Below are 115343 nucleotides of genomic sequence, written 5' to 3' on the forward strand. Positions count from 1 at the left end.
CTGACGTCAAGTCCACGGGCAAGTGCGGCCAGCCGCTGCATGTTTCTGCCGGCAATAATAATATTCAGGCCGGCACTTTTAGCCAGGGCGGCGGCCATCCGACCCGTGTAACCGGTGGCGCCATAAATCAGTAATGTTTTCATGGTTGAGGGTGCTGCCATTTTTTATAAACAAATTCCAGGCTGTAGCCATCGGGGACGAAAACGCCGGCGGCGTAGTAGCGGGGATCGTAGTGAAGCCGGGCGCCAGGTGCGCCATTGTCAGACGCGCCGGCACGCATGGCTGAAGCATAGGCTTCGTTCACCATTGTCTGATTTCGTGCGACAAACCCGACATGTACAGAAGCTGGTGCAACAGTTCCTTCGCGTAGCCAGAAAAAAATCCGGCCCTGAGCACCGAACCCTTTCAAATCCGGGTGGCCGGGCGGCCCCTCTTTTCCGTCATAATCATGACGAACCGTGATGCCGAGAGGAGCAAGCGCTTCCGTATAAAAACGGACAGAACGGTCTGTATCGCTGACCGTAAGAAACAGATGATCCAGCATAAAACCTCCGGAAGGATTCAGATTTGGTAGCCGCCGGCAACCTCAATGGATTGTGCGTTGATCCAGACGCCGTCATCACAGACCAGGCCTGCGATAACCCGGCCGACATCATCCGGCTCCCCCACGCGTTCCAGCGCGGTCTGTGAGGCGAGTAGCGCCTCAAATTCATCATTCAGCCCTCCGCCAAGCGACGTACGGATTGCACCCGGAGAGACTGCGTTTCCCCGGATGCGCCGAGGCCCGAACTCTTTGGCCATATAGCGGGTCAGTACTTCAAGGCCGCCTTTAAAGGCAGCGTAGGGCGCAACACCTGCCGTCGCCACGCGCGTGGTGGCGCTGGTAACGTTGATGATGTGTCCTCCATCGCAAATCAGTGGCAGCAGCTTCTGGGTCAGGAAAAAAGGGCCCTTCAGGTGCACGGCAAAAAGAGTGTCGAACTCACTCTCCGTCACCGTTTCAATCGGGTTGAAGAGTCCAAACCCGGCGTTGTTTACCAGCACGTCAATGTGCTCACGTTCCCAGGTGATACTGACTATCTCAAGTAAGGCATCGCGGAAAGTGCCGAAGGTTTCGGTGCGAGCCACATCCAGATGCAGCGCAACGGCATGGCCGCCTGACGCTTCAATCTCCTTCACAACCCTCAGGGCAGATTCAGGATGGCTGTTATAAGTCACAATCACCCCCATCCCTTTAGCCGCGCACTGCTGCGCCACACTGGCGCCAATTCCGCCACTGCCGCCGGTAATCAGTACAATTTTCAAGGTTTCATCCTTTCTGTCTGCGAGAGGAAAAAGGATAAAACCTCCGGGACAGCTCTGCCTCTGCGTTCCTGCTCGATTCTTGCCTTTTTCTGCTTTATGCTCGCTTTAATCATCATACTGAGGAGGCTGACCTTGACACTGGAACCCCTGCTTGACGAACTGCGCCTTCTGGCCGCTCATGCCCGACTCTGGCGAACCGAAACCGGTATACCGCGTGTGGCAATGGTGCAGGGGGACGTTCCCGCGCATGCTCTGGCTGCGGTCTATGAGCCGATGGTTAATCTCATACTGCGGGGAAGTAAATCCATGACGGTAGGTGACCGGGTATTCCACTACAACCCTGCTTCTTACTTTGTCATGTCAGTAGATTTGCCAGCCGTAGGCGAAGTCCTTCCCGAGGCCACCGGTGCTCCTTATCTCGCGGTCAGTCTGACCCTGACACCTGAGCGGATAGCGACGTTGTTGACTGATTTAACTCCCGTGAAGGCTGATCCACAGTCGGGTGCTTTTTCCGTTGCTGCCGTCACGCCCGAGCTGCTGGATGCCTGGGTAAGAATGCTTCGCCTGATGAAGAGCCCTGAAGATATCCCGGCTCTCGCACCGGTATATGAACGTGAAATCCTTTATCATGTTCTGAAAGGCCCACATGGCTGGATGCTGAGGGATATTGCTTCACCGGGAACCATGCTGGCGCGTATAGGTAATGCGATTCGCTGGATTAGACATAATTTTGCTGATGAATTTGTGGTTGAATCACTGGCCGCACAGGAAGCCATGAGCGTATCGGCTTTTCATCGTCATTTTAAGTCCGTGACAAACATGAGTCCGGTCCAGTATCAGAAGCGCGTCCGTCTTCTCCATGCCAGAACCAAATTACTGGCGCGCCAGCAGAGCGTCACGTCTGTTGCCATGGAGGTGGGTTATCGCAGCGTGCCTCAGTTTAATCGCGAGTACGCCCGTTTCTTTGGCCGCACTCCTTTGAAAGACGTTGCAAGTCTAAGGTACGACGCTGATGGTGCAGAAAGCCCGCTGAATCACCACGTTTGATGCGGCAGTAAATTTTGCTGCCGTAACAAAGCAATAACTCACCACACGATATTTCACTTCGCGGGTAGCAGCCAGGCGAAACTAACAGGCCGTAATTCAGATGGGATTCAATTTCGCAAAGTGACGTCCGGCCATCTTACTCATCCTTTCTGACAGACGACTTCGATGTTATTACCGTCAGGGTCTAAGATATAAGCGGCGTAATAGTGAGAGTGGTAATGATTGCGAATTCCCGGTTCGCCATTGTCTCTACCGCCTACCTGTAGAGCGGCACGCCAGAATTCGTCAACTATGGCCCGTTCACTGGCAGCAAAAGCCAGATGTGTTGAGGCGCCTGTTATGTCTTTATCATGAAGCCAGAGCCTCGGGTACCCCTCCGGGCCCAATCCATACCGGGCACCACCAGTTAGAGTCCGATCCGGGGGTACAGAAACAACCAAGCTGAACCCCAGCGGAGCGAGGGCTGCTTCAAAGAATTTGAGCGATACCAGAGCATTTTTTACAGCAATCTCAACATGGTCGATAACAGACATAACTTTTACCTCCTGATTAAACATTTTTTGGCGTCAGGAGAGTGCTGAATGCCTGACCGGCCAGCTGACCCACGGCAGTTAACCTGGCTTTTGACAGTCCCGTTACTGCGGCTGCAGAAAATCCCCGCAACGTTGTCACGACATAATCAGAAAGCTCCCGGTCCCGTGCAGGTTCATACTGCCGGATATAACTTCTGATGAACTGAATTCCTGCCTCACCATAGCGGCTTGCCAGCTCGCGGGCCTGCGGATCATCGGCACGCATACCTTCAGCCACAAGACAGCCTCGCTGGACTGAGGATCGGGCGTATAAACGTGCAGCAGTCATAAAAAGATCTGCAACCGCCTCATTCAGCGGCCTGCCCGGAGTCAGGATTTTGTCCGCCGGTAGGTTTCCCTCTGCAACATAGAGATCCAGGCAGCGTTCAAACAGCCCTGCTTTACTACCGTAAGCGGCATAAAGGCTGGGAGGATTTATATTCAGCATCTTTGTCAGTTCCGTGATACCCACAGCATCATAACCACGCTGATGAAACAGCGCTTTAGCTGTCTGCACGCCGGACTCTCTGTCAAATACCCGCCTGGGTGCTTTAATTGTTTTTTCGGTATCGCTCATAGTTTTTATCCGTTGCATCAGAAGTGTTTCTGTTTGCCATCTTAAAACTTTTTTGTAGTGACCGCTACAAGAAGTTAGTGACAGCCCGCTCAGAATTTCTTATAGTGACCACTACAAAAAAATACATGGTGCAATTATGAATCAGTCATTTAATAGAAAGGTTGCCGTTATCACTGGTGGTGGAAGCGGCATTGGTCTGGCTATAGCGAAAAATCTGAGCGACGAAGGCGCAGACGTCATTATCACTGGCCGGAATGCACAAACCCTTCAGGAGGCGTTAAAGACTCTGGGGGAAAATGTAAAAGGTATCGTTGCTGACGTCAGCAGCAAAGTTAGTCTTGATGAGCTTTATGAACAGGTTAGAGTGGAATTCGGTTGCATCGATATTCTTGTCGCTAATGCTGGCGGTGGGGTGCATGCTCCGCTTGGTGAAATCACTGAAAAACAGATCCACGACCAGTTTGCCACAAATGTTACAGGTGTTGTGCTGACTGTTCAGCAGGCTTTGCCCCTGCTTGGAAAGGGTTCAAGCGTGATTATCATTGGTTCGACGGCGTCAGCAGACCCGGGTCCTACCATGAGTATTTATGGTGCGACCAAAGCCGCAGTCAGAAACATGGTGCGAAGCTGGATTACAGAGCTGCACGGTTCGGGTATACGCATAAACATTGTCAGCCCAGGTCCTGTGAATACAGCGTCGCTCAGAGCCGCATTTGGCGATAATGCCGAAGAGGGGATCGCCTTCCTCACCGCTAAAAGTCCGTTGGGACGTATCGGAGAGCCGGAAGAAATAGCCTCTATTGTTTCTTTCCTAGCCAGTGATGCCTCAAGTTATGTGCATGGTATAGAGCTGTTCGCTGACGGTGGCGCCTCTCAGTACTGACAGAGGGTAGGTATGTTCATTTAACAAAATTACTCTTTTACCCGTTGTGTTAGCCCAGAACGCAGATGTCTGCTTTGGAGATGCGGACATTTTGGTGCTTCTTATCGAATTAGAGCATTGAGCTCAAATGGCCGTTGAAATGATGTTCGCGGACATGGGGACATTACGGATAAACCCTAAAGGATAATTCATATTTGTCATAGCAAAAACGATTCTTGGTGCAGATGAGGGATAGCGAGAATTGACAAAATCTGAGGTTTTATTGACAGGTGTCGCAATCATTGCAATTATTTACGCCAACGAGAAAAGGGCACCAGCACGAACTGGTACCCTTTCTTGAAGATTTTTATGTTCAATCTTGGATGATGCATCTGCAAATGCAGTCACCGTTGCTTTGAACACCATCTTCGTTTAGACACCCGTTAGAGATCTCACTTCTAACCAGTGTGCTTCGATGTATGGTGCCCGGACGCGGAATCGAACCACGGACACGGGGATTTTCAATCCCCTGCTCTACCGACTGAGCTATCCGGGCAACGGGGCGCATTAAACCCTACTCGCGCGGCACCGTCAAACGCTTTTCGGCAAAAATCAGCTGACTGATGCCTTTTACAGCAACCTCCAGACCAACCGGTAAAAATTCATTCGCCTATCGCTGGTATAGGTGAATTTTTAGTCGCTTATGCCGATAACCTTGCTGACAACCGATACCAATAATAAGGTCCACCATGTTCAGCACTATTACATCAGGAATATTGTCACGCCTTGCGTGGCAAAAACGCGGTCACAGCAAGGCAACGCTCAGTTCATTACAAGATGCCATCGCCATGGTCGAATTCACCCCAGAAGGGAAGATCCTTACCGCCAACGAGCTGTTTCTCGAGCGCATGGGCTACACGCTCAAAGAGATTGTTGGTCAGCATCACAGCATGTTCTGCACCACAGATATGCTTAACTCGCCGCAATACCGCGACTTCTGGCGACGCCTGAATCGCGGCGAAGGCTTCAGCGATAAATTCCTGCGCGTGGCAAAACACAGCCGTCCTATCTGGCTGGAGGCGAATTACGTGCCGGTGCAGGATCGCAGCGGCCGCGTGATTAAAATCGTCAAGCTGGCGAGCGATATCACCGCGCGCATCATGGACGCGCAAGAGCAGCGCGCCATGACCACTGCGATTGAGCGTTCGATGGCGGTGATCGCCTTCAATCTCAAAGGCGAAGTGTTGATGACCAACGACAACTTCCTGAAAACCATGGGCTATAACGCGTCAGAAGTGATCGGCGTGCATCACAGCCAGTTCTGCCCGCCGGAGATGCGCAACAGCGACGAATATCGCCGCTTCTGGCACAAGCTGAATCAGGGCGAATTTATCTCCGGCCAGTTCCAGCGCGTGAATAAACGCGGCCAAACGGTGTGGCTGCGCGCCACTTACAATCCTGTGTTTAACGAAACCGGCGAGCTGTACAAAGTGGTGAAGTTCGCTACCGATGTCACCGCGCAGGTGGAGAAGAATCAGCAAGAGCGCGACGCGGCGCAGCAGGCGTATCAAACTGCGCTGCAAACCAGTGAAAGCACGCGCCTTGGCGCCACGGTGATTGAGAACAGCGTGCAGACCATGAATGATTTGGCGGGCGAGCTGCACGGCATTTCTGGTGATATCAACGATCTGAGTCAGTCGTCGGATCGCATTGGCGCCATTGTTGAGAGTATTCGCCGGATTGCCGATCAAACCAACCTGCTGGCGCTGAACGCCGCGGTGGAAGCGGCGCGTGCCGGTCAGCATGGTCGCAGCTTTGCCGTGGTGGCCAATGAAGTGCGCACGCTGGCGGCCAACATCAATCGCGCCACCACCGAAATTGAGAACATGGTGCAGCAGAACCATACGCTGGCGGAGAAAGCGCTGAAAGGTATCGCCTCCAACCTGAAACGCGCCGATCAGGGCGTGGGGTTGGCGAAGGAAGCTGGAGGCATGATGGCGGATATTCGTGACAGTTCCAGCGAAGTGGTACGCGCGATTGGGCATGTTACCGCGACATTGCGAGAGGAGTGATGCGTTGCAGGTTGCAATGCACCGCGCCCCCACAAACTATGCGGCATGACAATAACCTGCCATGGCCGCATGGTTTACTGCGCCGCCGTCGCCACCGGCGGCGGTGTGGCTTCCGGCATAAAGATGTGGTCGAGAATATTACGCATCAGCGGTGCCGCCGTGACGCCTTCGTTGCCGCCGTTTTCCAGTATCAACGCCACCGCCACTTTGGGATCGTTAAACGGCGCAAACGCGGTGTAGAAGATGTGGTCACGCAGACGCATCGGCGTCATTTTGGCGTTATACACCTGATTCTGTTTCAGGCTGAACACCTGCGAGGTGCCCGATTTCGCTGCAATGCCATAAGGCGCAGTGTGAAAGTATTTGTAGCCGGTGCCGTTCGGCGCATTCGCCATACCGAACATGGCGTGGCGCACCAGCGACCAATACGGCGATTTAGCATCGCCAATCTGCGGCTGCGGTAGTTTTGCCTGGTAGAGCTGCACCTCCTTGCCGCGCTGTGATTTCTCCAGCAGATGGGGATTGATCACACGCCCGTTGTTGATGAGCGCCACCATCGCTTTCACCATCTGAATCGGCGTCGCCACCCAATAACCTTGCCCAATGCCCACCGAAACGGTATCGCCCTGATACCACACGTGTTTGTGCACCTTCTGCTTCCATTCGCGGCTCGGCAGCAATCCAGCGTACTCTTCGTTAAGATCGATGCCGGTCGATTTGCCGTAGCCAAACTGGCTCAGCATGGTGTGGATGCGATCGATGCCCATCATAAACGCCACCTGATAGAAGAAGCTGTCCGCCGACTCTTCGATGGCTTTGGTGACGTCCAGCATGCCGTGACCGGTTTTTTTCCAGTCGCGATATTTACGATCGGTGCCCGGCAGCGTCCAGGTCGGCGCGCCAAATAGGGTAAAGCTCGGTGTGATGACTTTGGTCAGCAGCGCCGACATCGCCATATAAGGCTTCACGGTGGACGCCGGTGGATACAAGCCTTGCGTAACGCGGTTGATCAGCGGCAGGTCTTTATCCTGCAGCAGGGCTTTATAGGCTTTGTAGCTGATGCCTTTGACGAACGGATTGGGATCGTAGCTCGGCGCGGAAACCATCGCCAGCACGCTGCCGTCGTGCGGATCTTCAATCAGCGCCGCGGCACGTTGCCCGGCTAGCTGACTCTCGACGTACTGCTGCAGATGCAGATCGAGCGTCAGCGTGATGTTCTGACCGGCCACCGGCGGCACCTCTTTTAGCACGCGCACGATGCGGCCGTGGTTATCCACTTCCACTTCCTGATAGCCGGTTTTGCCGTGCAGCAGCGACTCGTAATAGCCTTCAATGCCCTGCTTACCGATGTTGTGGTCAGCCGCGTAGTTCTCGCCAACGCCTTCTGCGTTCAGGCGTTTGTAGTCGTTATCGTTGATTTTCGAAACATAGCCAAGCACGTGCGCCAGGTCGGCACCGTAAGGATATTCACGGTCCTGATAGGTATCGACGGTGACGCCGCTAAAGCGGAATTGATTGACGGCGAAGCGCGCGACTTCTTCGTCAGTCAGTTGCGCTTTCAGTTCAACCGGCTTGTAGCGGCTGTTCTGTTTGAGCTCGTGCTCGAAGGTTTCAATCTCTTCCGGCGTGAGATCGACAATCGGCGTCAGCGCTTTCAGCGTTTCCTGCATGTTGTCGATTTTGTACGGCGTGATGTGAATGTCATACCAGCTGACGTTGCGCACCAGCGGAATACCGTTGCGATCGAAGATCAATCCACGCGTGGGCGCGATGGGGATCATTTTGATGTCGTTTTCGTTGGAACGCGTCTGGTAATAGCTGTGCTGATCGACCTGCAGGCGATACAGGTTGATGCCTAAGATGGTAAAGCAGATGACAACCAGGGCAAAAGCGACAATCGCACGGCGGGCAAACAGCTTTTCTTCTGCTTCGAAATTACGGAAATTCATCAGGTGGGCTTAGTCTCTTTGTTATCACGCTAATGATAAGCAGAGATTGTTTCAGAGCCAGCACGAAGATGCACAAGCCTGGGTAAAAGTGTGTCAGATGTTTACGGGATGGTGCGGTCTGGTGCTTTCACCCCGGCCCTCTCCCACCGGGAGAGGGAGAAAAAAAGCGCCGACTGGTCCCCTCTCCCGCGTGCGGGAGAGGGTTAGGGTGAGGGAAAAGAGATTAATCGCCCAGCAGCACTGACTCCAGCGCGATCTTAATCATATCGTTAAAGGTGGTCTGACGCTCAGCCGCCGTGGTCTGCTCGTGGGTGCGGATGTGGTCCGACACGGTACAGATGGTCAGCGCTTTCGCACCAAACTCTGCTGCCACGCCGTAAATACCCGCCGCTTCCATCTCCACACCCAGAATGCCGTACTTCTCCATCACGTCGAACATCTGCGGATCTGGCGTATAGAACAGATCGGCGGAGAAGATGTTACCCACGCGCGCATCAACGCCCAGCGCTTTCGCGGCATCAACGGCGTTACGCACCATGTCGAAGTCAGCAATCGCCGCGAAGTCGTGATCCTTGAAGCGCATGCGGTTCACTTTGGAATCGGTGCAGGCACCCATACCAATCACCACGTCGCGCAGTTTCACGTCTGCGCGCACTGCGCCGCAAGAACCGACACGGATAATCTTCTTCACGCCGAAATCGGTGATCAGCTCTTTGGTGTAGATCGAGCAGGATGGAATGCCCATGCCGTGACCCATCACCGAAATCTTGCGGCCTTTATAAGTCCCGGTGTAACCCAGCATGCCGCGCACGTTGTTCACTTCCACCACATCTTCGAGGAAGGTTTCAGCAATGTGCTTTGCGCGCAGCGGATCGCCTGGCATCAGCACGACGTCCGCGAAATCACCCATTTCTGCATTAATATGAGGCGTTGCCATGGTTATTTTCCTTATTAAATTTGGGGCGCTGTTTTACAGCATGCTCTTGCCGTAGTCCATGCTGGACAGGCCAAAATATTTTGCGATGGTCTGGCCGATATCCGCGAAGGTATCGCGGTATCCCAGCGATCCTGGCTTCACATTCGGGCCGTAGATCAGAATCGGAATGTGCTCACGCGTGTGCTCGGTGCCTTTCCAGCTTGGATCGCAGCCATGATCGGCGGTGAGGATCAGAATGTCGCCCTCTTTCACCAATTCCATCAGCTCTGGCAAACGACGATCGAACAACTCCAGTCCGCCCGCATAACCGGCGATATCGCGACGATGTCCCCACGTTGAGTCAAAATCAACGAAGTTAGTGAACACAATCGAAGTATCTGGCGCTTTCTTCATCTGCTCGATGGTAGCGTTGAACAGCGCGTCTAAGCCGGTGGCTTTGACTTTCTGCGTGATGCCCTGCTCGGCGTAGATATCGGCAATTTTACCCACCGAAATCACTTCACCGCCCTTCTCATCGACTAGTTTTTTCAGCATGGTCGCTGAAGGCGGCTCCACCGCCAGATCGTGACGGTTGCCGGTACGCTCGAAGTTACCCGCTTTGTCGCCCACGAACGGACGCGCAATCACGCGACCGATGTTGTAGCCACCATTGGTCAGCTCCTCACGGGCGATTTCACACAGTTCGTACAGACGATCAAGGCCAAAGGTCTCTTCATGGCAGGCAATCTGGAAAACCGAATCCGCCGAGGTGTAGAAAATCGGCTTACCGGTTTTCATGTGCTCTTCGCCGAGCTGGTCGAGGATCACCGTGCCCGATGAGTGACAATTACCGAGATATCCCGGCAGATCGGCACGTTTCACCAGAGTATCCAGCAGCGCCTGCGGGAAGCTGTTCTCTTTATCGCTGAAGTAGCCCCAATCAAACAGCACCGGCACGCCGGCGATTTCCCAGTGGCCCGACGGCGTATCTTTACCGGACGACAATTCGCTGGCGTAAGCATACGCACCGATGATTTCCGCGTTGGGATCGAGGCCTGGCGGGAAACGACCGGTAGAGAGCTCAGCCGCTTTGCCGAGGCCCAGTTTGGTCAGGTTCGGTAAGTGCAGCGGGCCTTCGCGACCTTCATTGGCGCGGCCTTCGAAACAGGCTTCGGCGATATGGCCGAGCGTGTCCGATCCTTCATCACCGAATTTATCGGCGTCTTTGCTGGAGCCGATCCCGAAGGAGTCGAGAACCATAATAAAAGCACGTTTCATGCAAGTCTCCTGCGCAATGCGCGATGACAAGTCAAAAAAAAGCGATCAGATCAGTATACCCGAACGGCCGCTGCCTGGCACGAAGAAGCGCCAGTTATTCGCTAATGCGACGATAAACTACCGGCGTGATCGCTGGCGCAGTATCGCTCAGCGTGATGGCTGCTTTAACGGCGGCGGCGGCCTGCTGCCACTGCGCTTCCGACGCGGCGTGGATAATTGCCAGCGGACGCTGCGCGTCAATCTGCGTGCCGAGCGTGGTCACGTCGCTCAAGCCCACGCTGTAATCAATGCTGTCGCTGGCGCGCTGGCGCCCCCCGCCGAGCGCAACCACCGCCATGCCGAGCGCACGCGTATCCATTGCGCTGACGATACCGGCGCCATCGGCGTATACCGCTTTGCTCAGCGTTGGCGCGGGCAGATAGCTGTCCATGCGCTCGATGAAATCTACCGGACCCTTTTGCGCCGCCACCATGCGGGCAAATACTTCAGCGGCTTTGCCGTTATCCAGCACCTGCTGCAGCTTTTGGCGCGCATCGGCGTCATTCTCAGCCAGTTTGCCGGAGATCAGCATTTCCGCGCACAGCGCCATCGTCACTTCCAGCAGGCGCGGATTGCGCGCCTCGCCGGTCAGGAACTGCACCGCTTCACGCACTTCCAGCGCATTACCGGCGGTAGAAGCCAGCACCTGATTCATGTCGGTGAGCAGCGCGGTGGTTTTACAACCTGCGCCATTGGCGACGCCAACAATCGCCTGCGCCAGATTTTCTGAGGCTTCAAAGGTCGGCATAAAGGCGCCGGAGCCCACTTTCACATCCATCACCAGAGCATCCAATCCTTCCGCCAGTTTTTTGGCGAGGATCGACGCGGTGATCAGCGGGATGGAGTCCACGGTGGCAGTGATATCGCGCGTGGCGTAAAAACGTTTGTCGGCCGGCGCCAGCGAATTGGTCTGGCCAATAATCGCGATGCCGACGTCTTTAATAATCTGGCGGAAACGATCGTCGCTCGGGAAGATATCAAAGCCCGGAATCGCTTCCAGTTTATCCAGCGTGCCGCCGGTGTGGCCGAGGCCGCGCCCGGAGATCATCGGCACATAACCGCCGCACGCCGCTACCATCGGGCCGAGCATCAGCGAAGTGACATCGCCAACGCCGCCGGTGGAGTGTTTATCAACAATCGGGCCGTTGAGATTCAGCGATTTCCAGTTCAGCACCGTGCCGGAGTCGCGCATCGCCATAGTCAGCGCCACGCGCTCGTCGAGCGTCATATCATGGAAATAGATGGTCATCGCCAATGCGGCAATTTGACCTTCCGAAACGCTGTTGTCGCGCACGCCGTTGATGAAGAAGCGAATCTCCGCTTCACTCAGCGCCTGGCCGTCGCGTTTTTTACGAATAATTTCTTGTGGCAGGAACACGGTTGCCTCCCTGAAGGGATAGAAATTGAAATGATACGGCAGCTTGCACCTGCCGTAGCGGCGCGATTTATCGCGCGATGTTAAGTCGGGGCTGAAGCGTAAAAACCAGCGCGATAAATCGCGCCGCTACGAATCGCAGAACCATCAGCGCAAGAGATTAATAACCGGCTTTGCTGGTCGCGGTTTCGTGGCCCAGCGTATTCAGCAGGCTTGCCAGCAGGCTGGAGGCACCAAAGCGGAAATGACGCGCATCCGCCCAGCCTTCACCCAGAATGTCGTCCGCCAGCTGCAGATAAAGCGCCGCGTCTTCTGCAGTGCGCACGCCGCCCGCCGGTTTGAAACCAACCTGCTGCTTCACGCCTTTGTCGCGGATCACTTGCATCATGATCGCCGCCACTTCTGGCGTCGCGTTGACCGGCACTTTACCGGTGGAGGTTTTGATGAAATCGGCACCCGCATCGATAGCGATTTCCGAAGCGGCACGAATCAGCGCTTCGTCTTTCAGCTCGCCGCTTTCGATGATCACTTTCAGCAGCACGTTCGCCGCCGCGCAGGCTTCTTTACAGGCTTTCACCAGCTCGAAACCGATATCGCGGTTGCCGGCAATCAGCGCACGATACGGGAACACCACATCCACTTCGTCAGCGCCGTAGGCGATGGCCGCGCGGGTTTCGGCCAGCGCGATCTCAACGTCATCGTTGCCGTGCGGGAAATTGGTGACGGTGGCGATGCGGATTTCCGGCGTGCCCTGCTCGCGCAGCGCTTTACGTGCTGCCGGGATGAAACGCGGATAGATGCAGATGGCAGCGGTGTTACCGGCTGGGGATTTCGCCTGACGGCACAGCGCGATCACCTTCTCGTCGGTGTCATCTTCGTTCAGGGTGGTTAAATCCATCAGTTGCAATGCGCGCTGTGCTGCTGCTTTCAGGTCGGTCATGATGCTCTCCAAAATTCAGATCGGCGGGCACAACCCACCGGGGAATGTGATAATTCTAACAACTACCGTGACAATGAATTGCGCTTCACGTCACACGAAAAAGAAAACCTGTCATTTAAATACAATTATTTAGTGATGATTATCACAAATAATCGCTAACCAGGCGGGAATGCGTCGTAATGGTCATTGTTATTATTATCACAAAAATGGACGCAAAAGTGTACTCTCAGCTTTATCAATGTAGCTAATCAGGCGTAAGGCAGCGTAAATGCAGAATCTGTCGGGGGGAGAATCAGGCAGGCAAGGCGAACAGCTGCTGGCTGTTATGCCAAAGCGCATCGGCGATCGCTTCAGGGGATTCGCTGCGTAACTGACACAGCACGTCAAACACATTGCGCGCCCGCTCGGGGCGATTGGGCTGCCCCTGAAATCCTTGCAGCGGCATATCGGGCGCGTCGGTTTCCAGTAACAACGCCTTGAGCGGCAGGTTGGCGATGGTGTTGCGGGTTTTACTGGCGCGTTCATAGGTGATAGTGCCGCCAACGCCAATGGCATAGCCAAGCTGAATAAAGCGCTCCGCCTGCTGCTGGCTACCCGCAAAACCGTGTACCACGCCACGACGCGGCAGATCGTGACGACGTAAATGCAGCGCTAATTGATCGTGGGTGCGGCGCGAGTGCAGGATCACCGGCAGATCGTATTGCTTCGCCAGCTTGAGCTGCTTATCGAGCAGCCGCGTCTGTTTGGCAAATTGCGCATCGTCCATATAGAGATCGAGGCCGATCTCGCCGATCGCCACACGCTTGCTATCCGGCTTTTTCAGCCAGCGCGCTAATTCATCAAGGTGCGCATCTTCCTGATGCTCAGCAATATTGATTGGATGCAGACCCAGCGCGGCATACAGCGCCGGATGCTGCTGCGCCAGTTGCGTCACAAGCGCGAAACGGCTGGCATCCACGCTCGGTACAATGATGCGTTCCACGCCGGCTTGCGCAGCGCGTGCAATGCTGGCGTGCGCATCATCAACGAACGGCGGGAAATCGAAGTGGCAATGCGTGTCGATAAACTTCATGCCAGCGAGCCTTTATCAAAATCGGCATCGTTTTCCGCCAGTGCGGGCGTAATCAGCGGGCGATTGTCAGGCGCATTCGCCACGGCGGCCGGCGGCGTAACCGTGGTTGAACGCACCAGCGGCTCAGCATCACTCAACCATTGACCAAGCGTGGCGAGGAAATAGCGCCCGCTGCGGCGACCTAAATGGTAATCCTGATTCAGCGATGACAAGCGGCTGCCAAGCGCCATGCTCGCCAGCGGTTTTGGCGGACAGATTTCGATGATGCGCAGATTATCCGGCGGCTGCTCGATGAACTGCTGAATCTCGCGATAGCTCTCTTCATGCTGATGCAGGATGTTGATCATCGGCTGCAATGCGCTGTCGGACAAAAAGCGCTCCATGCGTTTAAACCACTTCGGCGTGTAGGACACCTGCGACGGCACCGTGCGGATCACCACAATGGTGTCCGCGCCACGGCGCGCAGCTTCGCGTACCGGAATAGCATCGCTGATGCCGCCGTCAAGATAGCTCACGCCGTCCATCTGCACGCCGCTGCGGTAAAAACCGGGGATCGCGCTGGAGGCTTTTAGGATGTCGTGCCAGTTGGTGCTGATCGGGTTGAAGTACTCGGCGCGGTAATCGTCGCTGCGGCAGGCGCACATATAGAATTCGCTGCCTTTGGCAAACAGCCCTTCGGCGGTGTTGAGCGCCAGCGGGAATTCCTGTTTAGTGATATCGATCAGCCAATCGAGATCGATAAGATGCCCGCCGCGCACGAATCGTAGCGGATCAAAGAACAGTTTGCTGGTGGTGTAACGGGAGATCACGCGTCGCGCGTAGCCAGGCTGGCCACAGACAAAAGCCGACAGGTTTTGCGCACCGGCCGAGGTGCCGAGTAACAGTTGAAAAGGATTGAAGCCTGCGCGTTGAAATTCGTCCAGCACGCCTGCGGTAAAGATGCCGCGCTGACCGCCGCCTTCGCACACCAAGGCGATTTTATTTGATTTGAAAGGAGTTAAAGCCAGCGGTTCGAATGAACCTAATGTCAACGGAATACGTGTGCCCAATGGATGTCCCTCAGTGTTGCTTGCTCTGAGGGAGTCGCCGAAGCAGCATCCCGGAGAACCAGTCATTGTCGTTCCCTGACCAATTGCTTCTGCAATCGTTGCGGCTTCGTAGTATGCCGCACAAGACCGGTCTCCGCTTTAGGTGACTCGCGGGTTAGCGTCTATTGAGACGCAAGTAGTCAGGGTCGTTTGCGCCCGGTAAACAGGCTCACGAGGAACAGAATAATACCGACAATGAAGACAATTTTAGCTGCCCATGCTGCCGTACCCGCCAGACCGCCGAAACCTAATGCCGCAGCAATCAGAGCGATGACCAGAAAGATAATACCCCAACGAAACATAAGCCTCTCCTTTACCATTGTGAAAATCGAACTGCTTATTTACACCTTTGTTTTTATTACGAAACGGCACCTGCTGGTGCCGAGTCGCTCGCGTTAAGATTTCACCTTCAGGTCATTCTTCACGCTTTTCACGCCTTCAATGGCTTTGGCGATCTTCTCAGCACGATCGGACTGTGCCTGATTCGCCACTTCCCCTGATAACTGCACCACGCCGTCGGTGGTTTCAACCTTAACGTTGCGTGATGGCACGATATCATCTGCTAAAAGCTTAGCTTTAATTTCGCTGGTGGTTGCGGTATCGCCCGCATAACCTTTCAGAGAAGCATTTTTGCTGTCTTTAACGTGTAGTTTGTCGCTGACGGATTTCACACCTTCGACTTTCTGCACCAGCGCGACGGCTTTTTCAGCCTGATCCTGAGAAGCCACGAAGCCGCTCAGTGTCACCACGCCATCGTGCGTTTTGACGGAGATATCCGTGCTTTTAATTGCGTCATCGTCCACCAGCGCCGCTTTGGCTTTAGCCGTGATGCCGCTGTCATCCATATAACCATCGACTTTTTTCATAGAGCTATCGATCTTCGCACCCGCGCTGTCGGAGGTTTGCTGTGCTTTCTGCGACAGTGATTCATCTGCAAACGCCGCACCGCTCAGCAGAGCAGAACCGGCCAGGGCAGCAATCAGGGTTTTAGCAATCTTAGTCTTATTCATCGATATCATCCTTCTATCAGTTAACTCATCCGTTATCGCGGATGCGCCAGCAACGAACGGCGTTGCTGAGTTACTGGACGTAATGAAACCCGCAAGGTCTCTTTTCTCGTCCGACAGGATAATAGTAGTAGGGATTACAGCTTTTGCTGGCTCTTGTGGTTGATATATCGCCAAAAAGAGAAAAAAACAGCGGAATTAGGAGGAGTCTGTAACAAACAAAACAGGGCCAGTGAAAATCACAGGCCCTGCTGGTAACGGCGATTAGTGCTCGCGCGTTTTGCGGAATCTCACGTCAGGATAGCGTTCCTGAGTGATGTTGAGGTTCACCATGGTTGGCGCGATATACGTGAGGTTATCACCGCCATCGAGCGCCAGGTTTACTTCGTTTTTACGCTGGAAATCGTCGAATTTCTTCGCATCATCACACTCAACCCAGCGAGCGGTTGAGACGTTGATGGCTTCGTAGATCGCTTCAACGTTGTATTCGCTTTTCAGGCGCGCGACCACCACTTCGAACTGCAGCACACCGACCGCGCCCACAATCAGATCGTTGTTGTGTACCGGGCGGAACACCTGCACCGCGCCCTCTTCCGACAGCTGAACCAGCCCTTTCAGCAGCTGTTTCTGCTTCAGCGGATCGCGCAGACGGATACGGCGGAACAGCTCTGGCGCGAAGTTCGGAATGCCGGTGAACTTCATGTTTTCACCCTGCGTAAAGGTGTCGCCAATCTGAATGGTGCCGTGGTTGTGCAGACCAATGATGTCGCCCGGATAGGCTTCTTCTACGTGCGAACGATCGCCGGCCATAAAGGTCAGTGCATCGGAAATCACCACATCTTTACCGGTACGCACCTGGCGCAGCTTCATGCCTTTTTCGTACTTGCCGGATACCACACGCATAAAGGCGACGCGGTCGCGGTGCTTCGGGTCCATGTTTGCCTGGATCTTAAACACGAAGCCGCTGAATTTCTCTTCCTTTGCTTCCACCAAACGCGCGTCGGTGTTGCGCGGCATTGGACGCGGCGCCCAGCTAACCAGGCCATCCAGCATATGATCAACGCCGAAGTTACCCAGCGCGGTGCCGAAGAACACCGGCGTGATTTCGCCACTCAGGAACAGCTCCTGATCGAACTCGTGCGAAGCGCCCTGCACCAGCTCCAGCTCATCGCGCAGCTGCTGTGCCAGATCTTCGCCTACTGCGGCATCCAGTTCTGGATTCGCCAGCCCCTTAACAATGCGCACTTCCTGAATGGTGTGGCCTTTACCGGTTTGATACAGGTAAGTTTCGTCGTTGTAGAGGTGATAAACCCCTTTGAACAACTTGCCGCAGCCAATCGGCCAGGTAATTGGTGCGCAGGCGATCTTCAGCTCACTCTCCACTTCATCCAGCAGCTCCATGGGATCGCGGATGTCACGGTCGAGTTTGTTCATAAAGGTGATGATTGGCGTATCGCGCAGGCGCGTCACTTCCATCAGCTTACGGGTGCGATCCTCAACACCTTTCGCGGCGTCGATTACCATCAAACAGCAGTCAACCGCCGTCAGCGTACGGTAAGTATCTTCAGAGAAGTCTTCGTGTCCTGGCGTATCCAGCAGGTTCACGAGGCTGTCGCGATACGGGAACTGCATCACCGAGGTGGTGATGGAGATACCACGTTGTTTCTCCATCTCCATCCAGTCCGATTTCGCGTGCTGGTTGGAGCCGCGGCCTTTGACGGTACCGGCGGTTTGAATCGCCTGTCCGAACAGCAGCACTTTTTCGGTGATTGTGGTTTTACCGGCGTCCGGATGCGAGATGATCGCAAAGGTACGGCGGCGCGCCACTTCTTCTAAAAAGGAGGCATTAGACATTGAGTGAATTCTTCTTCCAGGGCAACACGCGGACAGCGCGCTGCGAATAAATCGTTTCGAGGTCATTCCGCAGGGTAACGCGGCCAATGGCGACGCAGTGGCGTCGGTTCACAGCAAGAGGTGTGCGATCTACATTGGCGGCAGTCCTGAATCCCGTCAGCATTGAGGCGGCATAGCATACAATATTTCGCCGAAAGGGGGAATCGGTGCCCTAATAGCCCTCACCCTAACCCTCTAATCACCCCAACACCCGCACCACTGCCGCCTTGAAGATCTTCACGCCAATCTCCAGCGAGCTCAGCTCAAAGCGCATCTCAGGATGATGTAAACCCGGCACCAGATTGGTTCCCAATCCCCAGAAACCGGCTTTCACCTGCGGTTTTTTCACCGGGTAATAGAAGAAATCTTCGCTGCCCGGCGTGGTTTTGGTATCCAGCAAACCGGCTTCGCCCAGCACGTCGACAATCGCCGCGCGAATCACCGCCGTAGCTTCCTCATGAATTTCTGCCGCCGGCATCTCTTTTAGCACCACCACGTCCGCCGTGGCACCCAGCGCCGCCACGCTGTGCTGAATCGCCAGCGTGACTTTCTCTTTCAGCACCGCCATTGGCGCGTTTTCCTGCGAACGTAGATCCCACACCACGCGCGCCTCATCCGGCACCGAGTTGGTCACGCCCGCATCACACAGAAAGCGTGTAGCTTTCACGCTCCAGGTCAAACCCGGCGGCAGATGGATGGCGTTGACGGCCTGTACCGCTTGCACCGCCGCATCCAGCGCGTTGACGCCCAAATGCGGACGCGCCGCATGCGCCGGTGCACCTTTGATGGTGGCTTCCAGCGTGCTGCAGGCAGAGTAAATCACCGCTGGCGTCGCCTGTCCCACATGACACTCTTCCAGCGGACGCACATGGAAGCCGAGAATCATCTCCACATCCTCCAGCGCGCCGCCCTCAATCATCGCCAACGCACCCGCACCGAGCTCTTCCGCCGGCTGGAACAGCAGCTTGAGCCGCCCTTTCTTGATCGCGCCCTCTTTCATCAGCTCTTGCGCTGCCGTCAGCACCACCGACGAATGGCCATCGTGGCCGCAGGTGTGACGCGCACAGGCTACGCCATCAATGATGTGGCCGAGCGCATCCATATCCGCACGCAGCGCCAGCACCGGACCGGGCACGCCGCTGTCGATTTCCGCCACCATGCCGGTGGTGTTATTGATGCCGCGCGTCACCTTAATTCCGGCGCTCTCCAGCTGATCGGCAATATAAGCAGAGGTTTTAAATTCCTGAAAACCCAGTTCGGGAATTTCATGCAGAAAATGGTAATGCTCTAAGACGTTCGACACCGCTAAGCTCCTGACAAGTAAAGGCAAGCCTCAGCATCGCCCGATGCGCAGCTATAATCAATCCAGCGTGAATGAAAATTAGTCAAAAATGAGAACTCCTCGCATTCAACATGTGGAATAATTCCATTTACAATCAATAAGATAAATTCAACCTTTTTGCGAAAAACCCTTCACAAAAAAGTATAGATTGATGCATAATTCGCCGTACTTCACCTGACAAATTAAAAAGGACTCAGCCATGTTAACTGCTGAAATGACCTCGCGTTTAAACGACCAACTGAACCTCGAATTCTTCTCTGCCAACCTCTATCTGCAGATGAGCGCCTGGTGCTGCGATAAAGGCTATGAAGGTGCCGCCTCATTCCTGAAAATGCATTCTCGCGAAGAGATGCAGCACATGCAGAAGCTGTTCGATTACGTCAGCGATGCCGGCGCTTTGCCGGTACTGGGCAGCATTGCGGCGCCGGCGATTAGCTGGAATTCACTCAACGACGTGCTGGAAGAAGCGCTGAAACATGAGCAGCTGATTACCAAAAAAATCAACGAGCTGGTGCACACCGCCTTAACCACCCAGGATTACTCAACGTTCAACTTCCTGCAGTGGTACGTTGCCGAGCAGCATGAAGAAGAGAAGCTGTTCAAAACCGTGCTGGATAAACTGGCGATGGTCGGCAACAAAGGCGAAGGCCTGTTCCTGGTGGACAAAGATCTCGGCCACATGTCCGTCGACGGCCACGGCGCATAATAATAAAGATTACACACAGCAAAAATTGAGAACGCCCGACATGTCGGGCGTTTTTTTATGCCTATTCCAACTCTTTCAACCGCAACTCCGACGGCTGCGGACGGCCAAAGAAATAGCCCTGGAATAGCGTACACCCCTCTTCGCGCAGCTTCGCAAACTGCTCGCCGTTCTCCACGCCTTCAGCGGTAATTTGAATATCGAGGCTGCGGCTCATGCCGGTAATGGCGCGGATAATCGCCAGCGCCTCGCGGCTGTCGCCCATATCGTTGATGAACGACTTATCGATTTTGATTTTGTCGAACGGGAACGAACGCAAATAGCTGAGCGACGAGTAGCCGGTGCCGAAATCATCCAGCGCAATCTGCACGCCAAGCGTTTTCAAACTCTGCAAGGTGCGGATATTACCGAGCGTATCGTCCAGCAGCACCGATTCGGTGATCTCCACTTCCAGCCGATGCGGCGCCAGCCCGGATTCCCGCAGCGCACCTTCCACCACCGACACCAGCGAGCTGTTCTTAAACTGCAGCGGCGACAGGTTCACCGACACCGATTGTTCGGTGTTCCAGCTCTGCGCTTCGCGGCAGGCTTCATACAGCGCATAAGCGCCGAGCATGTGAATCAAACCGGTCTCTTCAGCGATCGGGATGAAATCGTTCGGCATGATCAGCCCTTTGATCGGGTGATGCCAGCGCATTAGCGCTTCATAGCCGATGATGCCCTGCTCGTTGGTAATCGGCTGATAGTAAAGCTTGAGCTGACGACCAGAAATCGCATCACGCAGATCGTTCTCAATCACGCGACGGCTGCGCGCCTGATTGTCCATCTCAATGGTGAAGTGTTCGAAGCGATTGCGGCCATTACGTTTGGCTTCGTACAGCGCCATATCGGCGCAGCGCAGCATATGCTCCGGCGTGTTGGTGGCCTGCGAGGTGAGCGCGATGCCAACGCTCAAGCCCACCGACAGATTATGCCCTTCAACGTTGATCGGCGGACGAATCGCCTCGATCAGCCGCTGCGCCACCACCGCTGCTTCATCGGCAGCACGAACATTGGGTAACACGATGGCAAACTCATCGCCGCCAATGCGCGCCAGCGTATCGTGATCGCGCAGCGCGCTGCGCAGGCGTTTCGCGACCACGCGCAGCAGGTCATCACCAATCTGGTGGCCGAGCGCATCGTTGACGTTTTTGAAGTTATCAAGATCGAGACACAGCGTGGCGCTGACCTGGTGGTTCTGACTATCGACGCGCAGCGCTTCACTCAGCTTCTGGCGGAACAGCACGCGATTCGGCAGGCTGGTGAGATTGTCGTGATGCGCCATATGACGAATACGCGCATCGGCTTCGCGCTGATCGGTCACGTCCTCGACAATCAGCATCACGTAGTTCTGACGCATATCTTTGCCGCTGATGGTGGTGGCACGCGTATGCAGAATGCGCTCGCCGCCCGCCGTCAGCAGCAGCTGTTCGCGCGAGTGGATGCCTTCGCTGCGCAGCGCCACATCCGCCAGGCTGTTGAAGTAATCACCCAGCTCCGCCGACATACATTCGTGCGGGCGCTTGTGCATGATCAGCGCTTTGTTAATGCCAAACAGCTGCTCAGCTTTGTCATTCACCATCAGGATTTCACGGCTGATGGCATCTTCAACGATCACGCACGAGGGAATATTGCTGATGATGGTGTCGAGAAAACCCGACAGCTCCGACATTTTCGCGCTCTGCGACTGCGCCAGATCCCGTGCGCGCAGCAGCTGCTGCTCGTTCTCACGCCGTTCGGTGATATCGCGGGTAATTTTGGCGAAACCGATCAGTTTGCCGCTTTCATCATGAATCGCTTCGATAACAACGTGGGCCCAAAATGCCGAGCCATCTTTGCGGTAGCGCCAGCCTTCATCTTCAAAACGCCCGGTTTTCAACGCAATGCCGAGGTTAGCTTCGGGCGCATTGGCATGACGTTCCGCTGAACTGTAAAACACCGAGAAGTGCTGACCGACAATCTCGTCAGCCAGATAACCTTTAGCGCGCTGTGCACCGTTGTTCCAGTTCACCACGCGGCCCTGCACATCCAGCATATAGATGGCGTAATCGCGCACGCCTTCCACCAGCAGACGGAAGTTCTTCTCCTGCTCGTGTTGTTTACGCAGCAGCGCCTGTTGTTCGGTGCAGTCGCGGGTGATTTTGGCGTAGCCAATCAGCTTGCCGGCATCATCACGGATTGCGTCAATGATGACATGTGCCCAAAACGCGCTGCCATCTTTGCGGTACCGGTAGCCTTCGTCTTCGAAACGACCGGTTTTGAAGGCGGTGGTGAGGTTTTTTTCCGGGATATGGTTTTTACGATCCTGGGCGCTGTAGAAGCGTGAGAAGTGCTGTCCAACAATCTCTTCGGCAACGTAGCCTTTCGCGCGCTGTGCGCCTACGTTCCAGTTTTCCACGTTGCCGTCCAAATCGAGCATATAGATGGCGTAATCACTGACGCCTTCCACCAGCATGCGAAAGCGCTGTTCCTGCTCGCGCTGTTTGCGCTGCTGCTCTTGCTGCTCGGTGCAGTCACGGGTGATTTTGGCAAAACCCAGCAGCTCACCAAACTCATCGCGGATAGCGTCGATCACCACATGCGCCCAAAACGCGCTGCCATCTTTACGGTAACGCCAGCCTTCGGTTTCAAAGCGCCCGTTTGCTGTCGCGGTCGCCAGTCCGCGCTGTGGCGCGCCGTTTTTACGATCGTCTTCGCTGTAGAACAGCGCAAAATTCTTCCCTACGATTTCATCGGGCGTGTAACCTTTGGCGCGCTGCGCGCCGCTATTCCAGTTCGCCACCGTGCCATCGGGTTTGAGCATGTAAATGGCGTAATCCACCACGCTCTGTACCAAAAGTCGGTACATGACGTCAGAGTTATTATTCATTGTTATTCGCCTATTGCTGGGCTGGTATCGTCGAAACTTAAGAAAATTCTTAATTATCAAGCAGACTTAAGCGCAAATACGCAGCGCTGACAAGCGCTATTCATCCGCAGACAAATGTTGGTAGGTAAGTTATCGGCAGTGGCGAGAAAATGTTCAGTAGGATACTTCACAAATCATCATACGTTGACGGCAGGCTGGCGTTACGCTTGCCACGGTAAAATGCCGTGCGGCAAGCGTCGCGTCAGGCGTGTGGCAACCGCCATTAATAAGCAAACCACCACAATCATCAGGCAGCCCACCGCCGCCGCCAGCGACGCGGATCCGCCTTCATCAAGGAATACGATGGTCGGTCCGATGGTTTGCGTTTGCGAGGTGACCAGCAGCACCGAAACCTGGATTTCATTCAGCGCGGTGAGAAACACCAGCACGCTGCCCGCCAGCGCCGAAGGTGCCGCCAGTGGCAATAAGATGTCGCGCATGCGGCGCAGAAAACCGGCGCCGCACAAACGTGCCGCTTCATCTAATGCCGGTTCCAACTGGGCGAATCCGGCCAGCGTTGGGCGCAGCACCAGCGCGAGGAAGTTCGCCAGATAGGCGGCAAGGATGATCCACACAGTGCCATACAGCGAGACATTGACGATCGGCAGCGGACGCAGGAAGAACAGCATCGCCGCTACGCCGGTGACAATGCCCGGCAGCGCGTAAGTCAGTTCACTCGCCAGCCACAAACCGCGCACTAATTTGGTTCGCCGCCAGCTGAGGAAATAGGCGAGAAACAGCGCGCAAACCGTTAAAATCAGCGCCGCCAGCGTGGTCAATCCGAGGCTGGTGAGAAACGCCTGTCGCACCGCCGGATAACCCCACAACGCGGCGCAGAAGTTCTCCAGCGTCAGCGTTTGCCAGCTCAGCGCCTGGCCAAAACCGCTGGTGAGCGCGGTGATCAACAGCGCGCTGAGCGGCAACAGTAAGGTCAGCGCCATCCACAGCCAGGCGACGCCCTCAACCGCCATACGCCCGCGCCCCAGCGATTGCTGCCACAGGCGCGGTGCACCGTTGACGCGCACATCATGGCGTCCGCCCAACCAGGCGCTGGCCGCCATGCCCGCTAGCGTAATTACCGCAATCAATAACGCATACACCGCGGTGTTTGGCAGCGCGCTCGGACCAATGCCATTCAACTGCTGATACACCAGCGTGATCAGCGTTGGCACGCGCGCCGGAATCCCCAGCATCGCCTGAATACCGAAGTTGCCCGCCGCCGCAACGAAGGTCAGCGCGGCACCGGCAAAAATTGCCGGGCGCGCCAGCGGCAGCACAATGGTGAACAGGATGCGCGCGCGTGACGCACCGCTGGCCTGGGCCGCTTCCACCAAGTCGGCGGGCAAGCGGCGCAAACCGGCGCGCACGGTGAGGAACACCAACGGCGCATTGTGCGTGCCGAGCAGCAGCACAATGCCGGTTAAGGAGTAGAGCGGCTGCTCGCCGGGCGCAAACCACGGCAACTCAAGCGTGGCGAACAGCAGCGCCAGCGGACTGCTCGGAGCCAGCGCCTGCAGCCAGGCCAGCGCCGTCACCTGCGGCGGAATCATCAGCGGCAGGATAAACGCAAACACCCACGCGGTTTTGGCGCGCAGATCGCTAAGCGCCACCAGCCACGCAGCGGCAGTGCCGAGCACCACGGAAATCAGAGTAGAACTGAGCGCGATGAGCAACGTATTGCCGCTGGCGATCAACACGCGATCGCTCGCCAGCAGGCGCGTTAAGCGTGCGATATCCGGCACGCCGCTGGGCGCAATGGCGGTCCACACCAGCCGCATCAGCGGCGCCACCGACAGCAAACCAATCAGCAGCACCAGCAGCGCCAGAATCAGCCGTTCGCTGTTAACGCGCGGCGCTTTGCGCGTCACATTGCGCCATTCGTTGCTCAACACGCTCATGCTTAGCCACCAAACAGCGCGCTGAACCGATCGCGCACTGCCGCATCTTCTTTGATCGCTTTCGCCACGTCCGGCGACAGCAGCTTGATTTTATTGATCGGCGTGAAACCTGCCGGTGCTGAGACACGATCATCCACCGGACGGTTGCCCTGCTCGACCACCAGCTTCTGGCCTGGCTCGGAAAGCATAAAGTTAACGAAGGCTTTGGCGGCCGGCAGGTTGTGCGCGGTTTTCATGATGGCAACCGGTTCGGTGACATACGACACGCCCTCTTTGGGATAGACCAGATCCACCGGTGAACCCTTTTTCTTCGCCAGAATCACGTCGGCGTCGGTGATGATGCCGTACTTATCCAGCCCGCTGGCGACCGCCTTCAGCGCCGGGCCGTTGCCGCCCTGCGGCGCGATGCCGATGGCCGCCAACTTTTTATAGAAGCTCCAGCCAATCGACGGCGTGTTGATATCGGTGTGCAGCTTGTAGAGCGCCGCGCCGGAGTAAAGCGGGCTTGGTACCGCAATCTGCCCTTTGTTGGCTTCCACCGCCAGCGCGTTCCAGCTATCAATCGGCTGCGCATGCTGGGTGTTGTAGGCAATTACCGTGGCGATGATTTTGGTGCCGAAGAAGGTTTTGTCTTTGTCGTAAAACGATGGATTGATGTGGCTAAGCGGCGCATCGCTGTAGCTGTAGAGATGGTTTTCGTTTTTCAGCGCGCCGAGGTTGATGGCGTCGGCAATCAGCAGCACATCCGGCTTGGCTTCGCCGCTCATCATTTCGGTGCGCAGCACGTTCATTAACTGCGTGGTGCCGTTGCGCGTCCACTCGACCTGCACATTGGGATAGGCGGCTTTAAACGCATCCATGGTTTGCTGGGCAATTTCGGGTGCCTGCGAGGTATAAACCACCAATTTCCCTGCTGGCGCCTCGTCGGCAAAGCTGGCGGCAGAGATCACGAATCCACTGGCTAACATCAACACGTTTAACGTCGTACGCATAGCATTTCCCTGAAGGTTGAAGAGGTTAATAAGGAAGAATCCAGCCGTCACGCAGCGCCACCCCCACAGTGGCGTCGACAACGGGTAAAGGCTGATCGGCCAGCAGCAGCGTGATGCTGCATTCGGGCGCGGCCAGCGGCGTCACGTTGAGCTGATGGTGGCCGCCGCGGTAGATCACCCGCTGCACGCGCGCGGCAAACTGTGGTTCGCCCGGCGCGGCTAAGTGGAAATCGACTGCGTGAAAACTGGCTTGCGCCTGCGGCTGCGGACGCTGATGCGGCGCGCAGCGTAACGACACGCGCATACCGCACAGCGTGGCATAAGCGCGGCCCTCGCCGAGCGGTTCGATATCGCTGATCGGCAGCACTTTGCCGTCGTCAATAAAGCGCGCGACCATGGCGTTCGCCGGTTCGCGCCACAGCGTTTGCGGCGTGGCGAACTGCATCACACGGCCGGCATCCATCACCACGATGCGATCGGCCAGCGCCATCGCTTCATGCTGATCGTGGGTAATGTAGAGCAAGGTGGCGTGACTGTGATGATGGAAGCGGCGGAACTCCTCTTCCATGGTGGCGCGCAGGTGGACATCGAGGTTGGCGAGCGGCTCATCGAGCAGAACTAAGGTCGGTTGCGCCACTAAACAGCGCGCCAGCGCCACGCGCTGACGCTGACCGCCGGAGAGATCGGCGGGACGACGGGCGGCGAACGCTTCCAATCCCACCAGCTCCAGCGCCTGCTGCGTGCGGCGCTCGCGCTCGGCACGCGCGACGCCGTTCACTTTCAGACTGTAGGAAACATTTTCCGCCACCGTCATATGCGGCCATAGTGCGTAGCTCTGGAACACCACGCCAAGCTGACGATCTTCCGGCGGCAGATGCACGCCCGGCGCAGCGAAGCAGCGTTCGCCCACGTGGATCTCTCCGGCATCGGCGGTTTCAAAACCGGCCAGCAGGCGCAGCAAGGTGGTTTTGCCGCAGCCTGACGGGCCCAATACGGCGATAAATTCTCCCTGCGCAATCTGCAGCGAGATGTCTTGCAATACCGGCTGCGCCGCAAAGGATTTGCGCAGCCCGCGCAGTGTGATTGATGCCATGTTTCTGGCCTTTCGCTAACCGTCCGGCTAAGACCCTACGACACTGTGATGACGATTCCATGACATTGAGGCTGGTCGCCATTCATCGCGACCGATTCACAGATGCATGCCGATATAACGCTCATAACGCGCGGGCTTCACCCGCGTGAGATCCACCAGCACTAAGCCATCAATACAGTTATTGAAATCGGGATCGCTGCCGAAATCGATAAACTGCACGCCACCCGGCTCGCACACCTCGGAATATTGCTTGTAGAGCGTGGGAATGGCGGTGCCGAGATTCGCCAGCAGATGTTTCAACCGGCGTAAATCTTCGCTGTAATTATCGCCGCTGAACTGCGCCAGCACTTCCGGTAACGAGGCTGGATAAGGGCGGCGTGAAGTCGCCAGCGGCAGTTCGGTAGGGAAATAGAGACGATAGAACGCCACCAGCAGATCGCGCGCCGCCAGCGGCATGCCGCCCGAGATCGAGACCGGACCAAATAAGTAGCGGGTTTCGGGATATTTAGCGATGTAGGCACCAATGCCCATCCACAGATAATCGAGGCCGCGTTTGCCCCAATAGGCGGGCTGAATAAAACTGCGGCCCAGCTCCAGACCTTGGTTGATGATCGGCAACATGCGCTCGTCGTAGTGGAACAGGCTGTCGCTGTAGATGCCTTCCAGCCCACGACGCTCCAGCTGCTCGGCGCCCGGAATAAAGCGATAGGCGCCGACGATCTCCAGCGCATCGTCGTCCCACAGAATCAGGTGATAGTAATCGTCATCGTATTTATCGAGGTCGCGACGACGCCCGCTGCCCTCACCCACCGCGCGGAATGCCACTTCCCGTAAGCGCCCGAGCTCACGCAGCAGCGGCACCCAGCTGACACCGTTGCGTCGCCACAGGTAGATCTGCTTGCCATCCGGCAGCGTGCCGAGTCGCTCGCTCTCCATCAGCGCTTTTTTCAGTTCGGCGCGATCTTCCGGCCGCGCAATCGCCGCTTCGGTCTGAAACAAGCCGCGTCGTCCCTGACCAATGCGATACAGATGTTTGCGCAGCCGCTTCGCCAGCTCTTTGCCCGGCGTGTGGCCATCATGCCAGTTGGCAAACGGGATCTGTTCGCCGATGTGCAACTTAATGCGCGAACCGCGCTGACGAAACATTTCGCGTACCAGCATCAGTAACGCGAGCGGCGAGGCAATTTTTGCGGCGGCGTAAAATGCCAGGCTGTTGCGCCCCACCACGTGCACCGGCACGATGGGCGCGCGAGCGCGGGCCGCGAGGCGTAAGAAGCTGTGATGCCAGTGACGATCGCGCACGCCTCGGCTGGAAAGGCGCGACACTTCACCCGCCGGGAAGATAATCAGCACGCCCTGATTATCGAGATGCTGCTGCATGCGCGTTAGCTGTTCGCGGCTGGTACGGTTGCCCATGTTATCCACCGGCAACATCATGTTGTTGATCGGCTCCAGCATCATCAACATGCGGTTGGCAACAATTTTCACATCGCGTCGCACCTGCGAAACCGCCGCCAGCAATGCTAAACCATCCAGCGCACCGAGTGGATGGTTGGCAACTATCACCACCGGGCCACGCGTGGGTATCTGCTCCAAATCGCGCTCGCTCAGTTCACAGCGCACATCAAGATGCTCCAGTACCTGCTCCACCATATCCACGCCTTTCAGATGACGATAGCGGGCGGCAAACGCCTGGAATTCATGTTCGCGAACGGCCCATTTCAGGGCGCTTTTCTGCCAGTTTGCCGGTTGATGACCTGGCCAGTAGGTATCGAGAAGCTGATCAACGGAAAACATCATTCACCTTTTACACGCAGCGGTTTATCGCTTCGACGTTAAAACGGCTTGTTTTCAGATTTATGACTGCAGCGTCGTGAGAGCCTAAAAAGCAGCCACTTGCATTGTTCTTGCGCATAAAAAACAAAAACTCACCTTAAAACCCCAAATTCAAGACATGACTTAAAGCTTATTGTTAAGCAGCGTGAATTAATCTGGTCACACCAGTTAAATTGTTTGTTAAAGGGTGTTTTAACTTTGCGTTTATTTTTTATTTTTTCCTCTGGGCTACACATATGATTCATTCGGTATTTATTGTTGATGACCATCCGTTAATCTGTACGGGCATTCAGGCATTACTGCAGTCATATCACTACGCCATCGCTGGCACTGCTAATAAAAGCGATCTGTTAATTACCGAGCTGCATAGGACACGTCCGGACGTTTTACTGCTCGATCTCACCATGCCTGGACGCGCTGGCATTCCGTTGATTACGGACATCAAGCGCGCGTTGCCAGACCTCAAAATCATTATTTATACCGCTTCAGAAAGCCTTTTTTATCAACGATGTTGCTTGCAATTAGGCGTGGAAGGCTATGTGTGTAAACGCGGCAATTTAGACACTCTCCTTACCGCAATAAAAGAGGTGGAATGTGGTAAGCGTTTTTATCCGGTAACGGAGGAAGCGGCCGAGGTAAACGAGTTAATTGAGAGTGAAAAATTGATGAGCCTGACGCGCCGGGAACTGATGGTATTGGTGAAACTGGCGTCGGGAATGACAAATAAAGAGATCGCCTCACAATTACAACTCAGTAGTAAAACGGTGAGTACCTATAAAATAAAAATCCTGCGTAAATTAGGTTTAAAAGGGATTAGTGGCATTAATATGACAGCAAAATTGAATGAGTTGGTGTGAAAGATCGGGTCGCCATTCATGGCGACCCCACTCAATTAGAGTTTTAACGGTGGCAGCTGCGAAAACACGCTCAACAATCCTTTGCTCCACAGCTGACGAATTTGTGAAAAATAGGGATGCTGTTCGGTGATGTGATATTGCTCGCTATCGCTGAAACTGTCGGTGCGATAGACCATCACATCGAGCGGTAATCCCACCGAAATATTACTCGCTAACGTGGAATCCATTGAAATCAACGCACACTGCATCGCCTGACTGAGCGGCGTTTCATAGCGCAGCACGCGATCAATAATCGGTTTGCCGTACTTGCTCTCACCAATCTGGAAATAAGGCGTATCAACGCTGGCTTCGATGAAATTGCCCTGCGGATAGATCTGGAACAGACGCGGCTCCTCGCCACGAATCTGTCCCCCCAGCAGCAGCGTGCCGCCAAACTCCTCGCCATCGCGCTTGATCACCTCGCGCAGCGTTTCACCTACCATCAGCGCAATGTCATACAGCGATCGTCCATTCAGCAAATTAGGTTGATCGTTATCGCCGTTATGCCGTCGCAGCAGGCTCAGCACGCTCTGCGTGGTAGCCAGATTGCCAGCGCTTTGCAGCACCAGCGTGCGTTCATCATCGACCTGAAACACATGCAATTTACGGAACGAGGAAATATGATCGACGCCCGCATTGGTCCGCGAATCAGAGACAAAAATCATCCCTGACGATAAACGCATTGCCACACAATAAGTCATAGTTACGCCTGTTCTGATTACTGCTGCGCATGCACCTGAAGCACCGCAGCCACCGCCAGCATATCTTCACCGCCGCCGCCCAGCCGCATACCGCGCACCGGACAGGCATCGAGATAATCCACACCAACCGCCAGACGTAAATGCTGGCGTGTGCTGCGAGTATTATTGGTGATATCAAAGCTGTGCCAACTGCCATCCAGCCAGGCTTCAACCCAGGCGTGAGTGGCGACGTGCTCAACGTTTTCAGTATAGAGATAGCCGCTTACATAGCGCGCCGGAATCCCCAGAGTGCGACAGCAGGCGAGAAACACGTGGCTGTGATCCTGGCAAACGCCGCTGCCGGCGGCAAATACTTTCGCGGCGGTATCAGTTACCTGGGTGCTGCCGGGACGATACGGCATCTTCAGCAGCAATTCATCCATCAACTTTTCCAGGCTGGCAAGCGGCTTTTCCGGCCGCCAGTAGCGCTGGGCAAATTCGCGGATCTCAGGATTGGGCAGCGTCAGCGGCGTGGCACGCAGAAACACCAGCGGCGACAAGGCACACTCCGGATCGGGTGCCCACTCGCCGGCATCAAGGATCTCCACCACACCGCGCGCGGCGATATCAAGCTGCTGATGCGGCGTATCCAGCGTTAGCACATGCATCACGTTGCCGTAAGCATCCTGCGTGCAGGTGGCTGCGCAGGGCAGCTCCAAATCCCACGAGATAATTTGCTGATGCACCGAATTCTGCGGCGTCAAACGCAGATACTGGGTGCTGAGTGTCACCTGCTGCTCGTAGGCGTAACGGGTTTTGTGCTCGATGTTCAGTCTCATTTCGCCTCCAGATAGGTGTGATTGATGCTGTCTGCCAGCGCGTTCAGGCGCGTCAGGAATGCATTGAGCCAGTGCGTTAACCCTTCCTGGGTCAGGCTTTCCCAGGTACTAAACCTGATTTCCGCCAGCAGCACGGTGATCAGATAACGCGGACGATCTTCGCCGCTGCTGCCGATCTGCTCGAGCTGGGTAGCGATCTCATCAATACAGGAGTGCAGCGATCGCGGACTTTCACTGCGCAGGATCAGCATCTCATTCACCAGATCCGGCAACAGCTGCTGCTTAAAGATGGCGTTGTAGGCTTCACGCGCCGACACCGCGCGCAGCAAGGTGTCGAGGCGATAATATTCGCGCACCGAATCGGACTGTTGTTCCAGCAGTTGCTGATTGACGCTCAGCAAACGCGCGGTGCCGTCGCTGCGCTCCATTAGCGTGCCGATGCGGATAAAACTCATGGCATCACCGCGCAGCAAGGTGCCGAACATCGCGCCACGAAACAGGTGCGAGCGCTCTTTCACCCAATCGAAAAAGCTATCGGCGTTGGCGCTGGTAATACCGCGCCGCCGCGTATTGCGCATCTCAATCCACGTCGAGTTGATGCTCTCCCACACTTCCGACGACAAACTGCCGCGCACCGCATGCGCGTTGTTCCACGCCTCCTGCCAGCAGCTGAAAATGCTGCACGGATTGCGATCGTCGAGGGCGAAAAAGTTGAACAGCTGCGGCATGGTGAAGCGGCCGTTGAGGGTTTCAAACAGTTCACGCGTGCCGGTGAGATTAAGCGGCAGCAGCAGATCGTCGCCCTGGTCACCGCGCACCGGCATTAACGACAAACGGTTGGTCACGTCTAACACGCGAGCAAGTTGTTCTGCGCGCTCAAGATAGCGCGCCATCCAATAGAGGCCACTGGCCGTGCGGCTTAGCATGATGCGTCATCCTCCAGAACCCACGTGTCCTTGGTGCCACCGCCCTGCGACGAGTTCACCACCAGCGAACCTTCGTTCAGCGCCACGCGGGTTAAGCCGCCGGGCACCAGACGAATATCCGCGCCGCACAGCGCAAACGGGCGCAGATCGATGTGGCGCGGCGCGAGGCCGTTATCGATAAAGGTTGGACACGTGGAGAGCGATAGCGTGTCCTGCGCGATGTAGTTTTCCGGGCGCGCTTTGAGGCGATCACGGAAATCACTCAGCTCCTGCTGGCTCGCCACCGGGCCAATCAACATGCCGTAACCGCCTGCGCCGTGCACCTCTTTCACCACCATTTTCGCCAGGTTGGCCAGCACGTAGGTGAGATCCTGCGGTTTGCGGCATTGCCAGGTGGGTACGTTATTGAGGATCGGATCCTCATCGAGATAGAAACGGATCATGTCCGGGACGTAGGGATAGATCGATTTATCATCGGCGACGCCGGTGCCGATCGCGTTCGCCAGCACCACGTTGCCGGATCGATACACCGACAACAAGCCCGGCACGCCGAGCATCGAATCCGGGCGGAACGCCAGAGGATCGAGGAAGGCATCATCAACGCGACGATAGATCACATCGACTTTGCACGGCCCGGCGGTGGTACGCATCATCACCGCGCCATCTTTGACGAACAGATCGGCGCTCTCCACCAGCTCAACGCCCATCTGCTGCGCGAGGAAGCTGTGCTCGAAGTAGGCGCTGTTAAAGCGGCCCGGCGTCAGCACCACCACCACCGGATCGTTGACCGGCGAGCTTTCCCGCAGGGTTTGCAGCAGATGCGAAGGATAACGCTCTACCGGCGCGATGTGCTGCCCGGCGAACAGTTCCGGATAGAGGCGCATCATCATCTTGCGGTTCTCCAGCATATAGGAGACGCCAGACGGCGTGCGCAGATTGTCCTCGAGAACGTAATATTCGCCGTCGTTATTGCGCACCATGTCTACCCCAACAATGTGTGCGTAGATGTGGCGATGCAGATCGACGCCTTGCATGCAGGGCTGATATTGATCGTTCACCAGCACCTGTTCAGCGGGCACGATGCCGGCTTTGAGGATCAGTTGCTGATGGTAGATGTCGTGCAGGAAGGCGTTAAGGGCTTGTACCCGTTGGCGAATGCCGCGATCGAGCATCGCCCACTCGCTGGCAGGAATGATGCGCGGCACGCTGTCGAAAGGAATTAAACGTTCCGCGCCGCCGTCATCACCGTAGACGTTAAAGGTGATGCCGACGCGATGAAACAGCAGTTCCGCTTCTTCACGTTTGCGCGCCACTGCCTCTTTGTCCGCCTGTTGTAACCATTCCCAGTATTGCTGGTAGTGAGCGCGGTGTTGGCCATCGCTCAGCCACATCTCATCATAGAATTGTGATGCTATCTGGTAGCTTTCTTTCATGATTTACCCGGCGCTTGTCAGAGGACCTCACACTCTCCTGCACAAACTGTGCCAGAGGCTTGCCCCGGTAAGGCACACGCGCCGCGTCAACATAAATGGCTGTTTTGCACTTTACTGGTGCATTAGCTGCTGCGCGATTGGCAGCCAGATCTCCGTCATCGCGCCTTCGCCACCGGTAAAAGGATCGCGGGATGGCAGCGGCACCTGCTGGATCTTCTCCTTCGACGTACGTAAACGCGACGGCTCATCACGCACGGTTTCCGGGGACATGCCTTCAGGATAGGCGCCAACGGTGAAAAAATCCTCTGAGGCAAACACCTGTTTGTGGCCGACGCCCGCCGGGATCAGTACCGCATCGCCTTCACGCAGCGTCACCATGCGACCGCTGTCGCCGCCGAATAGCACTTCCGCCCAGCCAGCCGCAACACCCAGCACTTCATGGGTGTTCGGATGGTAATGCGTATAGGGAAAGATCGGCGCGCGCCATGCGGCGGGCCAGCCGTTGCGGGTAAAGGTTTTTTCAAACCAGGCGGCGCTATCTTCCGTAGGGTTTTCATCGTCATACGGCACAATGCCGGGCCAGATGATCAGCGGCAGCGGGCTGTTGGGCACGCCACCCGACGGCAGCGACAACATCAGATGTTGCGGATTGCTGGAGGATCCAGCGGAAAAGGTGCCGGCGGCGAAAGACATCAGTAACAGCAGGCTGGAGTGGTTGGCAGTCATACTCTTTCTCCGGTTAATCACGATGCTTAATTGTGGCTTACCAAAGTGGCATTGCAATGTGCGCCCACCAACAAAATTCACAAAAAAGAATGATTTAGCTAACTAAAGCCAAATTTATTAGCAACATAATTAACATCTCGTGCGGGTGAATGAGGGTCGCCCTAACTGGCGCGCATTTATGCGCACCAGGCCGCAAAGCGGCATGAATTTAATGCAAAAAAAACCGGTGGATTTCGCCACCGGCCGAATCAAAAAAAGCGATTCAAAGGCACTGACAGGTTATCGCAGGCGCTCAGCGATAGGTTTCACAACATTCTCCCCTTCGCGGCCATAAAACTGGAACAGGGTTTCTGCAGCGGCATCGGTTAACACCAGAATTTCAATGCGGCGATTACGCGCACTCATGGGATCGTCATGATCGCGCGGCATGCGTGACGCCATGGCATTAACCTGCAATACGCGCGCACTCTCCAGCCCGCCACGCTCCAGCGCGCGGCGTGCCGCCAGCGCACGATCGCCCGACAGATTCCAGTTGTTGTAGGCGGCGTTGCCGCTGTACTGCGCGGCATCGGTGTGGCCGCTGATCATGATTTTGTTGTCGATGCGGTTAAACACCGGGCCGAGCTCGGTCAGCAGTTTCTGGAAGAATGGCGTTAGCACCGCGCTACCACGTGGGAACATCATGCGATCTTGATCGTCCTGAATCAGAATACGCAGCCCTTGTGGCAAGGTTTCCAGCATCAGGTAATTTTGCGCGTTATAGCTGCTGATCATCCGTTGCAGCTGGTTATGTAGCAGCACCAACTCCGCATCCGAGCGTGACAGCACGCTGTCTAAATCTTCCTGTGGCTTGCTGCCGGCGTTCAAACTGATGTCAGCTTTACCTGGGCTGACAGTCGCTGTTTGCGTCGGCGGGGAAATTGCCATGGTTTCGCCGATAATCGCCGATCCGCCGGAGTTCTCAACGTCAAAAGGATTGAAATTGGTGCCATCAAAAACCGACGTGCCGTTCAATTGCGCGACGATCTCTTTACGCTCCTCTTCACTCACCGCGCCCATGATCAACTTTGTGGTGGTCACCAAAGGTGCCGAACGTATATCTGAAGTCTCGGCGCGCTTTACGCTTGATGCGTTGCCAGGCAAACAGATGGCGATCGATGCCGATCTCAATGCCGGGTTAATCAATCAGGAACAGGCGCGCACGCGTCGCCAGGATGTGGCAAACGAAGCCGACTTTTACGGTGCAATGGATGGCGCGTCCAAATTCGTACGCGGCGACGCCATCGCCGGCATCATGATCCTGCTGATTAACGTGGTTGGCGGTATTTTGATTGGCGTATTCAAATACGGTTTACCGGCAGGACAAGCGTTTGAACAATATGTCCTGCTGACCATCGGTGATGGCTTAGTCGGACAAATTCCTTCACTGCTGCTCTCAACGGCGGCGGCGATTATCGTGACGCGCATCAGCGATGGTGCGGACATGGGCGATGACATCAAGTCTCAGCTGCTGGCTAAGCCAGGTACGCTGTATACCGCTGCGGCCGTGATGTTTGTGCTGGCGGTGGTGCCGGGCATGCCGCATCTGGTGTTCCTGGTATTTACCGGCCTGCTGCTGTTCGCTGCGTGGCGTCAAAGCCAGAAAATCAAAGCGCCGACGCAAGATCATCACGCTATGGAAGCGATCAGCCAGGCGCTGACGCAGCCGGACGATCAGCCCGCCATCGGTTGGGACACTATCCCGATGGTTGAGCCGATCGGGCTGAATCTTGGCTACAAGCTGGTGACGCTGGTGGATAAAGGCAAAGGTGCGCCGCTGACGCTGCGTATGCGTGGCGTGCGGCAAGTGGTGTCGGAAACCAGCGGCGTGCTGCTGCCGGAGATTGCGCTGCGCGAAGATTTCCATCTCAAGCCGGCGCAGTACGCAATCAAGATCAATGGCGTGCGCACCGCCGTCGGCGAAGTGCATGCCGATCGTCTGATGGCGATCCCGACGCCGGAACAGTACGGCGAAATCGATGGCGTGTTGGATACCGATCCGGCCTACGGCATGGCGGTGACGTGGATTCTGCCCGAGCAGAAAGCCAAAGCGCTGAACCTGGGTTATCAGGTGGTGGATTGCGCCAGCGTGGTGGCCACCCATGTGAATAAAGTGGTGCGCGAGAATCTGCCGGAGCTGTTTAACTACGATGACATCACTCAGCTGCATCAGCGTCTGGCGAATGTGGCGCCTAAGCTGTCGGAAGATGTGAACGCAGCGGTGAACTACAGCTTGCAGCTGAAAGTGTATCGTCTGCTGCTGAACGATCAGGTGTCGCTGAAAGACATCACCACCATCGCGACGACGTTGCTGGAGAGCGCGGCGATCACCAAAGATCCGATCCTGCTGACTTCCGATGTGCGCTATGCCCTGCGTCGCGCCATGGTGGCGGCGATTGCGCCGGACAACAAACCGCTGTCGGCTTATACGCTGGAAAACAGCCTGGAGAATCTGCTGCTGGCGGCGCTGAATCAGGCACAGCAAGCCGGCAAAGTGGCGCTGGATAGCTTCCCGGTTGATCCGAATATCCTGACGCAGCTGCAGAGCACGCTGCCGGTGATGGTGGAGCAGTTGAAAGCGCAGAACCTGACGCAGGTGCTGCTGGTAACACCGCAATTGCGCCCGCTGATTGCGCGCTACGCCCGTCTGTTTGCCAATGGATTGAATGTGTTGTCGTACAACGAAGTGCCCGATGATGCGAATTTGCAGATTGTGGGTCAGGTGAGTTAGATCGTGCTGGCTGTCTCCGGATCGTGCTGGCTGTATGGAGATCGTGCGGGCTGTCCCCAGATTGTGCTGGCTGTCCCCCATCCCGGCCTTCCCCCGCAAGCGGGGGAAGGAGACGCTGCCACATGCAGCTTCAGAACTCACATATGGCAGCGTCTTCCTCCCCCATTTATGGGGGAGGACCGAGGAGGGGGACAGCAAGCACCAACCGAGGAGGGGGACAGCAAGCACGAGCGAAATCTAACAGCGAGCACGATCCAGGCACCACTAGCACTAACCCTCCCGCGCCGCCATAATCACCGCAAAAACCGCGTCCGGCTGCAGCATCACCTCATGATTCCAAAATCTCAGCACCCGCCAGCCATGTCTATTTAACCGTTGCGTACGTTCATCGTCATATCTGATAGTTTCACCATGTTGCGATCCATCGAGTTCAATCGTTAGCCGCTTCTCCAGGCAGGCGAAATCCAAAATATACGGGCCGAAAGGGTACTGTCGGCGAAATCGCATACCGCCACATTGTCTGGCACGCAGCACAGACCATAGCTTTCGCTCTGCTGGCGTCATGTTATTTCTCAGTTCCTTCGCGCGCAGCACATGATGTCGCATGTTATTCATCCTGAAAAAGCGCATCTTGTTTCCGCAATGGCTCAATCTCAACGCATGCAGTGCAATCTTGAGCAACACATCGCAACTGTTATAAAAAAACACAGCGAATCTGTCTCTAATTCGCTTCACTGTTATGTGCTTTACTGGCAGGCAGTGATAATTAGAGGTGAACAATGGACGCGATCAAACAAATCCTGCTCGACGAAATCGCCACGCTGAACCGCGAAGGACAGCGTGATAATTTGCCGCGCTTTAGCTTTTCCTTCCTCAAAACCCATCCGGGGCTCTGGGCCATTATGTATCTGTGCTACGCGCTGTGCGTGGCGCTGATCTTTTCAACCGACATGCTCGGCTGGCCAGCGTTCTGGTTTGCCACGGTGTTTGTGGTGGTGATGAGCGTGCTGATGCTGATGGATATCAACCCGAAGTATCGCTTCGAAGATATCGACACGCTGGATTTGCGCGTTTGTTATAACGGCGAATGGTATTACGTGCAGCCGGTTTCTCAACAAGCACTGGATAAGATCCTCGATAACCCCCAGACGCCGGAGCGCGTACGCAGCGGCATTGATCGCCTGATGAAGCAGAAAGGTGAAGTGGATTTCTACGACGTTTACTATCTCACCTGGGGCCACCAGCAGGCGGCCCAGGTTTAACCGTTTAGCGTGCCAATCAGTTTTCCCAACGTCTCTACCGCCGCCTCGGCCCGTGCATCCCACGGCCAGGCGGTGTTGAAGCGGAAACAGTGGCTGAAGCCCTCGCGGCTGGAAAACAGCTGGCCGGGCGCGATGCTGATGCCCTGCTGCAAGGCCAAATGATACAGCTCAGTGGTATTGATCTGCACTGGCAGCGCAACCCAGAGAAAATAACCGCCCGGCGTATCGCTGATACTGGCATCGGCCGGCAACACACGGCGCAGCGCCTGTTGCGCCAGCTGCTTACGTTTAGCCAGCGTCTGCCTTAGCTTTTTTAAATGCGTATCGTAGCTGCGCGTGCTGAGGAAATCGGCCAGTGCCAGCTGCATCGGCGCGCTGGTCGAAAGCGTGCTCATCAACTGAATACGCTGCACGCGCTGCGCATGACGTCCGGCCGCGACCCAACCGACACGAAATCCCGCCACCAGATTCTTCGAGAAACTGCCGCAGTGCAGCACGTTGCCATCAAGATCAAAAGCTTTAGCCGGCAGCGGTTTGTCATGGCCTTCATACAGATCGCCATACACATCGTCTTCAATCATCGCCACGTTGTAGCGCGCCAGCAGTTCTACCAATTGCTGCTTGCGCTCGGCGCTCAGGGTAAAGCCGAGCGGATTTTGCCGGTTGGTCATCAGCCAGCAGGCTTTCACCGGCCAGCGCTGCAAGGCCTGCTCCAGCTCCTGCAAATCCATACCGTGTTCGACATCGCTGGCGATGGCAATCGCGTTCAGCTTCAGGCGTTCAATCGCCTGGAGCGCACCATAAAACGACGGGTTTTCGAGGATCACCCAATCACCGGGTTCGGTGACGGCTTGCAGGCTGAGGTTGAGCGCTTCCATTGCGCCATTGGTGATGACGATGTCATCCGGCGACAGCGTGATGCCCTGCTGTGCGTAGCGCTGGGCGAGAATTTTGCGCAGCGCTTCATTGCCTGGCGGCAGGTTGTTGAGCGCATCGGTGGGCTTTAAGTTGTGTGAGACTTTTACCAGCGAGCGCATCAGCTGGCGCTGCGGGAAGAGTTCGGGATCGGGAAAGGCTGAGCCAAACGGCATGATGGCAGGATTGCGCGTGGCTTGCAGCACGTCGAACACGAAGCTGTTGGTATCCGCCTGATCGGTTTTGCCGATCTCTTGCGTGGGCAGTCGCGGACGGCTTTCGGCGGCGCGCGGCGCCACGTAATAGCCGGATTGCGGCTTTGAGACGATCCAGCCCTGACTCTCCAGCACTTCATAGGCGTGCATCACCGTCATCAGGCTCAACCCGCTCTGCTCCGCCTGCTGACGTAGCGACGGCAGTTTTTCGCCCGGCGGCCAGATGCGCGCCTCGATTTGCATGCGAAGCTGCTCGACCAACTGCTGATATTTCGCCACCCGAACTCCGATGTAGAGGATTTGGCGGCTAGTTTCCCTCACCCTAACCCTCTCCCGCAAGCGGGAGAGGGAATGAAGGCGTTAAGGCACCTGCTCCAGCGCTAACTCTTCTTGATAAAAATTCGGCAACTCGCCAATGCGTTCCGGCGGCACCGGTTTACCCAGTAAATAGCCCTGCAACGTATCGCAGCCTAAACCGGTGAGGAACGCCTGTTGATCCTGGGTTTCTACCCCTTCGGCGACCACTTTCAGATGCAACGACTGCGCCAGCGCGACAATGGCGGAGACGATGGTGGCATCTTCCGAATGCGCCTGCAGTTCATTAACAAAAGCGCGATCGATTTTCAGCTCGCTGGCCGGTAACCGCTTGAGATACAACAAGCTGGAGTAGCCGGTGCCGAAATCATCAATCGAGGCTTTTACGCCCATGTTGGTGAGTTCGGTGAGGATACGCACGCTCTCTTCCGGATCGCGCATCGCCGTGGTTTCGGTCACTTCCAGCGTCAAAAGTTCAGCCGGAATCTGGTGCTGCGTCAGCGCCTCGGTGACGGTTTCCACCAGATTGCTTTGCTCAAATTGTACAGCCGACAAATTGACCGCCACCGACCAGTGCGGGTGGCCCTGCAGATGCCAGGCACGCAGCTGGCGACAGGCTTCGTTGATCACCCAGTTGCCGATGTTAATGATCATGCCGGTCTTTTCCGCCATCGGCAGAAAGGCGTCCGGCGCCAGCAGACCGCGTGAAGGATGCTGCCAGCGCAGCAGCGCTTCAAAGCCAAGGATCGGGCCGCTCGGCGCGCAGTATTTGGGCTGATAGAACAGGCGTAACTCTTCGTTATCCAGCGCTTGCCACAGATCGTTGTTCAGCTGCAATTGCGACTGCGCCAGCGTGTTCATTGACGGCTGGAAGAAGGTGTAACCGTTGCGGCCGTTGTTCTTGGTGTGATACATGGCGGCATCGGCGTTGAACATCAGCTCGCGATCATCTTTGCCGTCACCAGGGTAAACCGCAATTCCAATACTCAGCGACACCACCAGCTCGTAGCGCGAGATATCGAATGGGCGATCCACCGCTTTCACCAGCGTATCAGCAACCGCTGCGGCATCATTGGGTTCATCAATTTCCAGCAGCAGCACAAACTCGTCGCCGCCCATGCGCGCCAGCGTGTAGTGCCCTTTCATCTGTTCGGTCATGCGCTCGGTCACGCCAATCAGCAGGTTGTCGCCCACGTGATGGCCAAAAGCGTCATTTACCGCTTTGAAGCCATCCAGATCCATAAACATCAGCGCAAACTGCGTTTTCTCACGGTTGGCTTTATTGAGGGCTTGCTCCAGACGATCTTCCAACAAAATACGGTTGGGCAGACGCGTCAGGTTATCGTGTAGCGCCAGCTGTGCCAGCTCACGGTTGGCTTCCGCCAGCGAGTGGGCAAGGATCGAGGTGCGCGCTTGCAGACGTGCATCGAGCATTGAGACCAGCAAAGTAATGCCGAGGATCGCTAGCGTCACCACCGTCACCACCACCGCCAGCCAGTTGCTGTTTACGCCCATGTGCGTCGCATGGCTGTGCATCGGGAAATTGGCCGCCGCCATGCCGGTGTAGTGCATGCCGGCAATCGCACAGCCCATCACCACGGAGGCGCCTAACCGCAGCGCGGTGACGCGGCCGTGACCTTCGCGCAGGTTAAACGCCAGCCAGAGCGCGGCGCCTGAGGCCACCAGCGCAATCGCCACCGATGCCGCCACCCAACCCCAATTCCAGGTGATGCCGGGCGTAAACATCAGCGCCGCCATGCCGGTGTAGTGCATTGCTACAACGCCGGAACCCAGCACCACAGCACCGCCACACAGTCGCAGCCACGGCAAGGTCGGCGTTGAGCACACCAGCCACAGCGCAAAAACCGAGGCTAATACCGCCACCACCATGGAGGTGACGGTGAGCGTAGGATCATAGCTCATGACCATATCGAGGCTCATCGACAGCATGCCAATGAAGTGCATCGCCCAGATGCCCACGCCCATAGCGAATCCACCGCCGAATAACCAAACCAGCGCCACCTTGCCAGTTGAGGAAGCCACGCGCCCTGCCATATCAAGCGCAGTAAACGAGGCCAGCATCGCTACCAGAATCGAGACGATGACGGTAAACGAATCGTACGAAGTCACTAACATAGTGATTTCCCAAGTAAAAGCCGGTGTAAGTCAGCTGTGGTGTTGTTGTTAAAAAAGTGCGGTCTATTGGTTTTATTGTAGGAATTATCGGCAGCGTAACTGCCGATATGAATTTTTGAACGATGAAACCTTCCGATGGGGAAGAAACTAAAAATTGTTTATTGCGCGCCCGCCAGCGGCACCACGTTATCGCTAAAGGCCAGCGGCACCGCAAGCGCAGCGGTAAATTCACCGATGCGATCGGCTGGCGTGGGCTTGCCGAGCAGATAACCTTGCAGCGTGTCGAAGCCTAACCCGGTGAGCAAACGCTGTTGCTCCTCGGTTTCGACCCCTTCCGCCACCATGCGCAGGTTAAGCGTTTGTGCCAGCGTCAACATCGCAGTGACCACCGTGGCGTCTTCGCTGCCGGCGCGCAAACTGTTGATAAAGGCGCGGTCGATTTTCAACTCGCTGGCTTCGAGGTGTTTCAAGTGCAGCAAGTTGGCGTAGCCGATGCCGAAGTTATCAATCGCCACTTTCACCCCAAGACGATGCAGTTCGGCAATGCGCTGCTGGCTGAACTGCGGATCGCGCATCGCAATGTTCTCGGTAATTTCCAGCATCAACGCCCCGTCAGGAATTTGATGGCGCTGCAATGCCTGGCGCACGCTCTCAATCAAATCACGCTGCTGAAACTGCAGAGCCGAGAGATTGACCGATACCGTCCAGTCGCCGTTACCTTCATCGTGCCACTGCTTCAGCTGGCGGCAGGCTTCATTGATCACCCAGTTACCCAGCGCGACAATTTGCCCGGTTTTCTCGGCGCGCGCCAGAAACATATCGGGCATCAGCAGGCCGCGACGCGGATGCTGCCAGCGCAGCAGCGCCTCGAAGCCCATCAATACGGTGCCGCCCGCGCGGAATTTTGGCTGATAGAACAGGCGCATCTCCTGATACTCCAGCGCGTTCCACAGATCGTTAGCCAGCGCCAACTGATGCTGCGCCACCGCGCTCATCGCCGGTTCAAACAGGCACCAGCCGTTACGCCCGCTGTGTTTGGTGTGATACATGGCGGAGTCGGCGTTGAACATCAGCTCCTGCTGGCTGCGACCATGCAGCGGGAAGATAACGATACCGACGCTGAGCGAGACGCGCAGCGAATAGCGATCGAGTTCGAAAGGCGCATCAATGATTTGAACCAAACGCTGCGCCAGTTTGCTGGCCTGATGCAGATGAAATTGCGGGCACAGTATGACGAATTCATCGCCGCCCAGACGCGCCAAAAGAATCTCCTCACTCAGTTCATCGCGCAAACGATCGGCTACCGCGATCAGCAAGCGGTCGCCAACGTGATGGCCCCATGTGTCGTTAATGGCTTTGAAACCATCGAGATCCATGAACATCAGCGCGAAGTTTTCATCCTGCAGCGTCGCCTGCTTGATCGCCGTGGTGAGTTGCTGCTCTAGCATCACGCGATTTGGCAACGCGGTGAGGTTGTCATGCATCGCCAGCTGGCGCAGCTCGCTGTTGGCGCGCTTGAGTTTGGCAGCGAGACGCGCGGCACGCAGTTGTGCATCCAGCATCGAGATCAGCAACATCAGCCCCAGAATGCTCAGCGTGATAATCGTGACCCACACCGCCATTCCCTCTTCGCTGGCGCCGTGATGTTGCATGCTCACCGGCATAACGAATTCTGCTGCCGCCATGCCGGTGTAATGCATGCCGGCAATCGCAATGCCCATCACCAGTGCTGCACAGGCGCGCAGCAGCAGCAGGCTTTCGCCCTGGCGCAGATGAAAGGCCAGCCATAACGCCGCACCTGATGCTGCGTAGGCAATCAGCACCGAGAGCGCCACCAGCGGCAGATTCCAGTAAATCGGGGTGGCAATCATCAGCGCGTTCATGCCGAGGTAGTGCATGACAATGATGCCGCTTCCCATGATAAGGGTGCCGCGAATTAAGCGGCGTCGGGTGAGATGACTGCCCTGCACGCCCTGCGCAAAGGCGAAGATGGCGCTGATAATCGCCACCAGCAATGAGATGGCGGTCAGCTCGACGTTGTAGCGCATGGTCATTGGCATCATCATCGCCAGCATGCCAATAAAGTGCATTGCCCACACGCCGATGCCCATCGCGGTGCCCCCGCCGATCAACCACAGTGTTGCCAGATAACCGCGTGAAACGGCCACGCGCCCGGCGGTATCTAAGGCGGTGAACGCGGCAATGAAGGCCACGATCAGTGAAACGGTAACCAGAACGCTATCCCAGGTAACCAGCAGCATGTGCGCTCCTAAACTCCACCCGCTGCGGAGCGGGTGCGGTGTCGTCAAAACAAAACAAGAATGATAAAGCGCCGATCAAGGGCGATTAATGTCCCCCTGCGGCGCAGTTCAATACAGAACTGGTCCAGAAAAATCTGGAGTTGTCGTGCGGATTTTTTTTATTTTCATCGTCAGTCGTTAAGCAAAAAATTAATAATATCTGATTAATGCACGAACATAACATTGAACCGAAGCGCGCGGTAGAGGGTGAAATCATCGTCTATTTGGTTTTTTTAACCGCTCGCTACCCCTTGTGATTACTGAGTTATCGGCGAAAAGTGTGAATTGATTAGGGAAAAATTGAACCATCTGCATACAGGGGCCAATTTGCTGATCTATAGTAAAGAAAACTGATATAAATCATTAATCCGCCATCCAGGAATTTTCTTAGGCGGCAGGCGCTTACGCTGTCGAGTCCCTTGCGGCTCTTGTTTGATTTCGGATGTATTTCCATAAATGTATGACCAGGTGAAAAAGCACTGACCTTGGATAATCAGTAAGGAATGATTATGAAACTCAAGCTTTTTCTTGTGGCGTCTAGCCTAAGCGCCGCACTGGCACCTCATGCTGTTTTTGCCGCCACCACAACGGGAACCATCAATGCGACGTTGACGCTGACCACCGGTTGTTTGGTGAACGGTCAATCGGCCACGGCGGGAGTGAACTTCGGTACCCTGAACTTTGGTAGCAGCGCAGCCACTTTTGATACGCTCAACGCCACCCTGGTTGGCGCAGCAGGTAACGGCATCTTTGTTCGCTGCACCACCGGACAAACTTTCAACGTGCAGGTCACCAGCAGCAACGCTGCACCGGCGACCGTTTACGGCACGGTGAGTGGCCAGCCACGCTACCTGATCCTCGGCTCCAACAATACGCAAGGCATTGCCTATACGCTGTATAGCGACGCCGCATTCACTACCGCCATCGCCAACAACACCAATATCGCTGCCAGTGGTACCACCGATCCCACACTCGGGACCAACTACGCCATTTACGGTCAGGTTGTGGGCGGCGGGTTTAACCCCTTGATTCCGGCAGGGACCTACACCGACACCATCAACGTGGCGGTGAATTACTGAGGGAAAGGATAATCAGGGAGGCCGTGGTGCAGCGGTGGGTGCACAGTGCAGGCGGCCTTGCCCTGCTGATAGGGAGCGTCTCCGCCTGGGGGTTGCCGACCGCAACGTTTCAGGTTTCAGCATCAGTAGTGGCAGGCTGTGTTGTCTCCGGAACCAATACCGGGGTATTCGGCACGCTTAATTTTGGTACCCAATCTGGCGTGGCCGCAAGCAGCGTCAGCGCCAGCTATGTGCAAAGCACCACCATCACGCTCGCCTGCACGCCAGGCACCGCCGTGAGTATGAGCATCAACGGCGGCAGTCATTACACCTCCACGCGCAATCTCAAACACACCAGTAACACCAATACCGTGGCGTACAGCCTGTATACCAATGCGGCACACACCACGGCTATTCCGGTGAATAGCCCGATGGCGCTGAGCTACAGCAATGCCAACAACATCACGTTGCCGATTTACGGCTTATTAACGCTGCCCGGCCCCACACGCGCCGGGACCTATACCGACACTTTAACCGTCACGCTGAGTTGGTGATGGCGTCACTTAAAAGGAGGAAAGATGATGAACCTGCGCGCCCTGATCCTGTTGTTATTTGTGGCCCTAACGCCTGCGGTGCATGCCGCCAATTCGCTGATGGTGTGGCCGATCGATCCGGCGATTGATCCGGAAGATAAAGCCAGCGAGCTGTGGCTGGAGAATCGCGGCAATGCCACCACCATGATGCAGGTGCGCATCTTCAGCTGGCAGCAGGTTAACGGCCAGGAGCAGTATCAAACCCAGCAGCAAGTGGTGGCGAGCCCGCCGATGGTGCGCCTCGAGCCAGGACAGAAGCAGCTGGTGCGTTTAATTAAGCAAACGCCACCTGAAGCCGGACGTGAAGTGGCCTTTCGCGTGGTGCTGGATGAGATCCCTACGCCGCGCACGCCAGGCGAAAATCAGGCCGGACTCACTTTCCAGATGCGCTATTCGGTGCCGCTGTTCATCTACGGCAGCGGCGTGACGCGCGACACGGCAAAACCGCAGCTGAGCTGGCAGGAAGTGAACAGCGGCGGCAAACGCTGGCTGGAGCTGACTAATCGCGGTAATGGCCACGCGCGCTTAAGTAACGTCACCATTGGCGGACGCAAAATGGGCAACGGCTTGTTTGGCTATGTGCTGGCCAACAGCAGCCATCGCTGGCCGTTAACCCGCAGCGTGAGCGGTGAGCTGTCGGCCGAAATGAATAAAGGTCACTGGAGCAGCGCGGCCGCGCGTTGATGAAGTTTACGCCGCATCCCTGCGCGCTGGCCGTCGCCAGCGTGCTTTGTATCAGTCCGATGAGTAGCAGCGCGGAGACCTTCTCCGAACTGCCACCGCCGCCTGCGCTGGAGAATAACGCCAGCGGTCAGCAATACATGCTGGAACTGGTGGTGAATCAGGGCGAACGTGGCGACATCGTGCCGGTTGAACGTAAGAATGGTGATTTCTGGTTGCGACGCGGCGATTTGCAACGCGCCGGTATTCCGGCCGAGAAACTGCAAGGCCAGCAGATCGATGTCAATCAACTCAGCGGAGCGAAAGTGGAGTATGACGAACGACGCCAGCGCCTGTTATTGACGGTGCCACCTGCCTGGCTGCCGGGTCAAACCATTGGCCAGTTACAGAATGCACCGCGCTTTCCCGGTCGCGCCAGCAATGGCGCGCTGCTCAACTATGACTTTTACGCCACCCGTACCGATAACGCCGGTTCGCGCCTCTCCAGCTGGAACGAACTGCGCTTGTTTGGCCCGGCTGGTCAGTTTTCTACCAACGGCGTTTACGTGCAGCAACTGGAAGGTGGCGTTGCCGGTCAGCAGGAAGGCTATATCCGCTACGATACGTGGTTCAGTAATGAAAACGAGAACGCAGCGATCAGTTGGCGCGCCGGGGATTTGGTTACTGATGCGCTGAGCTGGAGCAACAGCGTGCGGCTGGGTGGCGTGCAGATTGGCCGCGACTTCAGCGTACGGCCGGATCTGGTGACCTATCCGCTGCCCGCCTTTTCCGGCCAGGCGGCGGTGCCCTCTTCGGTCGATCTGTTTATCAACGGCTATCGCAGCACACAGGCCGACGTGCAACCGGGCCCGTGGTCGCTCACCAATGTCCCTTTCGTTAACGGTGCCGGCGATGCAGTGATCACCACCACCGATGCGGTCGGCCGACAAGTCACCACCACGCTGCCGTTTTACGTCTCCAGCAGCTTGCTGAAAACCGGGTTATCCGATTATTCGTTCTCCGCCGGTGCCATTCGCGAAAACTACGGCATCAACAATTTTGATTACGGCGCAGCGGCGGCCAGCGGCTCCTATCGCTACGGGCTGAACGACTGGCTGACGCTGGAGAGCCATGCGGAAGGCAGCGACAGCGTGGCGATGGGCGGCGCGGGTGGATTGGTGAAGCTCGGCAGTTTTGGCGTGGTGAATGGCGCGCTGGCGCAGAGCCAGATGGACGGTAATCCCGGCACGCAATACAGCTGGGGCTATCAGTACAACAATAGTTGGTTCAGCCTGGGAACCCAGCACATCATTCGCAGCGTCGATTTCGGGAATCTCGCGTTGGTCGGCAGCCGTGGTGACAGCGCGAACACCAGTGACTCGCTGGCACGACGCAGCGCGCAATACACCGCCAGCGTGTCGCTAAGTGACTACGGCAGCCTTGGCCTGGCTTATTTTGATATCTCCGGCGGCAACGGTGACCGCACCCGTTTATTAAATCTGTCGTGGAGTAAAAATCTGTGGGGCAACAGCAGCCTGTATATCTCCGCCAGCCGCGATCAGGATCAGGGCAACTGGAGCGGCGCCATTTCGCTGATCATCCCTTTCGGCGAACAGAGCAGCGCCTCGGTAAGTACGGAACGCGATCAGGAGGGCAATAACAGCCAGCGTCTGTATGTGTCGCGCGCGATGCCCACCGACGGTGGCTTCTCCTGGGATGCGGCCTGGGCTAATCAGGGCAGCGACAGTGGCGATTATCGTCAGGCCAGTCTGCGTTATCGCAATCACAAAATTGATACCTCAGCCGGTTTCTACGGCGATAACGACAACACCACGCAATGGGCCGATTTTACCGGCTCGGTGGTATTGATGGATAACCGCGTGTTCGCTGCCAACGACATTAACGATGCCTTCGTAGTAGTGAAAACCGATTATCCGGATGTCACGGTGCGTTATGAGAACCAGACCATGGGCCGCACCGATAAACAAGGCTATCTGCTGGTGCCATCGATCAGCAGCTATTACGGCGCCAAATACGACATCGATACGCTGGACCTGCCCGCCGATCGCACAGCGCCGAAGGTTGAACAACGCTTTGCGGTGAAGCGCAAAAGTGGCTACCTGCTCAATTTCCCGGTGGAGCGTCTGCGCGCCGCCAGCGTGGTACTGCATGACAGTCATCATCAGCCGCTGCCGATTTCCAGCCAGGTGTTACGCCCGAATCAGGCCACCGAATATGTCGGCTGGGACGGCATAGTGTGGATGGAAGATCTCGGTGCTAATAACCCGATTCACGTGGTGACGCCGGATGGACGCAGCTGCGATACGCAACTGGCTATCGCCGACGGCCAGCCCAAAGCGCTGGAAACTTACGGACCGCTTACCTGCCCGCTGCCACCGCCGCCGCAAGGCTCTGCGGTGAGCAGCGTGGATAATTCACCGTCAGGGATTTCACCATGAGAAAGCTTCTGCTCCTGCTGGCGCTGTTTTTACTGCCGGGCACCAGTTATGCGCTGTGCAGCTTATCAGCCCCCACCGCCACGTTCGGATCGGTTACCACGTTTTCCGTCGCGTCGACGGTGAATAACACCTCAAGCACCACTAACGTCAACTGCGGTTCGGGTACGCTTTCGCTGCTGGGCTCCGATAACATCACCTATGCCTTTACCACCGCCTCAAACCTCAGCGGCACGCGCGCCGTGTTGAAAACCGCCAGCGGCGGCACCGATAACATTCCGATTCAGCTGTGTATCGACAGCGCCTGCGCCACCGAATTACAGCAGGGCGGCAGCTATCGCTGGAGTTCCGCCTCGCTGCTGGCGTTAGGAAACACCCTTAACTTCAATATTCCGCTCTACTTCCGCACCGTACCCGGCCAGGTGATCGCCGCCGGCACCTATACCACCACCATTACCATTACCGTGAGTTATACGGTGTGCGCCGGGTTAAACGTGGGAGGATTGTGTGTGGGAACGGTGCAAACCAGCACCGGCACGGCGATGCCGATTACCGTGAATCTGGTGGTGACCAACGATTGCACCACCATCACTGCGCCCAACGTCAGTTTTGGCAGCGCGCCTTTGGTGGGCAGTTTCTCAACGGTGCAGCAGACGATTAACGTGGTGTGTTCGAAGGGCAGCACTTATACCGTGGGCTTGAGCAACGGCAGTTACTACAGCGGCACCACGCGGCAGATGGCGAGCGGAACTAACCGGCTGGCGTATGACATCTACAAAGGCACCACCACCACATCGCGCTGGGGACCGACCGGCACCAATCGCTGGAGCAGCACCACCTCGACATCGTTGAATGCGGATACCGTGACGCGCAACTTTACCTATACGGCGCAGATTTTGACCACGCAGAATACGCCCGCGGCGGGGAATTATACCGATAGCGTGGTGGTGGATGTGTCGTTTTAGCGGGGTGCGCGCTGTCCCTCATCCCAGCCTTCTCCCGCAGGCGGGAGAAGGAGCTGATCGCGCCGTTACCTAAACATTCCCTCTCCCGCTTGCGGGAGAGGGTTAGGGTGAGGGGAACGATGTTGCGCTTGATACTGCTTCACCATGCGGCCAATCAGCAGCGTACCGACCAATCCGCACACCGCCGCAAAAGAGAGCCACACGCCCGGCATCGCTTTATCGCCTGTCGCATGAATCAGATAGCTCGACACCGCTGGCGTAAAACCGCCAAATAGCGCGGTTGCCAGGCTGTAGGCCAGTGAGAAACCCGAAGCGCGCACTTCTGCCGGCATGATCTCAGCCAGATACACCACCATCGCGCCGTTATAACTGGCATACAGGAACGACAGCCACAGCTCGGCCTCAACCAGATGGGAGAAGGTCGGCGCTCCCACCAGCCAATGCAGCACCGGCCAGGTAGTTAAAATCATCAAGAGGGTGCAGACAATCAGCAGCGGACGACGACCGATGCGATCCGACAGCGAACCCATCACCGGCAGCCAAAACAGGTTGGAGATGCCGACAAACAGCGTCACAAGGAAGCTCTGTTTGTCACTCATCATCAGCACGGTTTTGCCGAACGTCGGGGTAAAGGCGGTGATCATGTAGAACATTACGGTGGTGGTCACCACCATCAACATCCCTGCCAGCACCAGCGCCCAGTTCTGCCCGACCGAACGCATAATCTGACGCATTGAGGGATGATGTTTACGCTGGCTGAAGGCTTCGGTCTCTTCCAGCATGCGGCGGATATAGAACAGGAACGGCACGATCATACATCCCACCACGAACGGAATACGCCAGCCCCATTCGGTGACGGCGTCTTTCGCCAGCAGATGGTTCAGGCCCAAACCGAGCAGCGCGGCGAAGATCACCGCAACCTGCTGGCTGCCCGATTGCCAACTGACATAGAAGCCTTTGCGCCCTTTCGGCGCCACTTCCGCCAGATACACCGAGACGCCGCCCAGCTCAACGCCCGCCGAGAAGCCCTGCAATAAACGACCGAGCAGAATCAGGATCGGTGCGGCGGCACCGAGCGTGGCGTATCCGGGCACCAGCGCGATGGTTAAGGTACCAATCGCCATTAAACCGAGCGTTAACAGCAAGCCTTTACGACGGCCATGATGGTCGATGTAAGCACCAAGAATAATCGCGCCGAGCGGGCGCATCAGGAAGCCTGCGCCGAAGGTCATCAGCGTCAGCATGAGAGAGGCAAAGGGATCATCGCCGGGGAAAAAGGTTTTGGCGATTGCCGTGGCGTAATAGCCAAACACCATGAAATCGTACATCTCAAGGAAGTTACCGCTGGTAACGCTAAAGATGGTTTTGGCACCGCTTTGCGGCGACTTTTGTAAAGAGTGACTCGCGCTCATATTGTCCTTCCTGGTTTTTCTTCCGTTGTAGCGTGCCGGGCCAGGAATAAACGTGATCTTCTTCACCATTGCAGTTTACAAAAATACGACCAATAGTAACAATAAATTAACAAATTGCGTGCAGGCATTAAAAAAGGCCGCTGCGGGAGCGACCTTTACGGCAAGGCTAAGTGGAGTGACGTTACTTCTTCACCGTTTCCATGCCCATCAAACCAATCTTCAGATAACCGGCTTCACGCAGCTGATCCATCACTTCCATTAGTGTGGCGTAATCCACCGATTTATCCGCCTGGAAGAAGATGGTGGTGTCTTTCTTGCCTTCGGTTTGTGCCGTCAGCGCATTCACCAGCGTCTCTTTGGTGACCGCATCGTTTCCGATGAAGATCTGCTTATCTTCCTTGATGGAGAGATAAACCGGTTTTTCCGGACGCGGCTGCGGCGCGCTGGTCGATGCTGGCAGGTTAACGCGCACATCGACGGTAGCTAATGGCGCGGCGACCATAAAGATGATCAGCAGAACTAACATGACGTCGATAAACGGCGTCACGTTGATTTCGTGCATTTCGCCATCGCCGACCGAGTCATCGTTTAAACGCATCGCCATAATACTTATCCTACGCGCAGTTTCTGTGCCGCCGCTGGACGGTTGGCTTCTTTCGCGGTATCCACGTTGCCGAGATCCAGATCGCGGCTCTGCAGCAACATCACCTGCGCGGCGACATCGCCCAGCGACGCTTTGTAGCTGGCAATCATACGCGCGAAGACGTTGTAGATAACCACGGCGGGGATTGCCGCCACCAAACCAATCGCGGTAGCCAGCAGCGCTTCGGCGATGCCCGGCGCGACGACTGCGAGGTTAGTGGTTTGCGTTTTCGCTATGCCGATGAAGCTGTTCATGATGCCCCAAACGGTACCGAACAGACCGATAAACGGCGCAACGGAACCGATGGTGGCGAGGAATCCATTACCGCGACCGGCATGACGGCTAAATGCAGCCACGCGGCGTTCGAGACGGAAGCTGGTGCGCTCTTTGATGCCATCCAGATCTTCAGTACCAGCGGAGAGCTCCAGCTCATTCTGCGCGTCGTTTAGCAGCACAGCGCTGTGGCTGTTGCTTTTGAAGTTTTCAGCAGCACGGTAAGCATCGTTTAATGAGCGGGCTTCGCCCAGCGCTTGCTGCTCGCGTTTCAGGCGACGTTTCGCCCCGCTCAGCTCAGCAAACTTACCGAAGAAAATTGCCCAGGTGACAACCGAAGCCAGTAACAGGCCAATCATCACAATCTTTACCACGATATCGGCATGCTGATACATGCCCCAAACGGAAAGATCCGTTTGCATCAAATCACTGGCTACCACGCTGCATCTCCAACTTCTGTTGCACAGTTCACGATTGAAGCGCGGATCATAGCAAAAAATACCACCGAAGTGATAGTGGTTCTCATTACTATTTACAAAGCGAAGATGCCCGCGATTTCCACAAGTTAGCGGATGTTATGCGCAATACTGGCCTCACTCTGATAATCCGCAATCAGGCTCAACCCGCTACACTGATTCGTGGTAACGTGAATGTTTTGTGGGAAATGTCAGGAAAGGCAGTGATGGCAACGAAAAAAATAGACACCACGCTTGTCAGCGCGGGACGCAGTAAACGTTACACGCAAGGCTCAGTTAACAGCGTAATTCAACGCGCTTCATCCCTGGTTTTTGACACGGTCGCCGACAAGAAACGTGCTACCGCTGGCCGCGCGTCAGGCGAGCTGTTTTATGGTCGTCGCGGCACCCTCACCCATTTCTCGCTGCAAGACGCCATGACCGAGCTGGAAGGCGGCGCAGGTTGCGCGCTCTATCCGTGCGGCGCGGCGGCGGTCTCTAATGCCATTTTGTCCTTTGTCGCAGCCGGCGACCATATTCTGGTGAGCGGCGCGGTCTACGAACCGACGCAGGATTTCTGCTCGAAAATTCTCAGTAAGCTGAACGTCACCACCACCTATTTCGATCACTGCATCGGCAGCGAAATTGGCGAACTGGTGCAGCCGAATACGCGCGTGGTGTTCCTGGAATCACCGGCGTCGATCACCATGGAAGTGCAGGATATTCCCGCGATTGTTGCCGCCGTGCGCGCCAAAGCGCCGGAGGCGATCATCATGATCGATAACACCTGGGCGGCGGGCGTGTTGTTTAACGCGCTGGAGCATGGCATCGATATTTCGATTCAGGCCGGCACCAAATACATTATTGGTCACAGCGACGCGATGATTGGCACGGCGGTAGCAAATGAGCGTTGCTGGCCGCAGCTGCGCGAGAACTCCTATCTGATGGGCCAAATGGTCGATGCCGATACCGCTTATATGGCGAGCCGCGGCATTCGTACGCTGGGCACACGTCTGCGTCAGCACGAAGAGAGCGGATTGCAGGTGGCCGAATGGCTGGCCACGCAGCCGGAAGTGGCGCGCGTTAATCATCCGGCGCTGGCGCAGTGTAAAGGCCACGCATTCTGGCAGCGCGATTTCAGCGGCAGCAGCGGTTTGTTCTCGTTCATCCTGCATGAAAAACTGAGCCGTGAGCAGCTGGCAAATTACCTCGATCACTTTCACCATTTCAGCATGGCGTATTCGTGGGGCGGCTATGAATCCCTGATTCTGGCGAACCAGCCTGAAGAGCTGGCGGCGATTCGTCCGGCGGGCGGCGTGGATTTTGACGGCACGCTGGTGCGTCTGCATATCGGCCTCGAACATGTCGATGACTTGCTGGATGATCTTAAAGCCGGTTTTGCACGTTTAAGAAGTTAAACAGAAGATAAACCACGCTGTGGCGGCGATGAGAGATCAACGTATGCGATGCCACAGAAGGTTAAAATTAGACTCCTTGTGACTCGATGGAATAGCTGATGGGTGTTTTACATGAGATTGTCCAGGCGCTTTGGCATCAGGATTTTGCCGCGCTTGGCAATCCGGATGTGGTTTGGATTGTCTACGGCGTGATGTTTTTAACGCTGTTTCTGGAAAACGGTTTGCTGCCCGCGTCATTCCTGCCGGGCGATAGCCTGCTGTTACTGGCGGGCGCGATGGTCGCCAAAGGTGTGATGGACTTCGTGCCGACCATTGTGATTCTGACCACGGCGGCCAGTCTCGGCTGCTGGCTCAGCTATCTGCAAGGACGCTGGCTCGGCAATACCAAACTGGTGAAAAGCTGGTTGCTGCATCTGCCCGCGCAATATCATCAGCGCGCGTGGAATATGTTTAACCGCCACGGTTTGATGGCGCTGCTGGTTGGCCGCTTCCTGGCCTTTGTGCGCACCTTACTGCCGACCATGGCCGGGATTTCCGGCTTAAACAATGGCCGCTTCCAGCTGTTTAACTGGCTGAGCGGCTTGTTGTGGGTTGGGATTGTGGTGACGCTGGGCTACGGCATCAGCCATGTGCCCTTTATCAAGCGCCATGAAGATCAGGTGATGGCGATCCTGATGATTCTGCCGATCGCGCTACTGTTTATCGGCCTGGCCGGCAGCATTGTGGTGATCTGGAAAAAACGCCGCCAGAAACTCTCCTGATTACGACGCGGCGTCAAACGGTAAGGTTTGACGCACGCGGCTCGCCTCTTCTCCCGGCGTCACGCCGAAATAGCGCTTAAACTCACGCGAAAACTGCGATGGGCTTTCATAACCGACGCGCACCGCCGCCGCGCTGGCTTTCATGCCATCCTGCAGCATCATCAGGCGCGCCTGATGCAGGCGATAGCGCTTAAGGTATTGCAGCGGCGAGGTTTGCGTCACCGCTTTGAAGTTATGATGAAACGCCGAAACGCTCATGTTCACTTCAGCGGCCAGCATGTCGACGCTCAAACTCTCCGCGAAGTGGTTTTCGATGCGACGCAGCGCACGCGCAATCTGACTGAACTGCGTCTGCCGATTGACCAGCGACAGCAGCGCGCCGCCAATCGGTCCGGTTAACACGTAATAGATGATCTCGCGCACCAGCTGCGGCCCCAGCACGCGGGCGTCGCGCGGGTTATTCATCACATCCAGCAAGCGTTCGGCCGCACACAGCATCTCCTCGCTCATGAACGCCGAATGGATGCCGGAAGTTTGTGCCTGCGGCTGGAACTGCTCGTCATCACCGATATCCATCAGCAAATCCTGCAGGCTGGCGACATCCACGCTCAAACACATGCCGGCCAGCGGCTCCGCCAGCGTGGCTTCGGTTTCGCACTCCACCGGCAGCGGTACGGTGAGCATCAGATATTTGGTGGCGTCGTAGTGGAAAACGGTGCTGCCGAGATAGCCGGTTTTACGCCCCTGAAACAGAATCACGATGCCGGGTTGATACATCATCGGCGTACGCGGCAAGGTTTCGCAGGCATAGATCAATTTGACATTTTCTACCGCGCACAGCGGCTTATGCAGGTCACTCATCAGCGCAACTACGCGCTGCGCTAGCTGGCGGCAAAGGGCGTCGTTTGGCATGCATCTCTCTCAGGCAGCTAAAAATTCAGTTTGCCGTAAGGCTGTGCAAAGCTCCATCATTCTGGAGAATCAGGCAAGATTCTTGCAGAAATCCATCAGGCAAAAGTGCCGCCCGCTTGCCACAATGATCCTGAGGTGAGGTTTGTTGACTAGACTTAAGCACATCTTTTCTACGGTAAGTCCCTGCAACAGATAAGGAGCAATTATGGCAGATCAACCCATTATTAAATTGCGCGACGGCAACATGATGCCGCAGCTTGGCCTCGGCGTGTGGCAAGCGAGCATTGAGGATGCGCGCAACGCCATCCTGGAAGCCCTGAAAGTCGGCTATCGCTCCATCGATACCGCCGCCATTTACAAAAATGAGGAAGCGGTTGGGCAAGCGCTGCAAGAGACCGACGTGGCGCGCGATGACATTTTTATCACCACCAAGCTGTGGAACGACGACCAAACCAACTGGCAACAGGCAATGGAAACCAGCCTGAAGAAGTTGCAGTTAGAGCAGGTGGATTTGTATCTCATGCACTGGCCGTGCCCGGAAAAAGATAACTACGTTGAAGCCTGGAAAGGTTTGATTGAGCTGCAGCAACAGGGCTTAACCAAGAGCATCGGCGTATGTAACTTCCACGAGGCGCATCTGAAGCGTTTGATCGATGAAACCGGCGTGTCGCCGGTGGTGAACCAGATTGAGCTGCATCCGATGCTGCAACAGCGCACGCTGCATGCGTGGAATGCGCTGCACCAGATTCAAACCGAATCCTGGAGCCCGCTGGCGCAAGGCGGTAAAGGCGTGTTTGATCAGGAGATTATCCGCGAGCTGGCGAAAAAATATAGCAAGACGCCGGCACAAATCGTGATTCGCTGGCATCTGGATAGCGGTTTGGTGGTGATTCCGAAGTCGATTACCCCGGAACGTATTCGTGAGAATTTCCAGGTGTTTGATTTTAGGTTGGATAAAACTGAAGTGAGTGAAATTAGTAAGCTGGATAGCGGCAACCGTTTGGGTCCGGATCCGGAGGCGTTTAACGGGTAGGATGGCGCGCGTTTCCCCTCACCCTAACCCTCTCCCGCTAGCGGGAGAGGGAACCGTAAGGTGCGTTTTGCTCAATCTGCTCCCTCGCCCGCTTGCGGGAGAGGGAACCGTAAGGTGCGTTTTGCTCGATCTGCTCCCTCGCCCGCTTGCAGGAGAGGGCTGGAGTGAGGGCATTAAGACGCTGAATTCACCAATAACTGCCCCGCCGTCCCGCGATCCGCCATCTCTAACGTCTGGCTGTAATAGACAAATGGGAAGTGATCCGACGAACTCTGCGGGAAGCTCACCAGCAGCTCCACGCTGCCATCAACCCAAACGGTATCTTTCCAGCCGCGATCTTCGCCCATCGGCTGCGCGCCATTGACGTTCTTAATCAGGAACATCACGCCCTGAATATGCAGCGATTGCGGGCGATCCGCGTGGATAATCCAGCGCTCGAAGGTGCCCTGCTGCACGGTGGTATCGATGCGGTTCATGTCCCACAACACGCCGTTAATGCCCGGCTCGCTATCGCCAATGCGGAATTCGCGCGTGCGCACCGCCACACCATCAAGAATTTGATCCGCCAGCAAACGCATCGGCAGATTGTCAGTCACCAGCGGCAATAAACCGGTTGGGCGTAAGCTCAGCACCAGCGTATTGGTCAGAATCGATGACGGCTCAAACAATCCGCGCAGGCGATCCATCAAACCCGCCGCCGTTCCGGCCATGATCGAAACTTCATCGCCCTGCGACATATCCACCAGCACTTCACGACGTTCGCCGGGAGCCAGCGTCAGCAGCTGCACCGCCACCGGCGCAGGCAGGAAGCCCTGATCGCTGGCGATCACCGTAAAGGGACGATTATCGGAGAAGGTGAGATCGAAGCGGCGCGCGTTCGAGCCGTTCAGCAAACGCAAACGCACCCAGCCGCGCGACACTTCGACATAGGGATTTTGCACGCCGTTCACCAGCAGCACGTCGCCCATAAAACCGCCGCTGGAGGGCGGGTTATAAACCGGCGTGGCGAAGTTATCGAGGCGCTTGTCCTGAATAATCAGCGGGAAATCATCGACGCCATAATGCTTCGGTAGCGGCAGCGATTTACTGACGTCATCTTCCACCAGCCACATGCCGGCGAGTCCGTTGTAGACGTGCGGCGCCATGCGATTTGGCGTATTGGCGTGATACCACAATGTGCCCGCGCCCTGACGAATCGGCAGCACCGGCGCCCAATCAGCTCCGGCCGACATCATGCGCGGCGCACCGCCCATTAACGCGCCCGGCACCTGCAAACCGCTGACGGTCATCGATACCGGTTCGTTGAGGCGGTTGCTGTAAATCAGCTTCACATCGTCGCCGCTATACACGCGCACCGTTGGGCCGAGATACATGCCGTTAAAGCCCCACACCGGCACTTTGTTGCTGTTGCCGCTGAACGACCAATGACTACGCTGCAAGGTGAGAAACAGCGGCTGACCGCGACGTGATTCAATCAGCGGTGGAATAGGAAGTGGCGTATCGCCCAATGGCGCGGCGGCGCGGGCGGCGAAAGGCATAGCACCGGAAGCCAGTGCGACACCGGCAGAAAGCTGAATAAACTGACGTCTGCTGCAAGACATAAAACTTCAGACCTTTTGAGCGTGGCGTGAGGACGCCGTGTCCATGTTGTTCTAATTAATGATGAGTTGCTGTGTGGCTTGAGAACGGGGCAGATGATCACCTGCCCCATTTTGGCTGCTCAGAGTTTACCGTTTTTTTCGCGTTCGGCGACTTCGGCGTTCAATTCTTCCAGTTTAGTCGACATTAATTCACGGCAGTGCGTGGCGAGCTTACGCACCGAGGTGGTGGCAAACTGCGAGGTATCGACCGGCGGCAACATCTCCACAATTACCAAACCGTTGTTCCAGCGGTTCAGCTTGATCTTGTCGTGGGTGTTGGAAACCACTATCGGGATGATTGGCACACCGGCGGCTACCGCTGCATGAAACGCACCGGTTTTGAACGGCAGCAAACCACGACCGCGGCTGCGCGTCCCTTCCGGGAACATCCAGAACGAAATGCGCTTTTTGTTGAACTGTTCCACCAACTCACCGATGGTGCCGTGCGCTTTGGAGCGGTTATCACGGTCAATCAGCAGGTTACCGGTCAGCCAGTAGAGCTGGCCAAAGAACGGAATCCACAGCAGGCTTTTCTTGCCCACGGTCACGGTGGTCGGCTGCACGATTTTAGCCGCCGTGATCATGTCGTAGTTGTTCTGGTGGTTAGCGATATAGATCGCGTTGCCATAATGCGCGGCTTCCGCCGGTTTACGCAGTTCCACTTTGAGACCAAACACCGTCGACAGACGACCGAGCAGATGGCCGAAGGTTGCGACGTGACGCGGATTACGCGGTGAAAACAGACACCAGATACAGCCAACAATACTGACCAGAATCGAATAAACAATAACAATAATTGCTCGTAAAATTAGTAACATAGATTCCTCAAATGGGGCATTCCATCGCCTGAATTACAGCGTTACTCTTCACTCGCGTCGGCTTTCGGACGCGCTGGTGCATTCACTTCTACGCTATCGATGCGTTGCAGGCCACGCGCCACGCTGCCGCGACGACCGCGCTCGGCACGCACTTTCTGCAGATCTTCATCACGCATGATCAGCTTACGTTTACCGACATATACGGTGATTGACGCGCCCGGCGGCAGAATCAGCAACCATTGTAGTTTGTCGGTGCCCGCCGCGGCTTCCGCTGCAGGAATCGAAATGATCTTGTTGCCTTTGCCTTTCGACATCTGCGGCAGATCGCCAACCGGGAACATCAACATGCGTCCGGCCTGGGTAATTGCCAGCAGCATATCATCGCCGGAATGCACCGCCATTGGCGTCATCACTTTGGCGTTTTCCGGCAGCGTCAGCAGCGCTTTACCGGCACGGTTGCGCGACACCAGATCGGCAAAGGTACAGATGAAACCGTAACCGGCGTCAGAGGCCATCAACAGCTTCTGATCGTCGGGCTCCATCAGCACCTGCTCAATCACCGCGCCCGGCGGTGGCGTCAGTTTGCCGGTGAGCGGCTCGCCCTGTCCGCGCGCGGACGGCAATGAGGTCGGATCCAGCGTGTAGCTGCGTCCGGTGGAGTCGATAAAGGCCACCGGCTGATTGCTCTTGCCGCGTGCGGCGGCCAGATAGCTGTCGCCCGCTTTGTAGCTTAAGCCCGCCGGATCGATATCGTGGCCTTTGGCGCTGCGCACCCAGCCCATCTGCGACAGCACGATGGTCACCGGCTCAGCGCTCACCAGCTCGGTTTCGCTCAGCGCTTTGGCTTCTTCGCGCTCGTGCAGCGGCGAACGGCGATCGTCGCCGTAGGTTTGGCTATCGGCCAGCAGCTCTTTCTTCAGCAAATTGCTCATCTTGCGCTCGGACGCCAGAATCGCCTGCAGCTGATCGCGCTCTTTTTCCAGCTCCGCCTGCTCACCGCGAATCTTCATCTCTTCCAGTTTGGCGAGATGGCGCAGTTTCAGTTCGAGAATCGCTTCGGCCTGGGTTTCGCTGATGTCAAAACGCGACATCAGCACCGGCTTCGGCTCATCCTCGGTACGGATGATGTGGATCACTTCATCAATATTGAGGAACGCCACCAGCATACCTTCAAGAATATGCAGGCGACGCAGCACGCGATCTAAACGATAGTTGAGGCGGCGCGTCACGGTATCGCGGCGATACACCAGCCATTCAGAGAGGATTTCCAGCAGGTTTTTCACCGCCGGACGGTTATCCAGTCCGATCATATTCAGGTTAACGCGGTAGCTTTTTTCCAGATCGGTGGTGGCAAACAGGTGATTCATCACTTGCTCGAGATCCACGCGATTGGAGCGCGGCACAATCACTAAACGCGTCGGGTTTTCGTGGTTGGACTCATCACGCAGATCTTCCACCATCGGCAGCTTTTTATTGCGCATCTGGTTAGCGATCTGCTCCAGCACGCGTGCGCCCGACACCTGATGCGGCAACGCGGTGATCACCACATCGCCATCTTCTTTTTTCCACACCGCACGCTGGCGAATCGAACCGCGACCGCTCTGATAAATCTTACGGATTTCGCTGCGTGGCGTGATGATCTCCGCTTCGGTCGGGTAATCCGGACCTTGCACAATATCCAGCAGCTCATTCAGCGTGGTTTTCGGGTTGTCGATCAGCTTGACCGCTGCTTCCGCTACTTCGCGCAGGTTATGCGGCGGAATGTCGGTCGCCATCCCCACGGCGATGCCGGTGGTGCCGTTGAGCAGAATGTTGGGCAGACGCGCCGGCAACATCTTCGGCTCCTGCAGGGTGCCGTCGAAGTTCGGGATGTAATCGGACGTGCCCTGACCGAGTTCACCCAGCAGGATTTCAGCGTATTTAGACAGGCGCGATTCGGTGTAACGCATCGCGGCGAAGGATTTCGGATCGTCCGGCGCACCCCAGTTTCCCTGGCCATCCACCAGCGGATAGCGGTAGGAGAACGGCTGCGCCATCAACACCATCGCTTCATAACAGGCGCTGTCGCCGTGCGGATGGTATTTACCCAGCACGTCACCAACGGTACGCGCCGATTTTTTGAATTTAGCATTGGAATTGAGACCCAATTCCGACATGGCATACACAATACGGCGCTGCACTGGCTTGAGGCCATCGCCGATGTACGGCAGCGCGCGGTCCATGATCACGTACATGGAGTAGTTCAGGTACGCGTTTTCGGTAAACGTGTGCAGGGCAAGACGCTCTGCACCATCCTGCGTCAATTCGCTCATTCAGCTCGCATCCTCACTTCGTGGCCCGCAACGGCGGGACATCCGGCGGTCATTTGGCGAGGATATTACCTTATTCGTGCGGTTTAGTCACAGAGAAGCCCGTTCAGCAAACAGAATCGTCTTGCATTAAATAGCGTGATATTGGTTGGAAAATTAAAACGGAATGGGAGCCATGTCACAGTGAATATCGGCAATAATCTGTGAGCAACTTCGCAATTAATATCGCGAGGCAATTAGCGTATTAATGGTGTCCGCAAGCCAGGACAACATTTAGTATTGTTGCTTAGTGATTACTCTCCTAAATTCATACTCCACAAGCCCCACATTTTTGCGCGTCTGATTTCTGGCATGGAATAAATATAACCACCAATTAGCCATAAACGTTTTGCCAAAATAAGGGTGAACGAATGCAAATACTGACTTCGCGACAACACCGATTAGTAAAATTGCTGCTGCATCATGCCGCACCGCAGCCGACAAAAGAATTAGCTTTACAGCTTGGCGTGTCGGAGAAAACCATCCAGCGCGATTTGCAATGGCTGGAGAGTTGGCTTCGCGACTGGTCGCTGCAGCTGGAAAAAATGCCGGGACGCGGCATACGTCTGCGGGTAGACGATCTGCAGCAGCGTCTGCAACTGGAGCAGCAGCTTAACGGCGACGAAAGCAGTTCGGATGCGCTGAGCCACAACAGCCGACGGGTGAAGATTGCCTCGCAGCTGCTGAGTGATGCGCCACGCGCGACTTCAATCAGTAAATTGTCGGAACGCTACTTTATCAGTCATGCGTCGATCGTGAATGACCTGAAGGTGATCGAGGAGTGGCTGCAGCCGCTGGGTTTGGTGCTGCAGCGCGGCCCCGGCGGCACCCACATAGAAGGCAATGAGCAGACGTTGCGCCAGGCGATGGTGTCGCTAATTAATGATGTGATGCAGCAGAACGTCGCCGGCACGCCGCTGCTACCACGCCTCGACCCCGGCAGCCAGCAAGCGCTGGTGCACTATTTTGGCGACGAGGATGTGGCTTTTGTGCAGGCGCTGCTGCAGCAAATGGAGCAGCAGCTGAGTTATCCGTTGGGCGACGCGTGGTACCTCAATCTCTGCACCCATATTCTGATCATGATGCATCGCATGGCGCAAGGTAACGCGCTGGCGCTGGAAACCCTGACCAGCGCGCAGGATCTTGACCAGCGCATTCTGAAGATTGCCCAAAACATGGTGGTGCAGATTGAACAGCGCATGTGCTGCGCATTGCCAGCCGATGAAGTGGGTTTTATTTATCAATATATTGTCTCGTCCGGCATTGTGGTGGAAGAACGTGGAGATAATGCCCCGCTGCATAATCAATTTTCCACCGCTGAATCAGTGAAAATAACCTGTGAATTAATCGATCGCTTCGCGTCATTTATTCAGCAGGACTTAGCGCAGGACCGATTATTATTTGAAGGGTTATTAGTTCATATAAAGCCATTATTAAATCGACTCAAATATCATATTCATATTCGTAATCCGCTGCTGGAGGATATTCAGCAGGAGATGAAGGAAATATTTTCATTAACGCAACAGGCGATGCAATTAACCGCGCGCAGCCAGGGACTTTCATCAGTGGCGGATGACGAAATAGGTTATCTGTGCGTGCATTTCCAGGCAGCGCTGGAGCGACAAATCGCCCACAAACGCATTCTGGTGGTGTGCTCCAGCGGCGTGGGAACCTCGCATCTTTTGAAGAGTCGCATTCTGCGCGCCTTCCCGGATTGGGAGATTGTCGGCGTGGTTTCCGCCAGTAATCACGCGGAGTTTTGCCAGCGAGAGACGGTGGATTTGGTGATTACCACTATTCACCTCAACGCCGGAGCGGTTCCGGCGGTGTATGTCAGTGCCTTTTTTAACGATGACGATATTCGGCGGGTGACTGACGCCATGATTGGCAGCCAGCTGCCCGACGGCGCCTCCTGCGCTTTGGCTGAACATTAATTGAATGAGGATTGATCATGGATATTTCGCGCATTCTGACGCCACGCCGCGTTAACCTGGCGCTGACCGCCACCACCAAAGAGCAAGCGATTCATGAGCTCACCGATTTGCTCTACCACGACGGCGCCATCAGCGACCGCGCTGCCTTTATTGAAGACGTCTGGCTGCGGGAAGCTGAAGGTTCCACCGGCTTCGAAAATCATATCGCCATCCCGCACGGTAAATCCGCCGCGGTGAAACAAACCACGCTCGCCATCGGCCGCACCCAACACGACATTCCGTGGGAAACGCTCGATGGCAGCCAGGTGCGCTGCATCATCCTGTTCGCGGTGCGACTGGAAGATCAGAACACCACCCATATTCGCCTGTTGTCGCAGGTGGCCAGTGCGCTGGCCGATGATGAGGTGATAGCCCAACTGCTGGTGGAAAACGATGCCAGCAATATCATCCGGCTGTTTAGTCAGTACGCCGAAACCGACCTCTGTTAACACCCTAACTCTTTGAGGTGACACATGAATATCGTCTGTGTAGCGGCCTGCACGGCAGGCATCGCGCATACCTACATTGCGCGCGAAAAACTGATTAAAGGGGCCCACGCGCTGGGCCACACCATCCACGTTGAAACTCAGGGCACCATCGGCACCGAAACGGCGCTGACGCAGCAAGATATCGCCGCTGCGGACGTGGTGATCCTCGCCGTTGACGTGAAGATCAAAGGCGAGGAGCGCTTTCAGGGCAAACCCATTGTGCGAGTGAAAACCGAAGTAGTGATCAAATCACCGGTGAAATTCCTCGAAAAAGTGGCGGATTCACTGGCGCGCGCCTGAGGAGATCCATCATGAGTGACAACAAACGTCAGTACGGCCAGGAGATCAAAGGGCATTTGCTTACCGGGATCTCGTGGATGATCCCGCTGATCGTCGCCGCCGGGATCTGCATCGCGCTCGGCCAGGTGATCGGCGGGCCGGATGTCGGTAAACAGACCGGCACCCTCGCGTGGATGTTGAATCAGATCGGCGGTTGGGGCATGGGGCTGATTGTGCCGTTGATCAGCGCGGCGATTGCTTACTCGATTGCCGATCGTCCCGGCTTCGCGCCTGGCCTGATCGTCGGTTTTATCTGCGGGCAGATCGGTACCGGCTTTATCGGCGGCATCTTCGGTGGCTTCCTGGTCGGTTACACCGTGCTGCTGCTGCGCCGCACCATTAAGTTGCCGAAATCGATGCAGGGCTTGATGCCGATTATGGTGCTGCCGGTGCTGAGCACCATTATCGCCGGGCTGCTGATGATGACCTTCATCGGCCAGCCGATTGTCTGGCTGCAGAAGGCGCTGATTGCCCTGCTGGAGTCGATGCAAGGCGGTTCGAAATTTGTGATGGGCGCGATCCTCGGCGCGATGGCCACCTTCGACTTCGGCGGTCCGGTGAATAAAACCATGTCGCTGTTCGCCGACGGCATGCTGGTTGATGGCATTTACGGACCGGAAGCGGTGAAGTTTGTCGGCTCAATGATTCCGCCGTTCGGCATCACGCTCTCTTATCTGCTGAGCCGCAACAAATATACCAAAGCGGAAAAAGAGGCGCTAAAAGCCGCCTTCCCGATGGGCATCTGCATGATTACCGAAGGCGTGATTCCGATTGCAGCGCGCGACCTGTTCCGCGTGGTCGGCAGTTGCGTGGTGGCCTCCGCCATCGCCGGTGGGCTGATTATGGTGTGGGGCGTCGGCGCACCGGTGCCGCACGGCGGCATGTTTGTGGTGCCGCTGTTCACCAAACCCTGGCTGTTCTGTTTGGCACTCGGTATCGGCACCACGGTGTGCGGCGTGATGCTGTCGGTACTGAAAAAGCCGGTGACGCAGGCGGATGAAGAGTTCGATGACGTGGAAGCCCCCGGCGTCCGCGATGAAGAGATCAAATTCACTCTGGAATAAGGAGCCACCATGTTTGCCATGATGAACGACCTGATTCAGGCCGCCGCCCAACAGCGCTATGCGGTGTTAGCGATCAACTGCTTCAACCTTGAAACCGCGCGCGCCGCCATTCAGGCCGCCGAGCAGCAGCGTGCTCCGCTGATCCTCAACGTTTATCAGGGACACAGCGCGCACTTCCCGCCTGCTGTCGCGGTGCCGTTAGTGCGTGCGCTGGCCGAGACCGCCAGCGTGCCGGTGGCGCTGGCACTCGATCACGGCAAAGCCTTTCCGCTGATTGGTCAGGCGTTTCGCGCCGGTTTTACCGGCTTAATGATTGACGCCTCCTCGGAGCCGCTGGCCGAGAACATTCGCCAGACCGCCGCCGTGGTGAAAATGGCGCATACCGCCGGCGTGTGCGTCGAGGGCGAGCTAGGACATATCGCCGATGCGCCAACCTACGAACTGGCTGATGCCTCAGTGAAGATGACGCAGGTGGCCGATGTGCTGCCGTTTATCGAACAGACCGATATCGACCTGCTGGCGATCTCGGTTGGCACCGCGCACGGGCTTTATCCGGCAGGTGTGAAGCCAAAGATCGACTTTCAGCGCTTGCAGGAGTTGCAGGCGGTTTCTTCGCGACCGCTGGCGCTGCACGGCGGATCGGGCACGCCCGCTGAGGATATTCGCCGCGTCAGTGAGTTTGGCGTTGCCAAGATCAACGTCGGCGCGGCGGTGTTTGATGCCGGAAAAATGGCGGTGGAACAGGCCTTGAAGCAGCATCCTCACGCTGAGTTAGCCGATGTGCTTGGGCTGATGGAGTCCGCCTGCCGCGAAGTGGTGGCGGAGTACCTAAGCTGGTCGGGATCGGCGGGCAAGGTTTAGCCATCAGGTTGGTTGGCTGGTGTTCGCCATGAATGGCGACACAAGGTCGCATTATCAATTTCACATTCATATCCACTATCGGGTCGGCGCATGCGTCGGCTCCGGTAAACATCACGCTGAGGAAATATTAACATGTTGATTTCAATGAAAGAGATGTTGGCACCGACTCGTGAACACCACTACGCGATTGGCGCTTTTAACGTGGCCGACAGCTGCTTTATCCGCGCGGTAGTTGAAGAAGCTGAAGCTACCCATACGCCGGCGATCATTTCCATACATCCAAGCGAGCTGGAGTTTGTCACTGATGAGTTCTTTGGCTATGTGCGCGAGCGCACACTGAAAAGCAAAGTGCCGTTCACCATCCACCTCGATCACGGTGCGTCCATTGCTCAGGTGCTGCGCGCTATTCAATGCGGCTTTACCTCAGTGATGATCGATGGTTCATTGCTGCCTTATGAAGAGAACGTGGCGCTGACCAGAGAAGTGGTGAAACTGGCGCATGCGGTGGGCGTTTCGGTGGAAGGTGAACTCGGCACCATCGGCGATACCGGCACTTCAGTGGAAGGCGGCGTGAGTAAAGTGATCTACACCGAACCGGCGCAGGCAGAGGATTTCGTGCAGCGCACCGGTGTGGATACGCTGGCGGTAGCGATTGGCACCGCGCACGGCATCTACCCGAAAGATATGAAGCCTGAGCTGCAGATGCATATCCTCAGAGACATTGCGCAGCGCACCACTATTCCGCTGGTGCTGCACGGCGGTTCAGCAAATCCGGATGCCGAGATCGCGGAAGCGGTGACGCTGGGCGTGGGCAAAATCAATATTTCCAGCGACATGAAGTTCGCCTATTTCGCTAAGCTGCGCGAGATTCTGGCACGCGAAACCTGGTGGGATCCGAATGTGATTTATCCCGATGCCATTGCGGCGGCGAAGGAAGTCATTCGCTACAAAATGAATCTGTTTGGCGGGTTGGGTAAGGCGAGTTTGTATCGCTGAGTTAAGTAGTAAGCCTGGCATCTTCAACGTGCTCGGCAATGCGCAATAAATTGCGCCGCTACGGTATGTGCAGATATTAAGTATGGTAATCAGCCACGCGCACATATTTGTAGCGGCGCGATTTATCGCGCTCTTTTGTTATTTAGTCGCACCCAACCATTGTTTAGCAATCTGCGCGTATTCGCCGGTGGCGGTGCTGAGATGCAGCCACTGATCGACATACAACTTCCAGCTCATATCATCGCGCGGGATCATGTAGGCCTTCTCGCCGTACTGCATCGGTTTGTCCGGATTGATGGCGCACAGCGCGGGATAATGCTGCTGCTGGAACAGCGCTTCAGACGCATCGGTGATCATTACGTCCGCTTTGTTATCCACCAACTGCTGGAAAATCCCCACATTGTCAGCCAGCTGCAGCGTTGCCTGCGGCAGATGGCTGTGCACGAAGGCTTCGTTAGTGCCGCCCGCCGGTTCGATCACGCGCACGCTCGCCTTGTTAATCTGTTCAACCGTCTGATATTTCGCTTTATCAGCACAGCGCACCAGTGGAATTTTTCCATCGACACCGAGCGGCTGAGCAAACCAGGCGATCTGCTGACGCTTGAGGGTGACTGATACGCCGCCCAATGCGATATCACACTGCTTGGCCACAAAATCATCGCTCAGGGTTTTCCATGTGGTTGGCACCCACTGCACTTTTGCGCCCAGGCTTGCCGCCAGCGATTGCGCCATGCTGATATCCAATCCTTCGTATTGGCCATCGCTGCGCAAATAGCTATATGGCTTGTAATCACCGGTGGTACAGACTTTTAAGGTTTTGCTTGCGCGGATGTCATCGAGGTGGGATTGCGCCTGAGCAGCGCCCGTCACCATAAGTAATACACTCAGTATCGCGGTTTTCATGTTTTCTTCTTTTATGGGAGTTGATGTTGGTTTGCTCACGGATTGTTTCATAACCCTGCGTATTATTGCTTTATTAGCAAAAGTGTTGTGATCGATCACGCATTTTTCTCGCTGCTGCGCGCGCGTAGAGTGTGCGGCATCAATGAGAAACGGAGCGGATTACATGAACTTTTTAATTATCGATGGTGGCAAAACCTTCGCCCATTCGAAAGGCGAACTGAACCATACCTTAACTGATGTAGCAGCCAGCCAGTTGCGCGATCTTGGTCATCAGGTACAGGTAACGATTGCCGATAGCGACTACAACGTGGCAGAAGAAGTGCAGAAATACCTCGACAGCGATGTGGTGATCTATCAAATGCCCGGCTGGTGGATGGGCGAGCCGTGGACAGTAAAAAAGTATATCGATGATGTCTTCACCGAAGGTCACGGTTCACTGTATGCCAGCGATGGCCGCACACGCAGCGATGCCGGTAAAAAATACGGCTCCGGCGGCCTGATTCAGGGTAAGAAATACATGCTGTCATTGACCTGGAACGCGCCGCTGGAAGCCTTTAACGATCCCGAGCAGTTTTTTGAAGGCGTGGGCGTGGACGGTTTGTATCTGCACTTCCACAAGGCCAACCAGTTCCTCGGTATGGAAGGTTTGCCGACCTTTATCTGTAACGACGTGATTAAAATGCCGGACGTACCGCGCGATATCGAACGTTATCGGACTCATCTCAGCCAGATCTTTGCTTAACTGTAAGCACCCAGGGAAAAGAGGAAGCACTATGTTAACCGTCGTTGCAGAGATTTGTGTCAAACCGGGCCGTCGCCAGGTGGTTTTGGATGCGATTAATCAGCTGATTCCTACCGTGCTGGAAGAAGATGGCTGCCATCAATATGACGCATTAGTTGATCATCAGGCGCAAGTGCCGTGGAAACAGAATTCACCCGATTCCATTTTCATGCTGGAGCTGTGGGAATCACTGCGTCATCTGGAGCAGCATCAGCAGATGCCACACATGGATGCGCATCGCGCGTTGATTAAAGATGAAGTGGTCGATGTGAAGATCCTGGTGCTGGAAGCGGCTAAGTAAGTCAATTTACTGTGTTGTTACATATCGTGCATAAAAAAAGCCCCGATCTTTTGATCGGGGCTTTTGTTTCGCAGCTAATCAGAAATTAGTGCTGTTGTTCCTGCAGCAGGTGCTGTGGAACCATCACTTCAGCATCGCCACCGTTGTTCTGGTAAACGTTATATTCAACGCCTGCCACGGTTACGGTGCCATTTGCCTGGCTCCAGTTATTCACGTCTTCACCTTCCGGCAGGATGTCTTGCAAGGTCACTTCCTGCGCAGAATCCGAAATCATCAACTGCGTTTTACCGTTGTCGATGAATAACGAGTCATCGCTCATGGACAGAATATCCGTCAGTGACATGCTCATCAGCGCTTCGTTGAATGAGTCTGGGAACAGGTCGCCTGGATCGATAGGCTCTGGTGGAGTAACGTCGACGTTCACATCGAACGATTCTTCACCGGCCACTTCATTACCCGCCGCGTCACGGTAACCGAAGGAGATATGGTAGCTACCTTCAGCCAGTTCTTTGGTATCCAGTGTCCATTTGCCGTTGGTCACCACCGCGCTGCCGATGATTTCGGTACGCGCCGCATCGCCATAGACCACTACCACGGTGCCATCTTCTTTACCGGTACCGTTCAGCTTCATGACCTGACCGTTGATATCAGGAACAATTGGACGAGGATAGCCATCAACGTCAATGAACGTACCACCGGTGTATGTACCAGCCTGAGGCGCGGTCAGATCCACATCAAAGTTGATGCCGTCATTGATAGGGCCTTTCACACCTGAAGCGCTGACAGGTTGAACGCGGATATTGTGCGCACCTTCCGTCAGAGCAGGCAGATCAAAACTCCATTTCCCATCAACCACGGTTGCTGAACCGATCTGCTTATCGCCATCATAGATAATGACTTTAGACCCGTTTTCACCGGTACCGCGCACGGTTGGCGATTTATCATCAGTTACGCCGCCATCGAGGATCTGACCGGTAATTGCACCTACGTCATCCCACAATTCGAAGTCCTTGATTTCGACCGGAATTTTGGTATCGATAATCAGTTCAATTGGATCGGAACGATCGGAGGTGTTGCCCGCCGGATCGGTAATTTCAACCACCACGTCGTACTCACCATCACCGATTGGATCGGTTGGAGTGACGGTCCAATCACCTTTCTCGTCGACCACGCCGCTACCAATGACCTGCTCTTTTCCGTCTTTATCAATGATGATGATTTCCACAACGTCGCCCGGTGTAGCACCGCCACCGGTGAACTCCGGCTGGGTTTCGTCGGTTGGCGTGCCTGGCTGGATGATGCCCTGCTCATCACCGGTGTTATCGACAATGCCCGGAGCAACCGGTTTTTCAGGTGCAGTCAAATCCACCACGATGGTGACCGGATCTGAGAAGTCTGAACTTTTGCCGGTTTTTGGATCTTCGATTTTGATCTTCAGCTCATGCGAACCTTCTTCCAGTGGATCAAGCTCGATTTCCCATTTGCCATCTTTGCCTACGGTAGCAGAACCAATGACTTTATCTTTATCGTAAACATAAACAATTTCACCCTCTTCACCTGAACCGCGCAGCACTGGGGTATCATCGTTGGTAGCATCACCGCTCACCAGCGGACGCTCTTCTGCACCGTTGTTGGCAACGATCTCTTCGATCTGTGCCGGAGGCAGCGTTTGGGTATCAACAATCACAATGAACTCTTCTGATGGAGCAGAAGCAGCACCACCTTTGGAGACGGAATCTACGCGCAGCGCATGTTTGCCCTCGGCGACATCCAGTTCGTAAGACCATTCACCACGTGAGTTGGCAATAACGGTTGCAACTACTTTTTCACCATCCCAGATACGTACAATGGAACCGGCATCCGCTTTACCCGACAGCGACAGGGTGGTGTCGTCAGTGGTGTCGCCTGATTTCAGCTCACCGGTTACGCGGCCTACGTCATCGTAAACACCTTCCAGTGAAGGCGCTTCAGGTGCAGTTGCATCCAGTTTCAGGATGAAGTTCTCTGATTTTGGACTCATACGACCGTAGCGATCCTGATACGCCACGTTGAAGATATAGGTGTCATCCGTGGTCAGTTCCGGTGTGAAGGTCCAACGACCATCGCCACCTGCTGTCACGCTGCCGATCGGTGCTGAATCCGCACCGTAAATGAAGACCAGCGAGCCTGGTTTAGCCACGCCAGACAGCGTTGGGTTTTTATCGTCGGTGTATTGACCCGAAGTTAAGTGGTCAATATTCCCTTCATCGTCAATGACGCGCAGGATTTGCGGCGCTTCAGGTGCTTCGGCTTCAACATGCAGAATGACTTGAGTTGGAGCACCCCAGTTATGAGCTTTGTCACGAACGCGATGCTGATAGAAATAGGTGCCATCTGGCAACTCATCAGATTTGAATTTCCATTCACCTTTATCATTAGCACGAATGACATACACTTCATTGTTCAAGGTAATTTGAATTTCCGCATTCGCTTCACCTGTACCGGATTGCTCAATGTAGTTCTTTTTGGTATATCCCTCCCAGCCATTTTTGAATGTGCCGAAATCTTGCGTGCCAACTACTGGCTCTTCGGATTGCTGCAACTCAGTAGTTGGGCCTTCGGCTTTCACCACCGCACCCGCTTCAACCACGACCACGAATGGCTCAGAGGCTGGGCTTTCATGTTTGCCGGCATCTTTTGCCACTACGGTCAGGCTATGTTCGCCATCAGCCAATTCTGGAGTGATGGTCCATGCACCCATGCTATTGGTTTTGACTGACGCAATCGGATCTTTTCCGCCGTTGTCATACAGGTAAACGATCGAGTTTGGCTCCGCAACACCTGAAATGACAGGTTTGTGTTCATCGGTGATTTCGCCCGGGTTCAAATTACCTTTATTGCTGCCAGTGTTGTCTACCACACGCCAGATTTCCGGCGCTTCTGGGGCTTGGGTATCCAGATTAACAATATAGGAATTTGAATTTGCTGGTGAGCGGTTACCCGCTTTATCGATGGTGATCAACTGCACGGTATGTAAGCCTTCGTCCCAGCCCGCTGGCGGTGTGAAAGACCACTTACCATTTTCATCGATAGGTGCTTTGTAAACCACACCATCAATAAGAATTTCAACACGACCACCGGCATCTTTGAGATCGACTTGTATATCTTTCCAACCAAAATTTCTGTCGGTAATAGTACTGATTTTCATTTCTTTAATTTCATTAATACTGTTATTCGCCATGAATATATTCCTTTAAATATTTAGATTCGTGTTCCGGTTCCCTCCCGGAACGCAAGCATTCTCGACCAGTTAGTGAAATAACCAACACAGGACATATCTTAATTAATGGTCTTTTAACGAAATCACTAATAAAAGCCGGTGGCCGAAAAAAATGGTCTAAATTTTAAAAAATCAGACCATTGGTTAATTTTCAGAAAGTGATAAAACTATTTATTCTCCACACTGATAATTACACGACGTTCGCCTTGATAGCATGCTTTTTGCTGCTTCAGCGAGCCGGTGCACTGCGCCGTGACCTGACTTTCACCCATACTTTGCGAATGAATATGCTCGCTCGCGAGCCCGTTATTAACCAATAATTTCTTGATTGCATCCGCGCGGCGTTGGCCTAACTTGATGTTGCTTTCCTCCTCCCCAATCGGATCGGTAAAGCCGGTGACTATAATGCGCTGTTCGGCTTTATTTTTGCTTTTCAACAAGGTCGCAAATTGTTGAATGGCGCTGTGACCCTGAGCGGAGATATCGGCACTGCTCGCACTACCAAAATTAAACAACAAATCCGATGAAAACTCATAATTATCATAAGACTGTGTCGTTCCAGGCTGGCACGGCACCACCGCTGACGCGCGGGAAAGCAAGTGAGTTTGCTGACGTGTTCCTACTAATTGCTGCTGAGCCTGTTCGCTATCCATCACCAGAGGACGGCCAGAACCGTCAAGGCTGGCAATGATATAATAGGTTTTGCCCGCCGCCAGATTATCGCGCCATGGCTGTTGCTGCTTGCCCTGATAACCCGGCGCATCATCGATATAGCTCCCCAATGAATGTACACCCGGTTTCAGGCAAAACACCGTGTAGCCACCGGTTAATAATGCCGTTTGGAATTCGCCATCAACATAGATGTGTGCTGCTTTGTTATTATTATCGTCTGTAGCACGATAATAAACGATGCGGGTTTGCTCTGAGGCCGCTGCAGGCATGGATTGCCAGGCTTTGCCAAAATTAGATTGCGCTTGGATAGTTGCGCTGATGGACAATGACGCAAGCACCGTGGCAATAGCATATTTTTTAAGTTTCATTATAACTCCAGAAAACAGGCGCCAGACGACGCCTGTTTTTATTCTATTAATCGCAATGATGTGATAATTATTCAGATAAATAATGAATATCTAAATCCTTCAAAGCTGTAATATCGAGAGACATTACGCCGTCCACTGCAGAACTCTTAATATCCGCATCAAAAACCATATTACTCAAAATGCTTTCATCAATATTATTGAGTAATGCAGATTCTTCCTGCACTTCATTGAATAACGTGTCACCGTTTGCCGAGAGCAGCTCAGATAATTCAACATGGCTGAGTAGATCAGGGAAGAGATCGCCCGGATCGATGGGTTCTGGTGGAATCGTATCGATCTCAACTTCAAATGCTTCGGTTTTGGCTGTTACTACGCCCTCAGCATTTTTAAATGCCGCTTCAATCTTGTAAACATCATCAGATAACTCTGGCGTGGCGATACTCCACTTCCCGTTCTCATCTACGACAGAGGAGAGGTAATAATGGTTATTGCTTCCACTGAGCCAAATATAAACGATATCGCCCGCGTTGCCGGATCCACCCACAAAAATCGTTGAATCATTCACCGCATCGCCGTTAGCAATAGGCTGTTTACCGATGAAATACTTTTCGCCGTTATCCAACATTTCATCACGATACACGTCGTCAACCGCGCCAGTTACCGGTACATCGGGATTCGGAATCACTTCCTTGCCGGGATCAATAGGGTTATTCGGATCGTTGATTTCGATAATGACTTTTTCTGAAGGCGCAGATTCATTACCTGCTGGATCCACTTCAATAATCTGGAATTCGTGATCGCCATTACCAATGGCTTTTTCTGGGGTGAATTGCCACTTTCCTTCGTCGTCGACAACGGTGCTGCCGATAACCTGTCCGTTATCAATGATTTTAATGATGTCGCCTTTTTCACCGACGCCAGAGAAGGTTGGCGTGCTGTCTTGCGTTTCGCCACCATTTTCAATCAACTTACCTTCATCATCAGCGATGGCACCAATGCCTTTATTTTCTGGTGCTACGGTATCAACGTCGATAATCCAGGCTTCGGAAGGTAGCGATTTATTCCCGACTTCATCCACGACGACGATGCTGAAATCATGTTTACCCTCTGACAGCGTCGGGCTGGTGTAGGTCCAGTTACCCTCGCTGTCTACTTTGGCAGTGCCCAGCAACTGGCCATCTTTCCAGATTTCAACGGTAGCGCCCGCTTCGGCCTTACCCGCCAGCGTCGGTGTGTTGTCTTTGGTGATGCCATCTTTCACGATCTCTTTCGGCGGATTCACGCTGTCGTCCACCATGCTACCAATGGTGCCCTTGGCAGGGGCGGTCAGATCGATAACGAAGCTCCAGGCCTCGCTTGAATCGCCTACTACGCCACTTTCATTGCGTTCACGTGTGGTGATGCTGTGGCTACCGGCGCCCAATGCTTTACCAGGTGTAAAGGACCATGTGCCGTTTTCACCAACCGTGGTTTCACCAATTTTTGTGCTGCCATCCCAAATTTCAATGACATTCCCTTTGGTGCCCGTGCCGTTCAGTGTCGGCGTGGTGTCATCGGTACGGCCGCCTTTCGCGATCAATCCGGTAATGCTGCCCACGTCGTCATACAGGCCGTTAACTACCGGGACGTTTACATTGCCGCCGCCGCTGTCGCCGCCACCTTTACCGCCGCCATCACCGCCGCCATCACCGCCCTTCCCGTTGTCCTCACCATTTTGATCGCTGCTGCCGTTTTCGTGAGCGTTTTTATCCTGATACTGCTCTTTGGCTGCCACGTAGCCCAGGCCGGCGGCCGCAGCGATAGCCGCCAATCCGCCTAAAGCGATCAACGCCGGGGACCATTCAAATCCTGAGGCCAGCATGAAACCAGAATCGGTATCAACCGTGCTCTCTCCAAGCGCTAATGCGGTGGTTTCGCCATCAGCCAATGCGGCAGCATCGTGATCGGCATCACCATCGGTAGCGACGTATTCATGCATGGCGCCATCTTCAGCTTTACCAACTAAAGCACCTGATTTAGCAAAAAAGTCTTCGATAATCAGATCTGGTTCGCTGGCGTCGGATCCTTCCAGCATCACCAGCAAATCTTTCCCGACACGCTTAACGGTAATGTTTTCTGGTGCAACGCCGTCATTACCCTGGGTCAGCAAATATTTGCCGTTGGTAATAGCCTGAACTTTTGCAGCTTTACCGTCTTTACCTACACGCAATGCTTCCGCTTTCGTTATTGTTTTTTTATCAATAACCGCAACACTCACGGGCGAAACGTTCATGTTTAATCCCTTCCGTACATTAGATTTTGATTGTGCGATTGTGTACAAGCGCAACAATCTCCCTGGCTTAACCCACCTGTGCGGGCTCAAAGTGAGCGACATAATCGGGAAAGAGAGATTTCCGAGACATAAGAAACGTCCCGTTAGGAAAGAAAAAATTTCCCAACATTGACAGAAAAGTTATTAGTTAATTAACTATATGAATTAAAGCGTTTTTATGAATAAAGATATGAAGATGAAGGGTAAATAATCGAGCAGGAACAAGACTATAACAGATGATTTTCCTGAATTTTTTCGCGTAAAAAACTCAGAAAACAGGTAATGCGCGAGGTAAGGGATTGATTGCGATAATAGACCGCGTGGATGGGTAAACGCTGTTCACGGGTTTCCGTTGCTAAAACCTGTACCAGACGCCCACTTTTGCGATCTTCACGGCTGACAAAATCGGATAAACGTACGATACCTTGCCCAGCTAAAGCCAGTTGACGCAATGTTTCACCACTGGAGGCGGACAGCGTAGGTTTGATGCGCAGGAACTCGCCTTCGCGCTGCCAAACCGGCCAGACGTTGTGTACATCAAGCTGACTGAACCCCAACAGCTGATGGTTCGCCAGTGCATCAACGTTTTCCGGTACACCAAACTTTTCAAGATAATCCGGGCTGGCTAACAGGCGTATAGCGCTGCTTCCGAGCACACGCGCACGCAGCGTCGAATCGCGCAGCTCACCGATGCGAATGGCGATGTCCGTTTGCTGCTCCAGCAGATCGATCACAATATCGTCGGTGTTTAATTCCAACTGAATCAGCGGGTAGCGCTGACGAAACTCCGCCACCAGCGGCACAATGACGTGCAGGGTAAAAGGCGTATTGGCATTGACGCGTAAGCGTCCAGAAGGAATGTCCCGGCGCTGCGCGATCAGTTCTTCCGCCTGTTCAACCGACGCCAGAATCTGCCGCGCATGATCGAGAAAAATCAGCCCCTCTTCGGTCAATGCCAGGCGACGCGTGGTGCGATGCATTAAGGTGGTTTGCAGCTTACCTTCCAGCCGGCTAAGCGCACGGCTTACGCCAGAGCTGGTTTGATCTAACTGCTCCGCGGCTGATGTGATTGATCCGGTATCGACCACCGCAACCCAGGCACGTAACTCTTCCAGTGTTATTTTCAAATTCCCATCCTCAAAGATCGAGACCTGTCTTAGCGCGGTTTCTGAAACTTTTGGCTTAAATTACGCCACTTTATTAGCGGCAGGATATCACAATGCGCCATAAACCTCGGATGGCTAACGATTTACGTCAGCAACAAGCGGTAACCCAGTTGCTGAAGCAAGGGCGACAGGAAGAAGCCAGGCGTAAGATTCGGGCGCACCTGACGCTTGCTCCCTACGATGGATGGTTCCTTCATGAAGCCGCACGGCTTGCACGGCGCAACGGCGATCTGGATACGGCGCAGCGCTATTATCAGCGGGCGCTAAAACTTGCGCCAACAGATGCGGGATTACTCAACGGTCTTGGCCTAACCCATTATGACGCCGGATGCTGGAGCGAGGCGGAAGCCTGTTATCAGGCTGCGCTGCAATCACATATGGGCTATGCCGCCTGTCACAATAACTACGCTATTTTGCTGCATAAACAGCAGCGCTATCACCTTGCTTTAAATCAGTATCGATTGGCGCTGCAAAGCCAGCCAGATTATACCGAAGCCCGCTATGGCATAAGTACGTTGCTAGCGCACATGGGCCAGCTACAAGAAGCAGAAAGTCAGATGCAGCAAGTGCTGCAAGTGCGTGACGCCGATCAACGTTGCCGAAATTCGCTCGGCATGGTTCAGCTACAACAAGGCAACTTCGCTGCTGGCTGGTCTAACTATCAGGCGCGTTATGCGCCCGATAATCCCGATCGCTTCTTTACCTTACCGAAACTCCCTATTCGCTACTGGCAAGGAGAGGATCTGCGCGGCAAAACGCTGTTGGTAAGGACCGAGCAAGGCATGGGGGACGAAATTCAGTTTTGTCGTTATCTCACACGCGTTAAAACTGAAAAACATGCGGTAAAAGTAATCATGCTGGGTAACAAGTCCTTAAAATCATTGATGGTTACGCTGCCGCACCTCGATAATTATCTGACACGGGAAGATGTACAACACACGTTGCCGCCGGCAGATTACTGGTGCTCTCTACTGGATTTACCGCAGCACTTCCTCAACTCAACACAGCCCTTTAGCGCGCATCATCCCTATCTGTTTAGCTCTGCAGAACAACAGGCGAGGTGGCCGATTAAGGGGAACGGGAAAAAAATTGGTATCGTATGGAAAGGCGCCAGCGGGCATAAGAATGATAGCCAACGATCGCTTGCGCACCTTTCACAGTTTGCACCTTTATTTGACCTGCCTGATATCAACTGGATTAGCTTGCAAAAAGGTGCAGGTGAAGAGGAAATCGCTGACTTCCCACACATACAGCCGCTTGGTGCCCAATTCACTGATTATCAGGATACCGCCGCGGTCATTTCACAACTGGATTTGGTGATTGGGGTAGATACGTCGGTGATCCACTTAGCAGGGGCGATGGGGATACCTTGCTGGGTATTACTTCCCGCCTGGGCGCGAGACTGGCGCTGGCTGGAAAATCGCGATGAATCGCCGTGGTATCCGCAAATGAGATTGTTTGGGCGCGGGCAGGATGAAGCGTGGAACACGGTTATTACGCGGATTAAACAGGCATTACAGCAGCAATAAAACAGGGACGCCGCGGCGTCCCTGTTTTTTTACACTTCGAGGTCGGCTAAATCGCCTTTTTCTTGCAGCCAGTTGCGGCGGTCTTCCGAGCGTTTCTTCGCCAGCAGCATGTCCATCACGCGTAGGGTTTGATCGACATCCTCATCGCTGATCGTCAATTGCACCAGACGACGCGTATTCGGATCAAGCGTGGTTTCGCGCAGCTGCAGCGGGTTCATTTCACCCAAGCCCTTAAAACGCTGCACATTCGGCTTACCTTTCTTGCGCTTCAACTGGTCCAGCACGCCCTCTTTCTCATCTTCATCCAGGGCATAATAGACTTCTTTGCCGAGATCGATGCGATACAGCGGCGGCATCGCCACGTACACATGGCCGTGTTGCACCAACGTACGGAAATGCTTCACAAACAGCGCGCACAGCAGCGTGGCAATGTGCAGACCATCGGAGTCCGCATCCGCGAGGATACAGATTTTGCCGTAACGCAGTTGGCTCAGATCTTCGCTGTCAGGATCGATACCGATCGCCACTGAAATATCATGCACTTCCTGTGAGGCCAACACTTCGTCCGAAGAGACTTCCCAGGTATTGAGGATCTTACCTTTCAGCGGCATGATCGCCTGATAATCACGATCGCGCGCTTGCTTGGCGGATCCGCCCGCAGAATCCCCTTCGACGAGGAACAGCTCGGTTTTGTTCAAATCTTGTGCGGTGCAGTCAGCCAGTTTGCCCGGCAGCGCCGGGCCGCTGGTGAGTTTTTTACGCACTACTTTCTTCGCGGCGCGCATGCGGCGCTGCGCGCTGGAGATTGCCAGCTCGGCCAGCATTTCAGCCGCCTGCACGTTTTGATTCAGCCACAGGCTGAAGGCATCTTTGACCACCGCTGAGACGAATGCCGCACACTGACGCGACGACAGGCGCTCTTTAGTCTGCCCGGCAAACTGTGGATCCTGCATCTTCACCGACAGCACGTACGCGCAGCGATCCCAGATATCTTCTGCCGACAGCTTCACGCCGCGCGGCAAAATATTGCGGTATTCGCAAAACTCGCGCATGGCATCCAGCAAGCCCTGACGCAAGCCGTTAACGTGCGTACCGCCTTGCATGGTTGGGATCAGGTTAACGTAGCTTTCTGTTAGCAGCTCTCCGCCTTCCGGCAGCCATAGCAGCGCCCAATCCACCGCTTCCACATCGCCAGCAAAACTGCCCACAAAGGGTTTTTCCGGCAGCGTGGGTAAGCCGTCAACCGCTTCACACAGGTAATCGGTCAGGCCATCCTGATACATCCAGGTTTGTTCGGTGTCATTGACCTTGTCTTTAAAAACAATTTCAACGCCCGGACACAGCACGGCTTTGGCTTTTAACAGATGTGATAAACGAGAAACCGAGAAACGCGGGCTATCAAAGAAGCTTTCATCTGGCCAGAAGTGCACGCTGGTACCGGTATTGCGTTTACCGACGGTGCCGGTAACCGTAAGATCCTGCACCTTGTCGCCATTTTCGAAGGCAATCTGGTAGATTTCGCCGTTACGTCGCACGGTAACTTCCACACGCTTCGACAAGGCGTTAACCACCGAGATCCCGACGCCGTGCAAGCCGCCTGAGAACTGATAGTTTTTGTTGGAGAATTTGCCGCCCGCATGCAGGCGACAAAGAATCAGCTCAACCGCTGGCACGCCTTCTTCCGGATGGATATCCACTGGCATGCCACGACCATCATCAATAACTTCCAGCGACTGGTCGGCATGAAGAATGACTTCCACGCGTTTAGCGTGACCGGCCAGCGCCTCATCGACGCTGTTATCGATCACCTCCTGGCCCAGGTGGTTCGGGCGCGTGGTATCGGTGTACATCCCCGGACGACGACGCACCGGTTCAAGGCCGGTCAGGACCTCAATGGCATCGGCATTATAGCTTGATTGGCTCATCGTAAATGTCTGATTAGCAATAGGAAAATGGCCCCACTTCGCAAGGTCACTGGGCGTTTAATCCCAGAAAATCAACGATCTGTGCGAAATGGCGTTCGAATCCGATATAGGCATGATTGCCGCCCTCTTCAACCGTCTGGCGGCATGCGCTGTAATACTCCAGCGCCTGGCGATAATCGAGTATTTCATCGCCGGTTTGTTGCAGCAGCCAGAGTAAATCGGGCGCTTCAAGAGGGTCAATCTGCATTACTTTCAGATCGTAAATGTGGCGAGACTCTAACACATATTGCTGGCCGGTGTAGGGATTACGGTTTTCGCCGAGGTAATCCACTAACAGCTCAAACGGCCGTACGGCGGGATTAACCACCACCGCTGGCAACATAAAACACTGCGACAGCCAGGTAGCAAAATAGCCGCCCAGCGACGATCCCACCAATCCCAGCGGTTCACCGGCATATTGCATCACCAGATCTTCCAGCATGCTGGCGGCTTCAGACGGAAACGTCGGTAGTTGCGGCACCATCACATTAATATGCGGATGCTGTTCGTTGAGCCACTGCTGCAGCTGCGTGGCTTTCGCCGATTGCGGTGAACTGTTGAAGCCATGCAGATAAATCAGCGCCGCCATTGCTTAGTAGCCCTCGGAATCAAGATCGGGGCGGAACATGTCACTTTGCAGGCGGTTCACTTCGGTCTGCAGCGTGCCGTCGGGCTGCAAGGTTAACCAACGCCAGCCCGGCGCCAGCGTATCAATGGTGAAGTTAGTGCAATGCGGTTTGAACTGGACGCAGGTTGATGGTGAAGCCATCACGCGGCGCCCATGCCAGTCGAGATCGAGTTCCTGATGAATATGGCCGCATACCAGATTACGTGCGCGCGGGAAGTGCTGCAGTACCGCTTCCAGCTGATGCGGATTGCGCAAGCTGTGCTGATCTAACCAGGTACATCCGGAAGCCAGCGGGTGATGATGCAGAAGTACCAAAGTGTGGCGTTCTGGGTACTTGCTAAGTGCGGTGTGTAGCCACTCCAGCTGGTATTCGCTCAACATGCCGTGTGGCACACCAAATACCTGGCTATCGAGCAGCACCAGTTGCCAGTGATCGCCCAAAAGAACGTGCTTGTCAGATTTGATGCCCGCGTCGGCCAGCGTATCCACCATTGCCGGCTGAAAATCGTGATTCCCCGGCAGCCAGACGCAAGGTTTTGGCAGACGATTAATGCCTGCTACAAAGTGTTGGTAAGCTTCGACGGTGTGATCCTGAGCGAGATCGCCAGTGGCGATAATCAGATCATACTGGCGCTGTTGTACTTCAATAGCATCCAGTACCGCATCAAAACTCGACCAGGTATTTACCCCAAGCAGCGATTGATGTTTTCCGGCGAAAAGATGGGTATCCGTGATTTGTAAAATCCTGATATCAGACCCATCTTGCGCAGGAAGAGTTAGCAGGCTATCCAAAGCGTTTCCTTAATCTCCACGCCATCGTTGCGTTTTTTACGCTATCAGCAAACCGGTACTGCCACAGCGCCGTGCGCTAAGCAGTAACGCAACCAATCCGCAAGGAACTGGTTAATCTGATGTTTTTCATCGCGCTGATGCAGTTTTTTATTAGGATAATCATAGCGCGCTTTAAATCGGTAGATCTGTTTAGTGGAACACACTTCAGCGACCATCGCATCATGGTAGAGCCGCACCGACATAGAAGGCAGGCTCCAGTAACTCACGGCGGGCGCCACCTGACGCACTTCCACCAGCGTGGTGTAACGCGTCGATTCTTCGATGGTGAGCTGATAGCTGGCGCCATTCACCTGATAAATCACCGATGCGCCTGCCTCGTCATTACGCGGCAGCAGGCGACGCAGCTGGGCGAAATTGGTTTCGCACAGGCGCATCATTTCGGGAAAGTCAGGGGTATAGCGCTGTTTCATTTTAGCTTCCACTCTTGTCGTAGTTTTTCATGGTGCAACGCCAGCCATTGCAAGGCGATGACAGATGCCGCGTTATCAATAATCCCCTCTTCCACCCAGCGATAAGCTTGTTCGCGGCTCACCACATGGACAAGAATATCCTCATTCTCTTCCTCCAGCCCGTGATTTCCCTCTGCCAGGCTGGCATCCACTTCGCCCACCAGCACCGATAAACGTTCAGACGTTCCGCCGGGGCTGGCTAAGTAATTCACTATCGGTTTGACGCGGCCAACCTTAAGGCCCGCCTCTTCTACCGCCTCACGTCGTGCGACATCTTCTGGTGTTTCGCCAGGTTCGATGATGCCAGCCACCATTTCCAGCAGCCAGGGCGTTGGGCTGGAATCAAAAGCGGGAATGCGGATCTGTTCGATCAGTACCACTTCATCACGCAAGGGATCATAGGGTAGCAGCACGGCGGCGTGTCCGCGCTCAAAAACTTCGCGCACCACTTCACCACTCATTTCGCCATTAAAACGACGGTGGCGGAAACGGTAGCTGACGATGGAAAAAAAACCATCGTAACGCGTTTCGCGTGCAATAATTTCTACATCGTTTTTTGTGAAAGTCACAGGGGATTTTTTTTCACTCGCCATCGTCTGATTCCTTATGCAGATTGGGATGGAGCAAAGAAAAGCCAAGTCTACCGCTCCGTCCGAGTGGTTCTTTTTGAATTATTTACGTAAATTAGGGGAAGAAGGCACGTTCAGCCAACTTATCTCTGACGCCGCCTCTGTAGAATCGGCGATTATTTTTTTGGCTTACCTGCAGCACTACCAGTGCATTTTGCTGCAACAAAAGGAATGCAAATGAAAAAACTGCTCCCACTTTTTATTGGGCTGACTCTGGGCGGATTCAGCCTTGCCAGCCAGGCAGAAAACCTGTTGCAGGTCTATCAGCAGGCGCGCCTTAGCAACCCCGATCTGCGATCTTCTGCCGCTAACCGCGACGCTGCATTTGAGAAAATCAATGAAGCGCGTAGTCCTTTATTGCCACAGTTAGGCTTGGGCGCAGATTACACTTATAACAATGGCTACCGTGACAGCAGCGGACTTCATTCCAACACGACCAGCGCCTCTCTGCAATTAACTCAAACTATTTTCGATATGTCGAAATGGCGTGCGCTGTCGCTGCAGGAAAAACAGGCTGGTATTCAAGATGTTACCTATCAGGTTGCTCAGCAAGACCTGATTCTTAACACGGCGACTGCCTATTTTAACGTGTTAAAGGCAATCGACACGCTTTCTTACACCGAAGCACAGAAACAATCTATCTACCGCGAACTGGATCAAACCACGCAGCGCTTTAACGTGGGTTTGGTCGCGATTACTGACGTGCAAAACGCCCGTGCACAGTATGACACCGTGCTGGCTAACGAAGTGACCGCACGTAACAACCTCGATAATGCGGTGGAATCGCTGCGTCAGATTACCGGCATGGATTATCTGTCGCTGGCTTCATTGAATATCGATCGTTTCAAAACCGCGCGTCCAGATGCTGTGGCCAGCCTGCTGAAAGAAGCGGAAAGCCGCAACCTGACCTTGCTGTCTGCGCGTCTGAGCCAGGATCTGGCGCGTGAACAGATTCGTTCAGCCGAAACCGGCCACATGCCAACGCTGGATTTGACCGCCTCAACCGGTATGTCAAACAGCAAATATGGCGGCAGTCGCGCCAATCAGAGCGCTGGCAGCACCGATTCCATCACCGGTTCTAACCAGGTTGGCTTGAGCTTCACCATGCCACTTTACAGCGGCGGCTCGGTCACCTCGCAGGTGAAACAAGCGCAGTACAACTATGTCGCGGCCAGCGAACAGCTGGAAGGCGCACATCGTAGTGCGGTTCAGACGGTACGTTCATCATTCAATAACGTGAATGCCTCTATCAGCAGCATTGATGCTTATAAGCAAGCCGTTGTCTCTGCACAAAGCTCACTGGATGCGATGGAAGCCGGGTATCAGGTCGGTACGCGTACCATCGTCGATGTGCTGGATGCGACCACCACGCTGTTCAATGCTAAACAGCAGCTTTCTGATGCGCGTTATAGCTATCTGATCAACCAGCTGAATATCAAATATGCGCTGGGTACGCTGAACGAGCAGGATCTGCAGCAGCTGAACAGCACGCTGGGCAAAGAGATCACCACGACACCTGAAGTGGTGGCGCCGGAGAATAACCAGCAGGCCGCGCGTGTGGATAACGGTCCGAAAGCTTCATCGCCTTCAGCCGCCGCACAAGCCCGTCCAGCTGCCGCACGCAGCAGCGGAAATCCATTCGGTAATTAATTCCCCAGGGGGCCGTATGCGGCCCCTTTCGCATTCAATCGTATAGCTACGTAAAGATCCTTTCCCCATCTGGCTTCGCGCTTCATTTTCCACCGCTCATCCCCTATCCTTACCCCACCTTTGGGCACAGGATGAAAATAATGAAACGGACGAAAAATATTCGCCATGCCGCTTTTCGTAAAAGCTGGCAGGCACGCCACTTAACGCCAGTCGCCTTTGCCGTTAGCGCAGTGTTTATGCTGGCAGGCTGCGAGCAGAGTGACGAAACGGTGTCGCTCTATCAAAACGCGGATGATTGCGCCAAAGCCAATCCAGGCCAGAGCGCGCAATGTACCACTGCGTATAACAACGCACAGAAAGAAGCCGAACGTACCGCGCCAAAATACGCTACGCGCGAAGATTGTGTGGCTGAGTTTGGTGAAAACCAATGCCAGCAAACGCCTGCACAAGCGGGTGTAGGCACCACCGCAAACAATGCTGAAGCTCAGCAAAGCGGTAGCTTCTGGATGCCGTTGATGGCCGGTTACATGATGGGACGTATGATGAGCGGCGGTGCAGGGTTTGCCCAGCAGCCCCTATTCTCGCCAAAAAATCCGAACAGCCCGGCAAACGGTAAATTTGTTGATGCTGCGGGTAAAAACTACGGTAATGCCACATCGGGCCGCACCATCAACGTGCCGAAAACAGCAATGGCGCCGAAACCCGCGACCACTTCCACCATTACGCGTGGCGGCTTTGGTGACAGCGTGGCAAAACAAAACACCATGCAGCGCAGCAGTGCTTCTGGCACCGGCAGCCGCTCGCTGGGAGGCTAAGCCGCAGCATGCAACGTATTGCAATCCCCGAACGTCCAGACTGGCGTGAAAAAGCCGCGGAGTATGGTTTCCAGTTTCACACCATGTATGGCGAACCTTACTGGTGTGAAGATGCGTACTACCAATTCACGCTAGCGCAGGTTGAACAGCTTGAGGATACCACCGCCGAACTGCACCAGATGTGTTTGCAGGCGGTGGAAAAAGTGGTGAACAGTGACGAGCTGCTCACCCGTTTCTGTATTCCTAAGCACACCTGGGACTTTGTGCGTGATTCCTGGAAATTGCGCCAGCCTTCGCTCTATTCGCGCCTCGATCTGGCATGGGATGGCAAAGGTGACGCTAAGCTGCTGGAAAACAACGCGGATACACCAACCTCACTGTATGAAGCCGCCTTCTTTCAGTGGATTTGGCTGGAAGACCAGGTCAAAGCGGGCAATCTGCCGCAGGGCAGCGACCAGTTCAACAGCCTGCAAGAGAAGCTGATTGAGCGCTTCGCCACGCTGCATCAGCAGTTCGGTTTCAACTGGCTGCACTTCTCCTGCTGCCGTGATACCGAGGAAGATCGCGCCACGGTGCAATATCTGCAGGACTGCGCCACTGAAGCCGGCTTGCCGAGCGAGTTTCTCTATATTGACGAGATTGGATTGGGTGAAAGAGGCCAGTTTACCGACGTAAACGATCAGGTCATCAGCAATCTGTTTAAGCTCTATCCGTGGGAATTCATGCTGCGCGAAGTGTTTTCCACCAAGCTGGCGGATGCGGGCGTGCGTTGGCTGGAGCCGGCCTGGAAAAGCATCATTTCCAATAAAGCGTTGTTACCGCTGCTGTGGGAAATGTTCCCTAATCATCCCAATTTGCTGCCCGCTTACTTTGCCGATGATAAGAACGCGCCGCAGATGGATAAGTACGTGGTGAAACCGCTGTTTTCACGCGAAGGTGCCAATATTCGTATCATTGAAAACGGTCAGGAGATCGCCCGCGCCGATGGTCCGTATGGCGAAGAAGGCATGATTATCCAGCAGTTCTATCAGCTACCGAAATTCGGTGATAGCTATACCTTGATCGGCAGTTGGCTAATTGACGATCAACCTGCGGGCATCGGCTTACGCGAAGATCGTGCCTTGATCACGCAGGATCTGTCGCGCTTCTATCCGCATACCTTCATCGAATAAAAGCTGTGCCGCCCGCACTCTTCGGGCGGCCTTGCGCATTAGCCAATCTGCACTGACATCATGCTGATCGCGCCCATCTCCATCCCTTCCACAGGAATACTGATCGCTTCATCAGCGGCACGCGCGCCAAGAATATAGAGCAGCGGTAGATAGTGTTCAGGCGTTGGGTTCGAAAGCTGTGCATCCGGATGCTGCATAAAGTTCACCAATGGGTGATCTGCTGCCTCACCGTGGAAATCCAGATTCTCACGTACAAACTGATTGAAGCTCTCCGCCCACGGATACGCAGTTTCTGCGCCTTGCCAGCGCAGCATACGCAGATTGTGCACCACGTTACCGCTGGCCACGATCATCACATCCTCATCTCGTAATGACGCCAGCTTTTGCCCCAATGCGTAGTGCCATTCAGCAGGTTTAGTGCCGTCGATACTCAGTTGCACCACTGGGATGTCGGCATCGGGATACATTTTTGCAAGCACACCCCAGGAACCATGATCAAAACCCCACTCCTGATCGGCATGAACGGCGATCGGAGCCAGTAAATTCATCACTTGCTGAGCCAGTTCTGGCGATCCCGGCGCGGGATAGCGCACATCAAATAGCGCCTGCGGGAAACCACCAAAATCATGGATAGTGCGCGGATTATTCATCGCCGTCACCGCCGTGCCGCGTGTGTACCAGTGCGCCGAAACCGCGAGAATCGCACGTGGACGCGGCAAGGTTGCACCCAATTGCTGCCAGGCTTGGGTATAACGATTATCTTCCAGTACGTTCATCGGGCTGCCGTGACCAAGGAACAGCGCAGGCATGCGTGTAGTGCTCATGATTAATCCTCTGACGGAGTGTCGCTTTGTTAACCGCTACGATACGCGCTTTCGCTGGGGGATTAACGCTGATAAGTATGATGGTCTCTGTCAGAGAATTTGAATGATATAGGGCGGATAAATTCGACACAGGTTAGGTCTTAATATTGCACGCGAGCCTTTTAGATATCAGTGATATAGCCCGCACCTAAGACCGAGCGAGACCAGTCTTGTTACATCCAATCAATCTACTTCTTAAACTCCCCTCGGTTTTAGAAAGATGAGTTGGAATTTATGTTAATACAGGGAGCAATATTGTGCCTGGCGATGAATATCTACCATGAAGCGCGAGGCGAACCGATTAAAGGACAAATAGCCGTTGGTACGGTGACCATGAACCGTGCCAATTGGGATGTCAAAGAGATCTGTCCTGTGGTGTATGCACCTAAGCAGTTCTCCTGGACGTCTCTCAAAAAGCATCCTTATCGTTATCCACCAAATGAAGATAAAAGCTGGCAACGCGCCAGAAAGCTGGCACAGAAGATTGTTGAAGGGGAATTACAGGACGTAACGAAAGGCGCGACCTTTTTCCATGCACATCATGCTAAACCGGCCTGGCGTCATACCTTTCAGCGTACAGTAGTAATTGGCAATCACGTGTTTTACGCCAATCGTTAAAACAAAAAAAAGAGGCCAGATAGATATCTATCCGGCCTCTTTCTTCTGTATTAATTCAGTTAACTGGCGTGACGCGTTTCTCGCTGACGGCGATATGCCACCAAATCTTCAATGGTGACGACCGGCATATCGTGTTGCTTTGCAAACACGATCGCTTCTGGCGCGTGCGCCATGCTGCCATCATCATTGGTCAATTCGCACAATACCCCTGCAGGTTTAAATCCCGCCAGCGTCACCAGATCGATAGTCGCTTCGGTGTGTCCACCACGCGACAGAACGCCGCCTTCACGCGCACGCAGCGGAAACACATGGCCCGGACGGTTAAGGTCTGAAGGCTTCGCGCCATCAGCCACCGCAGCGCGAATCGTGGTGATGCGATCGGCAGCAGAAACGCCGGTGGTCACACCGCTTGCAGCTTCAATTGTCACCGTGAAACCGGTGCCGTAAGCGCTGGTGTTAGTTTCCACCATCATTGGCAGCTCAAGCTGCTGACGGCGCTCTTCGGTGATGCAGAGGCACACAATACCGCTGCCGTGACGGATGGTTAATGCCATCTGTTCAACGGTCATGGTTTCTGCCGGGAAGATCATGTCACCTTCGTTTTCACGATTTTCATCGTCGAGCACCATTACACCGCGGCCGTTGCGCAGCGCATCAATGGCGCGCTCTACACGCTGTTCAGGCGTGCCAAATTCAGAAAGAAGCGTCTGATTCATGGTAAAAAAACCTTATAAAATATGAGTTACCAGAACCAGGGCGTGCTTAGGAGTGCGTACAAAACACATGGCAAAAACGTGACGCGGGCAAAGCCCGGCTGATGTCGTTACCCTCTCCCATCCGGACTCTAACCGTCGGCTCCGGAATTACACCGGATCTGCTGACCTCTCACATTACTGTGAGAGCGCTCGCGGGCTTTCAGCAAGAGCTGATTTACCGCCGGTGGGGAATTTCGCCCCGCCCTGAGAATAAGCGAACAAACTATAACGCCAATCATCTGGTCGGGCAATCGACAAAAGTGCAAATGCTTTTGCATTTCCTGCGTTGCGGATTTCAGGTTTAACCTTTTCGTTTCAGGCATTACACTTAATAGCTATTGAGTCCGAACACGCGCAGCTATCGGCCACCGTAACCAGGAAATAATCATGATCGACACGAAAAAAATTGAACAACTGGCTCGCCAGGTACATGAAGCGATGCCGAAAGGGATTCGCGATTTTGGCGATGATGTCGAAAAGAAAATCCGTCAGGTATTGCAGGCGCAGTTGACGCGCATGGACCTGGTTAATCGTGAAGAGTTTGATGTGCAGACGCAGGTTCTGCTGCGCACGCGCGAGAAATTAGCTGCGCTGGAACAGCGCCTGGCGAAGTTAGAAAGTGAAAGTCCAGCGGCACCCGCGCCGGCGATCATCACGCCAGATCCCGCTGGGAAAATTGATACTCCGCAGTAAGCTAATGGGCGGGAGTTTTCCTCCCGCCCATTCACACTTAATGACTGCGAATCGTTTTGATGATGTTGCTGGTTGAGATGCCATCTTCGAAGTTTAATACGCGCACGTCACCACCGTTTGCCCACACTTCTTTGCTACCCGCGATATCTTCCGGCTTGTAGTCGCCGCCTTTTACCAGCAGATCTGGCAGCACTCCCGCAATCAGACGCTGTGGCGTATCCTCTTCAAACAGCACCACCCAATCCACCGCTTCCAGCGCACCCAGCACAATCATACGGTTTTCTTGCGGATTGACCGGACGCGTTTCGCCTTTCAGACGCTTCGTCGAGGCATCACTATTAACGGCCACAATCAGGCGATCGCCCAGCTTGCGCGCATTCGCCAGATAAGAAACGTGGCCAGCGTGCAGGATGTCAAACACGCCGTTGGTCATTACCACTTTCTCACCACGCTGACGCGCCAGCGCAACAGCGGCTTTCAGCTCCGCTTCGGTCATCACACCAAATCCCGTTTCCGGACGGGCGTGAATGGCATTTTCCAGCTCAACAGTGCTGACAGTGGAAGTACCGAGCTTCCCGACGACGACGCCAGCCGCAGCATTCGCCAGGAAACAGGCTTCTTCCAGGCTGTCGCCAGCCGCCAGCACTGCGGCTAGCACGCCAATCACCGTATCGCCCGCACCGGTCACGTCATACACTTCCTGCGCCTGCGTAGGCAGATGCAGCGGCGCTTTGCCCGGCTGCAGCAGCGTCATTCCGTTTTCAGAACGGGTTACCAGCAGCGCGGAAAGCTCATAATCAGCGATTAACTGCATGCCACGACTGACAATCTCTTCCACGCTTTTGCATTTACCCACAACCGCTTCGAATTCAGACAAATTCGGCGTCAGCAGCGTTGCACCGCGATAACGTTCAAAATCCGTGCCTTTAGGATCAATCAACACCGGCACTTTAGCTTCACGCGCTAATTGAATCATGGTCTGCACGCTGTTCAGCGCGCCTTTGGCGTAGTCAGACAGCACCAGCGCACCCGCTTGCGTCAGCGATTGACGCATACGATCGTGAATCGGCTGCGGATCAATCTCCTCAAAACCCTCTTCGAAATCGAGGCGAATCAGCTGCTGATTGCGCGAAAGCACGCGCAATTTGGTGATGGTTGGATGGCTTTGTACCGCCACAAAATCACAGTCGACGTTGACCTTTTGCAGGGTTTCGCTCAACACGCGCGCGGCATCATCGGCGCCGGTCAAGCCAATCAGCCGTGATGCTGCACCGAGCGCAGCAATGTTCATGGCGACGTTTGCCGCGCCGCCTGGACGCTCTTCAATGGTATCCACTTTCACCACCGGCACCGGCGCTTCCGGGGAAATACGGCTGGTTGGGCCATACCAATAGCGATCTAACATCACATCGCCGACGACCAGCACAGTGGCCTTGCCAAAAGTGGGCAGTGTTACTTTCATTCAGAGACTCCAACACGGTCAAAATAATGCGCGGGATATTACCACATAAGCCATCAGGCTCACTGTTCCGCGCTGTCAGATTGGGTACCGCTTAACCAACGCTGCCAACTGTTGTTGACCACCGCGCGTTCAGCGACAAAGGCTTCAGGCGCCACATGGCCCGGTAATTCCTGCAATGCCAGATGGTGCAGTGCATCACGCAGCGTGACGTACGCATGCGTCAAAGCCTGCGCCTCTTCATCCGGCATAATGCCATGACGCGCCATCAATTCGAAAATGCGGACATTATCCGACCAACGCGTCAACGCTGGCTGATCGGCCGCGTAGCTTAAGACAAGGTATTGCGCGATGAATTCAATGTCGGTGATACCGCCCTCATCGGTCTTAATTTCCCAGCGACCTTTCTGTTTGTTGCTGAGATGCGCCCGCATTTTTTCGCGCATTTCACGCACTTCTTTTTGCAACGTCTCAACGTCTCGCGGCAGGCAAAGAACGTTACGGCGGATTTCATCAAAGCGTTCACAGAGCGCAGGTTCGCCAAACACGATGCGCGCGCGCACCAGCGCCTGATGTTCCCAGGTCCATGCTTCGCTGCGCTGGTATTCGTTGAAAGCGGAAAAAGTACTGACCAGCATACCCGCCGCGCCAGAAGGACGCAGACGCGCATCCACTTCATACAAAATGCCGGACGACGTGCGCGTGCTAAACAGATGCATTACACGCTGCGCCAGGCGCAGATAGAACTGGCGACCATCAATGACGCGCTCGCCATCGGTTTCCGCATCATCTGGACAATCATGCAGGAACACCAAATCAAGGTCAGAGCTGTAACCCAGCTCCCAACCACCCAGCTTGCCATAACCGACAACCGCAAAACCGCGCTCACTGTCGCTAGTCAAATGCGATGGACGACCATATCGCTGCACCATCATCTGCCAGGCTTGCTGCACCACGGATTCAATAATCGCTTCTGCCAGCCAGGTTAAGTGATCGCTCACTTTCATTACGGGTAGCGTTTCAGCAATATCGGCAGCGGCGATGCGCAGATGCTGCGCCTGTTTAAACTGGCGCAATGCTTCCAACTGCTGCTCTTCGTCATCGGTGGGAATACGCAGCAGATATTGGCGCAGTTCGTCGCGGTAAGCGTCGGTTGCGGTAGGTTGATACAGCGTTGCGGGATCGAGTAACTCATCCAGCAGCAGCGGATAGCGCGCCAATTGGCTGGCAACCATTGGTGACGCGGCACACAGACGAATCAGATGACGCAGCGCGCCATGATATTCGGTGAGTAATTCCAGATAAGTGCTGCGCGTCAGCACGCCCAGCAACAACGGCGTCAGACGATTCAGCAGCACATCGGCATCTTCGCGCGGACAAACTTCACTGAGCAGACGCGGCATTAACTGGTCGAGCGCCAGACGACCGCGCGGACCAATAGTACGGCGACTCACATCCTGGCGGAAATTGTTCAACGCGTTGTAAAGCGCGTGACGCTGCGCATCGTCCAATTGCGGTACCACCGGGATGAGATCGCTCTCTTCCAGCGCGTCCTGCCACAGCCCGGCAAACTCAGCCAACTGCGGCTGATCGTCGACATCCGGTGCATCGTCGCCAATCAGCTCGTCAAAGATGGCGCGTACACCGGCCATTTGCAGCTCAAGCTGCGCCATCAGTGCGTTCCAGTCTGCCGCGCCCATCGCCCAGGCTAAGCGCTGGCGGTCGAGCTCGTTCTCTGGCAGCGTTTGCGTTTGCTCGTCATTAATGCTTTGCAGCAGGTTTTCCAGCCGACGCAGGAACAAATAGGCTTCACGTAGATGATCGACCTGTTTCTGACTTAACAAAGCCAGCTGACCAATCGCTTTGAGCGTAGGGAGCAAGGAGCGCAGTTGTAGTGAGCGCTCACGTCCGCCGCGAATCAGCTGGAACACCTGCACAATGAATTCCGTTTCACGAATGCCGCCGGCGCCGAGCTTAATGTTGTCTTTCAAGCCGCGTCGACGCACCTCGCGCGCAATCATGCCCTTCATGTTACGCAGCGATTGAATCACGCTGAAATCGATATAGCGGCGATAGACGAACGGCCGCAGCATTTGCTGCAATTCCTGGCTCCAGTGGCCGTGATCGTCGCCCATCAGCCGGGCTTTGACCATTGCATAGCGTTCCCAGTCGCGGCCCTGCTCCTGATAATAATCTTCCAGTGCCGCGAAACTCAGCACCAGCGGACCGCTATCACCAAACGGACGCAGGCGCATGTCCACGCGATAGACAAATCCATCCACCGTTGGTTGATCGAGCACTTTGATCAGCCGCTGCCCCATGCGCGTGAAGAATTGCGCATTGTCGAGCTCGCGCCGTCCACCTTGGGTTACGCCGTTTTCCGGCCAGGCAAAAATCAGATCGATATCAGAAGAGAAGTTGAGTTCACAGCCGCCGAGTTTACCCATGCCGAGAATCAGCATCGGCTGGGCTTCACCCGCTTCATTGCATGGCGTACCAAAGTCGCGGCTGCAATCCTGCCAAACCCAGTCGCGCGCGGCAGCGATGAGGATTTCCGCCAGCGTGCTGAGTTGCTGCAAACTTTGTTCGGTAGTGGCGTGTTGCAGCGCCTGCATCCAGGCGATGCGCACCAGCATATGACGACGGAACAAACGCAGTTCACGCATCAGGGAGGTTTCATTTTCAACCGAGTGCAGCACGTCATTTAGCCAGCGGGCATAGTGCTGCCACTCATCTGGCGCAGGCGCTTGCTGTTGCAGATGCTGCCACCATTCGGGATGCTGCTGCAGGTTATCGAGGATAAAGTCACTAAAGGTCAGCGCGCCCGCCTGTTCTGGCGTGAACGCTGAGGATGGCAAATTAAGTCGCTCTGCCACATTAGCCAACTGCGCCTGCATGAGCGCCGGTAACGGTAACAACATCTTCTCTCCCTGATTGGATTTTTCGTTAGCGTTTGATTCCGCTATTGAGCCAGAAAGGTGCGGGGCGCACGGCCAGGTTAACCAGATGCATTAAGCCACGTTCCTGCTTCTCTCGAATCGCATGCTGTAACTCCAGCCAACCGTCCAGCCAAACATTCACCTCTTCGGCCGGATAAGCACCCGCCAGCAGGTTCACCGCCAACAGCTGGCGATTCAGGCGCGTCGCTTTATCCTGGAACTCATTAAACAGTTGAACATCAACGAATGTTTCTCTGAGATCGGCGGCAATACGACTTAGCATAATATCGCTGAAGCGCTTGAACGATCCCTGCAGCTTGCTTTTGCTCTTGTCGTCGAGCCATTTTTGCCACTGCGACTCGACCAGCCAGTGAGTAAGTGCTAACTGAGCCTCAACCGAAGTTAACGAAAAGCAGGTAGCTTCAGCATTGTTCTCATCATCGGCCAGCAACTCTTCCTGACGGGTTAATTTCTGGCGCAGATCGCTGCTGGCTTTGCGTGGCACCAACGCACCAAACAGTGAGAACGCCTGACGCAGCGTTTCCAGCGCATCAATTACCGCTGCTTTGGCATCTTTATTACCACGCAGCCACACTTCTTCGTGATATTGCCAATGATTCAGTGCCGCAGTCATTGCGTTGATCATGCCCTGCTCAACCGACGCTTTCGCGGCGATTTTCTGCAGTGGCAACGTACGGATGGGGCGCGGTAAGTTACCCTGCGCCAACTGATAGCCGCGCGCGGCTTTGCTCAGGCTGCCGAGACGTAAGCCGCCCATCGTAATCAGCGCTTCAGCGAACTTCAGCATGTCATCGCGTTGACCACTTTTGAGCTCCAGCTCGACTTCATAAAGCGGTTCGCTGAATTCACCGGCAGCGACTTCGCCGCGGTCAAACGCCACTTCAATTTCGCTGTCGCCAAATTGCACCAGCCAGGCTTCGCGCTGGAAATGAGTGCTGAACAGCGGCTGCAGGCGCGATTGCAGTGCAGCAATATCGGTGCCCTGCGGCCAAATCTCGGCTGGCAGGCGCGCGATATCCAGCTGCGGCTCCGTGAGATCAACATTGTATTCCGGACGCTGGTGCAGACCGCCAACGGTTTTACCGGCCGCTTTCAGCGTCATTTCATAGCGTTGGTCAACGCCACGAATGCGCAGGCCCATGTCCCAGCGACGCAGTTGGTTGTCGTCGGTTTCATAATAGATATTGGTCAGCTCGCGTGCGGCGAAGTGCTGATGTGGCCACGCGGCAAGCTTTTCCGCCAGTTTTTCGGCGGCTTGCGGTGTAGCAATGAACTTTAATTCGATTTCGATGGTCATAATTTTTTATTCAATACGCTGCTGGCACTTACGAGTTTAATCTGGCGAAGAGTAATGCACCGGAAGCCCGCTGTCTCCGCTTTCTTGTGCTTTTACGACCCTTTTCGCACCGGATTGAGACCAGGATAGTTCTCATTCAGATTTTTGAGAAGCGTCTCCAGACTGTGCCGGTAATTTTACGCCATTAAGAAAAAACGACATCGAATGAAAAAAATCACACTTGCTGCCCTTTCTTTGCTGGCTTTCAGCGCCATCACACCTGCTCATGCTGCTGACGAAAAACGCTACATCTCCGATGAATTATCCACTTGGGTGCGCAGCGGTCCGGGCGATCAATATCGCCTGATCGGTAAGCTGAACGCCGGAGAGGAAGTGACCTTGCTGCAGACCAATAACGACTCTCAATATGGTCAGATTCGTGATGCAGAAGGCAAAACTAACTGGATTCCACTGTCGCAACTGAGCGCCAGTCCTAGCCTGCGTACTCGCGTACCACAGCTGGAGCAGCAGGTTAAAGATCTGACGGCCAAGCTAGCGAATATTGACAACAGCTGGAATCAGCGCACTTCTGAGATGCAGAACAAAGTCGCCAACAGCGACGGCACCATTGATGGCCTGAAAGCAGAAAATCAGAAGCTGAAAAATGAGCTGATTGTCGCGCAGAAGAAAGTCAGCGCCGCCAATGTGCAGCTGGATGACAAGCAGCGCACCATCATCATGCAGTGGTTTATGTATGGCGGCGGCGTGCTGGGCGTTGGTCTGCTGTTGGGTCTGTTGCTGCCGCATATGGTGCCGCGTCGTAAGAAAAACGATCGCTGGATGAACTAACGCGCCACGCAGATTTGTTCTTTTATTTAAGGGGATCGTAAGATGCCCTTTTTGGCGTGCCCGATATTTAGCCAAAGTATGCAACAATAAAGTAACAAGCGTGTTCAGCACGCAATTTTTGATCTGCCTCTGGAGTGGTTGAGTGAAGACGTTTCTGGTCGGTGGCGCAGTGCGCGATGCCTTACTGCGTTTGCCGGTAAAAGATAGAGATTGGGTTGTAGTAGGCGCGACGCCAGATGCGATGCTGGCGGAAGGTTATCAGCAGGTTGGCCGGGATTTTCCGGTTTTTTTGCATCCGCGAAGCCGTGAAGAGTATGCGCTGGCGCGTACTGAACGCAAAAGCGGCAACGGTTACACCGGCTTTGTGACGCAGTTCGCGCCGGATGTCACGCTCGAGCAAGATTTGCAGCGCCGCGATCTCACCATCAATGCCATCGCCCAAAGCGACAGCGGTGAGCTGATTGATCCGTATGGCGGTCAGCGCGATCTGGCGAAACGCCAGCTGCGCCATGTTTCCGCCGCCTTTAACGAAGATCCGCTGCGTGTACTGCGCGTGGCGCGTTTCGCCGCCCGCTTTGCCCATCTGAATTTCCGGATTGCTGATGAAACCCAGGCGCTGATGCGCGAAATGGCGGTCAGCGGCGAACTGGCGCATCTCACCGCAGAACGAGTGTGGAGAGAGACGGAAAAAGCGTTGCTGACGCGCAATCCACAGGTCTATTTCCAGGTATTACGTGATTGCGGCGCGCTGCAGGTGCTGTTCCCGGAAATCGATAATCTTTATGGCATTCCGGCCCCGATCAAATGGCATCCCGAGATTGATACCGGCATCCATGCGCTGATGACGCTGGCGATGTCCGCTGCGCTCTCGGATCAGCTTGATGTGCGTTTCGCTACGCTGTTCCACGATGTCGGTAAGGCGCTGACGCCAGCAGAAAAATGGCCGAGCCATCATGGTCATGGCCTCGCGGGCGTGCCGATTGTTGAAGCGCTGTGCCAGCGCCTGCGCGTGCCGAATCAGGTGCGTGATTTGGCATTAGTGGTGACCGAATTCCATGACGTGGTGCACACCATTGAGCGCCAGCCAGCTGACGCGTTAATCGCGCTTTTTGATCGAATTGATGCCTGGCGCAAGCCCGATCGCGTGGAGAAGATGGCGCTGACCAGCGAAGCGGATGCGCGCGGGCGTGCGGGTCTGGAAAGCATGACTTATCCGCAAGGCGACTATTTGCGTCAGGCGTTTGCGCTGGCGCAAGCGGTGCCAACCAAAGATGTGGTGGCAGCAGGTTTTAAAGGGGCGGAAGTGCGGGAAGAGTTGACGCGTCGGCGTGTGGCGGTGCTGCAGGCGCAATTGATTAACGCGCGGCCAGTGTAACCAGCCGCGCGGGGCAACTTACATAAAGATGGCGTAAACCACGGCCGCAACAATGAAGCGGTAGATAGCGAAAGAGACGAACGAGATACGCTTGATCAGCTCAAGGAACACCTTGATCGCCAGCAGCGCCACGACGAAAGCCGTTACAAAACCGACGGCAAACATTGGTAAATCCTGCATCGTCAGGAAGCCGAGGCTCTTGTAGAGATCCAGTCCGGTGGCGCCAATCATCATCGGCACCGCCAGAATGAACGAGAACTCTGACGCCGCATAACGGCTCACGCCCATCAGCATACCGCCAGAAATCGTCGCACCTGAGCGCGAGAAGCCCGGCCACAGCGCCAGACACTGGAAGCAGCCAATCATAAATGCCTGACGGTAGGTGATATCGTCAACGCCAACCGCTTTCGGCTGCTTCGGCTTGAAGTATTCCGCCACCAGCAGCAGCACACCGCCGACCACCAGCGCATACATCACGTTGATCGGGTTAAACAGCGTTTTAATTTGGTCGTGCAGCAGCAAACCAATCACCACCGCAGGCACCATACCCAACAGAATATGAATCAGGGTTAATTTGCCCGTACCCACGCCTTCATGTTTGACCTCACCGAAGTGAATGCCGATCAAACCAAACAGGCGGCGCCAGAACATCACAACCACAGCCAGAATCGAACCGAGCTGAATCACCACTTCGAAGGTTTCAGCGGTCTGGCCTTCAAAACCCAACAGATGGCCAACAATAATCATGTGGCCCGTGGAAGAGACCGGCAGGAATTCCGTGAGGCCTTCTACAACCCCCAGGATTGCAGCTACCCAAAGCTGGTGAATGTCTGCCATCAAAATATTTCCTCTATCCGTTTTAAACAGTAAAAAGGCGGTCGCAAAGGGCTACCGCCTGAAATTATGCCTGCGTCACGCTGAAGGAAACCTTAAGAAATTCGGTCACTTCCTGCTGGTTAGCGCAACGGCCTCAAGTGAGACACACCATAATTTGGTTTGGTTTCATTGTGATGGCAATCACGGAAGATTTATTTCGGAATAGTCCCGCGCTCAATACGTACGCCAACGCTGGCCGCCTGCGCGACAGCGCCCGGTTTGCCTACCTTTATGCGCACGCCGGGGGTTTTGAAACGATTCATCAACAGATCGGCGATTTCTTCTGCTACCCTTTCGACCAGGGCGAAACGCTGGCCATGCAGATGATTGAGGATCACTTCCGTGACATCGGCGTAGCTCAGACAATCATTCACATCGTCGCTGGCGGCGGCGTGACGGTTGTCCCACGCCATTTCGACATCGAGCACCAGCTTCTGCTGCATGCCTTGTTCCCAGTCGTAAACGCCAATAGTTGTGAACACGGTAAGCTGCTCGATAAATACGATATCCATGATGTCAGTCTCTGTTTTTGGCTAAGCCGGATACCACTTCCGGCGGATTATGCGTATTATCCACGCTTATCGAGAACAAAACGACCCAAAAGGAACGGTACGACGCTATGAGTGCTATCGCGCTTGGTATGATTATTTTCGCGTATCTTTGCGGCTCGATTTCCAGTGCGATACTGGTCTGTAAACTGGCTGGTTTACCCGATCCGCGCTCGCAAGGCTCAGGCAATCCTGGCGCGACCAACGTTTTGCGCATTGGTGGCAAAGCCGCCGCTGCGGCGGTGCTGATTTTCGACGTGGCAAAAGGCATGCTGCCGGTGTGGATTGCTTATCTGCTGCACGTTGCCCCGCTCTATCTTGGCCTCACGGCGATTGCCGCCTGTCTGGGCCACATCTATCCGGTGTTCTTTCGTTTTCGCGGCGGTAAAGGCGTGGCGACGGCCTTTGGTGCGATTGCGCCGATTGGCTGGGATTTGACGGGATTGATGACCGGCACCTGGCTGCTGACGGTGCTGCTAAGCGGCTATTCGTCACTTGGCGCGATTGTCAGCGCGCTGATCGCACCGTTTTACGTGTGGTGGTTCAAACCGCAATTTACTTTCCCCGTTTCGATGCTCTCGTGTCTGATTCTGTTGCGGCACCACGACAACATCCAGCGCCTGTGGCGCGGCCAGGAAAATAAGATCTGGAAGCGGAATAAGAAGAAATAAAAAAACCGGCGCAAGGCCGGTTTTTTATTTTAGATGGCGGGCAATTCTGCCAGCGGCCAGCGCGGCCGCACGCTGACGCTGAGTCCACCGCTGGTGCCGCCTTTGAGGCGCACCATGCCCGCGTAAGCAATCATCGCGCCGTTATCGGTGCAAAACTCAGGGCGCGCGTAAAACACTTCGCCGCCACGCTTTTGCATCATCTCGGCCATGCGCTCACGCAACGTGCGGTTCGCGCTGACGCCACCCGCAATCACCAAACGTTTAAAGCCAGTTTGCTCAAGCGCGCGTTTGCACTTAATCATTAAGGTATCAACCACCGCATCTTCAAATGCGCGGGCGATATCCGCGCGAGCTTGCTCGTCGCCCTGATGCTCGCGAATGGTATTCGCCGCAAAGGTTTTCAGGCCGGAGAAGCTGAAATCCAGCCCCGGACGATCGGTCATTGGCCGCGGGAAGCGGAAACGGTTTGGCGTGCCTTGCTGCGCCATACGCGACAGCATCGGTCCGCCGGGATAATCCAGCCCCAGCAGCTTGGCGGTTTTATCGAACGCTTCGCCAGCCGCATCGTCAATCGATTCGCCCAATAAGGTGTATTCACCAATGCCGGTCACGCTGATCAATTGCGTATGCCCGCCGGAAACCAGCAGCGCGACAAACGGGAATTCTGGCGGATTCTCTTCCAGCATCGGCGCCAGAAGATGCCCTTCCATATGATGCACCGGCACCGCCGGCACATTCCAGGCGAATGCCAACGCTCGGCCAATGGTGGCGCCAACCAGCAGCGCCCCCACCAATCCGGGCCCGACGGTGTAGGCGACGCCGTCAATCTGTTGTGGCTCAAGGCCCGCTTCTTTCAGTGCCGCCTGAATCAGCGGCACGGTTTTACGGACGTGGTCACGCGATGCCAGTTCCGGCACCACGCCGCCGTAATCGGCATGCAGTTTCACCTGGCTATATAGTTGATTTGCCAGCAGACCGGACGCATCGTCGTAAATCGCGATGCCGGTTTCATCGCAGGACGTTTCAATACCCAGAACTCGCATAGCTTTTATCACCCTCTTCGTGCGGCGCGCAGTGTAACACAGGCAATTCTCACGCCAGAGACTTTGCCCCTGAAAAAGTGTTTTTCTGTCGCACAAAGAGTGCGCTATACTCCACGGCCTGAAAAAACCGGCAGCCGCGATGGCATATGCCCCTGTTGGTTCTAAATTATACATGGTGCTTTACAAGTCGGCCGCGGCTGGAGTAAAATGCTGCACCATTTTGAAATGTGCTGGCGCCGCAGTCAGCAGCAAAAACCGAATTTTATCGAGGTAAGAGTTACATGCCGGTAATTAAAGTACGTGAAAACGAGCCGTTCGACGTAGCACTGCGTCGCTTTAAGCGTTCATGCGAGAAAGCAGGTGTTTTGGCAGAAGTTCGTAGCCGTGAGTTCTACGAGAAGCCTACCACTGAGCGTAAGCGCGCTAAAGCATCTGCAGTTAAGCGTCATGCCAAGAAACTGGCTCGCGAAAACGCACGCCGCACTCGTCTGTACTAATTTCTTGCGGAAGCTTGCTTCCGCCGCGTGATAAACGCAGACAGAGTCAAGTAAAAGGCCGTGCTTTCCGAAAGGAAGCGCGGCTTGTTGTCGTTTATGAGCTGAAAAATCGGGGCTTATGGCTGGACGAATTCCACGCATATTTATCAACGACTTACTTGCCCGCACGGACATCGTGGATATTATCGATGCCCGCGTTAAGCTGAAAAAGCAGGGTAAGAACTATCACGCGTGCTGTCCTTTTCATAACGAGAAAACCCCCTCTTTCACCGTAAGCGGTGAGAAGCAGTTCTATTACTGCTTCGGCTGTGGCGCCAAAGGCAACGCCATCGACTTCCTGATGAATCACGATCGTCTGGAATTTGTTGAGAGTGTTGAGGAGCTCGCCACGCTTCATGGCTTAGAAGTGCCGTATGAAGCGGGCAACGGTCCTAGCCAGATGGAGCGCCATCAACGTCAAAGTCTTTATCAGTTGCTGGATGGCCTGAACGGCTTCTATCAACAGAGCCTGCGTAATCCACAAGCGCAATCTGCACAGAACTATCTCGCCACGCGCGGTCTTAGTCAGGAAGTGATCGATCACTTCGCTATCGGCTATGCGCCTGCGGGTTGGGATAATGCTCTGAAGCGCTTTGGGCAGCAGAAAGACGATCGCGAATCGCTGATGGAAGCGGGCATGTTGGTCAGCAATGACTCTGGCCGCACCTACGATCGTTTCCGCGATCGTGTGATGTTCCCTATTCGTGATAAGCGTGGCCGCGTGATTGGTTTTGGTGGCCGCGTGCTGGGCAACGATACGCCGAAGTATCTGAACTCACCGGAAACACCGATTTTCCATAAAGGCCGCCAGTTATACGGGCTTTATGAAGCGCAGAAAAATCATCCGCAACCCGCGCGTTTGCTGGTTGTCGAAGGTTATATGGACGTGGTGGCGCTGGCGCAGTTTGGCATCGATTATGCCGTAGCTTCGTTGGGCACGTCGACCACCGCTGAACACGTTCAGCTGCTTTATCGCTCAACGGATACCGTGATTTGCTGTTACGACGGTGACCGCGCCGGACGTGAAGCAGCATGGCGTACGCTCGAAACTGCATTGCCTTACATGAATGATGGTCGTCAGCTACGCTTTATGTTTTTGCCCGATGGCGAGGATCCGGACACGCTGGTACGCAAAGAGGGCAAAGCAGCCTTTGAAGCGCGGATGGAGCAGGCGACACCGCTCTCCACGTTTTTGTTCGACAGCTTGATGCCGCAAGTGGATTTGAGTACACGCGATGGCAAGACCAAGCTGGCGACTCTGGCGTTACCGCTGATTAGTCAAATTCCCGGTGAAACGCTGCGCATTTATATGCGTCAAACCTTGGGTAATAAACTCGGGATTCTTGACGATAACCAGTTAGACAAGCTGATGCCGAAGCTGGCAGAAAGCGGAGTGCTGCCAACTGCCCCACCGTTGAAGCGCACCACCATGCGCGTATTGATCGCGTTATTAGTGCAGAATCCGCAATTTGCCTCCATCGTGCCTACACTGGATGGACTGGAGCAGTCAAAAATGGCGGGTTTACCGCTATTTGTGGAGTTAGTCAGCCGTTGTACAGAGAATCCTGGCCTGACCACCGGACAGCTACTAGAGTTATATCGCGGAACAAATTTTAGCCAGCCCCTTGAAACACTGGCCACCTGGAACCACATGATAGTGGATGAAGAGGCGGAAGAAGTGTTCCAGGATTCACTGGCGAGCATTTACGATTCCGCACTCGAACAGCGCCTTGAAGCGCTGATCGCACGCGAGCGAACTGAAGGCCTAAGCGCCGTCGAACGCCGTGAATTCTGGGCTTTAAGCCAGGCATTAGCGAAAAAATAAGATTTTAACGGGATCAGAACTGCAAGTACGTTAAAAACAGCATTCTGGTTCAGTGATTTCCGGAATGATAGACGCGATAAGCGAAGCCGGAAACACACAGCACAAATTTAGAGGCGTCAACGTCGCAGCCAGTTTCAGTGCTGCCAGCGCACAGCAACCGGAGCGTACTGAAGTACGTGAGGATTGCGAGCACTGCCAGCACTGAAAATGGCAAGTAAGTTAGCCCCGGAAAGAACACAAGCGGCTTAAGTGCCGATTATAGATGGGCTTCAGCCCTGGCCGCGATGTAGGCAGCGGCAAAAACACAACGCCTTCACTGTTATAGTTGGCTCGCGCCGACCGACACCAATCTAATTAACAGAAGTGTGGATACCGTCTTATGGAGCAAAACCCGCAGTCACAGCTTAAGCTACTTGTCACCCGTGGTAAGGAGCAAGGCTATTTGACCTATGCTGAGGTCAATGACCATCTGCCGGAAGATATCGTCGACTCCGATCAGATCGAAGACATCATCCAGATGATTAATGACATGGGTATTCAGGTTGTTGAAGAAGCGCCTGATGCTGATGATCTGATACTGAATGAAAACAGCTCCGATACTGACGAAGATGCCGCAGAAGCCGCCGCTCAGGTTTTATCCAGTGTTGAATCTGAAATTGGCCGTACCACCGACCCGGTGCGCATGTACATGCGCGAAATGGGTACCGTTGAACTGCTGACGCGCGAAGGCGAAATTGACATCGCTAAGCGCATCGAAGACGGTATCAACCAGGTCCAATGCTCTGTAGCCGAATATCCGGAAGCGATCACCTATCTACTCGATCAGTATGATCGCGTTGAAGCGGGCGACTATCGCCTGTCTGACTTGATCATCGGCTTCATCGATCCTAACGCGGAAGAAGATATCGCGCCGACCGCCACGCACGTGGGTTCTGAGTTATCTCAGGAAGATCGTAACGACGATGAAGAAGAAGATGAAGAGGATGACGACAGCTCTGACGACGATAATTCTATCGATCCAGAACTGGCTCGCGAGAAGTTTGGCGACCTGCGTACGCAGTATGAAACCACGCGTACCGTCATCAAAGCGAAAGGTCGCAGCCATGCTGACGCCGTAGCCGAAATCCAGAATCTCTCTGAAGTGTTCAAGCAGTTCCGCCTGGTACCGAAGCAGTTCGACTACCTGGTAAACAATATGCGTGAAATGATGGAGCGCGTGCGTACGCAAGAGCGCCTGATCATGAAGCTGTGTATTGAACTGTGCAAGATGCCGAAGAAAAACTTCATCACGCTGTTCACCGGCAACGAAACCAACCCAAGCTGGTTCAAAGCCGCGCTGGCGATGAACAAGCCTTGGTCTGAGAAGCTGCTGGAAGTTGAAGATGATGTGAATCGTTCGCTGTACAAACTGCAGCAGATCGAAGAAGAAACCGGCTTGACCATCGAGCAGGTGAAGGACATTAACCGTCGCATGTCTATCGGCGAAGCGAAAGCGCGCCGTGCGAAGAAAGAGATGGTTGAAGCAAACTTACGTCTGGTTATCTCTATCGCCAAGAAATACACCAACCGTGGTCTGCAGTTCCTCGATCTGATTCAGGAAGGCAACATCGGTCTGATGAAAGCCGTTGATAAGTTTGAATATCGTCGTGGTTATAAGTTCTCAACTTACGCCACATGGTGGATCCGTCAGGCTATCACCCGCTCTATCGCTGACCAGGCGCGCACCATCCGTATTCCGGTGCATATGATTGAGACCATCAACAAACTCAACCGTATTTCGCGTCAGATGCTGCAGGAGATGGGTCGCGAACCGACGCCGGAAGAGCTGGCTGAACGTATGCTGATGCCTGAAGATAAGATCCGCAAAGTGCTGAAAATCGCTAAAGAGCCGATCTCTATGGAGACGCCGATTGGTGATGATGAAGATTCGCATCTGGGCGATTTTATCGAAGACACCACGCTGGAGCTGCCGCTGGATTCCGCAACCTCGGAAAGCCTGCGCTCAGCGACCCACGACGTGTTGGCTGGCCTGACCGCGCGCGAAGCGAAAGTGCTGCGTATGCGTTTCGGTATCGATATGAACACCGACCACACGCTGGAAGAGGTTGGAAAACAGTTTGATGTAACGCGTGAGCGTATTCGTCAGATCGAAGCCAAGGCGCTGCGTAAACTGCGTCACCCAAGCCGCTCAGAAGTACTGCGTAGCTTCCTCGACGATTAATCGTTGTCTAGACGAAAAAACCCTGGCTTGCCGGGGTTTTTTATTGCCTGAAGAATAGCTCTTTCACGCGTTGTTCTGCAGCCAATCATGCAGTTGGCGATAGGATGCGGCCATCTCTTCCAGCGTCGCACGATTTAACCCGCTCGGATTAGGCAGCACCCACAAACGCGTTTCACCCAGCGTTTGCGGCTGCTCGCCCCACTCAACTTTGCGCTGACGAAACGCTTTCTGAAAAGCATCCTTGCCCAACACCGCCAACGCACGCGGCTGATAGTGCAGAATCTTTTGTTGCAGGCGTGAACCACCGTCGCGTAATTCATCGCCGTCCAACTCGTTAGCCTGCACCGTTGGACGCTCCACCAGCATGGTGATGCCACAGCCAGTTTCCAGCAGCCGCTGCTCCTGCTCGGGCTTAAGTAACTCGCGCGTAAAGCCGGCCTGGTAAATCACCTTCCAAAAGCGATTACCGGGATGCGCAAAGTGAAATCCGGTGTGCGCCGACGATTTGCCCGGATTGATGCCACAAAACAGCACCTGTAAATCAGGTGCAATAATGTCGCGGATATCGTGCTCGCTCATGCCATCTCCAGTCCGGCGCGTTGTTTTACCGACCGACGACTGCTCGCCAGCATCGTACGTGCTTCCTCGTCGTCCGGACAAGCGCGTGCCATTGCCACCGCGCCAACCATTTCAGCCAACATGGTGGTCGCGGCGTCATCCGCATGCGGATGGTTAAGTTCCTGTAGCGTCAATGCTAAACGCTGCCGCATCGCTTCACGCCGCTGAGAAAACAGCGTGCGTGCCTCAACCGGTAAATGTGCCATTTCACTCACCAGCGCAGGCAGCGGACAGCCTTCACCCGGCGTGTTGCAATGATGCTCGGATAAATAGCTATCGATTAACTGACTCAGTCGTTCAGCGGGATCGTTAATTGAGGTGATATCCGCAAAGCGGCGCGCAGAATCGGCAAACATCTCAGCGATCACCGCTTGCACTAAATCTTCGCGCGAGGCGAAGTGGGCATAAAAGCCGCCGTGCGTTAAGCCCACGCGCTTCATCAGCGCCGCGACACCGATGCTTTCAGTGCCGTTCTCGCGCATTACCACAGAGGCTTCATCCAGAATGCGCTGTCGCGTACGCGCTTTATGGCTCAGCTTTTCCATCTTCATTGACTCCGATATCGTTGATAGCAATCAGTGTAATTATTACAACCATCATATTCTAGCTTGACGACAAATATTATGATCGTCATATTAAACCTCGTAAATATGATAACCATCATTTAAAGGAATACACCATGTCACAACACCTGGCTTTAATCACCGGCGCATCAAGCGGAATTGGCGCAACCTATGCAAAACAGCTGGCAGCACGCGGCACAAACTTGATTCTGGTGGCGCGCGATGCAGCCAGGCTCAATCTGTTGGCGCAATCTTTGCGTGAATCACATGGCGTTGAAGTCAGCGTGTTAGCGGCCGATCTCACCAACCATGATGATTTGCAAAGAGTCGATCACGAAATCCAGCAAAATAAAGCGATAACTCTGCTGGTAAACAATGCGGGCATGACGGTTGAAGGTAAATTCATCGACGGTGACATCGCGAAAATTCAAACAATGCTGACATTAAATATCGTGGCGCTGACACAGCTGGCCCACACTGCTGCGCAGGCGTTTCGTGCACGTCGCAATGGTACGATAGTGAATATTGCTTCAGTGCTAGCGCTAGTGAGCGAATCGGCGAATGGCGCGTACAACGCCAGCAAAGCGTATGTGCTTTCCCTGACCCGTAATTTGCATCGTGAATTAGCCGAAAGCGGTGTGCGTATGCAGGCGGTGTTGCCAGGCTTAACGCGTACCGAGATCTTCGAGCGCGCAGGAAAATCCATTAACGAAATTCCCGCTGAGATGCTGATGGAAGTGGATGATTTAGTCTCGGCTGCGCTACGTGGACTTGATGCCGGCGAGTTGGTGACCATCCCATCCGTTGAAGATGTGCAGCTTTGGCAGAGCTATGAAGAAGCACGCATCGCCATATTGCCGTTCATCTCGCTTAACAAGCCTGCATCACGCTATTTGTAGCATAAGCAAACTTTCGAATGAGCCTGGTCTCAAAAACCAATGCTGGTTGGGCGCTTAATAAGCGTAGAGCGTGGGACGATAGAATTTTCTTTTGAGATCAATGAGTCAGCTATTGCTGTAATTTTCACCATCCAAATGGCGAACTCTGGATCACCCTAACAAGATACTCTATAATCCCCGCTCCGCTGGCCCCTTAGCTCAGTGGTTAGAGCAGGCGACTCATAATCGCTTGGTCGCTGGTTCAAACCCAGCAGGGGCCACCAAATTTAGTGATTTAAATCATGCTCTTAAGCCACCTTCCTTGAGGTGGCTTTTTCGTATTTGGCTTTCATTGCCCCCTTTTTGTCCACCGAGATCCAAAAGCTAGACAGCAGCATCTATCATTTGTGAACATAAGACGCTGGAACTAACTCAATGCGTAAGGAATACCTAATGATTTATGATTGTTTTTTATACTACGACGAAGATATGCTACTTGATATAAGATTAAATACTTTGGACGATGCCGTAGATTATTTTGTCATTGTAGAATCTACTCATACATTCACTGGGAAACCTAAGAAATTAAATTTCGATATAGATAAATATGAAAGATTCAAAGATAAGATTATCTATGTTGTCTTTGATGAGTTACCAATTCTAAAAAATGGTAAAGCAGGGAACTATGATGCCTGGGCAAACGAGGCTGCAACAAGAAACGCTATAATGCGAGGATTAAAAAAGGCTAAGGATGAAGATTTGATATTAATTTCCGATGTTGATGAAATTTTTAACTCAGAAATTATAAAAAAAATAAACCCCAAGAAATTATGTACGATATTGTATATGCCTTTTTATAATTATCAATTTAATCTTCAAGTATTCAATGCTGACGGATCAGAGCGTCAATGCCGATTACCACGGGCTACTAATATGCATAATCTCAAACATTATTTTGACGGTAAGCCAGAGTTGTTCCGAAACATAAAGAAATCAGAATTATACAGTCATTTTATTTCAAGAAACTGGTTTAAGTTACGCAGCAAGGTCATAAAAAATGCAGGCTGGCATTTCTCATGGATTATGAATCCAGAACGGATATCAGAAAAAATGTCTTCAATTTCTCATACCGAATATGATTTACCTCATTTAAATAATAAAGAGCACATTATTGATGCGCTGAAAAATGGTAAAGATTTATGGAATAGGGAAAGAAAACTTGTCAGGCAAGAGTTAACTAATGATAAATTCCCATCTTACCTTGTTGCGAACAGAGAAAAATTTAAACAATTCGTCTTGTGATAATTTTAGGTTGATAATAAACGGTTAATTCTTAGCGTCATTTAAACTTTTGGAAAGCACAACCACCTATAATCGTGCTAATTTTTGATGACGCCTGACACTGTTTTTACTCCTCTGTTTTACAGTCCATTCGAATCAGTCAATTTTACCGCAGCCCCTAACCAATCATGGCCAAATGGACATTGCTTACGCTCAAGGAGCAGATCCATTCAAGATCCAATAATCTCCAAAAAGACAATCTTGTCTTTTTCTCATTGAGCTGTGCAATTACCAAGATCCAATGTTGATCCTTCAAACTGAAAAGCACTCAAAATATTTTCAAGATTTTAATTTGCCGAATTACATCAGAAAGCCAGTAGCCGCGTGCACTGGCGCATCGGTTTGCATAAAAATAAAACTGAAAAATTTTTATGATGTAAAACCCACAGGCGGGTGCGATGTAGCGCCGTTTTCGTCATTGTGGGGCTGTTGCTGCGCCTGTGCCCTACTGTGCGGGTGATCCATGTGAGAGTGATTAGTCGAGTGGCTGTTCTGATGCGTGCGGCTACGTGCGTTCTGTGTGGTGTGATAGCAGGCATAAAAAAACGCTGTGTTAGCAGGTCTGGTGAAGTGGATAATTTACCGATAACTTGAGAATATTTCGCGGCGAGTGCAGTGACATGTATGGCACTTTTCCCGATGGCGACACTGTTGGTTGGCTGCCCGGTAGACGGGTGCGTATGACTTGCCATTCACTGCATAAGCGCAACACTGTCAAGCATCAACTGCGCCACGTTGATTTGCTCTGAACCAATCCAAACCACTGGCGCGATAGTCTCCTGACGTGTAGCCGCGACGCTTTGCCTGATTTCGTAAAAGATTAGGCTCAACATAAGCCTTGGCTGGGAGATAAAGCGGATAAGCGAGAAGATCACCCGCTCCAGCCGAGTGAAGACGGTTACGCCGCGCACTGTTAATTTAGAGCTGGCATATTTTAGGGCAATGTTTAACGAGCTACGCCGGTTAGATTAATGAACCGCTCCGAACTCGCTTGAAAACGTGCGCGAGTTTAAAATCAGTGAATCGGAGATGGCGTTTCTCACCATTGAGGAAATTAAAACACTCCTCGCTGAATGTGGGAACAGCCGTTCTAAAGATTTAACTACTATTATGAAGATCTGCCTGGCAACTGGCGCACGTTGGAGTGAAGCCGAAGGCTTAAAGGGCAACCAAATCCGCGCCGGTCAGTTCATCTATGTGAAAACTAAAGGCAAGGAAAAACCGCGAGGTGCCGATAACTTAAAAAATTACAAGCTGATCTGCCAGCCTGCAGGAAAGCACAGGTGCTCTTTAAACCTTGTTACTTAGCCTTTAGGAAGGCCATGCAACGTGCCGGTATCGAAACACCTGCTGGGCAGTTTTTGCACGTTTTGCGCCACACGTTCGCGTCTCATTTCATGACGAACGGCGGCAATATTCTCGTACTTCAGCGGATACTAGGGCATACAGATATTAAGGTAACAATGAGATATGCGCATTTTGCGCCAGATAACTTGTCTGAAGCTATTTTACTTAACCCTCTCAGCAAAATGGAATCGTGATGGAGAAGGAAATTCAGTGTGATGATTTAGAACTCGAAGAACTCCTATGCGTTAGGGTTTTCAGTAATACATTTCATGTAATTGGCTTGGATAGGTATTACAAAGCGATAACAGAATGGGCTGAAAGAAAAGTCTTAACAGGCGAAGAGTCTGATACTCTCCTTATTCTGGCATCTCTGAATTTAGAGCCGATACCTGATCGTAATGAAGTAGAGCAATATCTAAAAATTTACCAGCGAGAGATGAACATACAAAATCCACATCCTCATTACAGCGCATTAGTATGGCTACGGATGCAAATAGGATATTTGATTGCTTCTAAATCCGGTGAAGATGTTGAGGGCAAGCTTGCATTATTTACTCATTATTTCTTAGATTTTCCGCCAAGAGCTTTCGCCAGATCAGCGAATATTCTATCCAATTTTTATTGGGAACTGTTTGACGAAGCAATACCTATCTTTTATTCAAAAGCTTCTGAAATGAGTGAAAACGAACTCATTTTGCATGTTAAAGAGCGTCTAACCCCCCTCTACAGGAAGTTAGACAACTCTGACTGGATGGGAATTCTAGCTAGAGAAATTTTTGTGTAGAAATGGCAGCTGAGTGGCAGCAGAGCTCAACGCTATGTGCCACTTTTCATCACTATTCGGCCTAAAGAAAACATTAAATTCAGTAAATTACTGATTCCACTCGCTATAAATTTTAACTTGTTACCGCTTGGTCGCTGGTTCAAATCCAGCAGCGCCACTAATTTTAGTAATGTAAATCATACTGTTAACCCACCTTTTTCAAGGTGGCTTTTTTGTTTGTCATTCATAGTGGCGATCAAATGGCGATACGTTTTCTAAAGCACATCTAAATATCAATCACGCTCCAACTCATTCACCTGCCACCGCACCGAACTTACGCCCTTTTCCAGACTGATGCGGCTCACCAGGCTTTCCAGCTGATCGGTTAACGTGGGATTGCCAATCACCTCAGCATTCACCTCCATGCGATGCGGCGGATCCAAATCCTCACTGTGCAGTGATTGCAGACGCAATCCGCTGCCGCCCAGCGTGTGCAGCATTAGGCTGCGAACCTGAACCTCATCCTGCGCGAGGCAGATGATTTGTACTTTGTAGTGTTGCATCGCTTCGGCTGCTGAGACGATGGTTTGGCGGTTGATACCCAAGGCCAGTTCACGCAGCAGTATATTCGCGCACAGGATCACCATGCAGCCGAGGGCCGCCTCCAGCAGCAATCCCATGCTGCACAGCACGCCAATGGCGGCGGTGCACCACAAGGTGGCGGCGGTATTCAATCCGCGGATGTTCAAGCCATCGCGCATGATCACTCCGCCGCCGAGGAAACCGATACCGGAAACCACATAAGCCGCAACGCGTGACGCATCCGTAGCGATGCCGGGCACGCTTTGTGTCATCAGAACGAAGAGACAAGCGCCGGTGCTCACCAACGCATTGGTGCGTAATCCGGTCATGCGTTGACGTAGTTGGCGCTCACTGCCGATCAGCGCACCCAAAACCAGCGCGACGGTGACGCGCAGTAAAAAGATTTTCCAATCCATGATAGACCTCAATCCGCAGCTTTCTGTTTGCGGAACAAAAGATTAATAAATGGATTACAGACAGTGCGAATACCGCTGGGAACCAGCCGCATTGTGCTTATGAAAAGGGGTGATTCTGGAAGGAAATTCACCGTCTTAACGCGCAGTTAAGACAGCGTGAAGGCTATCTTACCGCGAGGTCCTGCTGTAATCGTTTGGGACTTGTGTCCAATGCCGTTCTCCTCTTGGGTAAAAATTCGCCGCGATTCTAAAGTGACTTACGCAGCATTGCCAACTCAAATAGCCCGTTCGTTTACGTTGGGTTAAAACAAAAAACCCGCCGAAGCGGGTGTATGGAATTGTTATCGCCCCGTCGTTAGCCAACGACTTAGCGTGCCCGAGTTAGCATATCCGCTGATAATGGCGGCATAGCTATCGAAACGGTTGCTGACTTCACTGACCTGGTTGTTGTACAGATCGCTTTCTGCGCTCAATACATCCAGCAATGAACGGCGGCCTAAGTGATACCACTGATCAAAGAAGTCCTTACGAATCCGATCGGATTCCACAATCAGGTTTTTATACAGCACGGCGCGTTCCGCTGTTGAGTGTGCATTCTGGTTGGCAGCACGCACACGATTTTCCAGATCGCGGCGTTGCTCCTGCACTTGCTGACGACTCGCTTCGGCACGTTTAATCGCCGCAATTTCCTGGGCGTTGGTTGAACCGCCGCGGAATAAGCCCCAGCTAACGTTCAGGCCGGTTTGCCATGCCTGTTGGCGTCCGAGCTGATCTTCACGGGTGTTTTTGCTTACCGTCCAGTTGAGCTTTGGCAGGCCAGAAGCTTTGATTGCCTCCGCCTCTTTAAAGGCTGCTCGCTCCTCAGCGCTGGCGCGCAAGATCAGAGGATGGGCATCCAAACTCGTCAGTTGGCGGTTTAAATCACCAAAGGAAAGCGCCCACTTATCGCTGGCTGGTAACGTCACGCGGTTGTTGCCCATCAGGCGATTCAGAGTAATTTCAACATCCCGCGCGCGAGACTCGGCATTTTCCAGGTAGCTTTGCGCTTGCAGTAAGCGCCCTTTTGCCTGCGTCAGTTCACTGCGACGTCCAGTATCTGACTGAACAATACCGCTGAGCATTTTGGTCAGCTCCGCCATACGCGCCAAATACTGTTTACTGATGGCGATGACGTGCTGCTGTTTATTCCACTCAATCAAGGCGTTACTTACCTGCATCGCCAAATCTTCTCGCTGTGCCTGCACCGACTGTAAGGCTGACTTAACGCGCTCTTCGCGACTTTCAATGGTGCGACTGGTTTGGCCAAAGTCGATTAGATTAGTCGCTACTGAAACACCTAAAGACGGCATATTCCCTTGGTATTCATAATTTTTAGTTCCACCACCAAACTCTTTGGTTGCCGAAGCGGCGCTTACATCAACTTGTGGCCAGCGCTGACCTTTCGCTTCATCCACGCTGGCTTCAGCCGCATCACCCTGAGCAATATAGGACTTCAGCGCCGGGCTGATTCGCCAGGTGATACGCGCAGCTGAGAGAAACTTTTGCCGTATTTCACTCTCGGCAACTGTTTCATTAACTCCGCCGCTTAACGTAACGGGTGAAGTCGTTTCTGCCGCTGTAGTCGCTGCTGGAGGGCTAACATAACTAAAATCTGCCTTAGCGCTTTCAGCTGGAGCATAGGTTTTCGTTGCTGCCGCCTGCTGCTGACCCACATTTCGCGACGGTTGCATCGGGTTAAACGGCTGTGGTTCAGGTCGACGCTGATCCTCCGTCAGGAAACCTCCGCCCTGAATTTCAGCATGCTGGCTGGTTTTCGCGCTGATCTGTGCAGGACGTTCGGCGGCTTCGCGCTGGTGCGGCGCTTCTGCTATTGGGGCCGGTACGATTGGCGCAACTGGCGGCTGAACTCGTGGAGTAATCGCGACCTCCGGTATCTGTCTTTCAACAAACAGCGGCGCGGGCGCAGTGAACGTTGGTTGCACAACCTTTGCCGCAGGTGTCGTTGGAGCAGATGCAGGCGCCATTGAACCTTGCAAACGTTGCGTTCGCACCGGCGCTGCCGCAGGAGCGACAGGACGCTGGCCGCTCATTTCCGCAAACATCATCAACTCACTGGTGGAATCCGCCATCACGTTGACCGCTGGCGCCATCACAACGGCAATACAAACGGCAAGCAGAGAGAGATGACGCGCCTGTGCATGGCGCATCTTGTTATTATTTTTCATGATTATTAACGCTCGCGGAATGCTTCTTTAGCTTTCAGGACCGGCTTCAGCAGGTAATCGAGAATGGTTTTCTCACCCGTGCGCACCTCGACGGTAGCGATCATGCCGGGAATGATAGGCAGATCTTTGTTACCTGCGTGCAGCGTGCTTTTATCCGTCAGGATCAGTACGCGATAGTAGGTATCATCCGGGCGTCCACTGGCGGCTTTTTGATCGTCTTTTAAGGTATCCGGACTGATATACTCCACGTGCCCATCAAGCCCGCCGTAAATGGCAAAGTCATAGGCGGTGATTTTCACCTTGGCCGGTAAGCCTGGACGCAGGAAGGCGACATCCGACGGACGGATTTTCCCCTCCACCAGCAACTGCTCTTCCAGCGGAACGATTTCAAGGATGTGCTCACCCGGCTGAATAACCCCGCCAATGGTGTTAACGCGTACGTTTTTCACCGTGCCACGCACCGGTGCGACGATCGTGGTGCGATCAACAATATCGGCACGGCCAATCAGGTTTTCGCTAACCTGGCTCAGTTCTAATTCCAGGCGTCCCAGCTCAGTGTGGGCATCTGATTGATAGCGGTTACGACGTTCGACGATTTGCGCCTGAATGTCATTGGCCTGACGCTGCATACGCAGTAGTTCGACTTCCGACAAGAGACCTTTGGCCGCTAACGGCTCAGCCAGATGAATCTCGCGCATCGAAAGTGCGTAACTGCGTTGCAATGAGTTGATGCTGTCACTTAGCGCACGTTTGCGCGATTCATAAGCTTTAGTTTCCTGCGCCACAACGGCGGGATCGCTCTGTACCTGCTCATCAAACGCCAGTGGCAATGAATAAGCTTCAGCACGTAAGCGTGCAATGCTGCCCTTCAGACCCACCACTTTACTCAGTACTTCGCGATAGCTGGATTGCGCACGCGTTGGGTCAATTTTCAGTAGCACATCACCGCGATCTACAACCGTACCTTCACGCACATTCATCTCTGCCAGAATGCCGCCTTCCAGGCTTTGAATAACCTGCTCACGGCTGCGTGAGATGACCTTGCCATCGCCTTTAGTGATCTCTTCGACTCGTGCGTAATTGGCCCAGGTAAGGCCACCAACTAACACCGCAATGATGATCCACATCACTAGCTTGGAACCCGGCGTGGTTTGCGACAGCAGAGAAGCCTGCACGTCATTCATAAATTCGGCATCAGCAGCAGACATACC

At 54.4% G+C, this 115343-nt stretch carries 99 protein-coding genes, 2 tRNA genes, 1 pseudogene and 1 riboswitch (1 of these 103 running past the window's edge); of the genes and pseudogenes, 41 read left to right on the forward strand and 61 right to left on the reverse strand.

What is annotated here, in order from left to right; genetic code table 11:
- Positions 1 to 139: 139 nt before the first annotated feature.
- Positions 140 to 544, reverse strand: a complete 405-nt coding sequence (locus KVT28_RS18960; protein ID WP_217549671.1) for a VOC family protein — start codon at positions 542 to 544, stop codon at positions 140 to 142.
- A 17-nt stretch (positions 545 to 561) separates the two neighbouring features.
- Entirely contained in the window at positions 562 to 1305 is a 744-nt protein-coding gene (locus tag KVT28_RS18965) for an SDR family NAD(P)-dependent oxidoreductase (protein WP_217549673.1), read from the reverse strand.
- Between the two features lie 96 nt (positions 1306 to 1401).
- On the opposite strand from KVT28_RS18965, the gene KVT28_RS18970 reads away from it, so the two are divergent.
- On the forward strand, positions 1402 to 2352 hold the full coding sequence (locus KVT28_RS18970) for an AraC family transcriptional regulator (RefSeq protein ID WP_217549675.1): 951 nt from the start codon (positions 1402 to 1404) through the stop codon (positions 2350 to 2352).
- A 140-nt stretch (positions 2353 to 2492) separates the two neighbouring features.
- On the opposite strand, the gene KVT28_RS18975 is transcribed toward KVT28_RS18970, so the two are convergent.
- The gene (locus KVT28_RS18975) at positions 2493 to 2885 is read right to left on the reverse strand and encodes a VOC family protein (RefSeq protein ID WP_101761834.1); all 393 of its coding nucleotides are present in this window, start codon (positions 2883 to 2885) and stop codon (positions 2493 to 2495) included.
- 16 nt (positions 2886 to 2901) lie between these two features.
- The gene (locus KVT28_RS18980; RefSeq protein ID WP_254633584.1) at positions 2902 to 3501 is read right to left on the reverse strand and encodes a TetR/AcrR family transcriptional regulator; all 600 of its coding nucleotides are present in this window, start codon (positions 3499 to 3501) and stop codon (positions 2902 to 2904) included.
- A 136-nt stretch (positions 3502 to 3637) separates the two neighbouring features.
- Between KVT28_RS18980 and KVT28_RS18985 the strand changes: the two genes are divergently transcribed.
- Complete coding sequence (locus KVT28_RS18985) at positions 3638 to 4384, forward strand: SDR family NAD(P)-dependent oxidoreductase (RefSeq protein ID WP_101761832.1); 747 nt, start codon at positions 3638 to 3640, stop codon at positions 4382 to 4384.
- A gap of 459 nt (positions 4385 to 4843) precedes the next feature.
- Here KVT28_RS18985 and KVT28_RS18990 read toward each other — a convergent pair.
- Positions 4844 to 4919, reverse strand: a tRNA-Phe gene (locus KVT28_RS18990).
- A gap of 193 nt (positions 4920 to 5112) precedes the next feature.
- Between KVT28_RS18990 and KVT28_RS28155 the strand changes: the two genes are divergently transcribed.
- Positions 5113 to 6435, forward strand: a complete 1323-nt coding sequence (locus KVT28_RS28155) for a PAS domain-containing methyl-accepting chemotaxis protein (protein WP_101761831.1) — start codon at positions 5113 to 5115, stop codon at positions 6433 to 6435.
- A gap of 74 nt (positions 6436 to 6509) precedes the next feature.
- On the opposite strand, the gene mrdA is transcribed toward KVT28_RS28155, so the two are convergent.
- The 11 genes from mrdA to KVT28_RS19050 all read right to left on the reverse strand — a co-directional run bounded on the left by mrdA (position 6510) and on the right by KVT28_RS19050 (position 19295).
- On the reverse strand, positions 6510 to 8384 hold the full coding sequence (mrdA, locus tag KVT28_RS19000) for a penicillin-binding protein 2 (RefSeq protein ID WP_217549679.1): 1875 nt from the start codon (positions 8382 to 8384) through the stop codon (positions 6510 to 6512).
- 223 nt (positions 8385 to 8607) lie between these two features.
- A complete protein-coding gene (gene deoD / locus KVT28_RS19005) occupies positions 8608 to 9321 on the reverse strand; it encodes a purine-nucleoside phosphorylase (RefSeq protein ID WP_008103284.1) in 714 nt (237 codons plus the stop codon).
- A 33-nt stretch (positions 9322 to 9354) separates the two neighbouring features.
- Positions 9355 to 10578 (reverse strand): phosphopentomutase, encoded by a 1224-nt coding sequence (gene deoB, locus KVT28_RS19010; RefSeq protein ID WP_101761829.1) that lies wholly within the window; start codon positions 10576 to 10578, stop codon positions 9355 to 9357.
- Between the two features lie 94 nt (positions 10579 to 10672).
- Entirely contained in the window at positions 10673 to 11995 is a 1323-nt protein-coding gene (deoA, locus tag KVT28_RS19015) for a thymidine phosphorylase (RefSeq protein WP_101761828.1), read from the reverse strand.
- A 157-nt stretch (positions 11996 to 12152) separates the two neighbouring features.
- On the reverse strand, positions 12153 to 12932 hold the full coding sequence (gene deoC, locus KVT28_RS19020; RefSeq protein WP_192412100.1) for a deoxyribose-phosphate aldolase: 780 nt from the start codon (positions 12930 to 12932) through the stop codon (positions 12153 to 12155).
- Between the two features lie 292 nt (positions 12933 to 13224).
- Positions 13225 to 14004: a TatD family hydrolase gene (locus KVT28_RS19025; RefSeq protein WP_192236323.1), complete on the reverse strand. Its 780-nt coding sequence runs from the start codon at positions 14002 to 14004 to the stop codon at positions 13225 to 13227.
- Positions 14001 to 15053, reverse strand: coding sequence for a patatin family protein (locus tag KVT28_RS19030; RefSeq protein WP_110867276.1), 1053 nt, complete (start codon positions 15051 to 15053; stop codon positions 14001 to 14003). Before KVT28_RS19030 ends, KVT28_RS19025 begins: the two co-directional genes overlap by 4 nt.
- 179 nt (positions 15054 to 15232) lie before the next feature.
- Positions 15233 to 15394, reverse strand: coding sequence for a DUF1328 domain-containing protein (locus tag KVT28_RS19035; RefSeq protein WP_007893192.1), 162 nt, complete (start codon positions 15392 to 15394; stop codon positions 15233 to 15235).
- A gap of 93 nt (positions 15395 to 15487) precedes the next feature.
- The gene (gene osmY, locus KVT28_RS19040; RefSeq protein ID WP_101761824.1) at positions 15488 to 16102 is read right to left on the reverse strand and encodes a molecular chaperone OsmY; all 615 of its coding nucleotides are present in this window, start codon (positions 16100 to 16102) and stop codon (positions 15488 to 15490) included.
- Positions 16103 to 16363: 261 nt separating this feature from the next.
- A complete protein-coding gene (gene prfC / locus KVT28_RS19045; RefSeq protein ID WP_101761823.1) occupies positions 16364 to 17953 on the reverse strand; it encodes a peptide chain release factor 3 in 1590 nt (529 codons plus the stop codon).
- A gap of 238 nt (positions 17954 to 18191) precedes the next feature.
- Entirely contained in the window at positions 18192 to 19295 is a 1104-nt protein-coding gene (locus tag KVT28_RS19050; protein WP_217549681.1) for an amidohydrolase, read from the reverse strand.
- Between the two features lie 238 nt (positions 19296 to 19533).
- Here KVT28_RS19050 and ftnA point away from each other — a divergent pair, with 238 nt between their 5' ends.
- Positions 19534 to 20040: a non-heme ferritin gene (gene ftnA / locus KVT28_RS19055; protein ID WP_137386484.1), complete on the forward strand. Its 507-nt coding sequence runs from the start codon at positions 19534 to 19536 to the stop codon at positions 20038 to 20040.
- Between the two features lie 61 nt (positions 20041 to 20101).
- Here the strand turns inward: ftnA and KVT28_RS19060 are convergent, their stop codons facing one another.
- The 5 genes from KVT28_RS19060 to KVT28_RS19080 all read right to left on the reverse strand — a co-directional run bounded on the left by KVT28_RS19060 (position 20102) and on the right by KVT28_RS19080 (position 28764).
- A complete protein-coding gene (locus KVT28_RS19060) occupies positions 20102 to 22945 on the reverse strand; it encodes a bifunctional diguanylate cyclase/phosphodiesterase (protein WP_217549683.1) in 2844 nt (947 codons plus the stop codon).
- A 200-nt stretch (positions 22946 to 23145) separates the two neighbouring features.
- A complete protein-coding gene (locus KVT28_RS19065; RefSeq protein ID WP_217549685.1) occupies positions 23146 to 24882 on the reverse strand; it encodes an iron ABC transporter permease in 1737 nt (578 codons plus the stop codon).
- A 2-nt stretch (positions 24883 to 24884) separates the two neighbouring features.
- Entirely contained in the window at positions 24885 to 25850 is a 966-nt protein-coding gene (locus tag KVT28_RS19070) for an ABC transporter substrate-binding protein (RefSeq protein WP_225608357.1), read from the reverse strand.
- A gap of 49 nt (positions 25851 to 25899) precedes the next feature.
- Entirely contained in the window at positions 25900 to 26967 is a 1068-nt protein-coding gene (locus KVT28_RS19075; RefSeq protein ID WP_217549687.1) for an ABC transporter ATP-binding protein, read from the reverse strand.
- A 96-nt stretch (positions 26968 to 27063) separates the two neighbouring features.
- Positions 27064 to 28764 (reverse strand): lysophospholipid acyltransferase family protein, encoded by a 1701-nt coding sequence (locus KVT28_RS19080; RefSeq protein ID WP_217549788.1) that lies wholly within the window; start codon positions 28762 to 28764, stop codon positions 27064 to 27066.
- Positions 28765 to 29039: 275 nt separating this feature from the next.
- On the opposite strand from KVT28_RS19080, the gene KVT28_RS19085 reads away from it, so the two are divergent.
- Entirely contained in the window at positions 29040 to 29660 is a 621-nt protein-coding gene (locus KVT28_RS19085) for a response regulator transcription factor (protein WP_217549690.1), read from the forward strand.
- A 35-nt stretch (positions 29661 to 29695) separates the two neighbouring features.
- Here the strand turns inward: KVT28_RS19085 and KVT28_RS19090 are convergent, their stop codons facing one another.
- The 6 genes from KVT28_RS19090 to KVT28_RS19115 form a co-directional block, all read right to left on the reverse strand.
- Entirely contained in the window at positions 29696 to 30400 is a 705-nt protein-coding gene (locus tag KVT28_RS19090; protein WP_101761814.1) for a proteasome-type protease, read from the reverse strand.
- Positions 30401 to 30417: 17 nt separating this feature from the next.
- Positions 30418 to 31218, reverse strand: a complete 801-nt coding sequence (locus tag KVT28_RS19095; protein WP_101761813.1) for a transglutaminase family protein — start codon at positions 31216 to 31218, stop codon at positions 30418 to 30420.
- The gene (locus tag KVT28_RS19100) at positions 31215 to 32144 is read right to left on the reverse strand and encodes an alpha-E domain-containing protein (RefSeq protein ID WP_101761812.1); all 930 of its coding nucleotides are present in this window, start codon (positions 32142 to 32144) and stop codon (positions 31215 to 31217) included. Before KVT28_RS19100 ends, KVT28_RS19095 begins: the two co-directional genes overlap by 4 nt.
- The gene (locus tag KVT28_RS19105; RefSeq protein ID WP_101761811.1) at positions 32138 to 33577 is read right to left on the reverse strand and encodes a circularly permuted type 2 ATP-grasp protein; all 1440 of its coding nucleotides are present in this window, start codon (positions 33575 to 33577) and stop codon (positions 32138 to 32140) included. Before KVT28_RS19105 ends, KVT28_RS19100 begins: the two co-directional genes overlap by 7 nt.
- Before the next feature lie 111 nt (positions 33578 to 33688).
- Positions 33689 to 34303 carry a cupin domain-containing protein gene (locus KVT28_RS19110; RefSeq protein WP_110867284.1) on the reverse strand — a complete coding sequence of 205 codons (615 nt, stop codon included), beginning with the start codon at positions 34301 to 34303 and terminating at the stop codon, positions 33689 to 33691.
- A 279-nt stretch (positions 34304 to 34582) separates the two neighbouring features.
- On the reverse strand, positions 34583 to 35383 hold the full coding sequence (locus tag KVT28_RS19115) for an OmpA family protein (protein WP_368734932.1): 801 nt from the start codon (positions 35381 to 35383) through the stop codon (positions 34583 to 34585).
- Between KVT28_RS19115 and KVT28_RS19120 the strand changes: the two genes are divergently transcribed.
- The gene (locus KVT28_RS19120; RefSeq protein WP_225614435.1) at positions 35361 to 37073 is read left to right on the forward strand and encodes a flagellar biosynthesis protein FlhA; all 1713 of its coding nucleotides are present in this window, start codon (positions 35361 to 35363) and stop codon (positions 37071 to 37073) included. The two genes, KVT28_RS19115 and KVT28_RS19120, sit on opposite strands and share 23 nt — an antisense overlap.
- Positions 37074 to 37343: 270 nt before the next feature.
- Here the strand turns inward: KVT28_RS19120 and KVT28_RS19125 are convergent, their stop codons facing one another.
- The gene (locus KVT28_RS19125) at positions 37344 to 37781 is read right to left on the reverse strand and encodes an endonuclease domain-containing protein (RefSeq protein WP_233501762.1); all 438 of its coding nucleotides are present in this window, start codon (positions 37779 to 37781) and stop codon (positions 37344 to 37346) included.
- 71 nt (positions 37782 to 37852) lie between these two features.
- Here KVT28_RS19125 and KVT28_RS19130 point away from each other — a divergent pair, with 71 nt between their 5' ends.
- Positions 37853 to 38335 (forward strand): YlaC family protein, encoded by a 483-nt coding sequence (locus KVT28_RS19130; protein ID WP_217549692.1) that lies wholly within the window; start codon positions 37853 to 37855, stop codon positions 38333 to 38335.
- Here KVT28_RS19130 and KVT28_RS19135 read toward each other — a convergent pair.
- The 3 genes from KVT28_RS19135 to KVT28_RS19145 form a co-directional block, all read right to left on the reverse strand.
- Positions 38332 to 39744 (reverse strand): PLP-dependent aminotransferase family protein, encoded by a 1413-nt coding sequence (locus KVT28_RS19135; RefSeq protein WP_217549792.1) that lies wholly within the window; start codon positions 39742 to 39744, stop codon positions 38332 to 38334. The two genes, KVT28_RS19130 and KVT28_RS19135, sit on opposite strands and share 4 nt — an antisense overlap.
- A gap of 81 nt (positions 39745 to 39825) precedes the next feature.
- Positions 39826 to 41916 carry a bifunctional diguanylate cyclase/phosphodiesterase gene (locus tag KVT28_RS19140; RefSeq protein WP_192412112.1) on the reverse strand — a complete coding sequence of 697 codons (2091 nt, stop codon included), beginning with the start codon at positions 41914 to 41916 and terminating at the stop codon, positions 39826 to 39828.
- Positions 41917 to 42074: 158 nt separating this feature from the next.
- Positions 42075 to 44177, reverse strand: a complete 2103-nt coding sequence (locus KVT28_RS19145) for a bifunctional diguanylate cyclase/phosphodiesterase (protein WP_217549694.1) — start codon at positions 44175 to 44177, stop codon at positions 42075 to 42077.
- 548 nt (positions 44178 to 44725) lie between these two features.
- On the opposite strand from KVT28_RS19145, the gene KVT28_RS19150 reads away from it, so the two are divergent.
- From KVT28_RS19150 to KVT28_RS19170, 5 genes are read left to right on the forward strand one after another with little or no spacing between them, the layout of a single operon-like run.
- Complete coding sequence (locus KVT28_RS19150) at positions 44726 to 45295, forward strand: spore coat protein U domain-containing protein (protein WP_101761803.1); 570 nt, start codon at positions 44726 to 44728, stop codon at positions 45293 to 45295.
- Positions 45296 to 45321: 26 nt separating this feature from the next.
- Positions 45322 to 45828, forward strand: coding sequence for a spore coat U domain-containing protein (locus tag KVT28_RS19155; protein ID WP_240632893.1), 507 nt, complete (start codon positions 45322 to 45324; stop codon positions 45826 to 45828).
- A gap of 27 nt (positions 45829 to 45855) precedes the next feature.
- Positions 45856 to 46551, forward strand: a complete 696-nt coding sequence (locus KVT28_RS19160; protein WP_101762017.1) for a molecular chaperone — start codon at positions 45856 to 45858, stop codon at positions 46549 to 46551.
- Positions 46551 to 48986: a fimbria/pilus outer membrane usher protein gene (locus KVT28_RS19165; RefSeq protein ID WP_254633589.1), complete on the forward strand. Its 2436-nt coding sequence runs from the start codon at positions 46551 to 46553 to the stop codon at positions 48984 to 48986. Before KVT28_RS19160 ends, KVT28_RS19165 begins: the two co-directional genes overlap by 1 nt.
- Entirely contained in the window at positions 48983 to 49948 is a 966-nt protein-coding gene (locus KVT28_RS19170; protein WP_217549700.1) for a spore coat U domain-containing protein, read from the forward strand. The genes KVT28_RS19165 and KVT28_RS19170 overlap by 4 nt, the downstream gene beginning before the upstream one ends.
- Positions 49949 to 50013: 65 nt before the next feature.
- On the opposite strand, the gene KVT28_RS19175 is transcribed toward KVT28_RS19170, so the two are convergent.
- The 3 genes from KVT28_RS19175 to exbB form a co-directional block, all read right to left on the reverse strand.
- Positions 50014 to 51360: an MFS transporter gene (locus KVT28_RS19175; protein WP_110867293.1), complete on the reverse strand. Its 1347-nt coding sequence runs from the start codon at positions 51358 to 51360 to the stop codon at positions 50014 to 50016.
- A gap of 181 nt (positions 51361 to 51541) precedes the next feature.
- A complete protein-coding gene (gene exbD, locus KVT28_RS19180) occupies positions 51542 to 51964 on the reverse strand; it encodes a TonB system transport protein ExbD (protein ID WP_008103349.1) in 423 nt (140 codons plus the stop codon).
- A 5-nt stretch (positions 51965 to 51969) separates the two neighbouring features.
- Positions 51970 to 52698, reverse strand: a complete 729-nt coding sequence (gene exbB / locus KVT28_RS19185) for a tol-pal system-associated acyl-CoA thioesterase (RefSeq protein ID WP_192236537.1) — start codon at positions 52696 to 52698, stop codon at positions 51970 to 51972.
- 260 nt (positions 52699 to 52958) lie between these two features.
- Here exbB and metC point away from each other — a divergent pair, with 260 nt between their 5' ends.
- Together metC and KVT28_RS19195 are read left to right on the forward strand one after the other, a co-directional pair.
- Positions 52959 to 54149: a cystathionine beta-lyase gene (gene metC, locus KVT28_RS19190; RefSeq protein WP_110867294.1), complete on the forward strand. Its 1191-nt coding sequence runs from the start codon at positions 52959 to 52961 to the stop codon at positions 54147 to 54149.
- Positions 54150 to 54247: 98 nt separating this feature from the next.
- Positions 54248 to 54910 (forward strand): DedA family protein, encoded by a 663-nt coding sequence (locus KVT28_RS19195; protein ID WP_101761796.1) that lies wholly within the window; start codon positions 54248 to 54250, stop codon positions 54908 to 54910.
- On the opposite strand, the gene KVT28_RS19200 is transcribed toward KVT28_RS19195, so the two are convergent.
- Positions 54911 to 55822: an AraC family transcriptional regulator gene (locus KVT28_RS19200; protein WP_101761795.1), complete on the reverse strand. Its 912-nt coding sequence runs from the start codon at positions 55820 to 55822 to the stop codon at positions 54911 to 54913.
- 205 nt (positions 55823 to 56027) lie between these two features.
- On the opposite strand from KVT28_RS19200, the gene dkgA reads away from it, so the two are divergent.
- Entirely contained in the window at positions 56028 to 56855 is an 828-nt protein-coding gene (gene dkgA, locus KVT28_RS19205; RefSeq protein WP_101761794.1) for a 2,5-didehydrogluconate reductase DkgA, read from the forward strand.
- 173 nt (positions 56856 to 57028) lie between these two features.
- Here the strand turns inward: dkgA and ftsP are convergent, their stop codons facing one another.
- The 3 genes from ftsP to parC all read right to left on the reverse strand — a co-directional run bounded on the left by ftsP (position 57029) and on the right by parC (position 61625).
- Positions 57029 to 58456 (reverse strand): cell division protein FtsP, encoded by a 1428-nt coding sequence (ftsP, locus tag KVT28_RS19210; RefSeq protein ID WP_101763013.1) that lies wholly within the window; start codon positions 58454 to 58456, stop codon positions 57029 to 57031.
- A 119-nt stretch (positions 58457 to 58575) separates the two neighbouring features.
- On the reverse strand, positions 58576 to 59313 hold the full coding sequence (locus tag KVT28_RS19215; protein WP_101763012.1) for a 1-acylglycerol-3-phosphate O-acyltransferase: 738 nt from the start codon (positions 59311 to 59313) through the stop codon (positions 58576 to 58578).
- A gap of 41 nt (positions 59314 to 59354) precedes the next feature.
- Positions 59355 to 61625, reverse strand: coding sequence for a DNA topoisomerase IV subunit A (gene parC, locus KVT28_RS19220; RefSeq protein ID WP_192236289.1), 2271 nt, complete (start codon positions 61623 to 61625; stop codon positions 59355 to 59357).
- 407 nt (positions 61626 to 62032) lie between these two features.
- On the opposite strand from parC, the gene KVT28_RS19225 reads away from it, so the two are divergent.
- The 6 genes from KVT28_RS19225 (at position 62033) to KVT28_RS19250 (ending at position 67382) form a co-directional block, all read left to right on the forward strand.
- A complete protein-coding gene (locus tag KVT28_RS19225) occupies positions 62033 to 63595 on the forward strand; it encodes a transcription antiterminator (RefSeq protein ID WP_101763010.1) in 1563 nt (520 codons plus the stop codon).
- A 17-nt stretch (positions 63596 to 63612) separates the two neighbouring features.
- A complete protein-coding gene (locus tag KVT28_RS19230; protein ID WP_061720482.1) occupies positions 63613 to 64083 on the forward strand; it encodes a PTS sugar transporter subunit IIA in 471 nt (156 codons plus the stop codon).
- A gap of 24 nt (positions 64084 to 64107) precedes the next feature.
- On the forward strand, positions 64108 to 64422 hold the full coding sequence (locus KVT28_RS19235) for a PTS fructose transporter subunit IIB (protein WP_101763009.1): 315 nt from the start codon (positions 64108 to 64110) through the stop codon (positions 64420 to 64422).
- An 11-nt stretch (positions 64423 to 64433) separates the two neighbouring features.
- Positions 64434 to 65525: a PTS fructose transporter subunit IIC gene (locus tag KVT28_RS19240; protein ID WP_101763008.1), complete on the forward strand. Its 1092-nt coding sequence runs from the start codon at positions 64434 to 64436 to the stop codon at positions 65523 to 65525.
- Between the two features lie 9 nt (positions 65526 to 65534).
- On the forward strand, positions 65535 to 66386 hold the full coding sequence (locus tag KVT28_RS19245; RefSeq protein ID WP_101763007.1) for a class II fructose-bisphosphate aldolase: 852 nt from the start codon (positions 65535 to 65537) through the stop codon (positions 66384 to 66386).
- Positions 66387 to 66518: 132 nt separating this feature from the next.
- The gene (locus KVT28_RS19250) at positions 66519 to 67382 is read left to right on the forward strand and encodes a ketose-bisphosphate aldolase (protein WP_217549702.1); all 864 of its coding nucleotides are present in this window, start codon (positions 66519 to 66521) and stop codon (positions 67380 to 67382) included.
- 138 nt (positions 67383 to 67520) lie between these two features.
- Here KVT28_RS19250 and KVT28_RS19255 read toward each other — a convergent pair whose 3' ends face one another.
- The gene (locus KVT28_RS19255) at positions 67521 to 68285 is read right to left on the reverse strand and encodes a transporter substrate-binding domain-containing protein (RefSeq protein ID WP_217549706.1); all 765 of its coding nucleotides are present in this window, start codon (positions 68283 to 68285) and stop codon (positions 67521 to 67523) included.
- Positions 68286 to 68448: 163 nt separating this feature from the next.
- On the opposite strand from KVT28_RS19255, the gene KVT28_RS19260 reads away from it, so the two are divergent.
- Together KVT28_RS19260 and KVT28_RS19265 are read left to right on the forward strand one after the other, a co-directional pair.
- Entirely contained in the window at positions 68449 to 69027 is a 579-nt protein-coding gene (locus KVT28_RS19260) for an NAD(P)H-dependent oxidoreductase (RefSeq protein WP_008103382.1), read from the forward strand.
- A 31-nt stretch (positions 69028 to 69058) separates the two neighbouring features.
- Positions 69059 to 69367, forward strand: a complete 309-nt coding sequence (locus KVT28_RS19265; RefSeq protein WP_008103384.1) for a putative quinol monooxygenase — start codon at positions 69059 to 69061, stop codon at positions 69365 to 69367.
- Positions 69368 to 69452: 85 nt separating this feature from the next.
- Here KVT28_RS19265 and KVT28_RS19270 read toward each other — a convergent pair whose 3' ends face one another.
- The 4 genes from KVT28_RS19270 to KVT28_RS19285 form a co-directional block, all read right to left on the reverse strand.
- Positions 69453 to 72587: an Ig-like domain-containing protein gene (locus KVT28_RS19270; protein ID WP_217549707.1), complete on the reverse strand. Its 3135-nt coding sequence runs from the start codon at positions 72585 to 72587 to the stop codon at positions 69453 to 69455.
- A gap of 206 nt (positions 72588 to 72793) precedes the next feature.
- Positions 72794 to 73666 (reverse strand): OmpA family protein, encoded by an 873-nt coding sequence (locus KVT28_RS19275; protein ID WP_110867302.1) that lies wholly within the window; start codon positions 73664 to 73666, stop codon positions 72794 to 72796.
- A gap of 67 nt (positions 73667 to 73733) precedes the next feature.
- Positions 73734 to 75938: an Ig-like domain-containing protein gene (locus KVT28_RS19280; protein ID WP_217549708.1), complete on the reverse strand. Its 2205-nt coding sequence runs from the start codon at positions 75936 to 75938 to the stop codon at positions 73734 to 73736.
- A gap of 266 nt (positions 75939 to 76204) precedes the next feature.
- The gene (locus KVT28_RS19285) at positions 76205 to 77104 is read right to left on the reverse strand and encodes a LysR substrate-binding domain-containing protein (protein WP_217549709.1); all 900 of its coding nucleotides are present in this window, start codon (positions 77102 to 77104) and stop codon (positions 76205 to 76207) included.
- A 92-nt stretch (positions 77105 to 77196) separates the two neighbouring features.
- On the opposite strand from KVT28_RS19285, the gene KVT28_RS19290 reads away from it, so the two are divergent.
- A complete protein-coding gene (locus KVT28_RS19290) occupies positions 77197 to 78672 on the forward strand; it encodes a tetratricopeptide repeat protein (protein ID WP_217549712.1) in 1476 nt (491 codons plus the stop codon).
- 29 nt (positions 78673 to 78701) lie between these two features.
- Here the strand turns inward: KVT28_RS19290 and parE are convergent, their stop codons facing one another.
- From parE to nudF, 5 genes are read right to left on the reverse strand one after another with little or no spacing between them, the layout of a single operon-like run.
- Complete coding sequence (gene parE, locus KVT28_RS19295; protein ID WP_101762999.1) at positions 78702 to 80597, reverse strand: DNA topoisomerase IV subunit B; 1896 nt, start codon at positions 80595 to 80597, stop codon at positions 78702 to 78704.
- A gap of 46 nt (positions 80598 to 80643) precedes the next feature.
- The gene (gene yqiA / locus KVT28_RS19300; RefSeq protein WP_101762998.1) at positions 80644 to 81225 is read right to left on the reverse strand and encodes an esterase YqiA; all 582 of its coding nucleotides are present in this window, start codon (positions 81223 to 81225) and stop codon (positions 80644 to 80646) included.
- Between the two features lie 3 nt (positions 81226 to 81228).
- A complete protein-coding gene (gene cpdA, locus KVT28_RS19305) occupies positions 81229 to 82056 on the reverse strand; it encodes a 3',5'-cyclic-AMP phosphodiesterase (protein ID WP_217549713.1) in 828 nt (275 codons plus the stop codon).
- A gap of 44 nt (positions 82057 to 82100) precedes the next feature.
- Positions 82101 to 82526 (reverse strand): DUF1249 family protein, encoded by a 426-nt coding sequence (locus tag KVT28_RS19310; RefSeq protein WP_008103400.1) that lies wholly within the window; start codon positions 82524 to 82526, stop codon positions 82101 to 82103.
- The gene (gene nudF, locus KVT28_RS19315) at positions 82523 to 83158 is read right to left on the reverse strand and encodes an ADP-ribose diphosphatase (protein ID WP_101762996.1); all 636 of its coding nucleotides are present in this window, start codon (positions 83156 to 83158) and stop codon (positions 82523 to 82525) included. Before nudF ends, KVT28_RS19310 begins: the two co-directional genes overlap by 4 nt.
- 25 nt (positions 83159 to 83183) lie before the next feature.
- Here nudF and KVT28_RS19320 point away from each other — a divergent pair, with 25 nt between their 5' ends.
- From KVT28_RS19320 to KVT28_RS19335, 4 genes are all read left to right on the forward strand, one after another.
- Positions 83184 to 83375 (forward strand): hypothetical protein, encoded by a 192-nt coding sequence (locus KVT28_RS19320; RefSeq protein WP_225614418.1) that lies wholly within the window; start codon positions 83184 to 83186, stop codon positions 83373 to 83375.
- On the forward strand, positions 83372 to 84844 hold the full coding sequence (gene tolC / locus KVT28_RS19325) for an outer membrane channel protein TolC (protein WP_192236273.1): 1473 nt from the start codon (positions 83372 to 83374) through the stop codon (positions 84842 to 84844). Before KVT28_RS19320 ends, tolC begins: the two co-directional genes overlap by 4 nt.
- A gap of 140 nt (positions 84845 to 84984) precedes the next feature.
- On the forward strand, positions 84985 to 85659 hold the full coding sequence (locus KVT28_RS19330; RefSeq protein ID WP_061720467.1) for a DUF1190 family protein: 675 nt from the start codon (positions 84985 to 84987) through the stop codon (positions 85657 to 85659).
- An 8-nt stretch (positions 85660 to 85667) separates the two neighbouring features.
- A complete protein-coding gene (locus KVT28_RS19335; RefSeq protein WP_210081101.1) occupies positions 85668 to 86831 on the forward strand; it encodes a glutathionylspermidine synthase family protein in 1164 nt (387 codons plus the stop codon).
- Positions 86832 to 86869: 38 nt separating this feature from the next.
- On the opposite strand, the gene ygiD is transcribed toward KVT28_RS19335, so the two are convergent.
- Entirely contained in the window at positions 86870 to 87655 is a 786-nt protein-coding gene (gene ygiD, locus KVT28_RS19340) for a 4,5-DOPA dioxygenase extradiol (RefSeq protein ID WP_217549714.1), read from the reverse strand.
- A 273-nt stretch (positions 87656 to 87928) separates the two neighbouring features.
- Between ygiD and KVT28_RS19345 the strand changes: the two genes are divergently transcribed.
- Positions 87929 to 88312, forward strand: a complete 384-nt coding sequence (locus KVT28_RS19345; RefSeq protein WP_101762992.1) for a cell wall hydrolase — start codon at positions 87929 to 87931, stop codon at positions 88310 to 88312.
- Positions 88313 to 88371: 59 nt separating this feature from the next.
- On the opposite strand, the gene ribB is transcribed toward KVT28_RS19345, so the two are convergent.
- Complete coding sequence (gene ribB / locus KVT28_RS19350; protein WP_008103416.1) at positions 88372 to 89028, reverse strand: 3,4-dihydroxy-2-butanone-4-phosphate synthase; 657 nt, start codon at positions 89026 to 89028, stop codon at positions 88372 to 88374.
- A 105-nt stretch (positions 89029 to 89133) separates the two neighbouring features.
- A riboswitch (FMN riboswitch) is annotated at positions 89134 to 89283 on the reverse strand.
- Positions 89284 to 89454: 171 nt separating this feature from the next.
- Between ribB and KVT28_RS19355 the strand changes: the two genes are divergently transcribed.
- A complete protein-coding gene (locus KVT28_RS19355; RefSeq protein WP_008103418.1) occupies positions 89455 to 89760 on the forward strand; it encodes an accessory factor UbiK family protein in 306 nt (101 codons plus the stop codon).
- A 37-nt stretch (positions 89761 to 89797) separates the two neighbouring features.
- On the opposite strand, the gene hldE is transcribed toward KVT28_RS19355, so the two are convergent.
- From hldE to KVT28_RS19370, 3 genes are read right to left on the reverse strand one after another with little or no spacing between them, the layout of a single operon-like run.
- Positions 89798 to 91222 (reverse strand): bifunctional D-glycero-beta-D-manno-heptose-7-phosphate kinase/D-glycero-beta-D-manno-heptose 1-phosphate adenylyltransferase HldE, encoded by a 1425-nt coding sequence (gene hldE / locus KVT28_RS19360; RefSeq protein ID WP_110867313.1) that lies wholly within the window; start codon positions 91220 to 91222, stop codon positions 89798 to 89800.
- Between the two features lie 59 nt (positions 91223 to 91281).
- The gene (gene glnE / locus KVT28_RS19365; protein WP_217549715.1) at positions 91282 to 94140 is read right to left on the reverse strand and encodes a bifunctional [glutamate--ammonia ligase]-adenylyl-L-tyrosine phosphorylase/[glutamate--ammonia-ligase] adenylyltransferase; all 2859 of its coding nucleotides are present in this window, start codon (positions 94138 to 94140) and stop codon (positions 91282 to 91284) included.
- Between the two features lie 25 nt (positions 94141 to 94165).
- Complete coding sequence (locus KVT28_RS19370; protein WP_137386557.1) at positions 94166 to 95476, reverse strand: inorganic triphosphatase; 1311 nt, start codon at positions 95474 to 95476, stop codon at positions 94166 to 94168.
- 204 nt (positions 95477 to 95680) lie between these two features.
- Here KVT28_RS19370 and KVT28_RS19375 point away from each other — a divergent pair, with 204 nt between their 5' ends.
- Together KVT28_RS19375 and KVT28_RS19380 are read left to right on the forward strand one after the other, a co-directional pair.
- Positions 95681 to 96304: a TIGR04211 family SH3 domain-containing protein gene (locus KVT28_RS19375; RefSeq protein ID WP_101762988.1), complete on the forward strand. Its 624-nt coding sequence runs from the start codon at positions 95681 to 95683 to the stop codon at positions 96302 to 96304.
- 142 nt (positions 96305 to 96446) lie between these two features.
- The gene (locus KVT28_RS19380; RefSeq protein ID WP_217549716.1) at positions 96447 to 97679 is read left to right on the forward strand and encodes a multifunctional CCA addition/repair protein; all 1233 of its coding nucleotides are present in this window, start codon (positions 96447 to 96449) and stop codon (positions 97677 to 97679) included.
- A gap of 18 nt (positions 97680 to 97697) precedes the next feature.
- Here the strand turns inward: KVT28_RS19380 and bacA are convergent, their stop codons facing one another.
- Both bacA and folB read right to left on the reverse strand, forming a co-directional pair.
- Positions 97698 to 98516 carry an undecaprenyl-diphosphate phosphatase gene (bacA, locus tag KVT28_RS19385; protein WP_137386559.1) on the reverse strand — a complete coding sequence of 273 codons (819 nt, stop codon included), beginning with the start codon at positions 98514 to 98516 and terminating at the stop codon, positions 97698 to 97700.
- Positions 98517 to 98707: 191 nt separating this feature from the next.
- Positions 98708 to 99067, reverse strand: coding sequence for a bifunctional dihydroneopterin aldolase/7,8-dihydroneopterin epimerase (folB, locus tag KVT28_RS19390; RefSeq protein WP_217549717.1), 360 nt, complete (start codon positions 99065 to 99067; stop codon positions 98708 to 98710).
- 107 nt (positions 99068 to 99174) lie between these two features.
- Here folB and plsY point away from each other — a divergent pair, with 107 nt between their 5' ends.
- On the forward strand, positions 99175 to 99774 hold the full coding sequence (plsY, locus tag KVT28_RS19395) for a glycerol-3-phosphate 1-O-acyltransferase PlsY (protein ID WP_101762983.1): 600 nt from the start codon (positions 99175 to 99177) through the stop codon (positions 99772 to 99774).
- A 29-nt stretch (positions 99775 to 99803) separates the two neighbouring features.
- On the opposite strand, the gene tsaD is transcribed toward plsY, so the two are convergent.
- On the reverse strand, positions 99804 to 100817 hold the full coding sequence (tsaD, locus tag KVT28_RS19400) for a tRNA (adenosine(37)-N6)-threonylcarbamoyltransferase complex transferase subunit TsaD (protein WP_217549719.1): 1014 nt from the start codon (positions 100815 to 100817) through the stop codon (positions 99804 to 99806).
- A gap of 281 nt (positions 100818 to 101098) precedes the next feature.
- On the opposite strand from tsaD, the gene rpsU reads away from it, so the two are divergent.
- The 3 genes from rpsU to rpoD all read left to right on the forward strand — a co-directional run bounded on the left by rpsU (position 101099) and on the right by rpoD (position 105399).
- Complete coding sequence (gene rpsU / locus KVT28_RS19405; RefSeq protein ID WP_008103436.1) at positions 101099 to 101314, forward strand: 30S ribosomal protein S21; 216 nt, start codon at positions 101099 to 101101, stop codon at positions 101312 to 101314.
- A 118-nt stretch (positions 101315 to 101432) separates the two neighbouring features.
- Positions 101433 to 103178: a DNA primase gene (gene dnaG / locus KVT28_RS19410; RefSeq protein WP_192412135.1), complete on the forward strand. Its 1746-nt coding sequence runs from the start codon at positions 101433 to 101435 to the stop codon at positions 103176 to 103178.
- A 379-nt stretch (positions 103179 to 103557) separates the two neighbouring features.
- Complete coding sequence (gene rpoD, locus KVT28_RS19415; protein WP_064738465.1) at positions 103558 to 105399, forward strand: RNA polymerase sigma factor RpoD; 1842 nt, start codon at positions 103558 to 103560, stop codon at positions 105397 to 105399.
- Between the two features lie 63 nt (positions 105400 to 105462).
- Here the strand turns inward: rpoD and mug are convergent, their stop codons facing one another.
- The gene (gene mug, locus KVT28_RS19420) at positions 105463 to 105978 is read right to left on the reverse strand and encodes a G/U mismatch-specific DNA glycosylase (protein ID WP_101762980.1); all 516 of its coding nucleotides are present in this window, start codon (positions 105976 to 105978) and stop codon (positions 105463 to 105465) included.
- Positions 105975 to 106562, reverse strand: coding sequence for a TetR/AcrR family transcriptional regulator (locus KVT28_RS19425; protein WP_217549794.1), 588 nt, complete (start codon positions 106560 to 106562; stop codon positions 105975 to 105977). Before KVT28_RS19425 ends, mug begins: the two co-directional genes overlap by 4 nt.
- A gap of 134 nt (positions 106563 to 106696) precedes the next feature.
- On the opposite strand from KVT28_RS19425, the gene KVT28_RS19430 reads away from it, so the two are divergent.
- The 5 genes and pseudogenes from KVT28_RS19430 to KVT28_RS19450 all read left to right on the forward strand — a co-directional run bounded on the left by KVT28_RS19430 (position 106697) and on the right by KVT28_RS19450 (position 110930).
- On the forward strand, positions 106697 to 107479 hold the full coding sequence (locus KVT28_RS19430) for an SDR family oxidoreductase (protein ID WP_217549721.1): 783 nt from the start codon (positions 106697 to 106699) through the stop codon (positions 107477 to 107479).
- Positions 107480 to 107666: 187 nt separating this feature from the next.
- Positions 107667 to 107742, forward strand: a tRNA-Ile gene (locus tag KVT28_RS19435).
- Positions 107743 to 107893: 151 nt separating this feature from the next.
- Complete coding sequence (locus KVT28_RS19440; protein WP_256448424.1) at positions 107894 to 108760, forward strand: benzoate transporter; 867 nt, start codon at positions 107894 to 107896, stop codon at positions 108758 to 108760.
- An 891-nt stretch (positions 108761 to 109651) separates the two neighbouring features.
- Positions 109652 to 110340: pseudogene (locus KVT28_RS19445) on the forward strand (tyrosine-type recombinase/integrase); the annotation flags it as partial.
- Positions 110340 to 110930 carry a hypothetical protein gene (locus tag KVT28_RS19450; RefSeq protein ID WP_217549722.1) on the forward strand — a complete coding sequence of 197 codons (591 nt, stop codon included), beginning with the start codon at positions 110340 to 110342 and terminating at the stop codon, positions 110928 to 110930. The pseudogene KVT28_RS19445 and the gene KVT28_RS19450, both read left to right, overlap by 1 nt.
- Before the next feature lie 272 nt (positions 110931 to 111202).
- On the opposite strand, the gene KVT28_RS19455 is transcribed toward KVT28_RS19450, so the two are convergent.
- From KVT28_RS19455 to KVT28_RS19465, 3 genes are all read right to left on the reverse strand, one after another.
- Positions 111203 to 111907, reverse strand: coding sequence for an MgtC/SapB family protein (locus KVT28_RS19455; protein ID WP_110867369.1), 705 nt, complete (start codon positions 111905 to 111907; stop codon positions 111203 to 111205).
- A gap of 341 nt (positions 111908 to 112248) precedes the next feature.
- Positions 112249 to 114132: a TolC family protein gene (locus KVT28_RS19460; RefSeq protein WP_217549726.1), complete on the reverse strand. Its 1884-nt coding sequence runs from the start codon at positions 114130 to 114132 to the stop codon at positions 112249 to 112251.
- A gap of 5 nt (positions 114133 to 114137) precedes the next feature.
- Positions 114138 to 115343, reverse strand: the 3' portion of a protein-coding gene (locus KVT28_RS19465; protein WP_137386563.1) for an HlyD family type I secretion periplasmic adaptor subunit. The gene runs 36 nt beyond the window's last position; only the last 1206 of its 1242 coding nucleotides appear in the window; its start codon lies beyond the right edge, outside the window — the gene reads right to left on this strand; it ends in the stop codon at positions 114138 to 114140.

It is taken from the genome of Pantoea sp. GbtcB22 (assembly GCF_019091025.1).
Lineage (GTDB): Bacteria > Pseudomonadota > Gammaproteobacteria > Enterobacterales > Enterobacteriaceae > Pantoea > Pantoea leporis.

Excerpts from the sequence above, each read along its gene's own strand:
- KVT28_RS19100 (WP_101761812.1), bottom strand. The coding sequence starts at position 32,144 with ATGCTAAGCCGCACGGCCAGTGGCCTCTATTGGATGGCGCGCTATCTT.
- KVT28_RS19165 (WP_254633589.1), top strand. The coding sequence starts at position 46,551 with ATGAAGTTTACGCCGCATCCCTGCGCGCTGGCCGTCGCCAGCGTGCTT.
- KVT28_RS19235 (WP_101763009.1), top strand. The coding sequence starts at position 64,108 with ATGAATATCGTCTGTGTAGCGGCCTGCACGGCAGGCATCGCGCATACC.
- KVT28_RS19430 (WP_217549721.1), top strand. The coding sequence starts at position 106,697 with ATGTCACAACACCTGGCTTTAATCACCGGCGCATCAAGCGGAATTGGC.
- KVT28_RS19130 (WP_217549692.1), top strand. The coding sequence starts at position 37,853 with ATGGACGCGATCAAACAAATCCTGCTCGACGAAATCGCCACGCTGAAC.
- ygiD (WP_217549714.1), bottom strand. The coding sequence starts at position 87,655 with ATGAGCACTACACGCATGCCTGCGCTGTTCCTTGGTCACGGCAGCCCG.
- plsY (WP_101762983.1), top strand. The coding sequence starts at position 99,175 with ATGAGTGCTATCGCGCTTGGTATGATTATTTTCGCGTATCTTTGCGGC.
- ftnA (WP_137386484.1), top strand. The coding sequence starts at position 19,534 with ATGTTAACTGCTGAAATGACCTCGCGTTTAAACGACCAACTGAACCTC.
- KVT28_RS19245 (WP_101763007.1), top strand. The coding sequence starts at position 65,535 with ATGTTTGCCATGATGAACGACCTGATTCAGGCCGCCGCCCAACAGCGC.
- KVT28_RS19230 (WP_061720482.1), top strand. The coding sequence starts at position 63,613 with ATGGATATTTCGCGCATTCTGACGCCACGCCGCGTTAACCTGGCGCTG.
- KVT28_RS19330 (WP_061720467.1), top strand. The coding sequence starts at position 84,985 with ATGAAACGGACGAAAAATATTCGCCATGCCGCTTTTCGTAAAAGCTGG.
- KVT28_RS19270 (WP_217549707.1), bottom strand. The coding sequence starts at position 72,587 with ATGGCGAATAACAGTATTAATGAAATTAAAGAAATGAAAATCAGTACT.
- mug (WP_101762980.1), bottom strand. The coding sequence starts at position 105,978 with ATGAGCGAGCACGATATCCGCGACATTATTGCACCTGATTTACAGGTG.
- exbB (WP_192236537.1), bottom strand. The coding sequence starts at position 52,698 with ATGCAAACGGATCTTTCCGTTTGGGGCATGTATCAGCATGCCGATATC.
- dnaG (WP_192412135.1), top strand. The coding sequence starts at position 101,433 with ATGGCTGGACGAATTCCACGCATATTTATCAACGACTTACTTGCCCGC.
- KVT28_RS18960 (WP_217549671.1), bottom strand. The coding sequence starts at position 544 with ATGCTGGATCATCTGTTTCTTACGGTCAGCGATACAGACCGTTCTGTC.
- KVT28_RS19140 (WP_192412112.1), bottom strand. The coding sequence starts at position 41,916 with ATGTTAGTGACTTCGTACGATTCGTTTACCGTCATCGTCTCGATTCTG.
- KVT28_RS19085 (WP_217549690.1), top strand. The coding sequence starts at position 29,040 with ATGATTCATTCGGTATTTATTGTTGATGACCATCCGTTAATCTGTACG.
- tsaD (WP_217549719.1), bottom strand. The coding sequence starts at position 100,817 with ATGCGAGTTCTGGGTATTGAAACGTCCTGCGATGAAACCGGCATCGCG.
- ribB (WP_008103416.1), bottom strand. The coding sequence starts at position 89,028 with ATGAATCAGACGCTTCTTTCTGAATTTGGCACGCCTGAACAGCGTGTA.
- KVT28_RS19175 (WP_110867293.1), bottom strand. The coding sequence starts at position 51,360 with ATGAGCGCGAGTCACTCTTTACAAAAGTCGCCGCAAAGCGGTGCCAAA.
- KVT28_RS19150 (WP_101761803.1), top strand. The coding sequence starts at position 44,726 with ATGAAACTCAAGCTTTTTCTTGTGGCGTCTAGCCTAAGCGCCGCACTG.
- KVT28_RS28155 (WP_101761831.1), top strand. The coding sequence starts at position 5,113 with ATGTTCAGCACTATTACATCAGGAATATTGTCACGCCTTGCGTGGCAA.
- rpoD (WP_064738465.1), top strand. The coding sequence starts at position 103,558 with ATGGAGCAAAACCCGCAGTCACAGCTTAAGCTACTTGTCACCCGTGGT.
- parE (WP_101762999.1), bottom strand. The coding sequence starts at position 80,597 with ATGAGCCAATCAAGCTATAATGCCGATGCCATTGAGGTCCTGACCGGC.
- KVT28_RS19145 (WP_217549694.1), bottom strand. The coding sequence starts at position 44,177 with ATGCTGCTGGTTACCTGGGATAGCGTTCTGGTTACCGTTTCACTGATC.
- yqiA (WP_101762998.1), bottom strand. The coding sequence starts at position 81,225 with ATGGCGGCGCTGATTTATCTGCATGGCTTCAACAGTTCACCGCAATCG.
- KVT28_RS19200 (WP_101761795.1), bottom strand. The coding sequence starts at position 55,822 with ATGCCAAACGACGCCCTTTGCCGCCAGCTAGCGCAGCGCGTAGTTGCG.
- KVT28_RS19110 (WP_110867284.1), bottom strand. The coding sequence starts at position 34,303 with ATGACTGCCAACCACTCCAGCCTGCTGTTACTGATGTCTTTCGCCGCC.
- KVT28_RS18975 (WP_101761834.1), bottom strand. The coding sequence starts at position 2,885 with ATGTCTGTTATCGACCATGTTGAGATTGCTGTAAAAAATGCTCTGGTA.
- KVT28_RS19240 (WP_101763008.1), top strand. The coding sequence starts at position 64,434 with ATGAGTGACAACAAACGTCAGTACGGCCAGGAGATCAAAGGGCATTTG.
- KVT28_RS19260 (WP_008103382.1), top strand. The coding sequence starts at position 68,449 with ATGAACTTTTTAATTATCGATGGTGGCAAAACCTTCGCCCATTCGAAA.
- KVT28_RS19375 (WP_101762988.1), top strand. The coding sequence starts at position 95,681 with ATGAAAAAAATCACACTTGCTGCCCTTTCTTTGCTGGCTTTCAGCGCC.
- hldE (WP_110867313.1), bottom strand. The coding sequence starts at position 91,222 with ATGAAAGTAACACTGCCCACTTTTGGCAAGGCCACTGTGCTGGTCGTC.
- nudF (WP_101762996.1), bottom strand. The coding sequence starts at position 83,158 with ATGGCGAGTGAAAAAAAATCCCCTGTGACTTTCACAAAAAACGATGTA.
- prfC (WP_101761823.1), bottom strand. The coding sequence starts at position 17,953 with ATGTCTAATGCCTCCTTTTTAGAAGAAGTGGCGCGCCGCCGTACCTTT.
- KVT28_RS19065 (WP_217549685.1), bottom strand. The coding sequence starts at position 24,882 with ATGAGCGTGTTGAGCAACGAATGGCGCAATGTGACGCGCAAAGCGCCG.
- KVT28_RS19225 (WP_101763010.1), top strand. The coding sequence starts at position 62,033 with ATGCAAATACTGACTTCGCGACAACACCGATTAGTAAAATTGCTGCTG.
- KVT28_RS19460 (WP_217549726.1), bottom strand. The coding sequence starts at position 114,132 with ATGAAAAATAATAACAAGATGCGCCATGCACAGGCGCGTCATCTCTCT.
- metC (WP_110867294.1), top strand. The coding sequence starts at position 52,959 with ATGGCAACGAAAAAAATAGACACCACGCTTGTCAGCGCGGGACGCAGT.
- KVT28_RS19160 (WP_101762017.1), top strand. The coding sequence starts at position 45,856 with ATGAACCTGCGCGCCCTGATCCTGTTGTTATTTGTGGCCCTAACGCCT.
- tolC (WP_192236273.1), top strand. The coding sequence starts at position 83,372 with ATGAAAAAACTGCTCCCACTTTTTATTGGGCTGACTCTGGGCGGATTC.
- KVT28_RS19455 (WP_110867369.1), bottom strand. The coding sequence starts at position 111,907 with ATGGATTGGAAAATCTTTTTACTGCGCGTCACCGTCGCGCTGGTTTTG.
- KVT28_RS19060 (WP_217549683.1), bottom strand. The coding sequence starts at position 22,945 with ATGAATAATAACTCTGACGTCATGTACCGACTTTTGGTACAGAGCGTG.
- deoB (WP_101761829.1), bottom strand. The coding sequence starts at position 10,578 with ATGAAACGTGCTTTTATTATGGTTCTCGACTCCTTCGGGATCGGCTCC.
- KVT28_RS19290 (WP_217549712.1), top strand. The coding sequence starts at position 77,197 with ATGCGCCATAAACCTCGGATGGCTAACGATTTACGTCAGCAACAAGCG.
- deoC (WP_192412100.1), bottom strand. The coding sequence starts at position 12,932 with ATGACCGACCTGAAAGCAGCAGCACAGCGCGCATTGCAACTGATGGAT.
- KVT28_RS19335 (WP_210081101.1), top strand. The coding sequence starts at position 85,668 with ATGCAACGTATTGCAATCCCCGAACGTCCAGACTGGCGTGAAAAAGCC.
- KVT28_RS18970 (WP_217549675.1), top strand. The coding sequence starts at position 1,402 with ATGCTCGCTTTAATCATCATACTGAGGAGGCTGACCTTGACACTGGAA.
- KVT28_RS19440 (WP_256448424.1), top strand. The coding sequence starts at position 107,894 with ATGCGTAAGGAATACCTAATGATTTATGATTGTTTTTTATACTACGAC.
- osmY (WP_101761824.1), bottom strand. The coding sequence starts at position 16,102 with ATGAATAAGACTAAGATTGCTAAAACCCTGATTGCTGCCCTGGCCGGT.
- ftsP (WP_101763013.1), bottom strand. The coding sequence starts at position 58,456 with ATGTCTTGCAGCAGACGTCAGTTTATTCAGCTTTCTGCCGGTGTCGCA.
- KVT28_RS19120 (WP_225614435.1), top strand. The coding sequence starts at position 35,361 with ATGATCAACTTTGTGGTGGTCACCAAAGGTGCCGAACGTATATCTGAA.
- KVT28_RS19320 (WP_225614418.1), top strand. The coding sequence starts at position 83,184 with ATGGAGCAAAGAAAAGCCAAGTCTACCGCTCCGTCCGAGTGGTTCTTT.
- parC (WP_192236289.1), bottom strand. The coding sequence starts at position 61,625 with ATGAGCGAATTGACGCAGGATGGTGCAGAGCGTCTTGCCCTGCACACG.
- exbD (WP_008103349.1), bottom strand. The coding sequence starts at position 51,964 with ATGGCGATGCGTTTAAACGATGACTCGGTCGGCGATGGCGAAATGCAC.
- KVT28_RS19105 (WP_101761811.1), bottom strand. The coding sequence starts at position 33,577 with ATGAAAGAAAGCTACCAGATAGCATCACAATTCTATGATGAGATGTGG.
- KVT28_RS19195 (WP_101761796.1), top strand. The coding sequence starts at position 54,248 with ATGGGTGTTTTACATGAGATTGTCCAGGCGCTTTGGCATCAGGATTTT.
- KVT28_RS19080 (WP_217549788.1), bottom strand. The coding sequence starts at position 28,764 with ATGTTTTCCGTTGATCAGCTTCTCGATACCTACTGGCCAGGTCATCAA.
- KVT28_RS19355 (WP_008103418.1), top strand. The coding sequence starts at position 89,455 with ATGATCGACACGAAAAAAATTGAACAACTGGCTCGCCAGGTACATGAA.
- rpsU (WP_008103436.1), top strand. The coding sequence starts at position 101,099 with ATGCCGGTAATTAAAGTACGTGAAAACGAGCCGTTCGACGTAGCACTG.
- KVT28_RS18985 (WP_101761832.1), top strand. The coding sequence starts at position 3,638 with ATGAATCAGTCATTTAATAGAAAGGTTGCCGTTATCACTGGTGGTGGA.
- KVT28_RS19450 (WP_217549722.1), top strand. The coding sequence starts at position 110,340 with ATGGAGAAGGAAATTCAGTGTGATGATTTAGAACTCGAAGAACTCCTA.
- KVT28_RS19090 (WP_101761814.1), bottom strand. The coding sequence starts at position 30,400 with ATGACTTATTGTGTGGCAATGCGTTTATCGTCAGGGATGATTTTTGTC.
- KVT28_RS19250 (WP_217549702.1), top strand. The coding sequence starts at position 66,519 with ATGTTGATTTCAATGAAAGAGATGTTGGCACCGACTCGTGAACACCAC.
- KVT28_RS19310 (WP_008103400.1), bottom strand. The coding sequence starts at position 82,526 with ATGAAACAGCGCTATACCCCTGACTTTCCCGAAATGATGCGCCTGTGC.
- KVT28_RS19255 (WP_217549706.1), bottom strand. The coding sequence starts at position 68,285 with ATGAAAACCGCGATACTGAGTGTATTACTTATGGTGACGGGCGCTGCT.
- dkgA (WP_101761794.1), top strand. The coding sequence starts at position 56,028 with ATGGCAGATCAACCCATTATTAAATTGCGCGACGGCAACATGATGCCG.
- bacA (WP_137386559.1), bottom strand. The coding sequence starts at position 98,516 with ATGGCAGACATTCACCAGCTTTGGGTAGCTGCAATCCTGGGGGTTGTA.
- KVT28_RS18980 (WP_254633584.1), bottom strand. The coding sequence starts at position 3,501 with ATGAGCGATACCGAAAAAACAATTAAAGCACCCAGGCGGGTATTTGAC.
- KVT28_RS19035 (WP_007893192.1), bottom strand. The coding sequence starts at position 15,394 with ATGTTTCGTTGGGGTATTATCTTTCTGGTCATCGCTCTGATTGCTGCG.
- KVT28_RS19370 (WP_137386557.1), bottom strand. The coding sequence starts at position 95,476 with ATGACCATCGAAATCGAATTAAAGTTCATTGCTACACCGCAAGCCGCC.
- glnE (WP_217549715.1), bottom strand. The coding sequence starts at position 94,140 with ATGTTGTTACCGTTACCGGCGCTCATGCAGGCGCAGTTGGCTAATGTG.
- KVT28_RS19025 (WP_192236323.1), bottom strand. The coding sequence starts at position 14,004 with ATGAAGTTTATCGACACGCATTGCCACTTCGATTTCCCGCCGTTCGTT.
- KVT28_RS19265 (WP_008103384.1), top strand. The coding sequence starts at position 69,059 with ATGTTAACCGTCGTTGCAGAGATTTGTGTCAAACCGGGCCGTCGCCAG.
- folB (WP_217549717.1), bottom strand. The coding sequence starts at position 99,067 with ATGGATATCGTATTTATCGAGCAGCTTACCGTGTTCACAACTATTGGC.
- KVT28_RS19095 (WP_101761813.1), bottom strand. The coding sequence starts at position 31,218 with ATGAGACTGAACATCGAGCACAAAACCCGTTACGCCTACGAGCAGCAG.
- KVT28_RS19215 (WP_101763012.1), bottom strand. The coding sequence starts at position 59,313 with ATGTTACTAATTTTACGAGCAATTATTGTTATTGTTTATTCGATTCTG.
- KVT28_RS19345 (WP_101762992.1), top strand. The coding sequence starts at position 87,929 with ATGTTAATACAGGGAGCAATATTGTGCCTGGCGATGAATATCTACCAT.
- KVT28_RS19425 (WP_217549794.1), bottom strand. The coding sequence starts at position 106,562 with ATGGAAAAGCTGAGCCATAAAGCGCGTACGCGACAGCGCATTCTGGAT.
- KVT28_RS19070 (WP_225608357.1), bottom strand. The coding sequence starts at position 25,850 with ATGTTAGCCAGTGGATTCGTGATCTCTGCCGCCAGCTTTGCCGACGAG.
- KVT28_RS19275 (WP_110867302.1), bottom strand. The coding sequence starts at position 73,666 with ATGAAACTTAAAAAATATGCTATTGCCACGGTGCTTGCGTCATTGTCC.
- KVT28_RS19075 (WP_217549687.1), bottom strand. The coding sequence starts at position 26,967 with ATGGCATCAATCACACTGCGCGGGCTGCGCAAATCCTTTGCGGCGCAG.
- deoD (WP_008103284.1), bottom strand. The coding sequence starts at position 9,321 with ATGGCAACGCCTCATATTAATGCAGAAATGGGTGATTTCGCGGACGTC.
- mrdA (WP_217549679.1), bottom strand. The coding sequence starts at position 8,384 with ATGAATTTCCGTAATTTCGAAGCAGAAGAAAAGCTGTTTGCCCGCCGT.
- KVT28_RS19170 (WP_217549700.1), top strand. The coding sequence starts at position 48,983 with ATGAGAAAGCTTCTGCTCCTGCTGGCGCTGTTTTTACTGCCGGGCACC.
- KVT28_RS19280 (WP_217549708.1), bottom strand. The coding sequence starts at position 75,938 with ATGAACGTTTCGCCCGTGAGTGTTGCGGTTATTGATAAAAAAACAATA.